The 112,577-nt window shown below is 56.7% G+C and carries 109 protein-coding genes, 2 tRNA genes and 1 other RNA gene (1 of these 112 running past the window's edge); 64 read left to right on the top strand and 48 right to left on the bottom strand.

Annotated elements, in window-relative coordinates; all coding sequences use genetic code 11:
• From parC to ftsP, 3 genes are all read left to right on the top strand, one after another.
• Window positions 1–2,085 carry the 3' portion of a DNA topoisomerase IV subunit A gene (parC, locus tag AC27FC_RS18025; RefSeq protein WP_047650119.1) on the top strand. It extends 174 nt beyond the left edge of the window, so 2,085 of the gene's 2,259 nt are visible here — the last part of the coding sequence; its start codon lies beyond the left edge, outside the window; the stop codon is at window positions 2,083–2,085.
• Between the two features lie 163 nt (window positions 2,086–2,248).
• Window positions 2,249–2,986 (top strand): 1-acylglycerol-3-phosphate O-acyltransferase, encoded by a 738-nt coding sequence (gene plsC, locus AC27FC_RS18020; RefSeq protein WP_023333413.1) that lies wholly within the window; start codon window positions 2,249–2,251, stop codon window positions 2,984–2,986.
• Between the two features lie 58 nt (window positions 2,987–3,044).
• Window positions 3,045–4,457, top strand: a complete 1,413-nt coding sequence (gene ftsP / locus AC27FC_RS18015; protein WP_196355083.1) for a cell division protein FtsP — start codon at window positions 3,045–3,047, stop codon at window positions 4,455–4,457.
• 30 nt (window positions 4,458–4,487) lie between these two features.
• Here ftsP and AC27FC_RS18010 read toward each other — a convergent pair whose 3' ends face one another.
• Complete coding sequence (locus tag AC27FC_RS18010) at window positions 4,488–5,963, bottom strand: TrkH family potassium uptake protein (RefSeq protein ID WP_094935315.1); 1,476 nt, start codon at window positions 5,961–5,963, stop codon at window positions 4,488–4,490.
• Between the two features lie 199 nt (window positions 5,964–6,162).
• Here AC27FC_RS18010 and AC27FC_RS18005 point away from each other — a divergent pair, with 199 nt between their 5' ends.
• Window positions 6,163–8,334 (top strand): YgiQ family radical SAM protein, encoded by a 2,172-nt coding sequence (locus tag AC27FC_RS18005; RefSeq protein WP_487160252.1) that lies wholly within the window; start codon window positions 6,163–6,165, stop codon window positions 8,332–8,334.
• 83 nt (window positions 8,335–8,417) lie between these two features.
• Here AC27FC_RS18005 and dkgA read toward each other — a convergent pair whose 3' ends face one another.
• Together dkgA and yqhD are read right to left on the bottom strand one after the other, a co-directional pair.
• A complete protein-coding gene (dkgA, locus tag AC27FC_RS18000; protein WP_033146647.1) occupies window positions 8,418–9,245 on the bottom strand; it encodes a 2,5-didehydrogluconate reductase DkgA in 828 nt (275 codons plus the stop codon).
• 105 nt (window positions 9,246–9,350) lie between these two features.
• On the bottom strand, window positions 9,351–10,514 hold the full coding sequence (gene yqhD, locus AC27FC_RS17995; RefSeq protein WP_094935316.1) for an alcohol dehydrogenase: 1,164 nt from the start codon (window positions 10,512–10,514) through the stop codon (window positions 9,351–9,353).
• Window positions 10,515–10,709: 195 nt separating this feature from the next.
• Between yqhD and AC27FC_RS17990 the strand changes: the two genes are divergently transcribed.
• Complete coding sequence (locus AC27FC_RS17990) at window positions 10,710–11,609, top strand: AraC family transcriptional regulator (RefSeq protein ID WP_094935317.1); 900 nt, start codon at window positions 10,710–10,712, stop codon at window positions 11,607–11,609.
• 33 nt (window positions 11,610–11,642) lie between these two features.
• Here AC27FC_RS17990 and yghB read toward each other — a convergent pair whose 3' ends face one another.
• Entirely contained in the window at window positions 11,643–12,302 is a 660-nt protein-coding gene (yghB, locus tag AC27FC_RS17985; RefSeq protein ID WP_029740714.1) for a DedA family general envelope maintenance protein YghB, read from the bottom strand.
• A gap of 143 nt (window positions 12,303–12,445) precedes the next feature.
• Window positions 12,446–13,633, bottom strand: a complete 1,188-nt coding sequence (gene metC, locus AC27FC_RS17980) for a cystathionine beta-lyase (protein WP_045403978.1) — start codon at window positions 13,631–13,633, stop codon at window positions 12,446–12,448.
• A 251-nt stretch (window positions 13,634–13,884) separates the two neighbouring features.
• Here metC and exbB point away from each other — a divergent pair, with 251 nt between their 5' ends.
• Complete coding sequence (gene exbB / locus AC27FC_RS17975) at window positions 13,885–14,616, top strand: tol-pal system-associated acyl-CoA thioesterase (protein ID WP_023333405.1); 732 nt, start codon at window positions 13,885–13,887, stop codon at window positions 14,614–14,616.
• Between the two features lie 4 nt (window positions 14,617–14,620).
• Window positions 14,621–15,046 (top strand): TonB system transport protein ExbD, encoded by a 426-nt coding sequence (gene exbD, locus AC27FC_RS17970; protein WP_023309173.1) that lies wholly within the window; start codon window positions 14,621–14,623, stop codon window positions 15,044–15,046.
• Window positions 15,047–15,088: 42 nt separating this feature from the next.
• Here exbD and AC27FC_RS17965 read toward each other — a convergent pair whose 3' ends face one another.
• Both AC27FC_RS17965 and AC27FC_RS17960 read right to left on the bottom strand, forming a co-directional pair.
• On the bottom strand, window positions 15,089–15,538 hold the full coding sequence (locus tag AC27FC_RS17965) for a cytoplasmic protein (protein ID WP_094935318.1): 450 nt from the start codon (window positions 15,536–15,538) through the stop codon (window positions 15,089–15,091).
• A 1-nt stretch (window position 15,539) separates the two neighbouring features.
• A complete protein-coding gene (locus tag AC27FC_RS17960) occupies window positions 15,540–15,944 on the bottom strand; it encodes a hypothetical protein (protein ID WP_023309171.1) in 405 nt (134 codons plus the stop codon).
• A 103-nt stretch (window positions 15,945–16,047) separates the two neighbouring features.
• Here AC27FC_RS17960 and AC27FC_RS17955 point away from each other — a divergent pair, with 103 nt between their 5' ends.
• The 4 genes from AC27FC_RS17955 to AC27FC_RS17940 all read left to right on the top strand — a co-directional run bounded on the left by AC27FC_RS17955 (window position 16,048) and on the right by AC27FC_RS17940 (window position 19,395).
• Window positions 16,048–16,551 (top strand): ESA_00282 family adhesion-associated protein, encoded by a 504-nt coding sequence (locus AC27FC_RS17955; RefSeq protein ID WP_023309170.1) that lies wholly within the window; start codon window positions 16,048–16,050, stop codon window positions 16,549–16,551.
• A gap of 81 nt (window positions 16,552–16,632) precedes the next feature.
• A complete protein-coding gene (locus tag AC27FC_RS17950) occupies window positions 16,633–17,121 on the top strand; it encodes a TIGR00645 family protein (RefSeq protein WP_023309169.1) in 489 nt (162 codons plus the stop codon).
• Between the two features lie 345 nt (window positions 17,122–17,466).
• A complete protein-coding gene (locus AC27FC_RS17945) occupies window positions 17,467–19,014 on the top strand; it encodes a methyl-accepting chemotaxis protein (protein WP_045888191.1) in 1,548 nt (515 codons plus the stop codon).
• A gap of 126 nt (window positions 19,015–19,140) precedes the next feature.
• Window positions 19,141–19,395, top strand: coding sequence for a hypothetical protein (locus AC27FC_RS17940; protein ID WP_094935319.1), 255 nt, complete (start codon window positions 19,141–19,143; stop codon window positions 19,393–19,395).
• A 121-nt stretch (window positions 19,396–19,516) separates the two neighbouring features.
• Here the strand turns inward: AC27FC_RS17940 and AC27FC_RS17935 are convergent, their stop codons facing one another.
• The 4 genes from AC27FC_RS17935 to yghU all read right to left on the bottom strand — a co-directional run bounded on the left by AC27FC_RS17935 (window position 19,517) and on the right by yghU (window position 21,733).
• Window positions 19,517–19,843, bottom strand: coding sequence for a helix-turn-helix domain-containing transcriptional regulator (locus AC27FC_RS17935; RefSeq protein WP_032640599.1), 327 nt, complete (start codon window positions 19,841–19,843; stop codon window positions 19,517–19,519).
• Window positions 19,844–19,855: 12 nt separating this feature from the next.
• The gene (locus tag AC27FC_RS17930) at window positions 19,856–20,188 is read right to left on the bottom strand and encodes a type II toxin-antitoxin system RelE/ParE family toxin (RefSeq protein ID WP_033146641.1); all 333 of its coding nucleotides are present in this window, start codon (window positions 20,186–20,188) and stop codon (window positions 19,856–19,858) included.
• A gap of 193 nt (window positions 20,189–20,381) precedes the next feature.
• The gene (locus AC27FC_RS17925; RefSeq protein WP_196355081.1) at window positions 20,382–20,714 is read right to left on the bottom strand and encodes a glycine zipper family protein; all 333 of its coding nucleotides are present in this window, start codon (window positions 20,712–20,714) and stop codon (window positions 20,382–20,384) included.
• A 152-nt stretch (window positions 20,715–20,866) separates the two neighbouring features.
• Window positions 20,867–21,733, bottom strand: coding sequence for a glutathione-dependent disulfide-bond oxidoreductase (gene yghU / locus AC27FC_RS17920; RefSeq protein WP_094935321.1), 867 nt, complete (start codon window positions 21,731–21,733; stop codon window positions 20,867–20,869).
• A gap of 245 nt (window positions 21,734–21,978) precedes the next feature.
• On the opposite strand from yghU, the gene AC27FC_RS17915 reads away from it, so the two are divergent.
• The 6 genes from AC27FC_RS17915 to gss all read left to right on the top strand — a co-directional run bounded on the left by AC27FC_RS17915 (window position 21,979) and on the right by gss (window position 29,336).
• Window positions 21,979–23,568, top strand: coding sequence for an ABC transporter substrate-binding protein (locus AC27FC_RS17915; RefSeq protein WP_033146640.1), 1,590 nt, complete (start codon window positions 21,979–21,981; stop codon window positions 23,566–23,568).
• Window positions 23,569–23,613: 45 nt separating this feature from the next.
• Window positions 23,614–24,567, top strand: coding sequence for an ABC transporter permease (locus AC27FC_RS17910; RefSeq protein ID WP_033146639.1), 954 nt, complete (start codon window positions 23,614–23,616; stop codon window positions 24,565–24,567).
• Between the two features lie 5 nt (window positions 24,568–24,572).
• Window positions 24,573–25,418, top strand: a complete 846-nt coding sequence (locus tag AC27FC_RS17905) for an ABC transporter permease (protein WP_094935322.1) — start codon at window positions 24,573–24,575, stop codon at window positions 25,416–25,418.
• Entirely contained in the window at window positions 25,411–26,388 is a 978-nt protein-coding gene (locus AC27FC_RS17900; RefSeq protein ID WP_094935323.1) for an ABC transporter ATP-binding protein, read from the top strand. Before AC27FC_RS17905 ends, AC27FC_RS17900 begins: the two co-directional genes overlap by 8 nt.
• Entirely contained in the window at window positions 26,385–27,362 is a 978-nt protein-coding gene (locus AC27FC_RS17895) for an ABC transporter ATP-binding protein (RefSeq protein WP_143346495.1), read from the top strand. Before AC27FC_RS17900 ends, AC27FC_RS17895 begins: the two co-directional genes overlap by 4 nt.
• A gap of 111 nt (window positions 27,363–27,473) precedes the next feature.
• A complete protein-coding gene (gene gss, locus AC27FC_RS17890; protein ID WP_487160251.1) occupies window positions 27,474–29,336 on the top strand; it encodes a bifunctional glutathionylspermidine amidase/synthase in 1,863 nt (620 codons plus the stop codon).
• Between the two features lie 52 nt (window positions 29,337–29,388).
• On the opposite strand, the gene pgaD is transcribed toward gss, so the two are convergent.
• The 4 genes from pgaD to pgaA are packed head-to-tail and all read right to left on the bottom strand — an operon-like array spanning window position 29,389 to window position 35,528.
• Window positions 29,389–29,823: a poly-beta-1,6-N-acetyl-D-glucosamine biosynthesis protein PgaD gene (gene pgaD, locus AC27FC_RS17885; RefSeq protein WP_196355080.1), complete on the bottom strand. Its 435-nt coding sequence runs from the start codon at window positions 29,821–29,823 to the stop codon at window positions 29,389–29,391.
• A complete protein-coding gene (gene pgaC, locus AC27FC_RS17880) occupies window positions 29,823–31,151 on the bottom strand; it encodes a poly-beta-1,6-N-acetyl-D-glucosamine synthase (protein ID WP_196355079.1) in 1,329 nt (442 codons plus the stop codon). The genes pgaD and pgaC overlap by 1 nt, the downstream gene beginning before the upstream one ends.
• Window positions 31,144–33,081, bottom strand: a complete 1,938-nt coding sequence (pgaB, locus tag AC27FC_RS17875) for a poly-beta-1,6-N-acetyl-D-glucosamine N-deacetylase PgaB (protein WP_196355078.1) — start codon at window positions 33,079–33,081, stop codon at window positions 31,144–31,146. The genes pgaC and pgaB overlap by 8 nt, the downstream gene beginning before the upstream one ends.
• Before the next feature lie 8 nt (window positions 33,082–33,089).
• Complete coding sequence (pgaA, locus tag AC27FC_RS17870; RefSeq protein ID WP_196355077.1) at window positions 33,090–35,528, bottom strand: poly-beta-1,6 N-acetyl-D-glucosamine export porin PgaA; 2,439 nt, start codon at window positions 35,526–35,528, stop codon at window positions 33,090–33,092.
• A gap of 672 nt (window positions 35,529–36,200) precedes the next feature.
• Between pgaA and AC27FC_RS17865 the strand changes: the two genes are divergently transcribed.
• On the top strand, window positions 36,201–36,782 hold the full coding sequence (locus AC27FC_RS17865) for a helix-turn-helix transcriptional regulator (RefSeq protein ID WP_049015725.1): 582 nt from the start codon (window positions 36,201–36,203) through the stop codon (window positions 36,780–36,782).
• On the opposite strand, the gene AC27FC_RS17860 is transcribed toward AC27FC_RS17865, so the two are convergent.
• Together AC27FC_RS17860 and AC27FC_RS17855 are read right to left on the bottom strand one after the other, a co-directional pair.
• A tRNA-Phe gene (locus tag AC27FC_RS17860) sits at window positions 36,783–36,858 on the bottom strand.
• A gap of 95 nt (window positions 36,859–36,953) precedes the next feature.
• Complete coding sequence (locus AC27FC_RS17855; protein WP_094935400.1) at window positions 36,954–37,670, bottom strand: DUF554 domain-containing protein; 717 nt, start codon at window positions 37,668–37,670, stop codon at window positions 36,954–36,956.
• Window positions 37,671–37,851: 181 nt separating this feature from the next.
• Here AC27FC_RS17855 and AC27FC_RS17850 point away from each other — a divergent pair, with 181 nt between their 5' ends.
• A complete protein-coding gene (locus tag AC27FC_RS17850) occupies window positions 37,852–39,987 on the top strand; it encodes an ornithine decarboxylase (RefSeq protein WP_196355076.1) in 2,136 nt (711 codons plus the stop codon).
• Between the two features lie 108 nt (window positions 39,988–40,095).
• On the opposite strand, the gene AC27FC_RS17845 is transcribed toward AC27FC_RS17850, so the two are convergent.
• Both AC27FC_RS17845 and AC27FC_RS17840 read right to left on the bottom strand, forming a co-directional pair.
• On the bottom strand, window positions 40,096–40,788 hold the full coding sequence (locus tag AC27FC_RS17845; protein WP_023309148.1) for a response regulator: 693 nt from the start codon (window positions 40,786–40,788) through the stop codon (window positions 40,096–40,098).
• Entirely contained in the window at window positions 40,778–42,403 is a 1,626-nt protein-coding gene (locus tag AC27FC_RS17840; protein WP_047060407.1) for an ATP-binding protein, read from the bottom strand. The genes AC27FC_RS17845 and AC27FC_RS17840 overlap by 11 nt, the downstream gene beginning before the upstream one ends.
• Window positions 42,404–42,748: 345 nt before the next feature.
• Here AC27FC_RS17840 and AC27FC_RS17835 point away from each other — a divergent pair, with 345 nt between their 5' ends.
• The 8 genes from AC27FC_RS17835 to citG are packed head-to-tail and all read left to right on the top strand — an operon-like array spanning window position 42,749 to window position 50,058.
• Entirely contained in the window at window positions 42,749–44,110 is a 1,362-nt protein-coding gene (locus AC27FC_RS17835) for a 2-hydroxycarboxylate transporter family protein (protein ID WP_033146621.1), read from the top strand.
• 17 nt (window positions 44,111–44,127) lie between these two features.
• On the top strand, window positions 44,128–44,991 hold the full coding sequence (locus AC27FC_RS17830) for a fumarylacetoacetate hydrolase family protein (RefSeq protein ID WP_094935397.1): 864 nt from the start codon (window positions 44,128–44,130) through the stop codon (window positions 44,989–44,991).
• A gap of 10 nt (window positions 44,992–45,001) precedes the next feature.
• The gene (citC, locus tag AC27FC_RS17825; protein WP_033146620.1) at window positions 45,002–46,024 is read left to right on the top strand and encodes a [citrate (pro-3S)-lyase] ligase; all 1,023 of its coding nucleotides are present in this window, start codon (window positions 45,002–45,004) and stop codon (window positions 46,022–46,024) included.
• 16 nt (window positions 46,025–46,040) lie between these two features.
• Window positions 46,041–46,334 carry a citrate lyase acyl carrier protein gene (citD, locus tag AC27FC_RS17820; RefSeq protein ID WP_008499773.1) on the top strand — a complete coding sequence of 98 codons (294 nt, stop codon included), beginning with the start codon at window positions 46,041–46,043 and terminating at the stop codon, window positions 46,332–46,334.
• On the top strand, window positions 46,331–47,206 hold the full coding sequence (citE, locus tag AC27FC_RS17815) for a citrate (pro-3S)-lyase subunit beta (protein ID WP_048977250.1): 876 nt from the start codon (window positions 46,331–46,333) through the stop codon (window positions 47,204–47,206). Before citD ends, citE begins: the two co-directional genes overlap by 4 nt.
• An 11-nt stretch (window positions 47,207–47,217) precedes the next feature.
• Window positions 47,218–48,735 carry a citrate lyase subunit alpha gene (gene citF, locus AC27FC_RS17810; RefSeq protein ID WP_033146618.1) on the top strand — a complete coding sequence of 506 codons (1,518 nt, stop codon included), beginning with the start codon at window positions 47,218–47,220 and terminating at the stop codon, window positions 48,733–48,735.
• A gap of 2 nt (window positions 48,736–48,737) precedes the next feature.
• Window positions 48,738–49,277 carry a citrate lyase holo-[acyl-carrier protein] synthase gene (gene citX / locus AC27FC_RS17805; protein WP_196355075.1) on the top strand — a complete coding sequence of 180 codons (540 nt, stop codon included), beginning with the start codon at window positions 48,738–48,740 and terminating at the stop codon, window positions 49,275–49,277.
• Entirely contained in the window at window positions 49,255–50,058 is an 804-nt protein-coding gene (gene citG, locus AC27FC_RS17800) for a triphosphoribosyl-dephospho-CoA synthase CitG (RefSeq protein WP_196355074.1), read from the top strand. The genes citX and citG overlap by 23 nt, the downstream gene beginning before the upstream one ends.
• Window positions 50,059–50,137: 79 nt before the next feature.
• Here citG and AC27FC_RS17795 read toward each other — a convergent pair whose 3' ends face one another.
• From AC27FC_RS17795 to mutY, 4 genes are all read right to left on the bottom strand, one after another.
• Window positions 50,138–51,394, bottom strand: a complete 1,257-nt coding sequence (locus AC27FC_RS17795) for a nucleoside permease (protein ID WP_029740744.1) — start codon at window positions 51,392–51,394, stop codon at window positions 50,138–50,140.
• Window positions 51,395–51,666: 272 nt separating this feature from the next.
• Window positions 51,667–52,743, bottom strand: coding sequence for a membrane-bound lytic murein transglycosylase MltC (gene mltC / locus AC27FC_RS17790; RefSeq protein WP_033146615.1), 1,077 nt, complete (start codon window positions 52,741–52,743; stop codon window positions 51,667–51,669).
• A gap of 56 nt (window positions 52,744–52,799) precedes the next feature.
• Window positions 52,800–53,072, bottom strand: coding sequence for an oxidative damage protection protein (locus AC27FC_RS17785; RefSeq protein ID WP_023309138.1), 273 nt, complete (start codon window positions 53,070–53,072; stop codon window positions 52,800–52,802).
• A gap of 26 nt (window positions 53,073–53,098) precedes the next feature.
• Window positions 53,099–54,151 (bottom strand): A/G-specific adenine glycosylase, encoded by a 1,053-nt coding sequence (gene mutY, locus AC27FC_RS17780; protein ID WP_170864501.1) that lies wholly within the window; start codon window positions 54,149–54,151, stop codon window positions 53,099–53,101.
• Window positions 54,152–54,295: 144 nt separating this feature from the next.
• On the opposite strand from mutY, the gene trmB reads away from it, so the two are divergent.
• The 3 genes from trmB to AC27FC_RS17765 are packed head-to-tail and all read left to right on the top strand — an operon-like array spanning window position 54,296 to window position 56,114.
• Window positions 54,296–55,015, top strand: a complete 720-nt coding sequence (gene trmB, locus AC27FC_RS17775) for a tRNA (guanosine(46)-N7)-methyltransferase TrmB (RefSeq protein WP_033146613.1) — start codon at window positions 54,296–54,298, stop codon at window positions 55,013–55,015.
• Window positions 55,015–55,341 carry a YggL family protein gene (locus AC27FC_RS17770; protein ID WP_014885198.1) on the top strand — a complete coding sequence of 109 codons (327 nt, stop codon included), beginning with the start codon at window positions 55,015–55,017 and terminating at the stop codon, window positions 55,339–55,341. Before trmB ends, AC27FC_RS17770 begins: the two co-directional genes overlap by 1 nt.
• 56 nt (window positions 55,342–55,397) lie before the next feature.
• On the top strand, window positions 55,398–56,114 hold the full coding sequence (locus tag AC27FC_RS17765; RefSeq protein WP_143346505.1) for a YggN family protein: 717 nt from the start codon (window positions 55,398–55,400) through the stop codon (window positions 56,112–56,114).
• Window positions 56,115–56,175: 61 nt separating this feature from the next.
• Here the strand turns inward: AC27FC_RS17765 and AC27FC_RS17760 are convergent, their stop codons facing one another.
• From AC27FC_RS17760 to AC27FC_RS17735, 6 genes are all read right to left on the bottom strand, one after another.
• Window positions 56,176–56,538, bottom strand: a complete 363-nt coding sequence (locus AC27FC_RS17760; protein WP_071993605.1) for an endonuclease domain-containing protein — start codon at window positions 56,536–56,538, stop codon at window positions 56,176–56,178.
• Window positions 56,539–56,607: 69 nt separating this feature from the next.
• Window positions 56,608–57,744 carry a radical SAM family heme chaperone HemW gene (gene hemW, locus AC27FC_RS17755; RefSeq protein WP_196355073.1) on the bottom strand — a complete coding sequence of 379 codons (1,137 nt, stop codon included), beginning with the start codon at window positions 57,742–57,744 and terminating at the stop codon, window positions 56,608–56,610.
• On the bottom strand, window positions 57,737–58,330 hold the full coding sequence (locus tag AC27FC_RS17750) for an XTP/dITP diphosphatase (RefSeq protein ID WP_196355072.1): 594 nt from the start codon (window positions 58,328–58,330) through the stop codon (window positions 57,737–57,739). Before AC27FC_RS17750 ends, hemW begins: the two co-directional genes overlap by 8 nt.
• 3 nt (window positions 58,331–58,333) lie before the next feature.
• Window positions 58,334–58,630 (bottom strand): DUF167 family protein YggU, encoded by a 297-nt coding sequence (gene yggU, locus AC27FC_RS17745; protein ID WP_023309131.1) that lies wholly within the window; start codon window positions 58,628–58,630, stop codon window positions 58,334–58,336.
• Window positions 58,627–59,193, bottom strand: a complete 567-nt coding sequence (locus AC27FC_RS17740) for a YggT family protein (protein WP_045888331.1) — start codon at window positions 59,191–59,193, stop codon at window positions 58,627–58,629. The genes yggU and AC27FC_RS17740 overlap by 4 nt, the downstream gene beginning before the upstream one ends.
• Window positions 59,194–59,214: 21 nt before the next feature.
• The gene (locus AC27FC_RS17735) at window positions 59,215–59,916 is read right to left on the bottom strand and encodes a YggS family pyridoxal phosphate-dependent enzyme (protein WP_087823220.1); all 702 of its coding nucleotides are present in this window, start codon (window positions 59,914–59,916) and stop codon (window positions 59,215–59,217) included.
• 17 nt (window positions 59,917–59,933) lie between these two features.
• Between AC27FC_RS17735 and AC27FC_RS17730 the strand changes: the two genes are divergently transcribed.
• Window positions 59,934–60,914 carry a type IV pilus twitching motility protein PilT gene (locus AC27FC_RS17730; RefSeq protein WP_196355071.1) on the top strand — a complete coding sequence of 327 codons (981 nt, stop codon included), beginning with the start codon at window positions 59,934–59,936 and terminating at the stop codon, window positions 60,912–60,914.
• Between the two features lie 10 nt (window positions 60,915–60,924).
• Here AC27FC_RS17730 and ruvX read toward each other — a convergent pair whose 3' ends face one another.
• From ruvX to metK, 8 genes are all read right to left on the bottom strand, one after another.
• Window positions 60,925–61,341: a Holliday junction resolvase RuvX gene (gene ruvX, locus AC27FC_RS17725; RefSeq protein ID WP_029739223.1), complete on the bottom strand. Its 417-nt coding sequence runs from the start codon at window positions 61,339–61,341 to the stop codon at window positions 60,925–60,927.
• Window positions 61,341–61,901 carry a YqgE/AlgH family protein gene (locus tag AC27FC_RS17720; protein ID WP_008499752.1) on the bottom strand — a complete coding sequence of 187 codons (561 nt, stop codon included), beginning with the start codon at window positions 61,899–61,901 and terminating at the stop codon, window positions 61,341–61,343. Before AC27FC_RS17720 ends, ruvX begins: the two co-directional genes overlap by 1 nt.
• An 87-nt stretch (window positions 61,902–61,988) precedes the next feature.
• Complete coding sequence (gshB, locus tag AC27FC_RS17715) at window positions 61,989–62,936, bottom strand: glutathione synthase (RefSeq protein WP_033146605.1); 948 nt, start codon at window positions 62,934–62,936, stop codon at window positions 61,989–61,991.
• A 19-nt stretch (window positions 62,937–62,955) separates the two neighbouring features.
• Window positions 62,956–63,687: a 16S rRNA (uracil(1498)-N(3))-methyltransferase gene (gene rsmE, locus AC27FC_RS17710; RefSeq protein ID WP_023309126.1), complete on the bottom strand. Its 732-nt coding sequence runs from the start codon at window positions 63,685–63,687 to the stop codon at window positions 62,956–62,958.
• 51 nt (window positions 63,688–63,738) lie between these two features.
• Entirely contained in the window at window positions 63,739–64,446 is a 708-nt protein-coding gene (gene endA / locus AC27FC_RS17705; protein WP_023333343.1) for a deoxyribonuclease I, read from the bottom strand.
• Window positions 64,447–64,540: 94 nt separating this feature from the next.
• On the bottom strand, window positions 64,541–65,038 hold the full coding sequence (locus tag AC27FC_RS17700) for a SprT family zinc-dependent metalloprotease (protein ID WP_033146604.1): 498 nt from the start codon (window positions 65,036–65,038) through the stop codon (window positions 64,541–64,543).
• Between the two features lie 58 nt (window positions 65,039–65,096).
• Window positions 65,097–66,494 (bottom strand): galactose/proton symporter, encoded by a 1,398-nt coding sequence (galP, locus tag AC27FC_RS17695; RefSeq protein ID WP_023309123.1) that lies wholly within the window; start codon window positions 66,492–66,494, stop codon window positions 65,097–65,099.
• 359 nt (window positions 66,495–66,853) lie between these two features.
• Window positions 66,854–68,008, bottom strand: a complete 1,155-nt coding sequence (metK, locus tag AC27FC_RS17690) for a methionine adenosyltransferase (RefSeq protein WP_010435443.1) — start codon at window positions 68,006–68,008, stop codon at window positions 66,854–66,856.
• A gap of 424 nt (window positions 68,009–68,432) precedes the next feature.
• Between metK and AC27FC_RS17685 the strand changes: the two genes are divergently transcribed.
• The 4 genes from AC27FC_RS17685 to speB all read left to right on the top strand — a co-directional run bounded on the left by AC27FC_RS17685 (window position 68,433) and on the right by speB (window position 71,916).
• Complete coding sequence (locus AC27FC_RS17685; protein WP_419095317.1) at window positions 68,433–68,576, top strand: hypothetical protein; 144 nt, start codon at window positions 68,433–68,435, stop codon at window positions 68,574–68,576.
• A gap of 94 nt (window positions 68,577–68,670) precedes the next feature.
• Window positions 68,671–68,802, top strand: coding sequence for an acid stress response protein YqgB (gene yqgB, locus AC27FC_RS17680; RefSeq protein WP_127341063.1), 132 nt, complete (start codon window positions 68,671–68,673; stop codon window positions 68,800–68,802).
• A gap of 8 nt (window positions 68,803–68,810) precedes the next feature.
• Window positions 68,811–70,787, top strand: a complete 1,977-nt coding sequence (gene speA / locus AC27FC_RS17675; RefSeq protein ID WP_023309121.1) for a biosynthetic arginine decarboxylase — start codon at window positions 68,811–68,813, stop codon at window positions 70,785–70,787.
• 208 nt (window positions 70,788–70,995) lie between these two features.
• Window positions 70,996–71,916 carry an agmatinase gene (gene speB, locus AC27FC_RS17670; protein WP_014071686.1) on the top strand — a complete coding sequence of 307 codons (921 nt, stop codon included), beginning with the start codon at window positions 70,996–70,998 and terminating at the stop codon, window positions 71,914–71,916.
• Between the two features lie 52 nt (window positions 71,917–71,968).
• On the opposite strand, the gene AC27FC_RS17665 is transcribed toward speB, so the two are convergent.
• Entirely contained in the window at window positions 71,969–73,237 is a 1,269-nt protein-coding gene (locus AC27FC_RS17665) for an OprD family outer membrane porin (protein WP_094935385.1), read from the bottom strand.
• A gap of 210 nt (window positions 73,238–73,447) precedes the next feature.
• Window positions 73,448–74,206: a metalloprotease LoiP gene (loiP, locus tag AC27FC_RS17660; protein ID WP_021242066.1), complete on the bottom strand. Its 759-nt coding sequence runs from the start codon at window positions 74,204–74,206 to the stop codon at window positions 73,448–73,450.
• Window positions 74,207–74,478: 272 nt separating this feature from the next.
• Here loiP and tkt point away from each other — a divergent pair, with 272 nt between their 5' ends.
• The 7 genes from tkt (at window position 74,479) to AC27FC_RS17625 (ending at window position 82,871) form a co-directional block, all read left to right on the top strand.
• The gene (gene tkt / locus AC27FC_RS17655; RefSeq protein WP_033146601.1) at window positions 74,479–76,470 is read left to right on the top strand and encodes a transketolase; all 1,992 of its coding nucleotides are present in this window, start codon (window positions 74,479–74,481) and stop codon (window positions 76,468–76,470) included.
• A 341-nt stretch (window positions 76,471–76,811) separates the two neighbouring features.
• Complete coding sequence (gene epd / locus AC27FC_RS17650) at window positions 76,812–77,831, top strand: erythrose-4-phosphate dehydrogenase (RefSeq protein WP_039262970.1); 1,020 nt, start codon at window positions 76,812–76,814, stop codon at window positions 77,829–77,831.
• A gap of 49 nt (window positions 77,832–77,880) precedes the next feature.
• The gene (gene pgk, locus AC27FC_RS17645; RefSeq protein WP_023333323.1) at window positions 77,881–79,044 is read left to right on the top strand and encodes a phosphoglycerate kinase; all 1,164 of its coding nucleotides are present in this window, start codon (window positions 77,881–77,883) and stop codon (window positions 79,042–79,044) included.
• 95 nt (window positions 79,045–79,139) lie between these two features.
• A complete protein-coding gene (gene fbaA, locus AC27FC_RS17640) occupies window positions 79,140–80,219 on the top strand; it encodes a class II fructose-bisphosphate aldolase (RefSeq protein WP_029739216.1) in 1,080 nt (359 codons plus the stop codon).
• A gap of 186 nt (window positions 80,220–80,405) precedes the next feature.
• Window positions 80,406–81,260, top strand: coding sequence for a small-conductance mechanosensitive channel MscS (gene mscS / locus AC27FC_RS17635; RefSeq protein ID WP_024906566.1), 855 nt, complete (start codon window positions 80,406–80,408; stop codon window positions 81,258–81,260).
• A 143-nt stretch (window positions 81,261–81,403) separates the two neighbouring features.
• Complete coding sequence (gene argO, locus AC27FC_RS17630) at window positions 81,404–82,039, top strand: arginine exporter ArgO (protein ID WP_021242063.1); 636 nt, start codon at window positions 81,404–81,406, stop codon at window positions 82,037–82,039.
• 91 nt (window positions 82,040–82,130) lie between these two features.
• On the top strand, window positions 82,131–82,871 hold the full coding sequence (locus AC27FC_RS17625; RefSeq protein WP_023309114.1) for an oxidative stress defense protein: 741 nt from the start codon (window positions 82,131–82,133) through the stop codon (window positions 82,869–82,871).
• Between the two features lie 48 nt (window positions 82,872–82,919).
• Here the strand turns inward: AC27FC_RS17625 and argP are convergent, their stop codons facing one another.
• Window positions 82,920–83,813 carry a DNA-binding transcriptional regulator ArgP gene (gene argP, locus AC27FC_RS17620; protein WP_008499727.1) on the bottom strand — a complete coding sequence of 298 codons (894 nt, stop codon included), beginning with the start codon at window positions 83,811–83,813 and terminating at the stop codon, window positions 82,920–82,922.
• 127 nt (window positions 83,814–83,940) lie between these two features.
• Here argP and rpiA point away from each other — a divergent pair, with 127 nt between their 5' ends.
• The gene (rpiA, locus tag AC27FC_RS17615; RefSeq protein WP_014885151.1) at window positions 83,941–84,600 is read left to right on the top strand and encodes a ribose-5-phosphate isomerase RpiA; all 660 of its coding nucleotides are present in this window, start codon (window positions 83,941–83,943) and stop codon (window positions 84,598–84,600) included.
• Between the two features lie 265 nt (window positions 84,601–84,865).
• Window positions 84,866–86,098, top strand: a complete 1,233-nt coding sequence (serA, locus tag AC27FC_RS17610) for a phosphoglycerate dehydrogenase (RefSeq protein ID WP_023333318.1) — start codon at window positions 84,866–84,868, stop codon at window positions 86,096–86,098.
• Window positions 86,099–86,206: 108 nt separating this feature from the next.
• Here the strand turns inward: serA and AC27FC_RS17605 are convergent, their stop codons facing one another.
• The 3 genes from AC27FC_RS17605 to zapA all read right to left on the bottom strand — a co-directional run bounded on the left by AC27FC_RS17605 (window position 86,207) and on the right by zapA (window position 87,382).
• The gene (locus tag AC27FC_RS17605; RefSeq protein WP_196355069.1) at window positions 86,207–86,803 is read right to left on the bottom strand and encodes a 5-formyltetrahydrofolate cyclo-ligase; all 597 of its coding nucleotides are present in this window, start codon (window positions 86,801–86,803) and stop codon (window positions 86,207–86,209) included.
• Window positions 86,804–86,827: 24 nt separating this feature from the next.
• Window positions 86,828–87,011: non-coding RNA, 6S RNA (gene ssrS / locus AC27FC_RS17600), on the bottom strand.
• A gap of 41 nt (window positions 87,012–87,052) precedes the next feature.
• Window positions 87,053–87,382 (bottom strand): cell division protein ZapA, encoded by a 330-nt coding sequence (gene zapA / locus AC27FC_RS17595; protein WP_006811891.1) that lies wholly within the window; start codon window positions 87,380–87,382, stop codon window positions 87,053–87,055.
• Between the two features lie 168 nt (window positions 87,383–87,550).
• On the opposite strand from zapA, the gene AC27FC_RS17590 reads away from it, so the two are divergent.
• The 8 genes from AC27FC_RS17590 to AC27FC_RS17555 all read left to right on the top strand — a co-directional run bounded on the left by AC27FC_RS17590 (window position 87,551) and on the right by AC27FC_RS17555 (window position 97,581).
• Entirely contained in the window at window positions 87,551–88,129 is a 579-nt protein-coding gene (locus AC27FC_RS17590) for a YecA/YgfB family protein (protein WP_029739212.1), read from the top strand.
• Between the two features lie 31 nt (window positions 88,130–88,160).
• Complete coding sequence (gene pepP, locus AC27FC_RS17585) at window positions 88,161–89,474, top strand: Xaa-Pro aminopeptidase (protein WP_196355098.1); 1,314 nt, start codon at window positions 88,161–88,163, stop codon at window positions 89,472–89,474.
• Window positions 89,471–90,649, top strand: a complete 1,179-nt coding sequence (ubiH, locus tag AC27FC_RS17580; RefSeq protein ID WP_196355068.1) for a 2-octaprenyl-6-methoxyphenyl hydroxylase — start codon at window positions 89,471–89,473, stop codon at window positions 90,647–90,649. Before pepP ends, ubiH begins: the two co-directional genes overlap by 4 nt.
• A gap of 12 nt (window positions 90,650–90,661) precedes the next feature.
• The gene (ubiI, locus tag AC27FC_RS17575) at window positions 90,662–91,864 is read left to right on the top strand and encodes an FAD-dependent 2-octaprenylphenol hydroxylase (RefSeq protein WP_143346514.1); all 1,203 of its coding nucleotides are present in this window, start codon (window positions 90,662–90,664) and stop codon (window positions 91,862–91,864) included.
• A 397-nt stretch (window positions 91,865–92,261) separates the two neighbouring features.
• The gene (gene gcvT, locus AC27FC_RS17570; RefSeq protein WP_029739208.1) at window positions 92,262–93,356 is read left to right on the top strand and encodes a glycine cleavage system aminomethyltransferase GcvT; all 1,095 of its coding nucleotides are present in this window, start codon (window positions 92,262–92,264) and stop codon (window positions 93,354–93,356) included.
• A 23-nt stretch (window positions 93,357–93,379) separates the two neighbouring features.
• Window positions 93,380–93,769, top strand: a complete 390-nt coding sequence (gcvH, locus tag AC27FC_RS17565) for a glycine cleavage system protein GcvH (RefSeq protein WP_008499718.1) — start codon at window positions 93,380–93,382, stop codon at window positions 93,767–93,769.
• 124 nt (window positions 93,770–93,893) lie between these two features.
• Window positions 93,894–96,767, top strand: coding sequence for an aminomethyl-transferring glycine dehydrogenase (gcvP, locus tag AC27FC_RS17560; protein ID WP_033146594.1), 2,874 nt, complete (start codon window positions 93,894–93,896; stop codon window positions 96,765–96,767).
• 70 nt (window positions 96,768–96,837) lie between these two features.
• On the top strand, window positions 96,838–97,581 hold the full coding sequence (locus AC27FC_RS17555; protein ID WP_032660097.1) for an SDR family oxidoreductase: 744 nt from the start codon (window positions 96,838–96,840) through the stop codon (window positions 97,579–97,581).
• Between the two features lie 72 nt (window positions 97,582–97,653).
• On the opposite strand, the gene bglA is transcribed toward AC27FC_RS17555, so the two are convergent.
• A complete protein-coding gene (gene bglA, locus AC27FC_RS17550) occupies window positions 97,654–99,087 on the bottom strand; it encodes a 6-phospho-beta-glucosidase BglA (RefSeq protein WP_033146593.1) in 1,434 nt (477 codons plus the stop codon).
• A 116-nt stretch (window positions 99,088–99,203) separates the two neighbouring features.
• On the bottom strand, window positions 99,204–99,935 hold the full coding sequence (locus tag AC27FC_RS17545; protein ID WP_029739204.1) for a MurR/RpiR family transcriptional regulator: 732 nt from the start codon (window positions 99,933–99,935) through the stop codon (window positions 99,204–99,206).
• A 51-nt stretch (window positions 99,936–99,986) separates the two neighbouring features.
• Here AC27FC_RS17545 and yqfB point away from each other — a divergent pair, with 51 nt between their 5' ends.
• Together yqfB and trhA are read left to right on the top strand one after the other, a co-directional pair.
• Complete coding sequence (gene yqfB / locus AC27FC_RS17540) at window positions 99,987–100,298, top strand: N(4)-acetylcytidine aminohydrolase (RefSeq protein WP_047060448.1); 312 nt, start codon at window positions 99,987–99,989, stop codon at window positions 100,296–100,298.
• Between the two features lie 165 nt (window positions 100,299–100,463).
• The gene (gene trhA, locus AC27FC_RS17535; protein ID WP_033146591.1) at window positions 100,464–101,123 is read left to right on the top strand and encodes a PAQR family membrane homeostasis protein TrhA; all 660 of its coding nucleotides are present in this window, start codon (window positions 100,464–100,466) and stop codon (window positions 101,121–101,123) included.
• 74 nt (window positions 101,124–101,197) lie between these two features.
• Here trhA and ygfZ read toward each other — a convergent pair whose 3' ends face one another.
• Complete coding sequence (gene ygfZ, locus AC27FC_RS17530) at window positions 101,198–102,178, bottom strand: tRNA-modifying protein YgfZ (RefSeq protein ID WP_029739202.1); 981 nt, start codon at window positions 102,176–102,178, stop codon at window positions 101,198–101,200.
• 294 nt (window positions 102,179–102,472) lie between these two features.
• Between ygfZ and sdhE the strand changes: the two genes are divergently transcribed.
• Window positions 102,473–102,739: an FAD assembly factor SdhE gene (sdhE, locus tag AC27FC_RS17525; protein ID WP_010435322.1), complete on the top strand. Its 267-nt coding sequence runs from the start codon at window positions 102,473–102,475 to the stop codon at window positions 102,737–102,739.
• Window positions 102,720–103,130, top strand: coding sequence for a protein YgfX (locus tag AC27FC_RS17520; protein ID WP_021242050.1), 411 nt, complete (start codon window positions 102,720–102,722; stop codon window positions 103,128–103,130). The genes sdhE and AC27FC_RS17520 overlap by 20 nt, the downstream gene beginning before the upstream one ends.
• A gap of 6 nt (window positions 103,131–103,136) precedes the next feature.
• Here the strand turns inward: AC27FC_RS17520 and fldB are convergent, their stop codons facing one another.
• Window positions 103,137–103,658, bottom strand: a complete 522-nt coding sequence (gene fldB / locus AC27FC_RS17515; protein WP_064673272.1) for a flavodoxin FldB — start codon at window positions 103,656–103,658, stop codon at window positions 103,137–103,139.
• Between the two features lie 101 nt (window positions 103,659–103,759).
• Between fldB and xerD the strand changes: the two genes are divergently transcribed.
• From xerD to lysS, 5 genes are all read left to right on the top strand, one after another.
• A complete protein-coding gene (gene xerD, locus AC27FC_RS17510; protein WP_023309098.1) occupies window positions 103,760–104,656 on the top strand; it encodes a site-specific tyrosine recombinase XerD in 897 nt (298 codons plus the stop codon).
• Between the two features lie 28 nt (window positions 104,657–104,684).
• Window positions 104,685–105,398, top strand: coding sequence for a bifunctional protein-disulfide isomerase/oxidoreductase DsbC (gene dsbC, locus AC27FC_RS17505; protein ID WP_023309097.1), 714 nt, complete (start codon window positions 104,685–104,687; stop codon window positions 105,396–105,398).
• 5 nt (window positions 105,399–105,403) lie between these two features.
• Window positions 105,404–107,137 (top strand): single-stranded-DNA-specific exonuclease RecJ, encoded by a 1,734-nt coding sequence (recJ, locus tag AC27FC_RS17500; protein WP_487160250.1) that lies wholly within the window; start codon window positions 105,404–105,406, stop codon window positions 107,135–107,137.
• A 90-nt stretch (window positions 107,138–107,227) separates the two neighbouring features.
• Window positions 107,228–108,326, top strand: a protein-coding gene (gene prfB / locus AC27FC_RS17495) for a peptide chain release factor 2 (protein ID WP_096151315.1) whose coding sequence is annotated in 2 segments (ribosomal slippage) — window positions 107,228–107,302 and window positions 107,304–108,326 — 1,098 coding nt in all. Because the reading frame shifts where the segments join, the coding sequence is not laid out codon by codon here.
• A gap of 9 nt (window positions 108,327–108,335) precedes the next feature.
• A complete protein-coding gene (lysS, locus tag AC27FC_RS17490; RefSeq protein ID WP_023309094.1) occupies window positions 108,336–109,853 on the top strand; it encodes a lysine--tRNA ligase in 1,518 nt (505 codons plus the stop codon).
• 38 nt (window positions 109,854–109,891) lie between these two features.
• Here lysS and idi read toward each other — a convergent pair whose 3' ends face one another.
• Entirely contained in the window at window positions 109,892–110,434 is a 543-nt protein-coding gene (idi, locus tag AC27FC_RS17485) for an isopentenyl-diphosphate Delta-isomerase (protein WP_094935378.1), read from the bottom strand.
• A 163-nt stretch (window positions 110,435–110,597) separates the two neighbouring features.
• On the opposite strand from idi, the gene actS reads away from it, so the two are divergent.
• The 3 genes from actS to AC27FC_RS17470 form a co-directional block, all read left to right on the top strand.
• Window positions 110,598–111,341: an amidase activator ActS gene (gene actS / locus AC27FC_RS17480; RefSeq protein ID WP_039262983.1), complete on the top strand. Its 744-nt coding sequence runs from the start codon at window positions 110,598–110,600 to the stop codon at window positions 111,339–111,341.
• Window positions 111,342–111,421: 80 nt separating this feature from the next.
• Window positions 111,422–111,495 (top strand) — tRNA-Gly (locus tag AC27FC_RS17475).
• A 423-nt stretch (window positions 111,496–111,918) separates the two neighbouring features.
• Window positions 111,919–112,577, top strand: a 659-nt coding sequence (locus AC27FC_RS17470) for a POTRA domain-containing protein (protein WP_422717737.1), incomplete at its 3' end; no start/stop codon positions are given.

The raw sequence follows: 112,577 nt of genomic DNA, 5'->3' as shown, positions 1-112,577 counted from the left end.
AAGTTTAAGAAATCCGCCCGTACCGTCGGTGACGTACTGGGTAAATACCATCCGCACGGCGACAGCGCCTGTTATGAAGCGATGGTGCTGATGGCGCAGCCGTTCTCTTACCGCTATCCGCTGGTGGACGGGCAGGGGAACTGGGGTGCGCCGGACGATCCGAAATCCTTCGCGGCGATGCGTTATACCGAATCCCGTCTCTCTAAATATGCCGAAGTGCTGCTGGGCGAGCTGGGTCAGGGAACCGTTGACTGGGTGCCAAACTTCGACGGTACGATGCAGGAGCCGAAGATGCTGCCTGCGCGTCTGCCGAACATCCTGCTGAACGGTACCACCGGTATCGCGGTCGGTATGGCGACGGACATTCCGCCGCACAACCTGCGTGAAGTGGCGAAAGCCGCCATTACCCTGATTGAGCAGCCGAAAGCGACGCTCGACGAGCTGCTGGATATCGTGCAGGGGCCAGATTTCCCGACCGAAGCCGAGATCATCACCTCGCGCGCGGAAATCCGCAAAATCTACCAGAACGGTCGCGGCTCCGTGCGTATGCGCGCGGTGTGGAATAAAGAGGACGGCGCCGTGGTGATCACCGCGCTGCCGCATCAGGTTTCCGGTGCCAAAGTGTTGGAGCAGATCGCCTCCCAGATGCGCAATAAAAAGCTGCCGATGGTGGACGACCTGCGCGACGAATCGGATCACGAAAACCCGACCCGTCTGGTGATCGTGCCGCGCTCCAACCGCGTGGACATGGAACAGGTGATGAACCACCTGTTCGCCACCACCGATCTGGAAAAAAGCTACCGCATCAACCTGAACATGATTGGCCTCGACGGACGCCCGGCGGTGAAAAACCTGCTGGAGATCCTCACCGAATGGCTGACGTTCCGCCGCGATACGGTCCGCCGTCGTCTGAACCATCGTCTGGAGAAAGTGCTTAAGCGCCTGCATATCCTCGAAGGTTTGCTGGTGGCGTTCCTCAATATCGACGAAGTGATTGAGATCATCCGTACCGAGGACGAGCCGAAGCCGGCGCTGATGTCGCGCTTTGGCATCAGCGAAACCCAGGCCGAAGCGATCCTCGAACTGAAGCTGCGCCATCTCGCCAAACTGGAAGAGATGAAGATCCGCGGCGAGCAGAACGAGCTGGAAAAAGAGCGCGATCAGCTGCAGGCGATCCTCGCGTCCGAGCGCAAGATGAACACCCTGCTGAAGAAAGAGCTGCAGGCCGATGCAGACGCCTTCGGCGACGACCGTCGTTCTCCGCTGCACGAGCGCGAAGAAGCGAAGGCCATGAACGAGCACGACATGCAGCCGTCCGAGCCGGTGACCATTGTTCTGTCGCAGAGCGGCTGGGTGCGTAGCGCCAAAGGCCACGATATCGACGCGCCGGGGCTGAGCTACAAGGCGGGCGACAGCTTCAAAGCGGCGGTGAAAGGCAAGAGCAACCAGCCGGTGGCGTTTATCGACTCCACCGGCCGCAGCTACGCCATCGACCCGATTACGCTGCCTTCCGCGCGCGGGCAGGGCGAGCCGCTCACCGGCAAGCTGACGCTGCCGCCGGGGGCGACGGTTGACCATATGCTGATGGAAGCCGATGACCAGAAGCTGCTGCTGGCGTCCGATGCGGGCTACGGCTTTATCTGTACCTTTAACGACCTGGTCTCCCGTAACCGTGCCGGTAAGGCGCTGATTAGCCTGCCGGACAACGCCCACGTGATGGCGCCGCTGGTGATCGAGAACGAAAGCGACATGCTGCTGGCGATCACCACCGCCGGACGTATGCTGATGTTCCCGGTCAGCGATCTGCCGGAACTGTCGAAAGGCAAGGGCAACAAGATCATCAACATCCCGTCGGCGGAAGCCGCGAAAGGCGAAGATAGCCTGGCGCACCTCTTCCTCCTGCCGCCGCAGAGCACGCTGACCATTCACGTCGGCAAGCGTAAGATCAAGCTTCGTCCGGAAGAGCTGCAGAAAGTGGTGGGTGAGCGCGGTCGCCGCGGCTCGCTGATGCGCGGACTGCAGCGCATCGACCGCGTGGAGATTGACTCTCCTGCACGCAGCACCGCGGGTGACAGCGAAGAGTAATGTCGTGATATCCCCCTCTGCCCGGAGGGGGAGTTTCAATAAAATTTCCCGTAAAATCGTTGTTAATTCGTGCGTTGCGATTAACAATACGCGCTCGTAATAAAGTCCTTACCTGGCCACAGGTGAAGTATAATTGTCAGCTGTTGGGGCTTCAGAGGTCGCTATGCTATATATTGTTCGTCTTATTCTTACCGTTATCTACTGCATTCTGGTCTGTATTTTCGGCTGCATCTATTGCCTGTTCAGTCCGCGTAATCCTAAGCATGTTGCCACCTTCGGCCATATGTTCGGTCGCCTTGCGCCGCTGTTTGGTCTGAAGGTTGAAAAACGTCTGCCTGAAGGGGCGGAGAATTTCGGTAACGCCATCTATATCGCCAACCATCAGAACAATTACGATATGGTGACCGCCGCAAATATCGTTTTGCCACCGACCGTGACGGTGGGGAAAAAAAGCCTGCTGTGGATCCCGTTTTTTGGCCAGCTGTACTGGCTGACCGGTAACCTGCTGATCGACCGTAACAACCGTGCGAAAGCGCACAGCACCATTGCGGAAGTGGTCAATCATTTTAAAAAGCGCAGAATCTCAATCTGGATGTTCCCGGAAGGAACGCGCAGCCGCGGCCGCGGCCTGCTGCCGTTTAAAACCGGTGCGTTTCATGCCGCAATTGCGGCAGGTGTTCCAATTATTCCTGTGTGCGTTTCCAATACTTCGAATAAGATTAATCTTAACCGCCTGAATAACGGGCTGGTGATTGTCGAAATGCTGCCACCCGTCGATACCAGCAAATACGGTAAAGACCAGGTGCGCGAGCTGGCAGCGCACTGCCGTGAGCTGATGGCTCAGCATATTGCGCAGCTCGACAAAGAAGTCGCAGAGAGAGAAGCCGCCGGTAAGATTTAATCCGGCGTTGAAGGGAAAACGAATTCCCGCGTTGTTAGTCGTTTCAGATGGAGCTTATATGTCACTCAGTCGGCGTCAGTTTATTCAGGCTTCCGGGATCGCCGTTTGTGCGGGTGCGATGCCGCTGACAGCCAGCGCCGCCGGGCAGCAACAGCCGCTGCCCATTCCGCCATTAATTGAATCCCGTCGCGGTCAGCCGCTTTTCCTGACGCTGCAGCGTAGCCACTGGTCCTTTACCCAGGGGACGCGCGCGCCGGTCTGGGGCATTAACGGACGTTACCTTGGGCCGACCATACGCGTGTGGAATGGCGATGACGTAAAGCTCATCTACAGTAACCGTACCCCTGAAAATGTCGCCATGACCATCAGCGGCCTGCAGGTGCCTGGCCCGTTAATTGGCGGCGCGGCGCGAATGATGTCTCCCAGCGCCGACTGGGCGCCCGTTCTGCCGATTCGCCAGAGCGCGGCCACCCTGTGGTATCACGCCAACACGCCTAACCGCACGGCGCAGCAGGTTTATAATGGCCTGGCCGGAATGTGGCTGGTGGAAGATGAGGTCAGCAAATCCCTGCCGATCCCGAACCACTACGGCGTGGATGACTTCCCGGTTATCATCCAGGACAAGCGTCTGGATAATTTCGGTACGCCGGAATACAGCGAGCCGGGCAGCGGTGGCTTTGTCGGCGATACGCTGCTGGTCAACGGCGCGCAAAGCCCGTATGTGGAAGTTTCGCGCGGCTGGGTGCGCCTGCGTCTGCTCAACGCGTCTAACTCGCGCCGCTATCAGCTGCAAATGAGCGATGGCCGTCCGCTGCACGTGATCTCCGGCGACCAGGGCTTTTTACCGGCGCCGGTTTCCGTCAAACAGCTGGCGCTCTCGCCGGGCGAACGTCGTGAAGTTCTCATTGATATGACCAATGGGGATGAAGTGTCTGTCACCTGCGGTGAAGCGGCCAGCATTGTGGACCGCATTCGCGGGTTCTTTGAACCGTCGAGCATTCTTGTCTCGACTCTGGTTCTGACCCTGCGCCCGACCGGTCTGCTGCCGCTGGTGACCGATAGCCTGCCAATGCGTCTGCTGCCGCAGGAGATCATGAGCGGCTCGCCGGTGCGTAGCCGTGATATCAGCCTGGGCGACGACCCGGGCATCAACGGCGCGCTGTGGGACGTCAACCGCATCGACATTACCGCGCAGCAGGGCACCTGGGAGCGCTGGACGGTCCGTTCAGATATGCCGCAGTCGTTCCATATTGAAGGGGTGGCATTCCTGATCCGCAACGTCAACGGCGCGATGCCGTTCCCGGAAGACCGCGGCTGGAAAGATACCGTCTGGGTGGACGGCCAGGTTGAACTGCTTGTCTATTACGGTCAGCCTTCGTGGCCGCACTTCCCGTTCCTGTTCCACAGCCAGACGCTGGAGATGATGGACAGGGGCTCCGTGGGGCAGATGCTGATCAACCCTGCGCCATAATCCTGTCATTCCCGGTTCGCCGGGAATGGTTTATGCCCGCCAGAAAAAGCGCGAGAACAGAATCAGCACCGGATAAATTTCCAGACGCCCCAGGATCATCGCCGCGCACATCAGCAGTTTTGCCCCCTCGGTTAACGTGCCGAACGTCGACGCCGTCTCGCCAAACCCCAGCCCCATGTTGTTGATGCAGGCGGCAACCGTTGCGAATGCGGTAAACAGGTCGTAGCCCATCAGGTTGAGCGACCAGACAAAAAAGCCTGTGATCATGACGTAGAGAAAAAAGAAGCTCCATACCGAGCGCAGGACGCGTTCATTCACCACGCTTTTGCCCACCTTAATGCTCAGCAGCGCTCTCGGATGCGCCAGCTGGTTCATCTCCTGAATACTCTGCTTGAACATAATGAGAAAACGCAGGGCTTTGATCCCGCCGCAGGTCGAGCCTACGCAGCCGCCAAAAAAGCTGGCGCTCAACAGCAGGAAGATGGTGTGTGCGGGCCATTGGGCATAGTCGGCTGTCGAAAGGCCGTTATCGGTCATCATCGAACTGGCAAGGAAGAAGGCGTGCACCAGGCTATCCGTGGCGTTGTACGTCCCGGCATGCCAGACCTGCCAGGCGGTGATGACAATAATCACCGCGGCGGCGCTCAGAAAGAATTTAACCTCCGGGCTGCGGCGAATCGGTTTCAGGGTGCGTCTGACAATGGCGACGTACCAGAGGGTGAAGTTGAACGCGGAGAGCAGTGAAAACGCCCCGGCGACCAGCTCAATCGCGTGGCTGTCATAAAACCCAATGCTCTCGCTGCGGGTGGAAAATCCGCCCAACGACACGGTCGACAGCCCGTGACAGAGGGCGTCAAAAAATGACATTCCCGCCAGCCAGTAGGCCAGGGTGCAGGCCACGCCCAGCGCGAAGTAGGTCACCCACAGCGTGCGCGCGGTATCGGCAAGGCGGGGAGTCAGACGCTCCTCTTTGAACGGCCCCGGCATCTCTGACTGATAGAGCTTCATGCCGCCGATGCCCAGCAGCGGCAGGACCGCGACGGCCAGCACGATGACGCCTAACCCGCCAATGAAATTCAGCTGTGCGCGGTAATAAAGGTACGACTTGGGCAGGGCGCTGACGTCCCCGATGACCGTTGCCCCGGTGGTGGTGATCCCGGAAACCCCTTCAAAGAGCGCGTCGGCAAAGGAGAGCTGTAGCCCATCATCCATCCAGAGCGGCATGGCGCTAATGAATGAAAACAGCAGCCAGAACAGCACGATAATCACAAACCCGTCGCGGGTGCGAAGCTGTATGCCGGCGTGACGTGTAGCCCGCCAGGTTAGCCCTCCGAGAGTAAAAAAGGTTAAAAAGGTGGTCAGGAAGGCAAAGTAGGTCCGCTCTTTATTCAGCAGGGCGATCACCATCGGCGGCAGCATGGAAAGGCTGTACAGCAGAACCAGAAAACCGCAGAGGTGAAGGACAACCCGCAGCTGGGATACATGTAACGAATCGTTGGGCTTCACGACAGAGCTCCGCGCAATAACACGTTCCGGGGCAACTCACCGGAAAATATAGTGAATATTATGATTCAAAATTATCAGGGCGCCGTATTTTAACGACTTCCCCGAATATCTGCCTGCTTCATGCATCCTTTTCTTCAAATCTGGCGGATGAACAGCGTATAATCCCGCTCCTTTTGTCTATTTTTTCTTCGGAAGCATTATGAGCGCAATTTCCCTGATCCAGCCGGATCGTGACCTCTTCTCCTGGCCCCAGTACTGGGCGGCCTGCTTTGGACCGGCGCCATTCCTGCCGATGTCCCGGGAAGAGATGGACCAACTGGGCTGGGACAGCTGCGACATCATTCTGGTCACGGGCGATGCCTACGTTGACCATCCGAGCTTCGGCATGGCCATCTGTGGCCGTATGCTTGAGGCGCAGGGCTTCCGCGTGGGGATCATCTCCCAGCCTGACTGGAACAGCAAAGACGACTTTATGCGTCTGGGTAAACCGAACCTGTTCTTCGGCGTCACCGCAGGCAACATGGACTCGATGATCAACCGCTATACCGCCGACCGCAAGCTGCGCCATGACGACGCCTACACGCCGGATAACGTGGCGGGTAAACGCCCCGACCGCGCGACCCTGGTCTATACCCAGCGCTGTAAAGAAGCCTGGAAAGACGTCCCGGTGATCCTGGGCGGCATCGAGGCGAGCCTGCGCCGCACCGCGCACTACGACTACTGGTCAGATACCGTTCGCCGCTCGGTGCTGGTGGATTCCAAAGCCGACATGCTGATTTACGGTAACGGCGAGCGTCCGCTGGTGGAAGTGGCGCACCGTCTGTCGCAGGGTGAGCCGGTGAGCAGCATCCGCGACGTGCGCAATACCGCCATCATGGTAAAAGAGGCGCTGCCGGGCTGGAGCGGGGTGGATTCCCGCATCATTGATATGCCGGGCAAAATCGACCCGATCCCGCACCCGTACGGCGAAGATCTGCCGTGTGCCGATAACAAGCCGGTTGAGCCGAAAAAAGCGGAAGCGAAGGCTATCGTTGTGCAGCCGCCGCGCCCGAAACCGTGGGAAAAGACCTACGTGCTGCTGCCGTCCTACGAGAAGGTGAAAGCCGACAAGGTGCTCTACGCGCACGCGTCCCGTATTCTGCACCATGAAACCAACCCGGGCTGCGCCCGCGCGCTGATGCAGAAGCACGGCGAGCGCTTTATCTGGATTAACCCGCCGGCGATCCCGCTCTCCACCGAAGAGATGGACAGCGTCTTTGCGCTGCCGTACAAGCGCGTGCCGCACCCGGCGTACGGTAACGCCCGTATCCCGGCGTATGAGATGATCCGCTTCTCGATCAACATCATGCGCGGCTGCTTCGGCGGCTGTTCGTTCTGCTCCATTACCGAGCACGAAGGGCGTATTATCCAGAGCCGCTCTGAAGATTCGATCATCAATGAGATCGAAGCGATTCGCGACTCGGTGCCGGGCTTTACCGGCGTGATTTCCGACCTTGGCGGCCCAACCGCGAACATGTACATGCTGCGCTGCAAGTCGCCGCGCGCGGAGCAAACCTGCCGTCGCCTCTCCTGCGTCTATCCGAGCATTTGCGAGCATATGGACACTAACCATGAGCCGACGATCAACCTCTACCGCCGCGCGCGGGACCTGAAGGGCATCAAGAAGATCCTGATCGCGTCCGGGGTACGTTACGACATCGCCGTGGAAGATCCGCGCTACATCAAAGAGCTGGCGACGCACCACGTCGGCGGCTATCTGAAGATTGCGCCGGAGCACACCGAGGAAGGCCCGCTGTCGAAAATGATGAAGCCGGGCATGGGCAGCTACGATCGCTTTAAAGAGCTGTTCGATACCTATTCAAAGCAGGCGGGTAAAGAGCAGTACCTGATCCCTTACTTCATCTCCGCGCACCCGGGCACGCGCGATGAGGACATGGTGAACCTGGCGCTGTGGCTGAAGCAGCGTCGCTTCCGCCTGGATCAGGTGCAGAACTTCTATCCGTCACCGCTCGCTAACTCGACGACCATGTATTACACCGGCAAGAACCCGCTGAGTAAGATTGGCTACAAGAGTGAAGAGGTGATGGTGCCGAAAGGGGATAAACAGCGCCGTCTGCATAAAGCGCTGCTGCGCTACCACGATCCGAAAAACTGGCCGCTGATCCGTCAGGCGCTGGAAGAGATGGGTAAAAAACACCTGATCGGCTCGCGCCGCGACTGCCTGGTACCGGCCCCGACGCTGGATGAGATGCGCGAAGCGCGTCGCCAGAACCGCAATACGCGCCCGGCGCTGACCAAGCACACGCCGATTGTGCATCAGCGTTCGAACGGTAATTCGAGTGTGAAGAAGCCCGTGAAGCGCAAAGCGTAAATAAAAAACCCCGGCGAGCCGGGGTTTTTATGTCGACACGTAGGCCGGGTAAGGCGAAGCCGCCACCCGGCTTTTTTACGCGATTACCCGCCAAACTGGTCCGGGTCCGGGCCTAAACGTTTACCCTTATCCAGCTTCGCAATCTCACCCAGCTCGTCTTTGTCCAGACGGAAATCCCAGACGTCGAAGTTCTCGGCGATGCGCGATGGCGTGACCGATTTCGGGATGACCACCAGGCCGTTGTCCAGATGCCAGCGAATGACGATTTGCGCTGGGGTTTTACCGTATTTATCCGCCAGCTCACGGATAATCTTTTGATCAAACACCCCTTCGCCGCCCTGCGCCAGCGGGCTCCAGGACTCGGTCTGGATTTTATGCGTAGCGTTCCAGGCGTGTAGCTGGCGCTGCTGCATCAGCGGGTGCAGCTCGATCTGGTTAATCACTGGCGCAACGCCCGTCTCGTCAATCAGCCGCTGCAGGTGATGAACCTGGAAATTACAGACGCCGATGCTTTTCACCAGCCCCTCTTTCTGCAGTTCAATCATCCCTTTCCAGGCGTCAACGTAGTGATCGATAGCCGGAACCGGCCAGTGCATCAGCCAGAGATCGACGAAATCGAGCTGGAGTTTCTCCAGGCTCTCCTCCAGCGCTTCGCGGGGACGTTTTTGATCGTCGTTCCACAGTTTCGTGGTGATGAATAACTCATCGCGGGGGACGCCAGCGCTGGCCAGTGCCTTACCCACGCCGTCCTCGTTTTTATATGCGGCGGCGGTATCAATGGACCGATAGCCGACTTCCAGGGCTTTATGAATGGCGGAGACGACCTCGTCGTTACCGGCTTTCCATACACCTAGCCCCAACTGGGGCATCACGTTGCCGTCCTGCAGCTTGATTACGGTTTGGTTTGCCATTTTTCCTCCTTCAGGTGCGCATCGCCGGAGGGTTCCTCCGGCGATGGGTTGTGCATTAAGTCTGGACGAAATGTCAAAAAACGAAAGTCGGGAGGGCAAAAACGCTTAGCGTGCCGCTTCGTAGATGCGACGGCTCACGTCGAGCGTAATATCGCCGTGCTCGCCCAGGTGGGTCATGCCGTGTTCTTCGAGTTTTGCCAGCAGGGCAGGGATGGAGCTGCCGTCCAGGCCGTAGCCAGACAGACGCGTTGGCACGCCCAGACTTTCAAAGAAGCTGCGGGTTGCTTCGATGGCGGCATCAATACGCGCATCGTCAGAACCCTCGGTGATGTTCCACACGCGTTCAGCGTACTGCAGCAGTTTGGCACGCTTGGTATCCCGTTTTTCGTTCCACAGCGCAGGCAGCACAACGGCCAGCGTCTGAGCGTGGTCCAGACCGTGCATCGCCGTCAGCTCGTGGCCCAGCATATGGGTTGCCCAGTCCTGCGGCACGCCAGCCCCGATCAGGCCGTTCAGCGCCTGCGTTGCCGCCCACATGACGTTGGCACGAACGTCGTAGTTTTCCGGCTCTTTCAGCGCTTTTGGACCTTCTTCGACGAGCGTCAGCAGAATGCCTTCCGCGAATCGATCCTGAATTTTGGCATCTACCGGATACGTGACGTACTGCTCAACGGTATGAACAAAGGCATCGACCACGCCGTTCGCCACCTGACGCGCAGGCAGGGTGTAGGTGTAAACCGGATCCAGGATCGCGAACACAGGCTGAACGTGTTCGTTCATAAAGGCCTGTTTGTCGCCGGTCGTTTTACGGGAGATCACCGCGCCCTTGTTGGATTCAGAGCCGGTGGCCGGCAGGGTCAGCACGGAGCCCATCGGGATGGCGCTTTTAATGTCGCTGCCGCGGGTTTCCAGAATGTGCCACGGATCGATGCCGTCAGCGTAGTGCGCTGCCGCCGCGATGAACTTGGTGCCGTCCAGCACGGAGCCGCCGCCGACGGCCAGCAGGAAGGTGATATTTTCTTCGCGGGCAATTTTCACCGCGTTCATTAGCGTTTCGTAAGACGGATTTGGCTCGATGCCGCCGAACTCACGCACGTCCAGACCGTCCAGGGCGCTGTAAACCTGATCCAGCACGCCGGTTTTTTTCACGCTGCCGCCACCGTAGGTGATCAGTACGCGGGCGTCAGCGGGGATCTGCGCGCGCAGATCGGCGATAGCATCTTTACCAAACAGAATGCGGGTTGGGGTGTGAAGATTAAAGTTGTTCATTGCTCGTTCCCTTTAGTGGGTGAAAAACCGTGGTGGCGCAGAGGGCGACCTGATGCTGCACATTGTGGCCGTCCGGGGCTATCCTCTCAATGCACATTCCTGCCGATGTCTTGCCCATTTCTACAGAGCGCTGGAGAAAGCGCGGAAAAGCACGCACACTGTCAACGTCGGAAACCGTACCCGGAGTAACGTAATATGAACCGTGAAGCGATCTGCCATCAGCTCACTGCGCAGATTAAAAGACTGATAGATAAAGAAAATGGCGTCAGCGATCTGCTTCCTGACATTCGCCTGCTCTACGGCACGCAGCCCGGGACGCGCACGCCGGTCATGTACCAGCCGGGCATCGTTTTTCTCTTCTCGGGCCATAAAATTGGCTATATCAACGAGCGCGTGTTCCGCTACGACACCAATGAATATCTGCTCCTGACGGTACCTTTACCCTTCGAATGTGAAACCTTCGCGACAGAAGCCGTTCCGCTGGCCGGTATTCGCGTCAACGTCGATATTCTTCAGCTGCAGGAGCTGCTGATGGAGATTGGCGAAGATGAGTTCTTCCAGCCGTCTATGGCATCGAGCGGGATTAACTCGGCGACGCTGTCGGAAGATATCCTCTGCGCCATTGAGCGTCTGCTGGACGTGATGGAAAGGCCGCTGGACGCGCGTATTCTGGGCAAACAGATCGTCCGCGAAATTCTCTACCATGTGCTGCTGGGTCCGGGCGGCGGGGCGTTACTGGCTCTGGTGAGCCGACAGACCCACTTCAGCCTGATAAGCCGCGTGCTCAAGCGTATCGAAAGCCAGTACACGGAAAACCTCAGCGTCGACCAGCTGGCGGCGGAAGCGAACATGAGCGTCTCGGCGTTTCATCATAACTTCAAGTCGGTGACCAGCACCTCGCCGCTGCAGTACCTTAAAACCTACCGGCTGCATAAGGCGCGGATGCTGATGATCCACGACGGCATGAAGGCCAGCGCGGCGGCAATGCGGGTGGGTTACGAAAGCGCGTCGCAGTTCAGTCGGGAGTTTAAGCGCTATTTTGGCGTTACGCCGGGAGAAGATGCATCACGCATCCGAACCATGCAGGGAGCTTAAGCTTTTTCCTCTCTCCCCTATGGGGAGAGGGGATCACGCGCTGCAGTACTTCTTCTTAATCACCACCGCGATGGTTCCCACCAGGCCTGCCACCAGCAGGAACATCGGCAGCACCATCAGGAAGGTCATCACCTGATCTTCATGGTGTTTCACAAAGGGGATCATATTCAGCGCATAGCCGAGCGTGGTGACCACACCCACCCACAGCAGAGCGCTCAGCCAGTTGAAGAACTGGAAGCGGCGGTTTGACAGACCGGAAATGCCCGCCATCGTTGGCAGAAGCGTGCGAACAAACGCGAGGAAACGCCCCGCCAGCAGGGCCAGCAGGCCATGCCTGTCGAACATGCAGGTCGCACGCTGATGATATTTATGCGGTAACTGCGCCAGCCAGCCTTTTACGACGCGGGTATTCCCAAGCCAGCGGCCCTGCAGATAGCTCAGCCAGCAGCCCAGGCTGGCTGCGGAGGTGAGAATAACCATTGTTGGCGTGAAGTCCATGACGCCTTTCCCGATTAACGCCCCGGCAAGTAAAAGCAGGCTGTCACCGGGTAAAAACGAGGCTGGCAGTAATCCATTTTCCAGAAAAAGAGTTGCGAACATCACGAGGTAAACGATACCAACGATGTGAGGATCCGCCAGCGCGGCAAAGTCGTGATGCCAAAGCGCCGCGATAATATCTTGAATAACAGCCATGGACTTTCCTGTGGAACAGCAGATATAGCGCTATTGTACTCCCTTATTCGCCCGTCGGGTTTGATCCCGGGCGCAACTCATGCAGACTTTTCTCATTGCCGTGTCCACAAAAGCGTCCAGAGAGTACATTTTCAGCCAGCACTCTACACGATACGCTCGAACCCTGCTGCTAAATCGGCAATCAGATCGTCAACATTTTCTAAACCGATATGCAGTCGAATCAGGGTACCGCTGAAGTCCACTTCACCGCCGGGACGCAGAGCCGCAACCTGTTCCGGCTGATTAGGCAGGATCAGGGATTCAAAACCGCCCCAGGAGTAGGCCATGCTGAAGAGGGTAAAATTATCCAGATAGCTCGCCAGCTCGTCGTTATTCAGCCGCTTTTTCAGTACGAACGAGAACAAACCGCTGCTGCCCGTAAAATCACGCTGCCAGAATTCGTGGCCTTTACTGCCCGGTAGCGCGGGATGATTCACGCGCTCAACCTGCGGATGCTGCGCCAGCCATTCGGCCACCTTCAGGCTGCTTTCATGGTGCTGACGCAGGCGAACGCCCAGCGTGCGGAGTCCGCGGCTGGTCATGTAGGCCGTATCTGCATCCACCATCTGGCCCATCAGGTAGGCATTTTCACGCAGCTGATCCCAGCAGCGCGCGTTGGAAACCGCGGTGCCAATCATGCCGTCAGAGTGGCCTATCAGGTATTTCGTCGCCGCCTGAATCGAGATATCAATGTCGAACTCCAGGGCTTTAAACAGCACGCCCGCCGCCCAGGTGTTGTCGATCATCACGATCGCCTCTGGCGCTTTGCTGCGCACGGCCTTCACGATAGCCGGTACGTCGTGAACTTCCATGGTGAGCGATCCCGGAGATTCCAGGAACACAATGCGCGTGTTTGGCTGAATAAGTTCGGCAATGCCTTCACCGATCAGCGGGTCGAACCAGCCGGTCGTTACGCCGAGCTTGCTGAGGATTTTGGTGCAGAAGTCCTGGCTGGGCTCGTAGGCGGTGTTGGTCATCAGGATATGGTCGCCCTGTTCCACAAACGCCAGAATGGTGTTGGCGACCGCCGCCGCCCCGCACGGGAACAGCGCGCAGCCCGCGCCGCCTTCCAGCTCGCACATCGCTTCCTGAAGAGAGAAATGGGTCAGCGTGCCGCGACGGCCATAAAACAGCCCGCCTTTCGCGCGGTTACGCGTGGCGATTTTTTTCTCCTCTACGGTATCAAACACCAGCGAGGAGGCTCGTTGAATCACGCTGTTGACCGATCCCTGCGTATATTTTTTGCTGCGTCCTGCCTGTACCAGCGTGGTATCAAGATGCTTCTTTGTCATGTTCGCTAACCCTGTTTTTATACGTCTGGACGTCCAGACTACCACGATTGGAAAAAACTGCACCCCGGGGCTTATCGAATAAGCAGAAAATATTAGCAAAAATTTGCATAAGAAATTTTTACTGCGTAAGCGCAAGGAAAGTGAACGAAAATTACGGCACCATGCAAATACTAATGAGAACTACTATCAATTCGACGACGTTTTGATATTATTACGCTCAGATTTTGTGATTTGCGTCCTGGAGATACAGAGTGGGTAATAATTTGATGCAGACGGATCTCTCCGTTTGGGGCATGTATCAGCATGCTGACATCGTGGTTAAGATTGTGATGATCGGCCTGATTCTGGCGTCCGTTGTCACCTGGGCTATCTTCTTCAGCAAAAGCGCCGAGCTGCTTTCGCAGAAGCGTCGCCTTAAGCGGGAACAGCAGCAGCTGGCTGAAGCCCGCTCTCTGGATCAGGCTTCAGATATGACCTCATCCTTCCACGCGAAAAGCCTGACCACCCTGTTAGTGAACGAAGCGCAGAACGAGCTGGAACTCTCCGCTGGCAGTGAAGATAACGAAGGGATCAAAGAACGTACCGGTTTCCGCCTGGAGCGTCGCGTTGCGGCCGTTGGCCGACACATGGGACGCGGCAATGGCTATCTGGCGACCATCGGCGCGATCTCACCGTTCATCGGTCTTTTCGGAACGGTCTGGGGCATCATGAACAGCTTTATCGGTATCGCGCAGACCCAAACCACCAACCTGGCGGTCGTGGCGCCGGGTATCGCAGAAGCGCTGCTGGCGACGGCAATCGGTCTGGTCGCCGCTATCCCGGCGGTGGTTATCTACAACATCTTCGCACGCATGATTGGCAGCTACAAAGCCACGCTGGGTGATGTTGCCGCGCAGGTTCTGCTGCTGCAAAGCCGCGATCTCGACCTGAACGCCAGCTCGGTTAAGCCGGTGCACGCGGCGTCTAAACTGCGCGCAGGTTAAGAGTATGGCGATGCGTCTAAACGAAAATCTGGACGATAACGGCGAAATGCATGAAATCAACGTGACGCCGTTTATCGACGTCATGCTGGTTCTGCTGATTATCTTCATGGTGGCCGCGCCGCTGGCGACGGTGGATGTGAAGGTGAATCTGCCCGCCTCTTCCAGCCAGCCCCAGCCGCGCCCGGAGAAGCCTATCTACCTGTCGGTGAAAGCGGATAAATCAATGTTCCTCGGGAACGACCCGGTGACGGCCGACTCGGTCATCCCGGCGCTGGAGCAGCTTACGGGCGGTAAGAAAGACACCACGGTCTTCTTCCGCGCGGATAAAACCGTTGATTATGAAACCATGATGAAGGTAATGGACACGCTGCATCAGGCGGGTTACCTGAAGATTGGACTGGTCGGCGAAGAGAAAGCGGCCTCGAAGTGATAAAGAAGCTGGCGAAAGCCGGCTTTTTTTATGCCTGTCGGCTTAAGCGTTTTTATTATCCGTCGGTGCGGTAGAAGGGATTGCCAGCGCGTCCTCATCAAGCGCCACGCAGGTGACGTTTGAGGTACGGTACTCACCGTCGGACAGCTTGCGCGTCAGACGCAGGGTGGAGATTTCTCTGGCAAGCAGATACTGATAATTGGCCTCAAGACGTCCCAGAAGCTTCTCTTTCAGCTCGGGACGCTGCTCTATGATGGCGTTCATCACGGCACCGTAAATCTCTTCTTTGACCTGTAGCGGATAAATTTCACGGCGATTCTGCCACTTCAGACGAACCAGCGTCGCCGGGATCGATACCAGGTCTTGCGTAATACGCGTCATCTCGTCATTTTTTGTGTTTCTTAGCGCGTCGAGATTTTGCTTTAAGATAAATTCATCACTTTTTTTATCATCTAAAGTCAAATAAACGTCGTTGTTTTTAACTTCTTTCACGTTAATCTTCCCCCAGGCTATAAAAGATTGGGTTGTTTTTTTCGCGCGTAATTAAATTAAGCCAAATTTCATTGCCCGCTTCATTAATTTCTTCGGTTTTCTCGGCCATTATTTGACTTAGTTTCTGGGCATCTATTTCACCCTCGGCCTGCAGGTCATTCAGCAGGTGGACAAAGGCTTCAATTTTTATGGCGCGAAATAAGCGGTCTTTTATATGGCGATCGTGCTCTTCCAGCAACATATTTCGGGATTTGCCAGTTCGGGAAACACCAATTAATATATCGGGCTCGAAATCAGAGAGCTTTCTTTTCCCCTGAGTGAAACTGGCCTCTTTTTCTGCTTCCGTCGGTTGCTGTTCCACAGGCGTAATGTGGTACTTAGCCGGGACGAGATAGTCGGGCAGCATTTTTAATTTCCTTTATTTTCAACAGGGTGGGGTTGGTAAAGGCGTGAGATTCGTTGACAATATCATGAGGCAAATTTAAAATCAAAAAAAATGGAGCCTACCCATGAACAGCATCTTTTTTACGGTCATCACATTACTATTACTGACCGCTGGTGTGCTTTTATTGATGCAGGAGTTCAATAAAACGAAAGTGTCGAAAGACACCAGTGAACCCCCGCAACCTGAACTGATGACAAAAGAGGAAGGGGAAGACCATTTCTCTGTATTGATGAACTCCGTTACGCCTGTCTGGTACTGGCGGGTGAACCACGAATATATTGACTTTTTACACGCGACAATTAAGCGCATGAAAATGTCGGAAATTAATGACACGCCTGGACTGTTTGAGGCACAGCGTCGCTGTAGCGATCTGAATTCAGCAGTCTATAAATATTATGACAATATTAAAAAGCGCTGTCTTAACGGCGAGAAGGTCTCTTATTCCGATCTGGACGTATTAAATTTGCGTCAGTGTTTTCGCGAGTTCAGCTTGGAAGCCTATCCTGAACTGGTGGCGCTTGTCTGGCCGGAGTACGCACGTCCCGAGGTTAACCCAGACAACGTCTAAGTGACGTACCGTTGAGTTATTGCAAACAGCCAGCGCCGTTGAGATATACTGGGCGCTGGTTTCTTTTGCAAACAGGACTTTATGGAACGCTTTTTTGAAAATGCCATGTATGCCTCCCGCTGGATACTGGCCCCCGTCTATTTTGGCCTCTCGCTGGCACTTATCGCACTGACGATTAAGTTCTTTCAGGAAATCTGGCATGTTCTGCCGAACATTTTTTCTATTGCCGAAGCGGATTTGATTCTGGTTCTGCTGTCGCTGGTGGACATGACCCTGGTGGGCGGGCTGCTGGTGATGGTGATGTTCTCCGGCTACGAGAATTTTGTCTCCCAGCTCGATATCGACGAGCGTAAAGAGAAGCTCAGCTGGCTGGGCAAAATGGATGCTTCGTCGCTGAAGAATAAAGTGGCCGCGTCGATTGTGGCGATCTCTTCTATCCACCTGTTGCGCGTTTTTATGGACGCGAAGAACGTGCCGGATAACAAACTGATGTGGTACGTCATCATCCACCTGACGTTTGTGCTGTCTGCGTTTGTGATGGGGTATCTGGATAAGATCAGTAAGAAATAAAGTACACCTTACCCCTCACCCTAACCCTCTCCCCAAAGGGGCGAGGGGACCGCTCGGTGCGGCCTTTCTCCCTCTCCCTGTGGGAGAGGGCCGGGGTGAGGGCATCAGACCGCACTATTTATCCGACGACGCCTGCCACAGATTCAAAGCGCTTTCCCACTCTGCACTTATCACATCACAAATTGCATCACTAAGCGTGGGCCTAATGATTAACGGCAGCTGTGTGACCAGTGAAGCCACGCTAATTAAAAATGATCACAAAACGTTATAATTTCCCTCTTTCCTGCCGATAACGAGAGTAGTACTCGCCTCTGGGCGAACTCACCCTCACGGCAAGGAAGACTTATGAATATGCTCCGTAATTTCACGATCCGTTTCGTCATGCTGACGATTCTCGGGATCTTTTGTTTAATGTGGGCGGGCGTTGGGTTGTACAGCACCTGGTCCCTTTCTCGCGTATCGGATGGCAATGAAGTCGATCGCCAGCTGGTTAAACAGATGACGGTACTCAGCCAGGGTAACGATCAATATTTCCGCTTTGTGACCCGTCTGAGCCGCGCAATGGAAGTCAAAGCCGCAGGCGGCACGCCGGATCTGTCCTCCGCCCAACAGGCGCTGGATAACATGGGCAAGAAACTGGCCGAGATGAAAGCGATCTCCCCAGGCCCGATGGACGAGCAGGTCTCTTCCCGGGTGATCGGCTCCTGGCAGGCGCTGCTCGAACAGGGCGTCACGCCGCAAATGCAGCAGGCGAAGCAGGGGGCTCTGGAGGGGTATCGCCAGCAGGCCAACAACGTCACGCCACCGCTGAGCCGCGCGTTCGGTGCGGCCGCTGAGGCGTTCAACAATGCCGCCGCGAAGTCGCTCGACAGCACCCGCGTGGTGGTGGACGGCCTGACAAGCATGACCCGCACGGTGATTATCGTCGCCACGATTATCGGCCTGCTGATCCTGCTCTTCACCGACCGTTACCTGGTGGCGATGCTGGTCAAACCGCTGGCTCGCATTCGCCAGCAGTTCCGCCAGATTGCCCAGGGCGATCTCAGCCAGCCCATTGAGCCGTTCGGCCGCAACTGCGTGGGGCAGCTGGTGCCGCTGCTGAGCGCGATGCAGGACAGCCTGCGCGAAGCGGTCAGTACGATTCGCTCCGGCAGTGAAAATATCTGGCGCGGTGCGACGGAAATCTCCAGCGGTAACAACGACCTCTCTTCCCGTACCGAAGAGCAGGCGGCTGCGCTGGAAGAGACGGCAGCCAGCATGGAACAGCTGACCGCCACGGTGAAACTGAACGCGGAAAGCGCGCGTCAGGCCAGCCAGCTGGCTGATGTGGCCTCAACTACCGCCAGCCGCGGCGGCTCGCTGGTGGAAGAGGTGGTGACCACAATGAGCGGTATTTCGGAAAGCTCGAAGAAAATTGCTGAAATCACCAACGTGATCAACAGCATTGCCTTCCAGACCAATATTCTGGCACTCAATGCGGCGGTTGAAGCGGCGCGTGCCGGCGAACAGGGGCGTGGTTTCGCCGTGGTGGCAGGTGAAGTTCGTAACCTGGCAAGCCGCAGCGCCAACGCGGCTAAAGAGATTGAGGGGCTGATTACCGATTCCGTTTCCCGCGTAGAGCAGGGGGCGCAGCTGGTGAGCGACACCGGCACCACCATGGATGCGATTTTGCGCGACGTGACGGAAGTGACGACCATCATGAAGCAAATCGCTTCCGCCTCTGAGGAGCAAAGCAAGGGTATTTCGCAGGTCGGGATTGCCATTACCCAGATGGACGGCGTGACCCAGCAAAACGCCTCGCTGGTTGAAGAAGTTTCTGCCGCGGCGGCGGCGCTGGAGCGCCAGACCGAAGAGCTTCAGCGCTCGGTGCAGAAGTTCCGCCTGACGGCATAACGCAACGTACAAGGCCGCCTTGTGCGGCCTTATATTATTAACGCCTTCCCCATTCAGCCCCTTCTGAAACTGCTATTCTTTTGCTAACCCCCTGACGTTCTGGGCTCTCTTCTTCGAGGTGTTGCTATGAACAGATCGTTATCTGTCGTTCCCGTCCTTTCTTTCATTCTTCTGATGCTGTTCTCGGTTTCTGCCAGTGCGACCCAGCAGGCGCAGGAGCGGCGCGTGGCGCGTGATGTCAGGCAGGAAACCCGCGACGCGTCGCGGCAGGTGAAGCAGACCTGCGTGGCGAACAATAACCAGAGCAATCACGACTGCCGTCAGGACAAGCGTCAGATGAAACAGTCCGGAAGACAAAAAGCGCGGGACATTAAGTATTAATGCAACAGATGAGGCGGCATGCAGGCATGTCTCTTACCGCCTTTTCCAATGGCGTTTCAGCATGACGATCGTCATTGATGCTTCGCCCGGCCAGAACTTAGGGCGTATTTTGACGTGCGTCTCACGCTGGTGCGTTTAACCCTGCAGCTGCAATTCTGGAAATCGGATATCCCGTTGCGGATGCCACTTCCGCAATACGCTTAAATGAAGGGTTACCGTTTGGTGAAAGTGATTTATAGAGTGATTCGCGAGAAATGCCTGCACGTTTAGCAATGACGGTCATCCCGCCAGAGGCTTCAATCACATGTCGTAAAGCCAGCATGAACGCCTCATAGCCTCCGGGCTCGTCAATTTCAATGAAAGCCTGATGAAGATATACGGGCGCGAAATCCGGAGAATCTTTCAGGAGCTGTACCATTGCGTCATCATGAAGTACTGATTTAGCCATTCCGATTTCCTCTTATATTCTGCGCTTGTAGTCGTTGAGATACTCAACGGCCCTGTCAATATCTGCATTTTGCTTTTTTTTCGTTCCAGTCAATAGCACCAGACTCACTGCGCCATCTGCCGGATCGAAGACTTCGCTGAAATAGACGCGGTAACCCGGCCCCTGGTCAATCCTGAGTTCTGAAACGCTCTCTCTGCATGGCTTGCAATCACCATAGTTACCCGTAGACATTCTGGCGACACGTGTAGCAATCATGGCTTTAGCTATGGGATCTTTCACACTTCTCAGATATGCATCAAAAGGGTCGTACCCGTCTGCTGTGATGTAGTGTTTGACCTTAGCCATTATTGTAGCCTGTAGTTTACGATAAGCAAATGCATTGTAATCTTCAGGCTACGACAGGCAACTGTTCACAGGGTTGTTGCAGTGGGGAAGATGTGATTTCTGAAAGCGGATCGCAAAAATGTGAGATCTTGTGCGGAGGGATGACTGCATAACAACGAGGCCGGGCTCGCAGAGCGCTGCCCGGCTGTATTTATCAGTACGTCGCTTCACCAATCAGCGCACCCGTGCCCGCACCAACGGCTGCACCTTTCAGCACGCTCTTGCCGGTAACCGCTGCGGCACCTGCTCCCACGGCAGCCCCTACCGCGCCGCCCTTACGCGCGGCTTTACCTTTGCCGCCGTTTTTGAACATGGCACCTGTGCCTGCGCCCACGGCGGCGCCGCCAACGGTCGATTTCAGATCTTTGCCCGTGGCCGCACCAATGGCCGCGCCTGCTACCGCGCCAGCGGCGGTTTTGTCGATAGCCATTCCCGAGGTGGAAAAAATGAGGGCGCTGATAACCAGCGTTGTTTTAATAAGTTTCATAACAGATCCTTTGTGACTGCTGTCGGTTGAGACGTCGTTTCTCACGCGAGAAAAACGTCCAGATAGTGCCAGCAATACCGGCTCAACCTTTAAGCTAATCATGCCCTGGGCTGGGATCTCAGTTGCCGGGCGGGGACCCGCCCGGCTGAACATTACGCCTGACGCTTATCTTCCGTATTGGTATCGAAGTCGCTCGCCGCGTGGCGTTCGTGGAGCTGCTCGTTCAGCTCGCCGCTGGTGCGGTTAACGATACGGCCGCGCTTAACGGCATGGCGATTCGCCAAGTCTTTCGCCCAGCGCTGCACGTTTGTGTACTTCTCTGCATCGAGGAACTCGGCGGCGTTATAGACGCTGCCAAGCGCCACGCAGCCGAACCACGGCCAGATGGCGATATCCGCGATGGTATACTCTTCCCCCGCCACGTAGCGACCGCGCGCCAGCTGTTTATCCAGCACGTCGAACAGGCGCTTGGCTTCCATGGTGAAGCGGTCAATCGCGTATTCAATTTTTACCGGCGCGTAGTTGTAGAAGTGGCCAAAGCCGCCGCCGAGGAACGGCGCTGCGCCCTGCAGCCAGAACAGCCAGTTCAGGGTCTCGGTGCGTCCAGCCGGATCTTTCGGCAGGAAGTGACCGAATTTCTCTGCCAGATAGAGCAGGATATTGCCGGATTCAAAGACGCGCGTTGGCGGGTTCGTGGAGTGGTCACGCAGCGCCGGTATTTTCGAGTTCGGGTTCACCTCAACAAACCCGCTGGAGAACTGATCGCCCTCGCCGATGCGGATCAACCATGCGTCGTACTCCGCGCCCGTCACGCCCAGCGCCAGCAGCTCTTCGAGCATAATCGTCACTTTCTGACCGTTCGGTGTTCCGAGAGAGTAAAGCTGCAGCGGGTGGGAGCCCACGGGCAGATCTTTCTCATGGGTCGCGCCGGAAATCGGGCGGTTGATGTTGGCGAACGCGCCGCCGCCGTTCTTTTTCCATTCCCATACTTTTGGTGGCTGATACGTGTTGTCTGACATGTTGGCCTGCCTTTTGAGTGATGTGTTGAGGCAGTGTAGCAGGAGATTTGTGAAGCGTTTAACGAACTGAGCGTAATCGATCTGCCGCTATTCCTTCCGGCGCTTATATATAACAAATCCGGCATAAGCTTAATCGAAAATCGCATTTTCATAATTAATGCGTAAACCGATAAAGCTGAATATGATGCTTCAACATAAATAAAAGATGCAGTAATAAACACTTTATAAGGCAAGGAGTTAGTGAGATGCGCAAGCTTCTGTTATCGGCAGTGGTCGTTTCGCTCGCGTTAGGCCTGGCGGGCTGTGATGATGCGAAAAATAAAGAGACAAACAGTGCGGCTGCGGCAAAAAACGACGCGCCAAAAGAGGGCGGTTCGCTAATTATTGGAATTACCTCCGGCGACCCGTTAGCCGTTAATCCGCTCTATGCCAGTGACCGTACGACGTTAACGATCATGCAGGCGCTCTATGCCCCGCTGTACAGTTTTAATAACGGCAACATTGAGTGGGGCCTGGCGGAAAGCCTGACGCCTTCCGCCGACAACCTGAGCTATACCCTGACGTTAAAACCCAACCTCAAATGGCAGGACGGCCAGCCGCTGACGGCGGACGACGTGGTCTTTACGTTCAATAAGCTGCTGGATGCCAAACAGCACAGCTTCTTCCGCAGCATGTTCACCTACGGCGACAAGCCGGTACAGGTGAGCAAGGTGGATGAGCGCACCGTCAAATTCACCCTACCGCAGGTCAGCGCGGCCTTTACCGGCACCCTGGTACAAATCTACCCGATCCCGCAGCACGTGTTCGCCGGTGAAGGCGACCTGGAAAAGAGCAGCAAAAACGATGCGCCCGTGGGTTCTGGCCCGTTCAAATTCAAAGAGTACCGCGCCGGGCAATATTACGCCCTGACCCGTTTTGACGATTACTGGAACGGCAAAGCGAAGCTTGATTCGGTCACCTACCGTTTCGCCAAAGACAGCAACGCCGCCAACCTTGCGCTGCAAAACGGGGAAATCAACCTCAAGATGGTTGACCCGCAGGACGTGAACCGCCTGAAAAATACCGGTAAGTTTGACTTCGTGGTCTATCCGGAAGGCCGTCTGGCCTATATGACGTTCAACCAGAACGTGCCGGTGATGAAGAGCAAAGCGCTGCGCCAGGCCATCGCGTATGCCATCAACAAAGACGAGCTCACCCAGACCGCCTTTACCTCGCTGGACTACGCTAAACCGGCGACCTCCTTCCTGACGCCAGATACGCTTTACAAGACGGATGACGTCGAGCAGTACAAGTTCGATCTGCAAAAAGCCAAAGAGCTGCTGAAGACGTCCGGCGCGCCGGACAATCTCAAGCTGCGCCTGGCGTATGTGAACACCAACAAAACCCAGGAGAGCATGGCGCTCTACATTCAGCAGGCGCTGAAGGGCATTGGGGTGAACGTGGAGCTGATGCCGCTGGACTCCAACGCCATGTCTCAGCGCAGCCTCGATATGAACAACACCGCGTGGGAGCTGAACCTGGGCGGCTACATCATGGGCTCCGAGCCGGACGGTTACAAATCGCTGTTCATGAGCAACGAAGCCTATAACTACGCGCACTACAAAAATCCGCAGTTTGATGCCCTGTGGGATAAAGGCGCAGTGGAAACCGACGCCGCAAAACGTGCCGATATCTACAAGCAAATTCAGCAGACCGTGGCGAACGATATGACCTACTACCCGATCGCCTACACCAATGCGACCGTCGCGGTGGACAAGCGCTTCGGCGGCACCCAGGAAGCGGAGCCGAAACCGGTCTATCTGTTCCAGGATCTGTCAAAAATCTATCAGAAATAAGTGATTGCCCCGGCCGTCAGGTCGGGGCCTTGGTAAGGGCACGTCGTGAACACACTCCTCACGCGTCGGCTGCTGCAGCTGCTGCCGATGCTGTTTTTTATTTCACTGGTGGCGTTTCTGCTGGTCAAGCTCGCGCCCGGCGATCCGGTGGCGGCGTACATTACGCCGCGTATGGCCCCGGAAGATATCGAGCGTATTCGCCAGAGCCTGGGGCTGGATAAGCCGCTGGTCACGCAGTACGTCCTGTGGCTGAAAAACGTCCTGCAGGGCGATCTCGGCTATTCGCTGATTTATCACCGCCCGGTGCTGGAGATGATCGGCGAACGCATACCGGCCACGCTGGGGCTGATGGGCGCGTCGCTGATGATGGCGATCGTGCTGGCGATCCCGCTGGGGCTGCTGGCGGGGGCATTTAAGCACCGCTGGCTGGATCATCTGCTGAACCTGTTCGCCTATATTGGCATTTCGGTGCCGATTTTCTGGTTCGGCATCCTGCTCATCACCATTTTTGCCGTGCAGCTTAACTGGTTCCCCAGCATGGGGATGCGCACCATCGGCATGGAGGATAACGGGCTGGATCTGCTGCGTCACGGCGTGCTGCCGTGTATTGCCCTCACGTTCTACAACCTCTCCAGCTACGTGCGCTACATCCGCTCCAACACCATCTCGCAGCTCTCGGCCGACTACGTTCAGACCCAGCTTGCCTACGGCGCGACGCGTTCCAGTATTCTGTTTCGGCACGTTCTGAAAAACGTGCTGCTGCCGGTGATTACCCTGTTCGGGCTGTCGTTCGGAGAGCTGATTGTGGGGGCCTATGTGACGGAAAGCGTCTTCTCCTGGCCGGGGATGGGGCTGCTCGGGATCCAGTCGATCGCCTCGCTGGATTACCCGCTGATTATGGCGATCATCATGCTCTCGTCGATGATGCTGATCGTCGGTAACCTGATCGCCGACGTGCTTTATCGCTTCGCCGATCCCCGCATTCGTACGCTGAGGTAACCCGGATGAGCAGACGCTGGCAGCAGGTTCGTCACCAGCTGCGCCGCAACCGTCCGGCGCAGTTCTCCCTGTTTGTGCTTTTTATTTTCGTTGTCGCCGCGCTCTGTGCGGGGTTAAGCCCGTACGATCCGGATCAGATGGCGCTCGGCGCGCGCACGTTGCCGCCGGATGCCGCGCACTGGTTTGGCACCGACGAATACGGCCGCGACTACTTCACCCGCGCGCTGTATGGCGGCCAGATCTCCCTGATGGTCGGTTTTCTCGCCATGCTCTTTTCCACGCTTATCGGCACGGTGGTGGGAACGGTGAGCGGCTATTTTGGCGGCTGGCTGGATAACCTGATGATGCGCGCCGTGGATATCCTGATGGCCATTCCGGCCTTCTTCCTGCTGCTGGTGGTGAATGCCTACCTCAAGCCGGGCGTGGATAACATCATTCTGATTATCAGCCTGCTGACGTGGATGAACATGTCGCGTCTGGTGCGTGCTGAAACCCTGTCGGTGAAAGAGCGCGAGTACGTGCTTTATGCCCGCGCGTCGGGGGAGCATCCGCTGCGCATTATCGCGCGCCACATCATTCCCGGCGTGCTGCCGACCATTATCGTGGCGGCCACGCTTAATATCGCCTCGGCCATTCTGATGGAGTCAACCCTCAGCTTCTTAGGGCTGGGCGTGCAGGCGCCCGCGGCGTCGTGGGGAAGCATGCTTAACAACGCGCAGTCTTATATTGGCGAAGCGTCGTGGCTGGCGATGTTCCCCGGCATTCTGATCCTGCTGACGGTGTTCAGCTTTAACGTGCTGGGCGATGTGTTCCGTACCGCCTTTGAGCCGGGAGCGAATCGCGATGAGTAACTTATTAGCGCTTGAGAACCTGCAAACCACGTTCCGCACGCGCGAGGGCGAGGTTCACGCGGTGCGCGGCGTGAGCTTTCAGGTTCAGCCGGGCGAACTTGTCGGCATCGTCGGCGAGTCGGGCTGCGGGAAAAGCGTCACCTGCAAGTCGATTATCCAGCTTCTGGGGAGCAACGGACGGATAACCGGCGGCAGCATCCGCTTCCAGAATGAGGATCTGGCGCAGAAAACGCCCGCGCAGATGCGCGCCATTCGCGGCAACGAGATCGCGATGATTTTTCAGGATCCGATGACCGCCCTGAATCCGGTGCTGACCATCGGCAAGCAGATGGCTGAGATCCTGATGCGCAACAAAGGACTCAGCAAAAAAGCGGCCAAAGCGGCGGCCATCGCCATGCTGGAACAGGTAGGCATTGCCGAGGCGGAACGGCGATACGACCAGTATCCCCACGAGTTCAGCGGCGGGATGCGACAGCGGGTGATGATCGCCATTGCGCTCTCCTGCAACCCGAAGCTTCTTATTGCTGATGAGCCGACCACCGCGCTGGACGTGACCATTCAGGCGCAGATCCTGCGCCTGCTGAAAAGCCTGCAGCAGCAGACCCGGACCGCGATTTTGCTGATCACCCACGATCTCGGCGTGGTGGCGCAGGTCTGCAGCCGCGTGGTGGTGATGTACGGCGGGCTGGTGATGGAGGAGGGGAGCGTAGAGGACATTTTTTATCGCCCTGCGCATCCTTACACCCAGGGGCTGCTGGCCTCGCTGCCGCGCCCGGATGAGGTCAATCAGCGTTTATCGCCGATCGAAGGTTCGCCGCCTGGCCTGCTTAACCCGCCGCCGGGCTGTCCGTTCGCGGAACGCTGCCCGAAACGCATGCCCCAGTGTGAACGGCAGCCCGCATTTTACACCGCCGGAGAGGGCCATCGCGCCGCCTGCTGGCTATGGGCAGACAAGGAGATTCAGGCATGAGTGAACAACTGGCGCCATTAGTGAGCGTGCGCGATCTGCGCAAGCACTATCCGCTCAACGGCGGTTTGCTGCGTAAAGGCGTGGCCGTGAAGGCGGTTGATGGCGTGAGCTTTGATATCCAGCCCGGCGAGACGTTTGGCCTGGTGGGGGAGTCAGGCTGCGGAAAATCTACCCTCGGGCGCGCCATCCTGCGCCTTTTCGATATCACCTCGGGTGAGATCCACTTCGCCGGGCAGGCGATTGCCCACGCCCGTGAAAAAGAGCTTAAGCCGCTGCGTAAACGGATGCAGGCGATTTTTCAGGATCCTTACTCCTCGCTCAACCCCGGTATGACGGTGCGACAGCTGGTGGCCGAGCCGATGCAGATCCACGGCTACAGCCGCGAAGAACAGCGGGAACGCACTGAAATGCTGCTCTACAAAGTGGGGCTGAAGCACGAGCACCTTGAACGGTTCCCGCATGAGTTCAGCGGCGGGCAGCGCCAGCGCATCAGTATTGCCCGCGCGTTGTCCGTGCATCCTGAATTTGTGCTGTGCGATGAGCCGCTCTCGGCGCTGGACGTCTCGGTGCAGGCGCAGGTGGTGAATATTTTACAGGATCTGCAGCAGGAGCTGGGGCTAACCTATCTGTTCATCGCCCACGATCTCTCCATGGTTCGCCATATCTCCAGCCGCATTGGGGTGATGTATCTCGGTAAACTGGTGGAGGTGGCCCCGGCGAATGAACTGTATCAACGTCCGGCGCACCCTTACACCCGCGCGCTGCTGGCGGCGGTTCCCCAGCCCGATCCGCGCATCCGTAACCTCGAAGACGCCACCCTGCGCGGCGACATTCCCGGCCCCACGTCCGCGCTGCCGGGCTGTAAGTTCTGCAGCCGCTGCCCGCACGCCATGCCGGTGTGCCAGACGCAGGAGCCTGCCATGCAGGAGATCGCGCCAGGGCATTTCGCGGCATGCTGGCTGTTTAACATGTAGTTAATGCGCCGCGCAGGTGTATGATAAATGTCCCTCTGTCAGGTTAATTACAACGTGCAGACGACGACAACCCTTAAAAAAATTGCCGCCTGCCTGTTTTAGGTTGGATACATGCGTAAAGGAAAGTTAAGCAGTGATGCGCCATTCGGGACATTGTTAGGCTATGCGCCCGGTGGCGTGGCGATTTACTCTTCAAATTACGGCAGTCTGGACCCGCGAAAATACCCGGAAGACGCGGATTTTCGCAGCTATATCGGCAACGAATACATGGGCCACAAGTGGCAATGCGTTGAGTTTGCCCGCCGTTTCCTGTTTCTCAACTATGGCTTCGTGTTTACCGACGTCGGCATGGCGTGGGAAATCTTCTCCCTGCGCTTTTTGCGCCAGGTGGTGAACGATAACATTCTGCCCCTTCAGGCTTTTGCCAACGGTTCAAAACGCGCGCCGCGCGCCGGGGCGCTGCTGATCTGGCAAAAGGGCGGCGAGTTTCACGAGACCGGCCACGTGGCGGTGATCACCCAGCTTCTCGACGATAAGGTGCGTATTGCGGAGCAGAACGTGATTCACTCCCCGCTGCCGCTCGGGCAGCAGTGGACGCGCGAGCTGCGTCTGAGCGTGGAGAACGGGTGTTACACGATCCATGACACCTTCAACGACACGGAGATTCTCGGCTGGATGATCCAGACCGACGACGCGGAACACAGCATTCCCCAGCCGGAAATCGACGGCGAACTGCTGAAAATCAGCGGCGCGCGGCTGAAAAACAAGCGTCAGTTCGACGGAAAATGGCTTAACGAAAATGACGCGCTGCAGCAGGCGTATATCCGCGCTAACGGCCATGTGATCAACAAAGATCCCTGCCAGTACTTCACCATTACCGAAAGCGCCGAGCAGGAGCTGATCAAGGCCACTAACGAACTGCACCTGATGTACCTGCACGCGACGGACAAGGTGCTGAAAGACGACAACCTGCTGGCGCTTTTCGACATCCCGAAAATCCTCTGGCCGCGCCTGCGCCTCTCCTGGCAGTGGCGTCGCCACCATATGATCACCGGTCGTATGGATTTCTGCATGGATGAGCGAGGCATTAAGGTCTACGAGTACAACGCCGACTCCGCGTCCTGCCATACCGAGGGCGGGCTGATTCTCGAAGAGTGGGTGAAAAACGGCTATCGCGGCAACGGGCATAACCCGGCGGAAGGGCTGCTGGAAGAGCTGACCGGGGCGTGGAAGCACAGCCACGCGCGGCCGTTCGTCCACATCATGCAGGACAACGATGTCGAAGAGGACTATCACGCGCTCTTTATTCAGCGTTCGCTGATGCAGGCCGGGTTCGAGACCAAAATTCTGCACGGGCTGGAGGCGCTCAGCTGGGATGCCGCCGGACAGCTGATTGACGACGAAGGTCGCCACGTCAACTGCGTGTGGAAAACCTGGGCGTGGGAAACGGCGATAGAGCAGATCCGCGAGGTAAGCGAAACCGAATACGCCGCCGTGCCGATCCGCACCGGACATCCCGAGGGCGAGGTGCGCCTGATTGACGTCCTGCTGCGCCCGGAGGTGCTGGTCTTCGAACCTCTGTGGACCGTTATTCCCGGCAACAAGGCGATTCTCCCGGTACTGTGGCAGCTGTTCCCGAACCACCGTTACCTGCTCGACACCGATTTTGAGGTTAACGACCTGCTGAAGCAGACCGGCTATGCCGTCAAGCCGATTGCCGGCCGCTGCGGCAGCAATATCGATCTCATCAGCGCCCAGGACGAACTGCTGGATAAATCCAGCGGCAAGTTTGTTGACCGCAAAAACATCTACCAGCAGCTGTGGTGCCTGCCGAAGGTCGACGGCAAGTACATACAGGTCTGCACCTTTACCGTGGGCGGGAACTACGGCGGAACCTGTCTGCGCGGCGATGACTCGCTGGTGGTGAAGAAAGAGAGCGATATCGAGCCGCTGATAGTGGTTAAAGATAAGTAGTTCACACCTGCGATAAATAAGCCCCCGCAGGGTCTCCTGCGGGGGCTTTTTGTTACTGTTCTTCCTCTTCCTGCTGCTCGTTGATCTTCAGATCGATGATGCGGCCAATCTGATCGTGGTACACCGTCAGCAGGTTGTACTGGCTCATCTCGGAGATGATCTGCGGTGAGACGTTAAAGCTGCGGGCCAGCTCCTCCTGGTGAAAATAGCCCGGCTGGCGCCGCCTCACGTTGGCGCGACGGCGGTTGTACTGATACCACAAAATCAGCAGCCAGCCGTTGATCGCGGCAAACAGCAGGTAGAGCAACACCGTATTAAAGGACGCGATAATCACGCTCCAGCGGTGGTCGCTCTCATCGGTTAGCTGCATCCACAGACGGGCATACAGGAAAAACAGAAATCCTCCCCATGCCACCAGCGTCAGCGCGGCATCAAAAAGACGCGGCAAGAGCCGATGCTCGGTCAAAATTAAGGTATTTTCGTTCATTAAATGCTCCCTTTTCCCCGGTCCGGACTGATCCAGCGCGCGCGGGCGCGCTGGCGTTTAAGCATGACTTTTGGAAATGCGACGAGGGTGGTGAACAGGCCAATCATCCAGTACACCATCGGGAACCAGATCACCCAGAAAAGCGAGCTGGCCACTTTTCGTTCATAGCGCCGCTCGATGTACAAGCTGACCAGGAACTGCAGCAGGCACATCACGCCCAGCAGCAGGCCGGTAAACTCCGGTGGAAAAAGGCTCTCCACCGTCAGCCTGGCGGGAACAGGCGCAACATGGCTGAGGAGGAACAGCAGCACCGTCATCGCGTACGCGAAGGCCCACAGCGTTGACAGCGCGTACTCCAGAAACAGCGGCCACATGCGGTGATGCTCCCAGCGCACGATCCTGCGAAGGTTAACCAGAAACACCTCCGCGCCCCCCTGGGCCCAGCGCAGGCGCTGTTTCCACAGGCCTCTCAGCGTCTCCGGCATCAGGATCCAGCACAGCGCCCGCGGCTCAAAAAAGATATCCCAGTGGCGCAGCTGAAGCTTCCAGCTGATGTCGATGTCTTCGGTGATCATGTCCGGACTCCAGTACCCGACGTCCGCCAGCGCCTGTCGGCGAAACGCGGCGATGACGCCGGAGACGGTAAAGACCCGGCCATAGATCCGCTGCGTCCGCTTGATGAGCCCAATAATGGAAGAGAACTCGCCCACCTGAATGCGGCCAATCAGCGTGGAGCGCGTGCGAATGCGCGGATTCCCGGTGACAGCCCCGACGTGGGGGTACTGAATCAGCGGTGCCACCAGATAAGCGGCGGTATCGCGGTCGAGCAGGGCGTCGCCGTCAATGCAGACCAGCAGATCGCCCCGCGCTGCCGCGGCTCCGGCCTTAAGCGCCAGCGCTTTCCCCTGATTTTCCGCGAGGTTAATCACCCGCAGGCGCGGCTGTTCCTGCGCCAGCGCCTGCAATACCTCCGCCGTGTTGTCAGACGAACCGTCGTTGATGGCGATAACTTCTATATTTTCATACCGCTGATCCAGCGCGGCGCTGATGGTCTCCCGGGCATTCCTTCCCTCGTTGAAGCAGGGGATAAGAATGGAGATGAGCGGCTCACCGACGAGCGTCGGGGCGGACGTGTCTTTATCCCACGACCAGTGGCGTTCAAGCTGAAACCAGAAATAGAGGCCGCCGGTTATCCAAAGTACCGACATGAACAGCGGCCAGAAGAACACAAAATCCAGAATCAGTTCGCCGGTAAAGAGGGCGGCCACGCCTAACGGCAACCCGAATACCAGACATAAAATAGAGAAGGCGATAATGCGATCAGTCATTGTCAGGGTACCAGTACGAAGAAAATTCAGGCCTGATGCGTGAGATATCAGGTTGATTGTTGAGGAAGTCGTCGGGGTAGTAACCGTAGTTTTTGACGCCGTTCAGCTGGAGCACGCGCATCCACTGCGCAAGCTGGCTGTCGGACACGGCGCGCTGCGGTTTCTGGTCCCAGTCCCTGGCCTGCAGCTCGAAAATGGTTTTATCAAGCGCGCCAGGGCGTGCGGCGACCGCGTTAACCAGACGCGTCAGCCAGGCATCGCTCTCGTCTGCCGGAACGGACTCCATCAGCGGCATGGCCATCGGCACCGTCCAGTCGTACTCCGCCAGAAAATCATCAAGATTCTGCGCGAACCACGCTTCGCTTTCGTGCTGCAGAATGGGTAAGGCGAACATATTGCGCGCGGTTTTTATCTGCGGGCCGCGGATATGCTTCACCGCCAGGCTCAGGGCGTGGGTAAGCCCGATAAGCGTCTGGCTTTTCTGGCGCGTGGTGTTCTGACCGGCATCGTCCACGTCCGTCAGCGCCGCATCGTCATGGAACAAAACCCCGTTGAAGCTGGCATAGCGGGCCAGATCTTCATAGATGTCCGTCACCTGCTGGCGCACCTGCGGGTCCCACGGGGAAAGCCGGATGTAGGGCTCGGTGGCTTCTTGCAGCTGGCCGGTTTGACGATCCCGGCGCTGCACGCGCGGCAGGGAAGGATCGAGATCGAACGAGAGCACCGGCATCCACGCGAAGACTTTCACGCCCGCGCGGGTTTGCAGCTGCCAGGCGACAAAATTAAAGAGATCGGCCCGAACCGGCAGCCGACGGTTGGGGAAATAGAGCGCCTTGATCCTGCCGTCGCCCTGCGGGTCGGCAAACGCCTGCAGGAAAACATGGCTGATCTTCATGTCGTAGACCCGCTGGATCAGCTTGTTGATGTTTTGGGTCTGCTGGGCCGGATCGGGATCGTAAACGTAGTCGAGATCGACGTGCATGACGCGCACGGGATCGCGCTCCTGAACCTGGCTGACCGTGCTGGCAAACGCCTTGAGCGAGGGATTCCCGGCGATCAGCAGGCGGGGGATGTTGCCCAGATCCTGCACGTTCCCCAGCCCGTCCTCAAGGGTGAAGGCCAGCCGGTAACCCTGCTGTCTGGCGATAGCGAGCGACGTACCGCTGGCGGCGCCGTAGGGCCAGACCCAGGCGCGCGGCGCCTTGCCCGTCACCTGCGTGATTTTTTCAGTCACTTTGCGAACGTCATCGCCGATCCGCTGGTTGAACTGCTGGTCGGTTTCATAGCGACCCGTCGCTTTGTCATACAAGCGGTTGGCGATGGCCGGCTCGCGGCTGCCCTGCGGGTTGGCCGGAATGCCGTAATGCGAGGCCCAGGTATGCGATCCGATTTCAATCAGCGGAGACTGGCTGAGCTCGCGCACCATGTCCCACGTCGCGAAGCGATCCCGGGGCGTCATCAGGCCGCCAAAATTCACCTTTTGATGGGCTGGCGTATCGACCCAACTGCCCACCGGCGCCCACAGCGCGGGGACGTTCCAGGCCTGAAGCAGCGGCCAGACGCGGGTGTAAAAGCTGCTGTAGCCGTCGTCAAAGCTGAGCAGAACGGCTTTTGGCGGCAGCGTTTTTTTCCCGTCATGCGCGTCAAGAATGTCCTGCACGCTGATGGCGTGGTAGCCGTTGTGCAGCAGCCAGCTTATCTGCTCGTTTAACGCGCTGGTGCGAACGGAGAGATAGCGCTGATCGGCGGCATCGTCTTCGACGTCGTGGTAGGCCAGGACCAGAAACTGGTTCTTCGGCCAGGGTTTACTCGCCTCCAGCTGCGGCCTCTCTTTGGGCGTAATGAACGAGATCGCCTGCGCGCAGACGCTCGCGCTGAGGCAGAGCCAGCCGAGGAGTATCAGGCCCACGGAAAAACGTGTGTTCAGCATATTCATCCTTAAAAGCGTAAAGTCGCGTCAAACGTGACGGAGAGGTTGCTCTCGCGTTTGCCGTCGTAAGGGCGTTTGTCCCAGTTCAGCATCACGCCGGTATCAATAACGTTGTTCCACTGAACGCGCTGTCCGTAACCCAGCAGGGCGATGGCGCCAGCGGATTGATTTTTCTGCCAGTAGCTGCCGCCTCCCGCCACGAACTGCTGGCTCCAGAGGGTGTCGTAATGGCGGACCATTTCATGGTCAACGGCCAGGGCCGCCGTCACGGACAGATCCCGCGCCGGGTTGTAGTAGAGCGTGTCGCGCAGGCTGTTTTTACTGGCGGCGATCCCCGGCTCGAGATCCAGCGTCAGGGACGGGGTCTGCCAGAGACGCTCCTTGCCCGTGAGGGTATATTCCTGGCGGCGGTTATGATCGGAGAAGCGGCTGAGGGCGGCGCTGAACTGGTACTCACGCCGCTCGTTTTGATACCAGCGCACCCCGCCTTCACCCCGGTTGGCGCTAATGCCGTTGCGTAACGCCCGAAGGGGCGTGGTGCGCGACAGGCGTTCCAGGCTGCCGCTGACCTGCCAGCTATCGTTCACAAAGTACGTTGTTGCGAGGCGAGCGCCCGGCTTGTCTTCGCCGTGATAGCGGTTGCTGGAAAGCTCGGCTTCGAGCTGGAGGTCGCGTGGTCGCCACTCGACGCCGCCCAAAAGGTGACGGCTGGTGCCTTTGCCTTCATCGAAATTACTCTGCGCGTAGCGGGTACCCGCAAACAGCCGCCAGCTGTCCGCTACGGGTGGGCCATAGAGCGTTGCGTCCCAGCTCAGGTCGTGCGTCCCGCTGACGGGGCTATCGGAGTGCAAGCCCTTGCTCGCGTTGAGGCGCAGCTCGGACATGTGGTGGACCGTTCTGAGCCTGTCGAGACGCCTGGCGCTGCGGTCGGCAGGCGCGCGGGCAAGCACGTCGTCGGCCAGTAAATCCATCTGTCGCCACTCCTGTAGATCCATCGCGACGTAAGCCTGCTGTTGCTCTAGCTCTGTATTGGACGGCTCCAGCGCCTCCGCCTTTTTCAGCGTTTGCTCGGCCGCACGCGGCAGGCCCCGCGCCTGAAGCAGGGTGGCGTAGTCAATCTGTAATCCCTGATTGCCCGGCGCCGTTGTCGCCAGACGGTGCGCCAGCGTTTCGGCTTCCGGCAGGGCATTCGTCGCCAGCAAATAGTTAAAGCGGAGCGACTGTCCGGTAAGCCATCGATCGTTCGGCTGAGGGGTTGGGGAGCCGAAATCGTAGCGGGTCCACGGGACGTTGCGGGTCTGGCGCTCAGCATATCGGCGGGCGGACTGATACTGTCCCGTATCCAGCCAGGCGTAGAAAAGCGCGTGCTCCTCGTCCTGCGGATCGGAAGCGTATTGCGGATAGCGTTGCAGAAGCGAGAAGGCGGCGGCCGCGTTTTGCTCCTGCAGATACGCGGAAATCACCCAGCCGATGGCCCAGCCCGGCATCGGATGCTGCTCAGCCGTCAGCGCCTGATATTCACGGATGACCTGCGGGTAATCACCATGCGCATACAGCGCGCCAAGCCTGTCTATACGCGCCAGAACGACGTCTTCCGCCGTCTGCGGATCTTTTTGCCAGCGGGAAAGCAGAGCGTCGTAACGATTCAGCGTGGATTGCGCAAGCTGCAGGCGCTCCTTTTCTGTTCTGCCGGGCACATCGGCAAGGCGAACCCGTTCGGCGGCGGCATTACGCTCAAGACGGCGATGCTCCGCGGGGGACAGCGTGACGCTTTGTGAAAGCTGGAGCGCGGGGGTGTTCACCCGGCTATCCGTTAGCGCGTCGATCAGCTCGCTGAGGAGCGCTTTATTCTCAGGCGCGATATTCAGCGCGCGCGTGTCTGCCAGAAGCCGATCCCAGCTTTTTCCCTGGCGTAACCAGACATACGAGAGCGTCTCAAGATGTGCCTGAGAAGGATTTTCCGCTACCAGCCGTTGGGCTTCCTGCAGGGCAAGCGCGTCCATGCGGGCATCGGCGAGAGTTTTTATGTAGCCGATACGATAATCGTCGTTATCCGGCGCAAGGCTACGCGCCTCTTTCCAGCGCGCCAGGGCCGGCTGCCAGGCTTTTTGATTTCGCCTGGACTGCGCGACGGCAGCAACGCCGCGGGCGGGCAGCGGCATATAAATACCGTAACGCTGCCAGACCTGAATAACCTCGTCATCATGACCTGCCCAGGACGCAACCTGTAACCAGTCCGCAACTTGATCAGGCGTCAGGGCATGCTGCTGCTGATAACGATGAAGATAATCGAGAAACGGCGAGTAATTACCGTTACGCGCCTGTTGAATCTGTTGCTCATATACGGATTCAGTAGCCTGAGCCAGAACAGGAAAGAGGAATAACAGAAACAATAATGTTGGGGCGCGATAAAAGAATAACGTATTGAAGCGAAGCGATCTTTCCATATCTATTTGCCATTTGTTTATCATGAATCCATTGCATAACACGGCCGCCTTTAAACTCAGCGTTAAAGGCCATAAATGAGAACATTAAATCTGAATGCAGTGATGTTACGGGGTACTTACCTAAAGGTAATTATGGATCCTTATCTCAGTGGACTGGGTGAAAGCTAATGTACACCTGATATGTTGCCGGATAAATATGTTGAAATGGGGCTGTGTTGTTTTGAGATAATTCTGTATCGAGTGGTTTTTGGCGGTTTTATTGAAATGATTGTTTATTTGTAACTGATTGATATATTGGTATTTTATTTATATTGTGACAGCTTTGTATATATTTTTAATGTGGTTTACCTGTCTCAATTAAAGTACTTTCTGGTGCATGTTTGGGAAGTTTCATGACAAAAATTCTTAATGTTTAGAGAAGTGACTTTTCTGCGATTGTTTTTTATTTATAATTAATGGCAGCCATTGAATGATAGTCTACAGGAAGTCTTACTCATCAATGTCTGTATTGAGGGATGTCCAAAGCCAGAATACATTTATCGTTAATATAACAGCGCTATAAAACGAAGGCGGCCTTCTTTGCGAGGGATCGTGCTTGCTTTAATCTAAAAGGGATGGTTAGTGGCAACTTCAATTGTTTTAGTGACTCAGGATCGCTACCTTGTCAGGGGGATGAGGATATTTTTCCCGGATATTATCCTGCTCGACTCGATTGACAGAAACATATTTGATAACGGTGCAGATGAATATTCTGTATTGATTGATAGTCGTTCTCCGCTCCGTTTATATGATTACCTGATACGCCATCCGGCCAGAACGAAAAAAACAATCTGCTGCGTTATGCTCGATATGCGACACCGCGAGGAGAATCTGCTCAGTATGAAGTTATTTATGAACACGTCGCTGACCGCGCCGGATATGGCGTCGTTATTTAACCTGGTGCTCAATATGAAGGGCAGGCGCCTGACCACGAAGTGGCTGCTTAACTTACGGCTTAGCACGCACGAAGCGATCATGCTGCGGTTGCTGCGGGCAGGGATGCCGATGGAAGCCATCGCCGATGAGCTGAATACGTCGGTGAAAAGCCTCTATCGCAAACGAACGGCGCTCTCGGAACGCCTGGGGGCGGAGAACTTCAACGAGGCGTGTTTGTTTATCTTTAAAAACAAACTGCTGGACGCAGGTGGGAACGATCCCTGGGGTGGGGAGAAACCAAAAGCAAAAACCCGCCACGAGGGCGGGTTCTTTAAATAGTGGTGCCCGGACTCGGAATCGAACCAAGGACACGGGGATTTTCAATCCCCTGCTCTACCGACTGAGCTATCCGGGCAACGGGGCGCATTAAACCCGATCTGCCCCGTGGCGTCAACGAAAAATGTTGTTTTCGTTACAGACTGCGCAATCTCTCACCATTTCGCCGCATCCTTAAGCGAAAAAGTGCGTCCAGAGCGCGGAGAGCGGCATGGCGAGCAGCAGTGCGGGCAGCATGTTCACCACGGCAAACATCTTAATCCCACAGATGCGCAGCCCGGTCGCCAACAGCAGCAGGCCGCCGACGGCGGTAAAGTCTGCCATCATTGCCGGCGTGGTGAGCGGGAGAATCAACGTGGCGCAGGTGGCAAGCGCGAGCTGAATAAGCAGCATCGGGACGCAAATCGCCGCCACGGCGACGCCAAGGGTAGTGGCGAAAATGGTGGCAGTGAAGAAATCAAGAAACGCTTTCGCAATTAATATGCTTGGGTCGCCGGTCATCCCTTCCTGCATTGAACCGAAAATCCCGGTGCCGCTGGCGCAAAACAGAATGATGATGGCGACATAGTTTTGAATAAACGACTCGTGCGTGCCGTGTTTCGCCTTGCCGCCCGGTCGGGCAATCAGGTTTTTGGCTTTACTCACCGCGCTGTTAATGCCTTTTTCCAGATAGCAGAACTCGCCAATCAGCGCGCCGAGCAGGGTGGCCAGCACCATCACCGGCAGGTTGGCGCATTTGATCACGAGAAGAATACCGATCCCTAACGATGCCAGGCCGAATATTGAGGGCATGGAGGTGCGAATACGCTCCGGCAACCGCTGGCTCAGCACGGCGCCGAGTACGCCGCCCAGCAATACGGCGCCTGCGTTAATAAATGGCCCGATAACCAAAGTTAACTCCTGTTATTTAATCATTGATATTGCATTATTATGACACGGCAGGGCTGCGCGGGCCTTAGCTTTGGTTGATTTCGTGCATACTGATTCCTTCTTGCACCTCAAAATAAAAGGTGACATTATTGCGCGAATTTTCTCCTCCCTGTCTCACCGCTCGGTGAGGGTAACTGCGCCTATGAAAACCATGAAAATTGCCGTCAGCCGCGAGCTGCTCTCCACTGTGTCTACGCACCGCGAAAAGGTGACGCTGGACAGCACTGATTTTACCGATGTGGCGGCCGTCGTCATCACAACAGCTGAAAGTCGCAGCGGCATTCTTGCTCTGCTGAAACGCACGGGCTTTCATTTACCGGTGTTTATTTTCTCGCAGGAGCCAACGGACGTACCCGACGGCGCCACCGCGGTCATCTCGGGTAAAGCTCAGGAGTTTCTGGAACTGGAGAGCGCTGCCAGCCGCTACGAAGAGAACCTGCTGCCGCCTTTTTTTGATACCCTGAGCCAGTATGTGGAGATGGGCAACAGCACTTTCGCCTGTCCGGGCCACCAGCACGGGGCATTTTTCAAAAAACACCCGGCAGGGCGACAGTTCTATGATTTCTTCGGTGAAAACGTGTTTCGCGCCGACATGTGCAACGCCGACGTGAAGCTGGGCGATCTGCTGATCCACGAAGGGTCCGCCAAGCACGCGCAAAAGTTCGCGGCGAAAGTGTTCAACGCGGACAAAACCTACTTCGTGCTGAACGGCACCTCAGCGGCCAATAAGGTGGTGACCAACGCGCTGCTGACCCGCGGCGACCTGGTGCTGTTCGATCGCAATAACCATAAGTCTAACCACCACGGGGCGCTGATCCAGGCGGGCGCCACGCCGGTTTATCTTGAGGCCGCGCGTAACCCGTTTGGCTTTATTGGCGGAATTGACGACCACTGCTTTGACGATGCCTATCTGCGGGATCTTATCCGCGAGGCGGCGCCGGAGAAGGCCGACGAGGCGCGCCCGTTCCGCCTGGCGATCATTCAGCTTGGCACCTACGACGGGACGATCTACAACGCCCGCCAGGTGATCGACAAGATCGGTCATCTCTGCGACTACATCCTCTTTGACTCCGCATGGGTGGGTTACGAGCAGTTTATTCCGATGATGGCGGAAACGTCCCCGCTCTTGCTGGAATTGAACGAGAACGATCCGGGAATTTTCGTGACCCAGTCGGTGCATAAACAGCAGGCCGGGTTCTCGCAAACGTCGCAGATCCATAAAAAGGATAACCACATTCGCGGTCAGGCGCGTTTCTGCCCGCACAAGCGGCTGAACAACGCGTTTATGCTGCACGCCTCCACCAGCCCGTTTTATCCGCTGTTCGCCGCGCTGGATGTGAATGCCAAGATCCACGAAGGTGAAAGCGGACGCAGGCTGTGGGCGGAGTGCGTCGAGCTGGGGATTGAGGCGCGCAAGGCAATCATTGCGAATTGCCATATGATCAAACCGTTTATCCCGCCGGTGGTGGCGGGGCGGCCGTGGCAGGATCATCCGACGCACGCCATTGCCGGCGAGCTGCGCTTCTTCAGCTTTGAGCCGGGGGCCAAATGGCACGGCTTTGAGGGCTATGCCCGCGAGCAGTACTTTGTCGACCCGTGCAAGCTCCTGCTGACCACGCCGGGTATCGATGCCGAAACCGGGGAGTACACGGATTTCGGGATCCCGGCGACGATTCTGGCGCACTACCTGCGCGAAAATGGCATCGTGCCGGAGAAATGCGACCTCAATTCGATCCTGTTCCTGCTGACGCCTGCCGAAAGCAGCGAGAAGCTGGCGCAGCTGGTGGCGATGCTGGGCCAGTTCGAACAGCATATTGAAGACGACACGCCGCTGGCGGACGTGCTGCCGACGATCTTCCAGAAATACCCGGTGCGCTACCGGGATTATACCCTCCGCCAGCTGTGTCAGGAGATGCACGATCTCTACGTCAGCTTTGACGTGAAGGATCTGCAGAAGGCGATGTTCCGCAAGGAGAGCCTGCCTGAGGTAGTGATGAACCCGCAGGATGCGAACCGGGCCTATATTCGCGGTGACGTGGAGCTGGTTCGCATACGTGATGCCGCAGGGCGCATTGCTGCCGAAGGGGCGCTGCCCTATCCGCCGGGCGTGCTGTGCGTGGTGCCGGGTGAGGTCTGGGGCGGGGCGGTACAGCGTTACTTCCTCGCGCTGGAGGAGGGCATCAACCTGCTGCCGGGCTTCTCGCCGGAGCTGCAGGGGGTTTACAGCGAGAAGGATGCCGACGGGATTAAGCGGCTGTATGGTTATGTATTAAGGTAGCCCCCCCTCACCCTAACCCTCTCCCCAAAGGGGAGAGGGGATTGTACGGGGCCGTCTTTTCACCCTCGCCCCTTTGGGGAGAGGGCCGGGGTGAGGGGGAACGTTTCATCAAACCGCACTACGCTTGTACATCCTCCTCGGATGCCCAATCTTGCCGTACAGCATCTCCACCGTCAGAAAACCCGCCTCTACGCAGTGCTCCAGATAGCGCCGGGTGGTGGTTTTGCTTAATCCGGTTTCGCTCACCACCTCATCCACGGTAAAGCAGTGCGTTGCCTTGTCGTTGAACAGCGTCTGCACACGCGCCAGCGTATTTTCCTCAATGCCTTTACTGCCGTTGTCCAGGCGGTAGTTTTTCGCCTGGAGCTGATACAGCGAATCCACGTTCTGCTGGTCGACAATCTTCCACACGCGCTGCTGTTCCGCAAACTGCACGAACCTCTCCAGCGACTGGCTGAGCCGCTTCCAGGAGACGGGTTTGAGGATGTAGTCGAACGCGCCGTTGCGAATCGCCTGGCTGCAGGTGTCCATATCGCTGGCGGCGGTAATAAAAATCACCGAGCAGTTGGCGCGGGCCAGCATGGGGTTATTGATAAGCGAGATGCCTTTGCCGTCCGGCAGATAGTTATCCAGCAGCATGAGCTGCGGCTGTTTGCTTTCAAGCTCTGCCTGGGCCGCAGCCAGCGACGAGGCAATGCCTACCAGCCTCAGACGCGGGTGTTTGCCTATCAGCTCCGCGTGCAGTTGCGCCAGTTCGTTCTCGTCTTCAACAATCAGTACGTCGATAAGTTCATGTTGCATAGTCGGTGTCTTCCAGTTGCCGGGCGATTCCCGTGGCCGGGATAAACAAGGAGAAAATGGCGCCGCGCGGGGTATTATCGGCAACTTCTATCGCGCCGCCAGCCTGTGTGACGTAGCTTTCGATCAGATACAGGCCAATCCCATGATCGCCGCGTGTTTTGGTGGTAATGCCGCGTTCAAAGATCCGGTCACGCATCTCCGGTGTAATGCCAACGCCCTGGTCGGCGACTTCAATAATCAGCTCCTGTTCGCTGAGTTTTATCAGCACTTCTACCGGCGCGTGGGGAAGCGGCGACCGCTGTGTTGCTTCGATGGCGTTATCCAACAGGTTGCCAATAATTGAAATCAGCTCTTGCTCCCCAAGGGGCAGGAAGGGTCTGTCCAGCCGACAGCCCGGGTCGAAACACAGCTCTACGCCTTTCTCCCGCGCGCGGGCGGCTTTCCCCAGCAGCAGGCCACACAGAGTCGGGGAACTGAAGCGCGAAGAGATAAAGTCCAGCAGCTCCTGGGCATGTTCCGACTGCGCCTGAATGTAGCCAATGGCTTCCTCATAGCGGCCCATATGCAGCAGGCCGGAGAGGGTGGTCATCCTGTTTAACTGCTCGTGGCGCATAATGCGCAGGTTATCGACATAGCGTTTTACCTGGCTGAGCTGGGCGCTCAGCGAGTCGATCTCGTTGCGATCGCGGAAGGTGATCACCCAGCCCTGCAGCGACCCCTCAAGCATGATGTGCACCCGGCTGGCAATCACCGTGAGATCGTTAAAACGACAAATCTCGTCATGGGTATCTTTCGCCAGCATCGTCTGCGTGTCGAAGAACGGGACCGGATCGATCACCTGGCTTATCAGCTGTCCGCGCAGCTCGCGGGCCGGCTGGCTCAGGCCCAGCAGCTTGCGCGCCGCCTGGTTGATGACTTCAATCCGCCGCCGATCGTCAATGGCAATCACCCCTTCATAGATAGATTCCATCATCGCCTTCTGCTGGCGCACCAGCAGGCCGATCTCGCGCGGCTCAAGGGAGAAGATCTGCTTCTTGATGCTGCGGGTAAAGAACCAGGAGAAGATAAAGAGAGCGATCAGCAGCAGCACGGCGGCAATCAGGATATTAACCACTTTGCTGACGGTAATGGTATCAAGGTAGCTGGTCAGATAGCCTACCGAAACAATGCCGACCACCTGTCCGGCGGCGTTGAAGATGGGGGCTTTACTGCGCAGCGAAATGCCCAGCCCGCCTTTGCGAATGGTGGTGGTGCTTTTACCCTGCAATACGGCTTCATTGTCTCCGCCAACCAGGGTTGTGCCCACTCTGTCGGCAAAGACGGAGTGAAAAAGATGCTGCCCTTTATTATCACCAATCACAATAAAGCTGGCGTCACTGTGCGCAGAAATCTTCTGCATAAAATCATGGATGGCGTTGATATTCTTTTGTTCAACTTCATTACGCAATGTCGGAATAAGCGCAATCTCTTCAGCCTGTATTTTGGCACGCGTACTCATTTCCTGATAAAGCTGTTTCCCGACGTCGGCATAATAATATCCGCCCAGCAGCGCGAAAAGCACCGAGAAAAAGGCAACCAGCGAAATAAACAGCTTAATCTGGAAAGAGACTTTCATAACTATCACGCGAGGTAGCAGCAAAGATCGCCAATATATCATCTTTTTTCGTGCTGACGCCCGCTTTGCCGAAAACTTGTGATCCCTTGCACAGCGGGCGCTGTAAAAGAGTTATCCTGAAGGCGAACGTGCTTCTGGCTGCGCGAACAAATGTTATTTGTTTGTTCAATTCGGAAAAGAAACCATAAAAACCACGGCAATAAATAAGGTATAAATCACATTAAATAAAAGAAACCATTAAAACCATAGCTGCCATTAAAACTTCGCTTTTAATATGCCATCCCTCACATAAAGTAAGCCTTTGTGACTCTAAGCTGAACGCACAAAATAACCAAGGGGCTTATTATGAGCACAACTGACGATTCTTTCTCTGTTACCCACGACCCGATTGAAATTCAGCGGCCTTCGCTCAAAGAGCGCTGGTGGCATATTATGGATACCTGGAAAGTTGGGATTATTCCTCTGCCGCTGTTCGTTCTGGCGGGCGCGCTGATTGCGATTGATTGCCTGGGCGGAAAACTGCCGAGCGATATCGTGGTCATGGTGGCAACGCTGGCTTTCTTCGGCTTTGCCTGCGGCGAGTTTGGCAAACGCCTGCCGATTGTCGGCAAGCTCGGCGCGGCGGCGATTTGCGCCACCTTTATCCCTTCCGCGCTGGTCTACTATGGCCTGCTGCCGGACGTGGTGGTCGAGTCCACCACCAAGTTCTACAAATCCACCAACATTCTCTATCTCTACATCTGCTGCATTATCGTCGGCAGCATCATGAGCATGAACCGCACGGTGCTGATTCAGGGTTTCCTGCGCATCTTCTTCCCGATGCTGTGCGGTGAAGTTGTCGGCATGCTGGTGGGAATGGGCGTCGGCCTGGCGCTGGGTCTTGAGCCGTTCCAGATCTTCTTCTTTATCATTCTGCCGATTATGGCGGGCGGCGTCGGGGAAGGGGCAATCCCGCTTTCCATCGGCTATGCCACCCTGCTGCACATGGACCAGGGCGTGGCACTCGGCCGCGTGCTGCCGATGGTAATGCTCGGCGGTCTGACGGCAATCATCATCTCCGGCTGCCTGAACCAGCTCGGTAAACGCTTCCCGCACCTGACCGGTGAAGGACAGCTGATGCCTAACCGCGCGAATGCCGATGCCACCGTCTCTCAGCCTGCGTTTTCCGGCAAAGCGGACGTCACCACTATTGCCTCCGGCGCGCTGCTGGCGGTGCTGCTCTACATGCTGGGCATGCTCGGCCACAAGCTGATTGGCCTGCCTGCACCAGTTGGCATGCTGTTTATGGCGGTCCTGGTGAAACTCTGCAACGGCGCCTCTCCGCGTCTGCTGGAAGGCTCTCAGGTGGTGTACAAATTCTTCCAGACCTCCGTGACCTACCCAATCCTCTTCGCCGTCGGCGTAGCTATCACCCCTTGGCATGAACTGGTGGCGGCGTTCACCGTCAGCAACCTGTTGGTGATTGTCAGCACCGTTTCCGCACTGGTGGCAACCGGCTTCTTCGTCGGCAAAAAGATTGGTATGCACCCGATTGATGTCGCCATCGTCTCCTGCTGCCAGAGCGGCCAGGGCGGTACCGGCGACGTGGCGATCCTGACCGCAGGCAACCGTATGAGCCTGATGCCGTTCGCCCAGATTGCTACCCGTATCGGCGGGGCGATTAACGTCTCTGTCTCACTGCTGATTCTGGGCAACTTCCTCGTTTAAGTTTTCAGGAAAGAACAATGAAACTCGCAAGCTTTTTATACCAGGGAAAACGCAGCTACGGCATCGTCCAGGCCGACGGCGTGATTGATTTAGGCCGCCGTCTCGGCGACCGCTACAGCGACCTCAAGGCGCTGCTGCAGGGCAACGGGCTGGCGCAGGCCACCCCTTACCTGAACGACGCCGTGGACGTGCCGATGAGCGCCATCACCTTCTTACCGGTGATTGAGCATCCGGAAAAAATCCTCTGCGTGGGCATGAACTATGCCGACAAGCGCAAGGAGTTTGACCAGCATAACCCGGCCCCGACGCTGTTTGTCCGCTTCCCGGATTCACAGACCGGCCACAACGAGCCGGTGCTGAAGCCGCGCCACTCCAGTGAATTCGACTATGAAGGCGAGCTGGCGGTGATCATCGGCAAAGGTGGGGAGAACATCAGCCGCGACGACGCTCTGCGCCACGTGGCGGGATACAGCTGCTACATGGACGGCTCCGCCCGCGACTGGCAGCACACCTGGTTCACCGCCGGTAAAAACTGGCGCAAAACCGGCGCGTTTGGGCCGTGGATGGCGACGGCAGATGAGATCCCGGATCCGCACCAGCTTGCGATCCGCACCTGGCTGAACGGCCGCATGGTGCAGGAAGACAACACCAGCAGCATGATCCACAAGGTGGCGGAGCTGATCGAGTACATCAGCACCTTTACCCGCCTCAGCCCGGGCGATGTGATCATCACCGGATCCCCGGGCGGAGTGGGTAAAAAGCGCAATCCGCCGCTGTTTATGAAGGAAGGGGATCGCATTGAGGTGGAGATCGAGCATATCGGTCATCTCAGCAACGTGATCGTGGAAGCGCCAGCCGTCGGGCTTGCGGCAGCACATTAAGAAAGACGGCATGAACAGTCAACCCATCGATTTTCGCCACACGCTGGTGGCGAAACACCCGGAACGCTTAAGCCAGATCCGCTACCTGCTGGCAGACAGCGGCCTTGGCCTGGACAACGACATCACGCTGTTTGTCGAAGCCTGGTCCGGCTCGCAGCTGGTGGGTTGCGCAGGGCTTGCTGCCAACGTCATCAAATGCGTGGCGGTTAATGAGCAGCTTCGCGGCGAGAACCTCAGCGCGCGGCTGCTTGCAGAGGTGGAAAATGCAGCGCTGGAGTGCGGCCATTTTCATCTCTTCCTCTGCACCCGTCCGTGCAACCGGGAGCGCTTTGCCCGCAGCGGCTTCTGGCCGATTGCCCAGAGCGGGAACAACGCGGTGCTGATGGAAAACACCCCGCAGGGGATCGAACGCTACTGCCGTTCCCTGCGCGCGAAGCGCAAGTGCGGGGAGAACGTTGGCGCGATAGTGATGAACGCCAATCCGTTCACCCTCGGCCACCGCCATCTGGTGGAGCAGGCGGCGCAGCGGTGCGACGCCCTGCACCTGTTCGTGGTGCGTGAAGACGCCTCGTTCTTCCCGTTCAGCGCTCGCCTCGAGATGGTGCGCGCGGGCGTGGCGCATCTGCCGAACGTGTTGGTGCATGAAGGCTCGCAGTACATCATCTCCCGCGCCACCTTCCCGGCCTACTTCCTGAAGGAGACCGGCAAAGTGCAGCAGGCGTGGAGCGAGATCGACGTGCTGATCTTCCGGGACTTCATCGCCCCGGCGCTCGGCATCACGCACCGCTTCATCGGCTCGGAGCCGTTCTGCGATATCACCCGCCAGTACAACCAGACGCTGCACGACCTGCTGGCCTCGCATATCGAGGTGGTGGAAATGCCGCGCATCAAGGCCACCGGCAACGCTATTTCAGCGTCCGAAGTGCGCCGCTTACTGAAGACACAGCAGTTTTCCCGGATCCGGGAGATTGTCCCGGACTCCACCTTCGCGCATCTCGAAACGCATTACCGTGCGAGTGCGGAAGTCGCTTAACTACCAGGAATTTATCATGAAAATTGTAAGGGAGGCGCTGGCCGGAACGCAGGAGTCCAGCGACCTGATGGTGAAAATCGCTCCCGCTCACGGCGAGCTGGAGATAGTCATCCACAGTGAAGTGATTAAGCAGTTTGGCGAGCAGATTCGCCAGGTGGTCAACGACACATTGCGCGCCATGAACGTGCACCAGGGATTAATCATTATTGAAGACAAAGGGGCGCTGGACTGTGTGATCCGCGCCCGCCTGCAAAGCGCGCTGATGCGTGCCGCCGATGAACAGGCCATCAACTGGGGGGCGCTGAAATGAGCAAACTCCGCCGCAGCATGCTGTTCCTGCCGGGCGCTAACGCCGCCATGCTCTCAACCGCCTTTATCTACCGTCCCGACTCCATCATGTTTGATCTTGAGGACGCCGTCGCCCTGCGCGAGAAGGATACCGCGCGCATGCTGGTGTTCCACGCCCTGCAGCACCCGATGTATCAGGATATCGAAACCGTAGTGCGTATTAACCCGCTCAGCACGCCATTTGGCCTGCTGGATCTGGAAGCCGCCGTGCGGGCCGGCGTGGACGTGATCCGCCTGCCGAAAACCGACACGCCGGACGATATCTACGAGCTGGAAAGCCATCTCGAGCGTATCGAACAGGAGTGCGGCCGCGAGGTTGGCTCCACCCGCGTGATGGCGGCGATTGAATCGGCCATTGGCGTCATCAACGCCGTGGCGATTGCCCGCAGCTCTCCGCGCCTCATCGGGATTGCGCTGGCCGCCTTTGACTACGTGATGGACATGCAGACCGAGCGCGGCGACGGCACCGAGCTGTTCTACGCCCGCTGCGCCGTGCTGCACGCCGCCCGCGCGGCGGGCATCGACGCCTTCGACGTGGTGTGGTCAGACGTTAACGACGAGGCCGGGTTCCTGCGCGAGGTCGATCTGATCCGCAAGATGGGCTTTAACGGCAAATCGCTGATTAACCCGCGCCAGATTGACCTGCTGCACAACGCCTACGCCCCGACTCAGGAAGAGGTGGATCACGCCAGAAGGGTGATTGAGGCGGCAGAAGAGGGCGAGCGTAACGGCCTGGGCGTGGTGTCGCTCAACGGCAAAATGGTGGATGCACCGATTATTAACCACGCGCAGGTGGTGCTGGAGCGCGCGGCGGCCTCCGGCGTGCGTCGGTAAGGATAAAAATAATGAATCAGACAGAACTTCTTCACGTGAACTTTCCCCCTCTGAGGGACTTAAAACCCTTTGATACCGCCCACAGCGCCACGCCGTGGCTGTCGGACAGCGAGGCGAAGCACAGCCGCAAGCTCTGCGCCTCTGTTGAAGAGGCGGTTAAGCGTTGCGGCCTCCAGGACGGGATGACCATCTCCTTCCACCACGCGTTTCGCGAAGGCGACCGGGTGATCAACACCGTCGTGGCGCTGCTGGCGCGAATGGGCTTCAAAAACCTGACGCTGGCCTCCAGCTCGCTGATGACCTGCAACGACGCGCTGATCGAGCATATCGAAAGCGGCGTCATCACCCGGATTTACACCTCGGGCATGCGCGGCAGGCTGGCGGACGCCATCTCCCACGGGTTGATGGACGAGCCGGTGCAAATCCACTCCCACGGCGGGCGCGTGAAGCTGCTCCAGGACGGTGAGCTGAATATCGACGTAGCGTTTCTCGGCGTGCCGTGCAGCGATGAATTTGGCAACGCCAACGGCACGCACGGTAAATCGTGCTGCGGGTCCCTGGGCTACGCGATGGTGGACGCGCACTTTGCCCGTAAAGTAGTGCTGCTGACTGAAGAACTGGTGCCGTTTCCGAATATGCCCGCCAGCCTGGTGCAGGACCAGGTGGACTACATCGTGCAGGTTGAAAGCGTGGGCGACCCGGCGAAAATCAGCGTCGGTGCGGCGCGCGTCACCAGCAACCCGCGCGAGCTGATGATCGCCCGCTATGCGGCGGACGTGATTGAACACTCCGGCTACTTCAAACCGGGCTTCTCGATGCAGACGGGCTCCGGCGCGGCGGCGACCGCCTGCACGCGCTTTATGGAAGAGAAGATGGAGCGCAGCGGCGTGAAGGCGCGCTTTGCGCTCGGCGGCATCACCGGCAGCCTGGTGGATTTACACGAGAAGGGGCTCATCGAAAAGCTGCTCGATACCCAGTGCTTCGACGGCCAGGCGGCGGCCTCGCTTGCGCGCAACCCGAACCACGTGGAGATCTCCACCAACGTCTACGCCAACCCCGGTAGCAAGGCGGCAAGCTGCGACCAGCTCGACGTGGTGATCCTCAGCGCGCTGGAAATCGACGTTGATTTCAACGTCAACGTCATCACCGGCTCCGACGGGGTGATGCGCGGGGCGTCCGGCGGACACTGCGACGTGGCCGCCGCGGCAAACCTGACCATCGTCGTCGCGCCGCTGCTGCGCAGCCGCATTCCAACGGTAGTGAAGCGCGTCACCACGCGCCTCACGCCGGGCGAAAGCATCGACGTGCTGGTCACCGATCACGGCATTGCGGTCAACCCGGCGCGCCCGGAGATCCGCGAGCGCCTGCTGGAAGCCGGGCTCAAAGTTGTGGATATCAGCGCGCTTTACGAACGGGCGATTTCCCTGACGGGCGTACCGAAACCAATTGAATTTACCGACAAAATCGTCGGGGTGATCCGCTACCGCGACGGCAGCGTGATCGACACCGTGCGACAGGTAAAGGAGTAGTTATGACAGTAGCGACACCCGTGCGGGCGGGTGTCAGCCTGGAGGAACTGCTGGCGGCGAAAGAGCGCCGCGCAGCGCGCCAGGCTGACATGCTTGAGCACTATCAACAACCGGTGATTTCCCTCACGCTGGTCACACCAGGGGAAATCAAAGACAGCCTGCGGTATCGCAATACCATGGGCGTGGCGCTGCAAATGTGCGACCAGCTGCTGTGGGAAAACCGCTGGCAGGTGCTGGACCGTCAGGTGCTGTGGCTCCCGACCGGGCCAGAAGCCCTGTGGTGCGTGGCCCATCCCGCGGTGGAAATCAAAGCGCACTGCGCGGAGCTGGAGCAGACGCACCCGCTCGGCAGGCTTTGGGATCTGGACGTGATTTGCCCTCAGCACGGCCACGTCGGGCGTCAGTCGCTGGGGGCAAACCTCAGACGCTGCCTGATCTGTGACGAACCCGCTCATGCCTGTTCCCGTTCGCGCAATCACCCCGTTGAGCAGGTGGTTTCCCGCGTGGAGAAGACGATCGATGACTGGTTTGCTCGCGACTAAACCGCGCCCGGTTGACGTGCCCGCGCTTGCCGAAGCGGCGCTATGGCAGGAGCTGGAGCTGACGCCCAAGCCGGGGCTGGTGGACAAGCTCAATAACGGTTCCCATCGCGATATGGATCACGCGCTGTTCGTCCGCAGCATTGCGGCGATAACGCCGTGGTTTTCGCGCTTTGCCGAACTCGGTAACGCGCATGCAGATAAACCCGCTGACGCACAGCTTCGCATTATCCGCCCGATGGGGATGGCCTGCGAGCAGGCGATGTACGCCGCGACGAACGGAGTGAACACCCACAAGGGCGGGATTTTTGCCCTGGGTTTACTGTGCTTCGCTGCCGGACGTGTGAAAAATATCTCCGCAGACAGCCTCTGCTGTGAGGTGAGTAACATCTGCAGCGGGCTGGTGTCGCGGGAGCTGGCCGCGCGCAGCGGGCAGAAGACGGCGGGCGAGCGGCAGTTTCAGCAGTACGGCTTAACCGGCGCGCGCGGTGAGGCGGAAAGCGGCTTTGCGACGGCGCGTAAGGCGCTGGCGCAGTGGAGCGGACTGTCGCTTCACGGCCTGCTATTGCGCCTGATGGCGGTTAATCAGGACAGCAATCTCGTGTCGCGCGGCGGCATTGAAGGGCTACGCTACGTTCAGGGCTACGCGCGGGAATTACTGGCGAGTGGCTGGGATCGCGAGGCGCTGCTTAAGATGGATAAGGCATTGATTGAACGCAATCTGAGCCCGGGCGGCAGCGCGGATTTGCTGTCGGTGGGGTGGGTGCTCTCTGCAATAAAATAGCCGGGTGGCGGCTTCGCCTTACCCGGCCTACGGTCTGGTTTTGTAGGCCCGGTAAGCGCAGCGCCACCGGGCACAACAATCAATGCGCTATCGGCTGCGCACCGTGCGGCTCGCGCACGTGCTTGTACTTGAACAGCGCGATGAACGCGAAGAACAGCACCAGCGAGTACGCCGCGAAGATCAGCCACACAGGCTGCCAGTTGGTGATGCCGTTGGTGGTGTACATCTCAACCACTTTACCGCTTACCACGCCGCCCAGAATACAGCCGAAGCCGTTGGTCATCATCAGGAACATACCCTGCGCGCTGGCGCGGATTTCAGGCTTCACCTCTTTTTCCACAAACACCGAACCAGAGATGTTGAAGAAGTCGAAGGCGCAGCCGTAAACGATCATCGACAGCACCAGCAGCACGGTACCAAACGCGCTCGGGTCACCGTAGGCGAACAGGCCGAAGCGCAACATCCATGCCGCGATACTGATCAGCATGACGTTTTTGATGCCGTAGCGGCTCAGGAAGAACGGGATGGTCAGGATGAACAGCGTCTCAGAGATCTGAGAGATGGACATCATCACCGACGCATGTTCAACGATAAAGCTGCCGGAGAACAGCGGGTTGTTATCGAAGCTGTGCAGGAAGGTGTTGCCGAACATGTTGGTGATCTGCAGCTCTGCGCCCAGCAGCATGGAGAAGATAAAGAAGATCGCCATGCGTTTGTTTTTAAACAGCGCGAACGCGTCCAGGCCGAGCATGGTGCTCCAGCTCTGGTTTTTCTGCTGGTTAGAAACCGGAATGGTTGGCAGCGTCAGGGTGAAGATCGCCAGCACCACGGAGAGCGCCGCACCGATATAGAGCTGCATATGGCTCAGTTCGAAGCCTGCGAAGCTCACGCCCCACATCGCCATGATAAAGCCGATGGTACCCCAGATACGGATTGGCGGGAAATCGGTCACGATATCCAAATCCGCGGATTTCAGGCGGTAGTAGGAGATGGTGTTGATCAGGCCAAGCGTTGGCATATAGGCCAGCGAGTTAAGCAGGATCACCATGAACATCGCCCCCGGCGTGGTCACCTGGGCTGCCATAAACAGCGTCCCCGCGCCCACCAGATGGCAAAGCATGTACAGCCATTTCGCACTCAACCATTTATCCGCCACGATGCCCAGCAGCGTTGGCATGAAGACAGCCGCAATACCGAGCGAGCTGTATACGGCACCGATTGACGCACCGTCGAACTTGAGCGTCACAAACATATAGGAGCCGAGTGTAGTCAGCCAGCTACCCCACAGGCAGAACTGCAGAAACGACAATATTTTAAGCTGCAGCTTAAGGTTCATGTTACTTTCCTCACAAGTGAGCGGGAGATATGTTGTTTTGGGAACATTCAGGGTTGTTATTTGATGCAATTCTATCAGTTGGCAACAATATGTTTTGTTACCTCCCGCAAAAAAATGCAATCCACATTAATTTGCAGTTTGGATTGTGATGCAAATAACATTTTCGTATGGGTGGGGTTGGATAGGTGCGGCCTGATGCCCTCACACTGACCCTCTCCCACAGGGAGAGGGGAAACAGAACACCTTCTCCCAGAGGGGAGAAGGTGTGCCGATCACCGGCGACGGTAGTTCTTCTGCGCCGTATTCACCTTATACAGATAGCGACGGGATTCCGCAGACGGGTGACGAGTGGTGAGGGTAGAGTAGACATCACCCGGCGCCATGCTGTTGATGATGTTCGCGGCCTGCACTTTGTCATTCGAGAAGACGCGCAGCACGCTGCCCGCGCCGCCGTTATAGGCGGTGATCACCGCATAGCGGCGCGACGTTGGGTTATCAATTCCGCCCAGGTACACATTGTTCAGCATCGCCAGGTAGGCGGTGCCGGTATCAATGTTGCTCTGCGGATCGAACAGATAGCTGCGGCTCGGCGTGCCGGATTTCCCCTGCGCGCGGAAGACGTCTTTACCGGCGCTGTGCTGCACTACCTGCATCAGCCCCAGGGCGTCGGAACGGCTCACCGCGTAGGGGTTGAACGAGGATTCGGTCTGCATAATCGCCAGAATCAGCGACTCATCCACGCCGTACTTGCGCGAGGCCTGACGCACCATCCCAATGTACTTATGCGCACGCTTGTCGAGGTGGTTCGGGACGAGGTTGATGGTGACGCTGTAGATAATCTTCAGACCGTTAGAGCGGCTTTTCAGGCGCGTCTGCAGCAGGTAGTCGGCAAATTTCGTGGCGCGACCTTCCCAGCGGATCGGCTGACCGGTCTGATCGACGACCTGGCCGTACAGGAACGGCTCTTTCGAGATAGTGATATCGTCGGCATCGGAGTAGAGATCGATAGAACCCGGATCGTCACCCATCAGCAGGGTTTTGACGATCGCCTGACGCAGTCGTGCCGCAGGGTCGGTGCCTGCGATGGTCTCAATCGTGATCGTACCCTCATCAAAGTTGATGTGGCTACGGGTCTGATAGGCGTCGGTGTACTTAACGTAGTCCTTAGGTCCGGCAATAAGAACTTCGTTAAATCCCCATATGTTCTCGATGTTGTGGGCAAACTGCCCCATCAAAATGTCAAAACCGTTGGTGTCCTTGATCCAGGCTTCGTTGTAATCTTCGCCTTTTTTTGACGAACACGAGACAAGCAACGGCGCAACAAGGGCTAGCGCTAAAAGTTTTTTCATCATTCCGGGAGTGCGTGTTGTGTTTGCTTTAACGGCGGGGTTTCCCCCGCACGCTGTTATTTTTCCGGTGGCGTATAGCCTTCGATGTGCACGTCTTTACCTTCGAACAGGAAGCTCACCATCTCCTGCTCCAGCAGCTTGCGGTGTTCCGGGTTCATCATGCTGAGTTTTTTCTCGTTGATCAGCATGGTCTGCTTTTTCTGCCACTGTCCCCAGGCTTCTTTGGAGATTTCATTGTAGATGCGTTTACCCAGGTCGCCCGGATAAAGCTGGAAATCCTGGCCTTCAGCGTCACGCTGCAGGAAAGTACAAAAAATCGTTCTGGCCATACTCATTCCTCTTTTTCTTGTCGATGCTAAACCATTGCACCGGCACGTAATTGCTGTAACAGGCGCTCCACGGGAGCCGCCAGTCCGACTGATGGCGGTTGCGCTAAGTTATACCAGAGAGCGGTGCCTTCATCCATGCACGAGGCAAATGACGACACGGGAAGCCACATGGGTACAATGTCCAGGTGGAAATGGCTGAACGTATGGCGAAACGCGGTCAGCTGCGTCAGGTTATCGGCAGCAATCCCGCGCTGTTTAAGCCATTCACGCAGCAAATCTTCATCTTCAAACTGTGGGAAGCAGTATAGACCACCCCACAGACCGCTCGGTGGACGCTGGGCGAGGAAGACCTCGTCGCCGTGCTGCATCAGCAGCATATAGCCGGTGCGCTCCGGCAGCGTCTGTTTGGGTTTCTTACCTGGATATTGCGCCCATGAATGGTTGGCATACGCCACGCAGAGATTATTCACCGGGCAGAGTTCGCATTTCGGTTTTGAGCGCGTGCAGACCAGCGCGCCGAGATCCATCATCGCCTGGTTGAAACGCTCGACGCCGTTGGCCGGGGTGACCGCTTCACTTATTTCCCAAAGGCGTTTTTCGACGTCCTTCTTCCCCGGCCAGCCGTCGACGGCATAGCAGCGTGCCAGCACGCGCTTCACGTTGCCGTCGAGGATCGGGAAATGCTTGCCTAAAGACAGGGAGAGAATGGCGCCTGCGGTTGAACGTCCGACGCCTGGAAGATCGGCCACCTCGTCGAAGGTTTCCGGGAATTTCCCATTGTGGCGCGTCGCGACCTGCTGTGCGGCCTTGTGAAGGTTACGCGCCCGGGCGTAATAGCCAAGACCGGTCCACAGGTGCAGGACCTCGTCCAGCGGGGCGTTGGCCAGATCGGTCACCGTCGGGAAGCGCGCCATAAAACGCTCGAAGTAAGGGATCACCGTGGCGACCTGCGTTTGTTGCAACATCACCTCGGAGAGCCATACTTTGTAAGGCGTTTTTTCAATTTGCCAGGGCAGGGTTTTACGCCCGTATTTGTCGTACCAGTCCAGCACCTGGGCTGAAAATTGAGAGGCTTGCATGGTCATCGATTCGCATAATCAGGGACGCAGATTGCAGCACAGCGTCAATCTGCTGTAAACCGGATCTTTCCCATGCTTGCATAGAAGCCTTAACTTTGGATAATGCCCGTTTCCCGAACATTCTCACAAGCAGACAACTCTTTTATGAAAAACGACGTCATTTCACCGGAATTTGATGAAAACGGTCGCCCGCTACGCCGTATTCGCAGCTTTGTCCGCCGTCAGGGCCGCCTGACAAAAGGGCAGCAACATGCGCTGGACAACTACTGGCCGGTGATGGGCGTTGAGTTCAGCGAGCAGCCTCTGGACTTTACCGAACTGTTCGGCCGCGAAGCACCCGTCACGCTGGAGATCGGGTTTGGTATGGGCACCTCGCTGGTGGCCATGGCGAAAGCGCGACCGGAGCAGAACTTCCTCGGTATCGAAGTCCACTCCCCGGGCGTGGGTGCATGCCTGGCAACGGCCCATGAAGAGGGCGTTGAGAACCTGCGCGTGATGTGTCACGACGCGGTGGAAGTGCTGCATAAAATGATTCCTGACAATTCTTTAACCATGGTTCAGCTCTTTTTCCCTGACCCGTGGCACAAAGCACGTCATAATAAACGCCGTATCGTTCAGGCGCCGTTTGCCGAGCTGGTGAAAAGTAAGCTGAAGCTGGGCGGTGTCTTCCATATGGCGACCGACTGGGAACCGTATGCGGAACATATGCTGGAAGTGATGTCGTCGCTGGACGGGTATAAAAACCAGTCTGAGAGTAACGACTATGTACCGCGTCCGGAATCGCGTCCGGTAACGAAATTTGAACAGCGTGGCCATCGTCTTGGTCACGGTGTATGGGACTTAATGTTCGAGAGGGTGAAATAATGGCAAAGAATCGTAGCCGTCGTCTGCGTAAAAAGATGCACATCGAAGAATTCCAGGAAGTGGGCTTCTCCGTTGCGTGGCGTTTCCCGGAAGGCACCAGTGTAGAACAGATCGATCAGGACGTGGATGCGTTCATCAATGACGTGATTGAGCCAAACAAGCTGGCCTTCGACGGTAGCGGCTACCTGGCCTGGGAAGGTCTGATCTGCACCCAGGAAGTGGGTAAATGCACTGAAGAACATCAGGCCCTGGTACGTAAATGGCTTGAAGACCACAAGCTCGAAGATGTCCGCGTCAGCGAACTTTTCGACGTTTGGTGGGACTAATAAAGCAGTAAGGGGCCAGCATTAGCTGGCCCATTTTGTCTGAGGGAGTGTTTAAGATGCGCAAAACGTTGCTGGCTGTTGCTTTGATGGCAACCGGATTCACCGCCCATGCGGATTATCAATGTAGCGTCACCCCGCGTGATGACGTGGTGTTAAGCCCGCAAACCGTGCAGGTCAAAGGCGAGAACGGCAATCTGGTGATTACGCCGCAGGGGAACGTCACCTTTAACGGCAAGCAGTACAACCTGACTGCCGCACAGCGTGAGCAGGCGAAAGACTATCAGGCCGATTTGCGTACCGCGCTGCCATGGATTAATGAAGGCGCGCTGACCCGCGTTGAGAAAAGCCGCGTCGCGCTGGATAAGATCATCACCAAAGAAGTGGGTGAGAGCAGCAATATGCGCACCCGTCTGACGAAGCTCGATAAGCAGCTTAAAGAGCAGATGAACCGCATTATCGAGACGCGCTCCGACGGCCTGACGTTCCACTACAAGGCGATCGATCAGGTCCGTGCTGACGGGCAGCAGCTGGTGAACCAGGCGATGGGCGGCATCCTGCAGGACAGCATCAACGAAATGGGGGCGAAAGCCGTGCTGAAAGGCGGCGGTAATCCGCTGCAGGGCGTGCTGGGCAGCCTGGGCGGCTTGCAGACCTCCATTCAGAACGAGTGGAAGAACCAGGAAGATGATTTCCAGCAGTTCGGCAAAGACGTGTGTAAACGCGTGGTGTTGCTGGAAGATAGCCGGAAGGCGCTGGTGGGGACGCTTAAGTAATTTCCCCTCACCCTAACCCTCTCCCCAAAGGGGCGAGGGGATGGTTTGCTCCCTCTCCCTTTCAGGGAGAGGGCCGGGGTGAGGGTTGCAGCATTTGCAGTGTTTCAAGGATCTTTTCTAACACCGCCTCTTCGTTATTCCAGAGTTCGTTGTTCCAGAATCGAATGACATGCCAGCCTTTCTCGTTAAGCCAGCACGTTCTTTGACGATCGTATTCCTGCTTTTCATCATGTTGCCCACCATCCAGCTCAACAGCCAGATGAGCCGCGCAGCAGGCGAAATCCAGAATGTAGTGATCTACAGGATGTTGTCGACGAAATTTATAATTTTCGAAACGGCGGCTGCGCAGTAGATACCAAAGCCGTCTTTCTTCTTTTGTCAGCTCACGTCTGAGCTGTTTTGCATAAGAACGAGTAATTTTCATCCCCACACTCTGCCAGCCTTTCCCTCAGCCGGCAGAGCGGGATGCAAAATCCTGAATCAGCCTTCAGGATTATTCGGCGAGGAACAGCTCAAGAAGGGAATTTAAGAACAGCTTGCCGTGCTCGGTGATCTGCCAGTATTCCTCACATTCCGTGAGATACCCCTGCGCCAGCGCCTCGTCAATCTGCGGGCGAATCACCGATTCCGGCAGCCCGGTGTAACGCGCAAATTCCGCGCGCGGCGCGGCTTCCAGCAGACGGAAGCGGTTCATAAAGAACTCAAACGGTTTATCCGCCGCCTCGACGTCGTGCTGACGCTCCAGGTAACGCCCTTCCATATACCCGCGCGGGTGGCGGGTTTTAGCGGTGCGCAGAATGCGCCCGTCCGGGAAGGTCACCTTGCCGTGCGCGCCGCAGCCAATTCCCAGGTAGTCGCCAAAGCGCCAGTAGTTCAGGTTGTGCTGGCACTGATAGCCCGGCTTCGCATACGCGGACGTTTCATACTGCTGATAGCCCGCAGCGGTTAGCAGCCTGTGACCCTGCTCGAAGATATCCCACAGCGCGTCGTCGTCCGGCAGCACCGGCGGGCGGGAACCGAACAGCGTGTTTGGCTCGATGGTGAGCTGATACCACGACAGGTGCGGCGGGTTCAGTTCGATCGCCTGGCGCAGGTCGTCCAGCGCCTCTTCCAGTGACTGATCCGGCAGGCCGTGCATCAAATCCAGGTTAAAGCTGCGAAGGTTAAGCCCCGTTGCCAGGTGTGCCGCGCGCTTTGCCTCTTCCGGGCCGTGAATGCGCCCCAGACGTTTCAGCTTCGGCTCGCTAAAGCTCTGCACGCCGATGGAGATGCGGTTCACGCCCGCGCGCTGATAGTCGACAAAACGGTCGGCCTCAACGGTGCCGGGGTTGGCTTCCATCGTAATTTCAGCATCTGCCGCCAGGTTCAGGCGCGCACGCACGCCGTCCAGCAGCGTCTGCATTGCCGGGCCGGACAGCAGGCTCGGCGTACCGCCACCAATGAAAATGGTCTTAACTTCACGTCCCTGTGCGTAAGCGATATCGGCGTCCAGGTCGGCCAGCAGATGCGCAACGTAGTCATCGTGCGGCACTTCGCCCTTCAGCGCGTGCGAGTTGAAATCGCAGTACGGACATTTCTGCACGCACCACGGGATGTGAATATACAGACTCAGAGGCGGCAAATTAGCCATTACGCAGTGCTTCCAGTAACAGTTTCAGCGCGCGTCCACGGTGGGAAATCGCGCTTTTCTCTTCGCGGGTCAGTTCCGCAGCGGTTTTGCCCTCGGTCGGGACAAAGAAAATCGGGTCGTAGCCAAAGCCGCCGTTGCCAGCTGCTTTATGGGTAATCACGCCCGGCCAGCTGCCGTGGCAGACAATCGGCGTCGGGTCTTCCGCGTGGCGCATATAGACCAGCACGCAGTGGAACTGCGCGGTGCGCTGTTCGTCCGGTACGTCTTTCAGGGCGACAAGCAGCTTTTCCAGATTCTGCTGGTCGGTGGCGTCCACGCCGGAATAGCGCGCAGAGTAAATCCCCGGTGCACCGCCGAGAAAATCCACGGCCAGGCCGGAGTCGTCGGCAATCGCGGGCTGGCCGGTAATCTGCGCGGCGTGGCGCGCTTTAATGATCGCGTTTTCGATAAACGTCAGCCCCGTCTCTTCGGCGGAATCCACGCCAAGATCGGTCTGGGCGACCACGTCCAGCCCAAAATCATTTAATAGCGAGGCCAGCTCGCGCACTTTACCGGCGTTGCCGGTCGCGAGAACAACTTTCTGCATGGTTTAGTCCTGTTCTTTCAGAGCCGCGACTTCCGTCGGGATAGATTGCGGATTAAGGATTTTTACCTGTTTATGTCGCCCAAGTTCACCTTTTTCAATGATGACCTGGCTTTTGGCGACGCGAAACTGTTTTGCCAGATATTTGGTCAGATGCGCGTTCGCCTGGCCGTCAACCGGTGGGGCGGTGATGGCGACTTTTAACTCGTCGCCATGCAGACCGACAATACCGTCACGGCTGGCTTTCGGCTGAATATACAGCCGCAAAACCAGCCCGTCAGCGCAGGTGCTTACGGCACTCATAGCGCCATCCACAGCCCCGGCAGCAGCATATCGCCCGTGGACTGTAACAGCTCAGCGATCCCCATATTAGCCACGTACAGCAGCAGAACCAGGATCATCGGCGAGAAATCAATACCGCCCATCGAAGGCAGCAGGTTGCGAATCGGGCGCAGCAGCGGCTCGGCCAGTTGGATCAGCGCATATTCTACCGGGCTACGCCCCTGGCTTACCCAGCTCATGATGGCCATGACCAGCAGCACCCAGAAAATCAGCAGGCCGATGGTTTTGATTAAAATCAGGACCGCAGCAATCCAGATAATCGGCTGGAAGGTGATGACCATAAACAGCACGATCGCTTTGATAACGCTCAGAATAAACGCCACCAGCAGAGACGAACTGTCGATGGGACCCATCGCCGGGATAATGCGGCGCAGCGGTCCGACAACAGGTTGCGTGATTTTCACGACAAACTGCGAGAACGGATTGTAAAAATCACAGCGGGCCCACTGCATCCAGACGCGCAGCAAAAGCGCCATCGTATACAGCTCAAGCACTGTTGAGAGCAGGAAAGTCAACGTCTTCATGGCGTTCCTCAGGTTTCCTTATTATTTTGAGTAGTCGCGCGCACCGAAAATTGCCGTGCCGATGCGCACCATAGTGCTGCCTGCCGCGATGGCGGCTTCCATATCATCCGACATGCCCAGTGAAAGCGTGTCTACCGTGTTATAGCGCGCTTTAAGCGCCTCAAATGCTACAGCCATTTGCTGTGCCACGGCAAACTGCCTTTCATAACTTGACTCAGGCGCAGGAATGGCCATCAGCCCGCGCAGGGTTAAGCGCGGCAGTTCGGCCACCTCGGCGGCCAGCGCGCCCAGTTCGCTCAGCGCAATGCCGGACTTGCTGTTTTCGTCGCTGATGTTGACCTGAATAAGCACGTTGAGTGCCGGCATTTCTGCCGGACGCTGGTCATTCAGACGGGTAGCAATACGCAGGCGGTCGATGGTGTGGCACCAGTCGAAGTGCTCTGCCACCAGACGGCTTTTGTTCGACTGCAGGGGGCCAATAAAGTGCCACTGCAGATCCGTCTTCCCCTGTTCCTGGAAGTAGCGAATTTTATCCACGCCTTCCTGCACGTAGTTTTCACCAAACGCCCGCTGGCCTGCATCAATAGCTTCTGCGATGGCGCTCGCAGGCTTGGTTTTGCTGACTGCAAGCAGCGTAATTTCTTCTGAAGCACGGCCGCAACGCGCTGCGGCGGCTGAGATTTTGTCCCGGACCTGTGCCAGGTTATGCGCAATGTCGTTCATTTTCCGAGGAGTAGTCTATGGATGTGGAAGAAATTGTGGCCCTTAGTGTAAAGCATAACGTCTCCGATCTACACCTGTGCAGTGATTCGCCACCGCGCTGGCGCAGATTAGGCCGGCTTGAACCCGCTCCCTTTCAGCCTCCCGACGTTGGGGCGTTATTAAAAGCGTGGCTTAACGATGAGCAGCAGGGGATATGGTGGGCAAAGGGGCAGGTGGATTTTGCCGCGACGGTAACGGGAGGCCAGCGCCTGCGCGGCAGTGCCTTTAAGCAGATGAGAGGTGTTTCTGTGACGCTGCGGCTGTTGCCGCGTAGCTGCCCGCAGCTCGCTTCGCTGGGCGCGCCGCGGGCGATCCCGGAACTGTTATCCAATGACGCCGGGCTGATTCTGGTCACGGGGGCGACCGGCAGCGGCAAATCCACTACGCTGGCGGCGATGGTCGATTTTCTAAACCACCATGCTGACGGCCATATCCTCACGCTTGAAGATCCGGTGGAGTTTATCTACCAGAGCGAGCGTTGCCTGATCCAGCAGCGGGAGATAGGCCAGCACAGCCCGTCATTTGCTGAAGCGCTGCGCAGCGCCTTACGCCAGGATCCGGACGTTATTCTGCTGGGGGAGCTGCGCGACAGCGAAACGATCCGCCTGGCGCTGACGGCGGCGGAAACCGGACATCTGGTGCTGGCGACGCTGCATACGCGCGGGGCATCGCAGGCGATTGAGCGGCTGGTCGATACGTTCCCGGCGCAGGAGAAAGATCCGGTGCGTAACCAGCTGGCCGGCAGCCTGCGGGCGGTGCTGGCGCAGAGGCTGCTTCCCGATCTGCAGGGCGGGCGCGTCGCGTTGTATGAACTGCTGGTGAACACAGCGGCGGCGGCGAATCTGATTCGTGAAGGGAAAACGTGGCAACTGCCCGGCATCATTCAAACCGGTCAGCAGGCAGGAATGCAGAACTTTGACCAGAGCCTGGCGGAGAGGCGGGCGCAGGGGCGGCTGTAGGCCCCTGTGGTTAAAAGCCCTGGTCGAAATAGCTTTCGAGGATAATCACGGCAGAAGCGGAGTCCACGCTGCCTTTGTTGAGCGCCCGGAAGCCGCCGTGCTCAAACAGGCCCGCGCGCGCTTCGACGGTGCTAAGACGCTCGTCGTGAAGCTTCACGGAGACGCCAAAGCGGCCATGGATTTTATTGGCGAACTTACGCGCCCGGGCGGTAAGCGGCTGTTCTGTGCCGTCCATGTTCAGCGGGAGCCCAACAATCACGTCATCCGGCTGCCACTCTTTGAGCAGACGCTCGATAAGATTCCAGTCTGGCGTGCCGTCGTTGGCCTTCAGGGCCGTAAGCGGACGCGCGGTACCGGTGATGCGCTGACCCACGGCGACGCCAATGCTTTTAGTACCAAAATCGAAGGCCAGAAGCGTTCCGCTCATCAGGCGTGCCCCGCTACGCCAGGCATGGTCAGGATATCAATGCCGATCAGCTTCGCCGCGTCACGCCAGCGATCGGCGATAGGGGTTTTAAACAGGATATTCATGTCCGCTGGCGCGGTAAGCCAGGCGTTATCGAGGATCTCTTGCTCAAGCTGGCCTTTCTCCCACGACGAATAGCCCAGCGCCACCAGCACTTCAGAAGGCTGCTCAGCGGTGCCCAGCGTTTCAAGCACGTCGCGCGAGGTCGTGATGACGGTGTTATCCGAAATTCGAATACTGGAAGAGAATACCGGCGGCGTATGCAGGATAAAGCCGCGATCTTCTGCAAGAGGTCCACCCAGCATCACGGGTTTATCAAGCCGGATTTCCGGCAGTCGCGCTTCAGCCGGTATTTTCAGCTTGTCCAGAATTCCTTCAACCTGAAGATTTTCCAGTGGTTTATTGATGATAATACCCATCGCGCCGTCTTCATTGTATTCACAAATATAAACCACGGCGCGGCGAAAAATCGGGTCCTGGAGAGCAGGCATGGCAATAAGAAAGTGATGCTGTAAATTCATTGTCAGAGGTACTGTTTCCTGGTTTAAAAAGCGACAGCGCCCAGTATGGGGACAAACACAGGCGCTGTCACTAATAGTATTGTTAGGTTATTTCTGTAAACGTTTTTCGATAGCGTCCATCAGCATTCCGGTGATCGAAATCGGGAATTCCGCTTCAATTTCACGAATGCAGGTCGGGCTGGTGACGTTCACTTCGGTGAGACGATCGCCGATGATATCCAGGCCAACGAAGATCAGGCCTTTGGCTTTCAGCGTCGGACCAACGCGGCGGGCAATTTCCCAGTCGCTTTCGGTCAGCGGGCGCGGCTCACCGCGGCCACCGGCTGCCAGGTTCCCACGAGTTTCGCCACCCTGCGGGATACGCGCCAGGCAGTAAGGAACCGGTTCGCCATCTACCACCAGAACGCGTTTATCGCCGTCTTTGATCGCCGGAATATAGTTTTGCGCCATGCAGTAGCGCGTACCCAGTTCGGTCAGCGTTTCGGCAATCACGCCAATGTTCGGGTCGCCTTCTTTCACGCGGAAAATCGACGCGCCGCCCATGCCGTCCAGCGGCTTCATGATGATATCGCCGTGCTTCTGCCAGAATTCTTTCAACTGGGCTTTGCTGCGGGTCACCAGGGTTTCCGGCGTCAGGTCAGAGAACCAGGCGGTGTAGAGCTTCTCGTTGCAGTCGCGCAGGCTCTGCGGCTTGTTGACGATCAGCGTGCCTTTCTCTTCTGCACGCTCAAGGATGTAGGTGCTGTAGATGTATTCGGTGTCGAACGGCGGATCTTTACGCATCAGGATGACGTTGAGATCGGCCAGGGCAATATCCTGCTCGGTGCCGAACTCGTACCATTTGTCGTAGTTCTGCTCGACGTTAACGATGCGGGTGCGCGCGCGGGCTTCACCGTTGATCAGGTAAAGATCGTTCATCTCCATATAGTGGAGTTCATAGCCGCGACGCTGCGCTTCCAGCAGCATGGCGAAGCTGGAATCTTTCTTGATGTTAATGTTTGCGATGGGGTCCATCACGATGCCGAGCTTGATCATGTTCTTCTCCGTTAATGCTTCAACCCAGATCGCCAAACCGTACCTGTAGCGCGGTAATGGCCGTGAGTGCCGTTGTCTCAGTGCGCAGAACGCGAGGTCCCAACAGAATATCAGTAAACTGGTAACGTGCCGTCATCGCAATTTCATCCGCCGACAGGCCGCCTTCGGGGCCAATCAGCAGGCGTACGCGCTCAACGGGCAGAGGCAGCGTATTGATGCTGGCGCTGGCGCGCGGATGAAGATTGAGCTTCAGCCCGCTCTCCTCTTCTGCACACCAGTCCTCCAGATCCATCGCCGGGCGGATCTCCGGAATACGGTTGCGGCCACTCTGTTCGCAAGCCGCAATGGCAATTTTCTGCCACTGCTGGATCTTTTTGTTCAGACGTTCCGCATCCAGTTTAACGCCACAGCGTTCAGAAAAAAGTGGCGTAATGAGGCTTACACCCAGTTCAATGGATTTCTGAATGGTGAACTCCATTTTCTCGCCGCGCGACATCACCTGGCCCAGATGGATGTGCAGCGGTGATTCCCGGTCATCCACTTCGCCACGCAGGACGTTAACGTGTACGCTTTTTTTATCAGACCGCGTGATTTCCGCGTCGAAAACCTGGTTCGAGCCGTCGAACAGCTGTATTGCCTGACCTGCGCCCATGCGCAGCACGCGGCCAACGTGGTTGGCGGCGTCATCAGACAGGGCGATTTCGCGGCCTGCGGTAATCAGTTCAGGATGGTAAATGCGGGGAATGCGCATAGTCAGAAATTCCATGTGTCATGCGATATAAGCGAATTGCCGTAGTGTAGGTTAGCTCTTTTGCGCCTGGCAAGCCCGCTGGACGTAAGGGTTGTGATTCCCCTGGACTCTGGCGATGCGTTCGTCGCGCTGGCATTCCCACTCCGTCACCGGGTACTGCTTGTCCCAGGCATTGAACAGCTGCGTCTGCTGGCGGGAGAGGTTGAGGTCGTAACGGTCACGCATATAGAAGTAGGTGCGGGCAATGCTGCCGCGCGCGCGGGCAGGGGGCTCGGCGACTTTCTCTTTAAAATCAACCTTCATACCGCACTGGCCGTACTGGCCTTCGCCACCGTTCCACTGGCTGTACATGAAATTACCCCGGTCTCCGTTCACTTCACCGACGGCAGGCTGCAGGTTATGCATATCGCTTTCCATCTGGCGATAAACCGGATCTTTGGCGCAGTTTTTACGTCCGCCATCCTGCCAGCACTGGCGCTGGTGGCCAAACTGCCAGGCCGGAACGACATGTTCCCATTCAATGCGGCTGGCGCGGTTTTCGTTTTTACGCACCTTATAGCCGCAGGACTCAAGGTCAACGACCCCTTTTTTACCCTGCCAGTTAATTTTACAGCCGCAGTAGAAATCGCCCGGCACATCGGCGTTCACCTTCACGCCTGCTGCCTTGGCCTGGGAAAAACTGTTGATACCGTCGGCCAGAGCATGGCCTGAGAGCGCCGTCGTCAGAAAGGCGACCGCGAGAGAAAAATTACGGGACATCTTACACTCCGTGTCAAAACGAGCCCGCAACGTAACGAATGTTGTTCCCGTATGCAATCAGTCAGATCAGGAAAGTTCCTGAAAGTTCAGATGATTATTCCGCAACCAGCGGCTCGCCGCATTTGACGCAGCGGTAGGTCGCCTCGCCGCGCACCACGCGATTATGGCGGCGGACGGTAAGCTGGTGCTGCTGACACTGGCAGCGGTAGGGGAAGGTATTGCGGCGCACCGATTCCAGCTCGAACTGATGGGTACGGCGTGCCGGAACGCCGAGCACCGCTTCCATCATCCACTTCCACTCCTTGCCGTGGGGCGCGACGCGTCCGAAGTGTTTCCACACCAGCAGATGCGCCAGCTCGTGCGGTACCACTTCCTCGATAAACGCCTGCTGGTTTTCCATCATCAGCACCGGGTTAAGGCGGATCTCATAGGGCTCGAGCCAGGCGGTGCCGGCCGCGGTGCCGCGCTGCTGATAAACGATCTTAGGTTCAGGGTAATTGCGGCCGAGCTTCAGGTTCGCCTGGGCGAGTTTTTCCCGCAGGCTGCGCATAACGGCTTGCTGAACGGCAATGGGGAGACGGGGTGCTTTCATAGGGGCAGAGCATAAAGCGCGAAGCGGGGAGGCGCAAGAGGCGCCTCCCGCATGAGGATTAGTCGTGGGCGCCGATTTCGCGCAGAGGACGACCTTTCATCAGGTTACGTTCAATATGTTCCAGAGAAACGTGTTTGGTTTCTGGAACCAGCCAGATAGTCAGCACAATAAAGAAGATGTTCAGACCAGCGTAGACCCAGAAGGTGTTCGCGTTGCCCAGGGTATTGAGCATGGTCAGGAACGTTGCGCCGACGATCATGTTGGCAATCCAGTTGGTTGCGGTAGAGCAGGTGATACCAAAATCACGCCCTTTCAGCGGCTGGATCTCAGAGCACAGCACCCAAATCAGCGGGCCGGCGCTCATCGCAAATCCGACGATAAACATCAGCAGCATGCCGACCGCAAAGTACTGGGCGGTTGGTGAGTGAATGCCCACATGCATCATGGTACCGAGGACACCCATACCGGCCGCCATCACCAGGAAGCCCAGCGTCAGAGTTGGTTTACGTCCCCAGCGGTCCACCAGGCCGATGGCGATAAAGGTCGCCAGCACGTTGGTCAGACCCACGATGACGGTCCCCCACATCTGCTCGGTGGTGTTGGTATAGCCCGCCAGCTCAAAGATTTTTGGCGCGTAATACATGATGACGTTCATCCCGGTGAACTGCTGCATCACCTGAAGCAGCACGCCGAGGAACACCGCGCGGCGGAAGTTGCTGTTCTCTTTAAACAGCGCCCAGCCGGACTGTTTGACCTTCAGACTTTCGCGGATCTCTTCCAGCTCGTTTTTCGCTTCTGCGCTGGTGTCGCGCAGGCGCATCAGCACGCGTTCGGCATCGTGGAATCGGCGTTTCGCGGCGAACCAGCGCGGGCTGTCCGGCAGGAAAAAGACGCCAATTAGCAGCAGAATGGCCGGGATGATGATCACGCCGAGCATCCAGCGCCATGCGCCGCTGTAGCTAAACGCGGTATCGGAAAGATACGCGCCCAAAATACCGATGGTGATCATGAGCTGATACATCGAAATCATACTGCCGCGGATTTTCTCCGGCGCGATTTCAGACAGGTAAAGCGGGGCGGTATAGGACGCCACGCCCACGGCCAGACCGAGCAGCACGCGGGAAACCAGCAGAACCTCAACGTTGGGCGCTGCGGCAGAGAAGAGTGAACCGGCAACGAACAGGATCGCGCCGATCATCAGGCTCTTTTTACGCCCGAGCTTGAAGGAGAGCCAGCCGCTGCCGACGGCACCGACGGCGGCGCCAAACATCATGGAGCTGACCACCCACTCCTGGGTGTGAGCGCTGATCTGAAACTCGTCAGTGATGAAAGGTAATGCACCGGCAATGACGCCGATATCCAGGCCAAAAAGTAATCCTGCCAGGGCGGCGAGGAAACAGACGAAGAATGTCATCGCCTTGTTGGACGTACGCCCCTGTTTTTTATTGTCAGGCATTATGCCCTCCAGTTGGGTTATCAGTTTTATTGATGTAAAGGGTAGGTGAGTGACCCGTAAAAATATGTGAGATTAATCACATAGGTGTAATCGGTTACACTAGCGTGCAACCGTAAAAATAATTAAAGCTTTGAAAATATAGAGGTAAACGAGGTGATATGCATCGCGAAAGAACACATTTCAGACTTAACTGAAAGGCGATGTAACAGCAGAAGAAAGGCGATCATGCAAAGAGAATATTCTGAAAGCGAGGCGCATCCGGTGCGGTGTAATCGGTACCATATGTGCACCTTTGCGGCGCCACCTACAAAAAAAGGCCAGCCCGAAGGCTGGCCTTTTATCACGCAGATGTCAGTCGATTACTTCAGACCGGCAGCTTCACGCAGCAGGGCGGCTTTGTCGGTTTTTTCCCATGGGAAATGTTCACGACCAAAGTGACCGTATGCTGCGGTTTCTTTGTAGATCGGGTGCAGCAGATCCAGCATCTGAATCAGGCCGTATGGACGCAGGTCGAAGAACTCGCGCACCAGCAGCGTCAGCTGTTCTGAAGGCACTTTCTCGGTACCGAAGGTTTCAACCATGATGGAGGTTGGCTCAGCTACGCCGATCGCGTAGGAAACCTGGATCTCACAGCGGTCAGCCAGGCCGGCTGCAACGATGTTTTTCGCCACATAACGCGCCGCGTACGCCGCAGAACGGTCAACTTTTGACGGATCTTTACCGGAGAACGCACCGCCACCGTGACGCGCCATGCCGCCGTAGGTATCAACGATGATTTTACGACCGGTCAGGCCGCAGTCGCCCATTGGGCCGCCGATAACGAAGCGTCCGGTTGGGTTGATGAAGAATTTGGTCGCAGAGCTCAGCCATTCGGTCGGCAGAACCGGCTTGATGATCTCTTCCATCACTGCTTCCTGCAGGGATTTCTGATCGATATCTTCGGAATGCTGGGTAGAAAGCACTACCGCGTCAATCCCAACGATTTTGCCGTCGTCATACTGGAAGGTGACCTGGCTTTTCGCATCCGGGCGCAGCCACGGGAGGGTGCCGTTTTTACGCACTTCAGCCTGACGCTGCACCAGACGGTGTGCGTAGGTGACCGGTGCTGGCATCAGCACGTCGGTTTCGTTGGTTGCATAGCCAAACATCAGGCCCTGGTCGCCCGCGCCCTGTTCCAGCGGATCGGCACGGTCAACGCCCTGGTTGATGTCTGGAGACTGTTTGCCAATCGCGCTCAGAACCGCGCAGGAGTTGGCATCAAAGCCCATATCAGAATGCACATAGCCGATCTCACGCACCGTGTTACGGGTGATCTCTTCGATATCAACCCATGCGCTGGTGGTGATCTCACCGCCAACCAGAACCATGCCGGTTTTGACATAGGTTTCGCACGCTACGCGCGCTTTAGGATCCTGCGCCAGGATCGCATCCAGCACCGCATCGGAGATTTGGTCAGCAATTTTATCAGGATGTCCTTCTGATACGGACTCGGACGTAAACAGGTGTTTTGCCATGTTTTATTTCACCTAAGAGGAATTTGGTTAGCTCAAGCTGCTGTGCGGAATAGCCAAAGGAGATAATTCTACCAAGGCCTGCAGGTTTTTGACACTGGCAGTATGAGTGTTAATCAGTATAGATGGATTAACATCTGGACGGCTATTTTAGGTCACTTCTTCGCCCGATTTCCAGTTTTTTTTGACTAACCTCTCACTCAGTTGAAATTGCGGCTGGCAATAATTCCTGACGGCCCCGGCAACACGCACATTTATCTTTTGCTTTTTACCCCTGTTCTCGGTATAAAACGCGGCGCGCGGCTCATATAAAATAAGCGCTCGATGAACTCATCGTGTCGCCACTTCCAGCCGGGTTAAGCAGTGAACTTTAGCTTTGGCTTGTGGTCCGTTTCAGCAGAGGCGGCCGTGGAGGTGATACGAGATAATGAACCATCGTTTTCCGCACATTCAGCGCAGCCGTTCTGGCGCGTATTTGATTCCCGCAACCCGCATTTCTAGTCTGCAAACCTGCCGATGTTATACCCATCTCGGCGCTTCTCAGGATTCCAGGGCCGGTCACGCTTTGTGAAAACTGAACAAGGGCGCTCTTGTTAATACAAGAGTTTTCTCGTGGTTTCGCCGAACCTTGTCATACAGAGTTCGGATACGTGTTTTACAATGATATGAATAAGAAACCGGTCGCACGGTCTGGTTTTCAGCATACTCTGCTGGGAAACGGAGCCGTTTATGGGTTGTTATCGCCGTATAACGCTGCGATAGTAGTCAACTGTTTTACACTTATTACAAAGAGTTGAGGTTCGCTATGTCTGACGACATGTCTTCTTTTTCGCCTTCGTCAGCGGGCGAACAGGGTGTACTACGTTCTATGCAGGAGGTTGCGATGAGCTCCGAGGAAGCCAGCAAGATGCTGCGCACTTACAATATTGCCTGGTGGGGCAATAACTACTACGACGTCAACGAACTGGGCCACATCAGCGTCTGCCCGGATCCGGACGTCCCTGAAGCGCGCGTGGATCTCGCGAAACTGGTGAAAGCCCGTGAGGCTCAGGGCCAGCGTTTGCCTGCACTGTTCTGCTTCCCGCAGATCCTGCAACATCGCCTGCGTTCTATTAACGCCGCGTTCAAGCGCGCGCGTGAGTCCTACGGCTATAAAGGCGACTATTTCCTGGTTTACCCGATCAAGGTGAACCAGCACCGCCGCGTGATTGAATCCCTGATCCACTCCGGCGAGCCGCTGGGCCTGGAAGCAGGCTCCAAAGCGGAGCTGATGGCGGTTCTGGCCCATGCGGGCATGACCCGTTCAGTGATCGTCTGTAACGGCTATAAAGACCGAGAATACATTCGTCTGGCGCTGATTGGCGAGAAGATGGGCCACAAGGTCTATCTGGTTATCGAAAAGATGACCGAAATCGCCATCGTGCTGGAAGAGGCCGAACGTCTGAACGTGGTGCCGCGCCTTGGCGTGCGTGCGCGTCTGGCGTCACAAGGTTCCGGTAAATGGCAGTCCTCCGGCGGCGAGAAATCCAAGTTCGGCCTGGCGGCAAACCAGGTGCTGCAGCTGGTGGAAATCCTGCGCGAGCGCGGTCGTCTGGACAGCATTCAGCTGCTGCACTTCCACCTCGGCTCGCAGATGGCCAATATTCGCGACATCGCCACCGGCGTGCGTGAATCCGCGCGTTTCTACGTTGAGCTGCACAAGCTTGGCGTAAATATTCAGTGCTTCGACGTGGGCGGCGGCCTGGGCGTGGACTACGAAGGGACCCGCTCGCAGTCTGACTGTTCCGTGAACTACGGCCTGAACGAATACGCGAACAACATCATCTGGGCAATCGGTGATGCCTGTGAAGAGAACGGCTTGCCGCATCCGACGGTGATCACCGAATCCGGTCGCGCGGTGACCGCGCACCATACGGTGCTGGTCTCTAACATCATCGGCGTTGAGCGTAGCGAAATCAGCGAAGCGACGCCTCCGGCAGACGATGCTCCGCGTTCCCTGCAAAGCATGTGGGAAACCTGGCAGGAAATGCACGAGCCGGGCACGCGTCGTTCCCTGCGCGAATGGCTGCACGACAGCCAGATGGACCTGCATGATATTCACGTGGGTTATTCTTCAGGCACCTTCAGCCTGCAGGAGCGCGCGTGGGCGGAGCAGCTCTACCTGAACATGTGCCATGAAGTGCAGAAACAGCTCGACCCGAGCAACCGCGCGCACCGTCCGATTATCGACGAGCTGCAGGAGCGTATGGCGGATAAGATTTACGTCAACTTCTCGCTGTTCCAGTCGATGCCGGATGCCTGGGGTATCGACCAGCTGTTCCCGGTTCTGCCGCTGGAAGGGCTGAACCACGCCCCGGAACGTCGTGCGGTGCTGCTGGATATCACCTGTGACTCCGACGGTGCCATCGACCACTACGTCGACGGCGACGGTATCGCAACGACGATGCCAATGCCGGAATACGACCCGGAGAACCCGCCGATGCTGGGCTTCTTTATGGTCGGCGCGTATCAGGAGATCCTCGGCAACATGCACAACCTGTTCGGTGATACCGAAGCGGTGGACGTGTTCGTGTTCCCTGACGGCAACGTGGAAATTGAGCTGTCCGATGAAGGGGACACCGTGGCGGACATGCTGGAATACGTTCAGCTGGATCCGAAAAAACTGCTCACTCAGTTCCGCGACCAGGTGAAAAACACCGGTCTGGACGATGCGCTCCAGCAGCAGTTCCTGGAAGAGTTTGAAGCGGGCCTGTACGGGTACACCTACCTGGAAGACGAGTAGGAAAACGCTCTCTCCCACAGGGAGAGGGCGGGGTGAGGGCATCAGACCGCACAATGCCCTATACTCACTTGAACCCGTATGCATTACCGGCGATAATTCGCCCCAATAAGCGATTTACGAATCAATCCCTTCCTCGTCGGGTTTAACGACGCGGAGGGGATTTTTTTTCATCTGTTTTTAATGTATCGACTTTAAAAGAGGTCAGGACATGAGCACTTTAGGTCATCAGTACGATAACTCTCTGGTATCTAACGCGTTTGGTTTTTTACGCCTTCCGATGAACTTCCAGCCGTACGACAGCGACGCTGACTGGGTGATCACCGGCGTGCCGTTCGATATGGCAACATCTGGCCGCGCGGGTGGTCGTCACGGCCCGGCTGCGATTCGTCAGGTTTCCACTAACCTGGCCTGGGAGCATAACCGCTTCCCGTGGAACTTCGACATGCGCGAGCGCCTGAACGTCGTGGACTGCGGTGACCTGGTGTACGCCTTCGGCGACGCGCGTGAGATGAGCGAGAAGCTGCAGGCGCACGCCGAGAAGCTGCTGGCTGCCGGTAAGCGCATGCTCTCCTTCGGCGGCGACCACTTCGTGACCCTGCCGCTGCTGCGCGCCCATGCGAAGCACTTCGGTAAAATGGCGCTGGTGCACTTCGATGCACATACCGACACCTACGCGAACGGCTGTGAGTTTGACCACGGCACCATGTTCTTCACCGCGCCGAACGAAGGTCTGATCGATCCGAACCACTCCGTGCAGATCGGTATTCGCACCGAGTTCGACAAAGACAACGGTTTCACCGTGCTGGATGCGGGCCAGGTTAACGATCGCGGCGTGGACGACATCATCGCGCAGGTGAAGCAGATCGTGGGTGATATGCCCGTGTATCTGACCTTCGACATCGACTGTCTGGATCCGGCATTTGCTCCGGGTACCGGTACGCCGGTCATCGGCGGTTTGACCTCAGATCGTGCCATCAAGCTGGTGCGCGGCCTGAAGGATCTAAACATTGTCGGGATGGACGTGGTGGAAGTGGCGCCTGCGTATGACCAGTCCGAGATCACCGCGCTGGCCGCAGCGACTCTGGCGCTGGAAATGCTCTACATTCAGGCAGCCAAAAAAGGCGAATAAGCCTCACCTTGCGTGAAAAAAAACCTCTCTATTGAGAGGTTTTTTATTGCCTTCAGAACACGTTAAACGGGTATTCCACATAAGCCCGGATCTCGTCCCCGCCCACGTTGTACTCGCTGGCGTTGCCGGAGACGCGCAGTACGGAGTAGCGCAGTTTAAGCTTCAGATCCTTCGCCGGACCATCCTGCACCTGGTACTGGATCTGGTTAAACCACTCGTGCTCTTTGCCGTTGCTGGTTTCAGAGGTTTTAATATTATCCCCACGTACGTAGGCAGTGGTCCAGCTCAGGCCCGGTAAGCCAAGACCGCCAAAGTCCAGACCGTAGGATGCCTGCCAGGAACGTTCGTCTTCGCCATTAAAATCAGACCAGTAGGAGTTCGCCAGCCAGATGGTGTTTCCGCCGTCACCCACGCCGCCCTTGTCGCGATAGCCGCCGTAGTTGTAGCCGGTGCTGCCGCTGCTCTGCTGGTACGCCACTTTGAACGTGTGAATATCCCAGATGTAGCTCGCCGCCAGGCTCCAGATGGTGTTGCTGCGGCCCGTGTCGAGGCTGTCCGCGTAACCCTGATCCAGACGGGAGTTATAGCCGTTGAAGTCGAGCACCAGCTGCTGCCCGGTGCTGAACGGCTGTTTGAAGTTCATGCCCAGGTACTGCTTGTTCATCACCTCTTCATTATGAGAGGCGTACAGCGCGCCGCTGAACTGGTCGTTAAACTGATAACTCGCACCGCCGAAGGAGAGGCTCTTCAGCCCGCTGTCGTGGCGGTCATCGCTTTTACGCTGCTCGTCGGTGAAGTAACCGGCGTTGATTTCCAGACCGTCGATCTCTTTCGAGGTCAGCATGGTGCCGGTGTAGCTTTCAAACAGCAGGCGGGAGCTGTCGGCATTGATGACAGGCAGCTCAGGACGCTGATTTCCGTAGCTCAGCACGGTGTTTGATATACGCATTTTGGCGGTGGCGCCAAACTTTGCCAGATCGGATTTTGCCCGGCCATCCTCTTCCTGTTTAAAGAAGTCGATGCCACCTGCGCCGCTTTTGCCACGGCCGCCGTCCAGGCGCACGCCGTATTGAGCAATACCGTCCACGCCAAAGCCCACCAGCCCTTCGGTATAGCCGGATGCAAACGTGGCGATGATCCCCTGACCCCACTCGGCTTTGTCCTGCTGGCCCTGATGGTAGTCGCGGCTGATATACGCATTGCGTAAAAACAGATCCAGATGGCTGTCGTCAATAAAACCCTGGCTGTCGGATTGCTGGCTTGCAGCGGCAGGTAATGCAGCAAATAAACTTAAAGCAATTAATGATAATTCTTTTTTCACGGAGGGAACGTCTCTGTCTGGATATAGTAATTTGAATAACTGCGGGGGTGATAATTACCGGAAAAAGTGACCTTTGCAATAATTATGTGACCAGACATTTCAAGGTGATGAGGCAGATTTGGCGGGGCTTTCAGGGGTGTTGTCGATACGTGCTGTTAAGTTAACAATTCATGCGAAATAAAAAGGAGGCAAATCTGCCTCCTTCCAAAATTATTTAATTCCGTCTGCGGCCATACGATCGCGAATATGCTGTGCGCGTTCTTCTGAGGCCGGGTGATCGTCAAACATGGAGCTTTGGCGTCCGGCTTCCAGCTTGGCCAGTTTTTCGAAGCTGGTGGCTAAGCCTGATGGATTAATGCCGCGTTTGCGCAACAGATCGTAGGAGTAGTCATCCGCCTCGGACTCCTGACGCTGTGAGAACTGAGAGTTAACCAGCTTTTCACCCACGTCGCCAAGCTGTGACTGCGACAGGCTACCAACGATACCGCCCGCAGAGGCCGCCGCTGCGCGGATGGCATTGGTGCCCAGGGCAACCTGCATCCCTTTCTTCACGTGGCCCAGGGCAACGTGGCCCATTTCGTGGCCGATGACCGCTTCCACTTCGTTGTCGGTCATCATGTCCATCAGCCCGCTATAGACGCGGATACAGCCGTTCGCCATCGCGAAGGCGTTGACGTCTTTCGCCATGTACACCTTGTAGTTCACCGGCTGGCCGTTAATGTTGTCGCCCAGCGCGGAAGCAATCTTATTCAGACGCTGCGTGTAGGTACTGTTAGCCGGCGCAAGCGTGGCTTTTCCGTCCATATCTTTACAGGCCTGGTCGCTCAGCGCTTTAACCTGCGCATCGCTCAGGGAATAGGCCTGAAAGGCCTCTGCGCCTGACGTCATCAGACCGTTAGAATCCATATTCTGACAGCCGCTCAGCAGGAGCGTTGTACCCAGGGCCAGCACTATTGCACGCATTTTCATGAGGTTGCTTCCGTACTCGTTAAACTGAATAAAATCCGAAAAGGGCACCGTCAGCGAAGCCGGTGTCGGGCTAAGTATAAGGAATATCTACAGGGCCGGGCGAGCAGATTGCGCAACATGCGAGCATGATCCAGAGATTTCTTAACAAGCAAAAGAATGCTCCATGTACATGACTTGCGGCTTGGGTTACATTGTTGGCACTTTTTTCCGGCGTAGCCCAAAACGCGCTGTCGTCAAGGGCATGGCCTTTAACAGTCCGATCTGGAGTTAAAATGTCCTCACGTAAAGAGCTTGCTAATGCTATTCGTGCGCTGAGCATGGACGCAGTACAGAAAGCCAAATCCGGCCACCCAGGGGCTCCTATGGGTATGGCTGATATCGCCGAAGTCCTGTGGCGTGATTTCCTGAACCACAACCCGCAGAACCCGTCATGGGCTGACCGCGACCGCTTCGTGCTGTCCAACGGCCACGGCTCTATGCTGATCTATAGCCTGCTGCACCTCACCGGCTACGATCTGCCTATCGAAGAGCTGAAAAACTTCCGTCAGCTGCACTCTAAAACTCCAGGTCACCCGGAAGTGGGTTACACCGCTGGCGTAGAAACCACCACCGGTCCGCTGGGTCAGGGTATTGCTAACGCTGTGGGTATGGCGATTGCCGAGAAGACGCTGGCGGCGCAGTTCAACCGTCCTGGTCACGACATCGTAGACCACTTCACCTACGCGTTCATGGGCGACGGCTGCATGATGGAAGGCATTTCTCACGAAGTGTGCTCCCTGGCAGGCACCCTGAAGCTGGGCAAACTGGTTGCGTTCTATGACGACAACGGTATCTCCATCGACGGTCACGTTGAAGGCTGGTTCACCGACGACACCGCAGCACGTTTCGAAGCCTACGGCTGGCACGTAGTGCGTGGCGTTGATGGTCACGATGCTGACTCGATTAAACGTGCAGTGGAAGAAGCGCGCGCGGTTACGGACAAACCGTCCCTGCTGATGTGCAAAACCATCATTGGCTTCGGTTCGCCGAACAAAGCGGGTACTCACGACTCCCACGGCGCACCGCTGGGCGACGCGGAAATCGCACTGACCCGCGAAGCGTTGGGCTGGAAACACCCTGCATTCGAAATCCCGTCTGAGATCTACGCTCAGTGGGATGCAAAAGAAGTAGGCCAGGCGAAAGAAGCGGCCTGGAACGAGAAATTCGCTGCCTATGCGAAAGCGTTCCCGCAGGAAGCGGCTGAATTCACCCGTCGTATGAAAGGTGAAATGCCGTCTGACTTCGACGCGAAAGCGAACGAATTCATCGCTAAGCTGCAGGCGAACCCGTCTAAAATCGCGAGCCGTAAAGCGTCTCAGAATGCGATTGAAGCGTTCGGCCCATGGCTTCCAGAATTCCTGGGCGGCTCCGCTGACCTGGCGCCATCTAACCTGACTCTGTGGTCTGGTTCTAAGCCAATCAACGAAGATACTGCCGGTAACTACATCCATTACGGTGTACGTGAATTCGGTATGACCGCGATTGCCAACGGTATCTCCCTGCACGGTGGTTTCCTGCCGTACACCTCTACCTTCCTGATGTTTGTCGAATATGCACGTAACGCCGTGCGTATGGCCGCGCTGATGAAACAGCGTCAGGTGATGGTCTACACCCACGACTCCATCGGTCTGGGCGAAGATGGTCCAACTCACCAGCCGGTAGAGCAGGTGGCTTCCCTGCGCGTGACCCCGAACATGAGCACATGGCGTCCATGTGACCAGGTGGAATCCGCGGTGGCGTGGAAATACGGCGTTGAGCGTCAGGACGGTCCAACCGCGCTGATCCTCTCCCGTCAGAACCTGGCACAGCAGGAGCGTACGCCTGAGCAGCTGGCGAACATCGCTCGCGGTGGTTACGTGCTGAAAGATTGCGCGGGCCAGCCAGAGCTGATCTTCATCGCCACCGGTTCGGAAGTTGAACTGGCGGTTGCAGCGTGGGAAAAACTGACTGCCGAAGGCGTGAAAGCGCGCGTGGTCTCCATGCCGTCTACCGATGCGTTCGACAAACAGGATGCTGCCTACCGTGAATCCGTCCTGCCTAAAGCGGTTTCCGCGCGTGTGGCAGTGGAAGCGGGTATCGCTGACTACTGGTTCAAATACGTGGGCCTGAACGGCGCTATCGTCGGTATGACCACCTTCGGTGAATCTGCTCCGGCAGAGCTGCTGTTCGAAGAGTTCGGCTTCACCGTTGAGAACGTTGTCGCGAAAGCGAAAGAACTGCTGTAATCGTTTGTACGGTGCGGGCTGATGCCCTCACCCCAACCCTCTCCCACGGGGAGAGGGTGCATACACTAAAAAACGGTAACCTCTCGGTTACCGTTTTGCTTTTACCTTGCCGGCATTATTCCACCTAAAATGTGACGCAAGTCATATAGCGCGCTTATTCATCTGGACAGACATTCCTTTTATTCCCCGATTCGCTTATTCTTGCTGAAGCGTTTCAGTCGATTAAATGTTCGACAATTGACCAATCAATCGCAGTTTGTGACAGCAAGGATTCCCCTTCGGGCGTAGCTGGATTACTCTTTCAGCCACCTCAAACTCAGGGATTGCTTTGCAGGAGATCTATGACCGTACGCGTAGCGATTAATGGCTTCGGTCGCATCGGACGTAACGTGGTTCGTGCTTTATATGAATCCGGACGTCGGGCGGAAATAACCGTGGTGGCAATCAATGAACTGGCGGATGCTACGGGCATGGCGCATTTGTTGAAATATGACACCAGCCACGGACGCTTTGCCTGGGATGTACGCCAGGAAAGAGAACAGCTGTTTGTGGGTGACGACGCTATTCGCGTGCTGCATGAGAACAGCATCTCCGGGCTACCCTGGCGTGAACTGGGTGTGGATGTGGTGCTTGACTGTACCGGCGTGTACGGCAACCGCGAACATGGCGAAGCGCATCTTGCTGCAGGCGCGAAAAAAGTCCTGTTTTCTCATCCCGGCAGTAACGACCTCGACGCGACCGTCGTGTTTGGCGTCAACCAGCATGAGCTGCAGGCCGAACACCGCATTGTTTCCAACGCCTCCTGTACCACTAACTGCATTATTCCGGTCATCAAACTGTTAGACGATGCGTATGGCATTGAATCCGGTACCGTGACCACGATTCATTCCGCCATGCACGATCAGCAGGTTATCGACGCCTACCATCCGGATTTGCGACGCACTCGCGCAGCGAGCCAGTCAATCATTCCGGTGGACACGAAACTGGCGGCAGGGATCACCCGAATTTTTCCGCAGTTTAATGACCGATTTGAAGCGATTGCCGTACGTGTCCCGACGATTAACGTCACCGCAATCGACCTTAGCGTGACGGTGAAAAAACCGGTAAAAGCCTGTGAAGTCAACCTGTTGCTGCAAAAAGCGGCACAGGGGGCATTTCATGGTATAGTTGACTATACGGAATTACCGTTGGTCTCAGTAGATTTTAACCACGACCCGCACAGCGCCATCGTCGATGGCACGCAAACGAGAGTCAGTGGCGCACACCTTATCAAGACGCTGGTCTGGTGTGATAACGAATGGGGCTTTGCTAACCGAATGCTCGACACCACGTTAGCAATGGCCGCTCAAGGTTTCAGGTAAGACGCATTGTGCGTCTGCAAAACTTTAAGAATCAACGAGAGGATTCACCATGTCTGTAATTAAGATGACCGATCTGGATCTGGCTGGTAAACGCGTTTTCATCCGTGCCGATCTGAACGTACCGGTTAAAGATGGCAAAGTGACCAGCGACGCGCGTATCCGTGCATCTCTGCCAACCATCGAACTGGCTCTGAAGCAGGGCGCGAAAGTGATGGTCACCTCCCACCTGGGTCGTCCAACTGAAGGCGAGTACAACGAAGAGTTCTCTCTGCTGCCAGTGGTTAATTACCTGAAAGACAAACTGTCCAACCCGGTTCGCCTGGTTAAAGATTACCTGGACGGCGTTGAAGTTGCAGCCGGTGAACTGGTTGTTCTGGAAAACGTTCGCTTTAACAAAGGCGAAAAGAAAGACGACGAAACTCTGTCCAAAAAATACGCTGCACTGTGCGACGTGTTCGTGATGGATGCATTCGGTACGGCTCACCGTGCTCAGGCGTCAACCCACGGTATCGGTAAATTCGCAGACGTAGCGTGTGCCGGTCCTCTGCTGGCTGACGAACTGGAAGCGCTGGGTAAAGCACTGAAAGAACCTGCTCGTCCAATGGTGGCTATCGTTGGTGGTTCTAAAGTTTCTACCAAACTGACCGTTCTGGATTCCCTGTCTAAAATCGCTGACCAGCTGATCGTTGGCGGTGGTATCGCGAACACCTTCGTTGCCGCTCAGGGCCACAACGTGGGCAAATCCCTGTACGAAGCAGACCTGGTTGACGAAGCCAAACGCCTGCTGAGCACCTGCGATATCCCGGTTCCAACTGACGTTCGCGTAGCGACCGAGTTCTCCGAAACCGCAACCGCGACCCTGAAATCTGTAAACGACATCAAAGATGAAGAGCAGATTCTGGACCTGGGCGACGTTTCTGCACAGAAACTGGCTGAAATCCTCAAAAACGCAAAAACTATCCTGTGGAACGGTCCTGTTGGCGTGTTCGAATTCCCGAACTTCCGCAAAGGTACTGAAATCGTTGCTAACGCTATCGCAGACAGCGAAGCGTTTTCTATCGCAGGCGGTGGTGACACCCTGGCGGCAATCGACCTGTTCGGTATCGCTGACAAGATCTCCTACATCTCCACTGGTGGCGGCGCATTCCTCGAATTCGTGGAAGGCAAAGTACTGCCAGCAGTAGCAATGCTCGAAGAGCGCGCTAAGAAGTAAGCCATTCAAGGGCAGGGAAACCTGCCCACCAATTTTCAGCGCGCTTTTAAGAGCTCGCACCTTTTCTAACGGCCGAAGATACAGGACTAAGCAACATGTCTAAAATTTTTGATTTCGTAAAACCTGGCGTTATCACTGGTGATGACGTACAGAAAGTGTTCCAGGTAGCTAAAGAAAACAACTTCGCTCTGCCAGCAGTTAACTGCGTGGGTACCGACTCCATCAACGCCGTACTGGAAACTGCCGCTAAAGTTAAAGCGCCAGTTATCGTTCAGTTCTCTAACGGCGGCGCTGCGTTCATCGCAGGTAAAGGCGTGAAAACTGACATTCCTCAGGGTGCTGCAATCCTGGGCGCTATCTCTGGTGCGCACCACGTACACCAGATGGCTGAGCACTACGGTGTTCCAGTTATCCTGCACACTGACCACTGCGCGAAGAAACTGCTGCCGTGGATCGACGGTCTGCTGGACGCGGGTGAAAAACACTTCGCGGCTACCGGTAAGCCACTGTTCTCTTCTCACATGATCGACCTGTCTGAAGAGTCACTGCACGAAAACATCGAAATCTGCTCCAAATACTTGGCGCGCATGGCCAAAATGGGCATGACTCTGGAAATCGAACTGGGTTGCACCGGTGGTGAAGAAGACGGCGTGGACAACAGCCACATGGACGCTTCTGCACTGTACACCCAGCCAGAAGACGTTGATTACGCTTACACCGAGCTGAGCAAAATCAGCCCACGCTTCACCATCGCAGCGTCCTTCGGTAACGTACACGGCGTTTACAAACCAGGTAACGTGGTTCTGACCCCGACTATCCTGCGTGATTCTCAGGAATACGTTTCTAAGAAACACAACCTGCCGCACAACAGCCTGAACTTCGTCTTCCACGGCGGTTCCGGTTCTTCTGCTCAGGAAATCAAAGACTCCGTAAGCTACGGCGTAGTGAAAATGAACATCGATACCGACACCCAGTGGGCAACATGGGACGGTATTCTGCAGTACTACAAAACCAACGAAGCTTACCTGCAGGGTCAGCTGGGCAACCCGAAAGGCGAAGACCAGCCGAACAAGAAATACTACGATCCACGCGTATGGCTGCGCGCTGCCCAGACTTCAATGATTACTCGTCTGGAGCAGGCATTCAAAGAACTGAACGCGGTAGACGTTCTGTAATTTGAGCTGCTAACAGCATCAGAAGGCCCGCAAATGCGGGCCTTTTTTTATGCTTTTTCAATACCCTGCCAGGCCGGTTTTTGTGATCTGTTTGGCAATACTTGCGCTTTTTGTTTACCCTTTACGGACCTGCCTGTCTCCATGGGGGATGGATTTTGTGTTTTGGTTTAACAAAAGGAAGAATAAATGGAACAACTCGATGTTGTAGACAGCATCAATAACGCCGGTAACTGGCTGGTGCGCAACCAGGCGCTGCTGCTGAGCTATGCCGTGAACATCGTCGCGGCGATTGCCATCATCATCGTCGGGATGATCGTGGCGCGTATCGTATCGAACGCGGTTAACCGCGTAATGCTGGCCCGTCACATTGACGCCACGGTGGCTGACTTCCTCTCCGCTCTGGTGCGCTACGGCATTATCGCCTTTACGCTGATTGCGGCGCTGGGCCGTGTGGGCGTGCAGACCGCCTCCGTCATTGCCGTTCTCGGTGCCGCCGGTCTGGCTATTGGTCTGGCGCTGCAGGGCTCGCTGTCAAACCTGGCGGCAGGCGTTCTGCTGGTCACCTTCCGTCCATTCCGCTCCGGCGAATACGTTGACCTTGGCGGCATTGCCGGGACCGTGCTGCAGGTGCAGATTTTCTCAACGACCATGCGTACCGTCGATGGCCGCATTGTGGTCGTGCCGAACGGGAAAATCATCGCGGGCAACATCATTAACTTCTCCCGTGAGCCGGTGCGTCGTAACGAACTGATTATCAGCGTGGCGTACGACTCCGACATCGATCAGGTTAAGTCGCTGATTAGCAACATCATTGCTTCAGACGATCGCATTCTGAAAGACAAAGAGCAGACGGTTCGCCTGAACGAGCTGGGCGCGTCCTCCATTAACTTCGTGGTGCGTATCTGGAGCAAAAGCAGCGATCTGCAAAACGTGTACTGGGACGTGCTGGAGCGCATTAAGCGCGACTTCGATGCCAACGGCATCAGCTTCCCGTACCCTCAGATGGACGTAAACGTCAAAAAAGTCAAAGAAGCCGAATAACTTCTCGCAGGCCCGGTCAGCGCTAGCGCCACCGGGCTTTATTTTTATAAGTGCTGCTAATCCCCAATTAATATTATCAATTTCCTCTAATGTGATTCGCGCAGTATAGTCTCCTTCCAGGACAATACTGTGAGAATTTCGTCATGTTATCTTATTACTTTCAAGGGCTTGCCTTAGGTGCGGCCATGATCCTTCCCCTTGGCCCGCAAAATGCTTTTGTGATGAACCAGGGCATTCGCCGCCAGTATCATCTGATGATTGCCCTGCTGTGCGCGGTAAGCGATTTACTGCTGATCTGTGCCGGAATTTTTGGCGGCAGCGCATTGCTCATGCAGTCTCCCTGGCTGCTGGCGCTGGTCACCTGGGGTGGCGTGGCATTTCTGCTCTGGTACGGTTTTGGTGCCCTGAAAACGGCGATGAGCAGCAACCTCGAACTGGCGAGCGCGGAAGTCATGAAGCAGGGCCGCTGGAAGATTATCGTCACCATGCTGGCGGTCACCTGGCTTAATCCGCATGTTTATCTGGACACCTTCGTGGTGCTGGGCAGCCTGGGCGGGCAGCTGGACGTTGAGCCGAAACGCTGGTTTGCGCTGGGTACGGTTAGCGCCTCTTTCCTCTGGTTCTTTGGCCTCGCCATTCTGGCTGCATGGCTGGCTCCTCGTCTGCGTACGGCCAAAGCCCAGCGCATCATTAATACGCTGGTGGGGCTGGTGATGTGGTTTATTGCTTTTCAGCTGGCAAAAGAGGGGATTCATCACGTACAGGAATTGTTCAACTAATCCTTGTCTTATGGACAACTGAACAAGACCCGCTAAGCTTGCTGGCATGCGCCCTGTTAATGGGCACTCTTCGCAACATGGAGGAATAACAGTGAAGTTTAAGGTGATGGCCCTGGCGGCATTAGTAAGTTTTGGTGCGGTGTCGGTGCAGGCAAGTGAACTGCCGGATGGCCCGCACATCGTCACTTCAGGTACCGCAAGCGTGGACGCGGTACCCGATGTCGCAACGCTGGCAATTGAAGTCAATGTGTCTGCGAAAGATGCGGCATCTGCCAAGAAGCAGGCTGACGATCGTGTTGCGCAATACCTCTCTTTCCTCGAGCAGAACGGTGTCGGTAAAAAAGATATCAACTCCGCGAACCTGCGTACTCAACCCGATTACGACTACCAGAATGGTAAAAGCATCCTGAAAGGCTACCGTGCCGTGCGTACCGTCGAAGTGACCGTGCGTCAGCTGGATAAGCTTAACTCGCTGCTGGATGGCGCGCTGAAGGCGGGTCTGAACGAAATTCGTTCCGTGTCGCTGGGCGTTGCGCAACCGGAGAAATACAAAGACGAAGCGCGTAAAGCGGCGATTGATGACGCTATTCACCAGGCGGAACAGCTGGCTTCTGGCTTTAAGAGCAAGCTCGGCCCGGTTTACAGCGTGCGTTACCACGTCTCTAACTACCAGCCAAGCCCGATGGTACGGATGATGAAGGCCGATGCGGCGCCTGTATCCGCTCAGGAAACTTACGAGCAGCCAACCATTCAGTTTGACGATCAGGTGGATGTGGTGTTCCAGCTGGAGCCAACTCAAACTCAGCAAACTGAGGCGGCTAAGGCGCAGTAATTTGCCCTCACCCTAACCCTCTCCCGCAGGGAGAGGGAATTCAATCGATTAATCCTGTCTCAACACCTTGTGCCCGTAGGCCAGCAGCGCGTCGGTGACGTTGCGCATCATGCGGCTTTCTGGCGCAAACCGGTGCCAGTAGAGCATCCGGCGCTGATATAGCCCCGGCGTGAGGTCAATCAGCTCACCGCTTTTCAACTCTTTCTCAATCTGCAGATGCGGGATCATGCAGCAGGTGGTGCCCTGACGCGCAAGCTGCACAAAGGCTTCAGACGAGTTGACGATATGGCACGGCACGCTGCCCGGCGGCAGATCGAAGTTTTGCTGCAGGAACGCCTGATGCATATCGTCCAGATGGTCGAACGCCACGGCAGGGGCTTTCAGCAGCGCGGCGCGGGTGACGCCGTTCGGGAAGTAGCGCTCGGCAAAGGCTTTTGAACCCACAAACAGGTAGTCCAGCGCGCCCAGCTGATCGACAAGACAGCTTGGCAGCGCCTGAGGCTGAATACTGACTGCCCCAACCACTTCACCGCGACGCAGGCGCTCCTGGGTACGGGTTTCATCTTCAACCTGTAAATTCAGACGGATAGGGGAATCCGCTAATACCGGCGCAAGGGCCGGCAGCAGCCAGGTTGCCAGGCTGTCGGCGTTGACCGCCAGAGAGAGCAGCAGCGGCGTAGAGCCCGTTTGTTCGTCACCCAGCCACTCGTCTTCCAGCAGTTCAACCTGGCGCAGCAGGGCGAGAAGCTTTTGCCCTTGCTCGGTTGGACGTGGCGGCACGGTACGCACCAGCAGCGGCTGGCCGAACATGTTTTCAAGCTGTTTGATACGCTGTGATACGGCGGACTGGGTGATGCAAAGCTTTTGCGCCGCGCGCTCAAAACCGCGTTCACGAATAACTGCATCAAGTGCCTGTAGTGTTCTGTAGTCCGGACGTTTCATTGCTCTGGCTGGCTCCTTAATTTTGCTTATTCTGCACTATGACACAATTTTCCCTTCGTGGCAGACGAATTCCATTCGACGTGTTCTATAATGCGCCCTGAGTTTTCACACCACAGGCAAAACGATCATGACGCAGGATGAACTGAAAAAAGCAGTAGGATGGGCCGCTCTCCAGTACGTGCAGCCGGGTACCATTGTTGGTGTCGGTACGGGATCAACCGCGGCACACTTTATCGATGCGCTGGGCACGATGAAGGGGCAAATCGAGGGCGCGGTTTCCAGCTCTGATGCTTCCACGGAAAAGCTGAAAAGCCTCGGCATTACCGTTTTCGATCTCAACGAAGTGGATCGTCTGGGGATTTACGTTGATGGTGCGGATGAAATCAACGGCCACATGCAGATGATCAAAGGCGGCGGCGCGGCGCTGACGCGCGAGAAGATCATCGCCTCCGTTGCGGACAAGTTCATCTGCATCGCGGATGCCTCCAAGCAGGTCGACATTCTGGGTAATTTCCCACTGCCGGTCGAAGTGATCCCAATGGCGCGTAGCGCGGTTGCCCGTCAGCTGGTGAAGCTGGGCGGTCGTCCGGAATACCGTCAGGGCGTAGTCACCGATAACGGTAACGTGATCCTCGACGTTCACGGTCTGGAAATTCTTGACGCGATTGCGCTGGAAAATGCCATCAACGCTATCCCAGGCGTAGTGACCGTAGGGCTATTCGCCAACCGTGGCGCGGATGTGGCGCTGATCGGCACCGCTGACGGCGTGAAAACCATCGTAAAATGATCTGACGGGGGGAGTCCTCCCCCCGCTAAAAAATTTTTGAAAAGCTAAATTTGGTGACTTGTGTCACGTTTTTACGCCTCATTTGCCGATCCTGCCGCGTTTGTAAATTTCCATAGCATTTTCCTCTGACATTTTGCTCTGTATGACTTTTCTTCAGAGTGCCGACGCAAACGTTCATATTGCTGCAATAGTTTTTTTTGATATGTTGGCTACAGCGGATTCATATCCAGCACAACATCAGTTCAGACAAAACAGGGTCGGGTAAATGGCAAAGGTATCACTGGAGAAAGACAAGATTAAATTCCTGCTGGTCGAGGGCGTGCATCAAAAAGCAATCGATAGCCTTCGTGCGGCAGGTTACACCAACATCGAATTTCACAAAGGCGCGCTCGATACCGAAGAGCTGAAAGCGTCCATCCGTGATGCCCACTTCATTGGCCTGCGATCCCGTACTCACCTGACTGAAGAGGTTATTGCCGCGGCGGAAAAGCTGGTGGCTATCGGCTGCTTCTGCATCGGTACCAACCAGGTTGACCTGAATGCCGCCGCCAAACGCGGTATTCCCGTCTTCAACGCCCCGTTCTCCAACACCCGTTCCGTGGCGGAGCTGGTGATTGGCGAACTGCTTCTGCTGCTGCGCGGCATTCCTGAAGCGAACGCCAAGGCGCACCGCGGCGTGTGGAACAAGCTGGCGTCCGGTTCTTTCGAAGCGCGTGGTAAAAAACTGGGGATTATCGGTTACGGCCACATCGGTACGCAGCTCGGTATTCTGGCGGAATCCCTGGGTATGCACGTGTTTTTCTACGATATCGAAAGCAAGCTGCCGCTGGGTAACGCTACCCAGGTTCAACACCTTTCTGACCTGCTGAACATGAGCGACGTGGTGAGCCTGCACGTGCCGGAAAATGCTTCCACCAAAAACATGATGGGCGCGGAAGAGCTGGCGCTGATGAAGCCGGGCTCACTGCTGATCAACGCCGCGCGCGGCACGGTTGTCGATATCCCGGCCCTGGCGGATGCGCTGAAGCGTAAGCATCTGGCGGGCGCGGCCATCGACGTCTTCCCGACGGAGCCTGCGACCAACAGCGATCCATTTACCTCTCCGCTGTGCGAGTTCGACAACGTGATCCTGACGCCGCACATCGGCGGCTCTACCCAGGAAGCGCAGGAGAATATCGGTCTGGAAGTGGCGGGTAAGCTGAGCAAATATTCCGACAACGGTTCTACGCTCTCTGCCGTGAACTTCCCGGAAGTGTCTCTGCCGCTGCACGGTGGTCGTCGCCTGCTGCACATCCACGAAAACCGTCCGGGCGTGCTGACCGCGATCAACCAGATCTTTGCCGAGCAGGGCGTCAACATTGCCGCACAGTATCTGCAAACGAACTCGCAGATGGGCTACGTGGTCATTGATATCGAAGCGGATGACGATGTTGCTGAGAAAGCGCTGCAGAGCATGAAGGCGATTCAGGGGACGATTCGCGCGCGTCTGCTGTACTGATTGTGGCGAGGTAAATGCGAAACGGTAACGATAGTTACCGTTTTTTATGTTTTCTCCCTCTCCCTGTGGGAGGGGGCTGGGGTGAGGGCATCAGGCCGCACGCCTGTTTCACCACTCCCACAACTTCGATGGCGTCACTACCGCCGGCAACGGCACATCCCATTTCTCCACCGGCAACGCCTCCACGCCCTGACAATCATGCGCATAGCCCACCGGCTGCAACCCGTACTGCTGCCAGTTTTGCAGCGTCCGGTCATAAAAACCGCCGCCCATCCCTAAACGCTGGCCCTGTTCATCAAACGCCACCAGCGGCGTAATCAATACATCCAGCTGTGACAGCGGGAGCACGTCGCGCACGTCGAGTTTCGGTTCGGTGATTTTCAGGCGATTTACCACCAGTTCGCTGTGCGGATGGTAGTGCAGAAACAGCAAATTACCTTCGCTGAACGGGTGCAGCACCGGCAGATAGACCTTCTTCCCGGCACGCCAGAGCTGCTCTATCAGCGGCTGGGTATCCAGCTCTCCATCAAATGACAGAAATAGCGAAACGGTGTGCGCCATCACGACAGGGGGATACGCCATCATACGGGCGGCGGCCTGCTGGGCAAAATGCGCTTGCTGATCGGCGGTTAACGCACGGCGGCGCTGACGAATTAACTGACGGATGTCCTGGCGTGAAGCAGAAACTTCAGGGAATTGGGTCATGGTAGTCGGTAGAAGAAAAGAGAGGGAATCTCCGAGATGCCGCCGCAGGCTGTAACCCTTGAACCCTTGGTTCAAGGTGAATGTGTCGTCATAGTTTTAAGGCTTCTCGGACGGACCGAGCATGCTCACCAACCATGGAGCGCCACATTCTTGTGGTATGAAATATCGGCTCAGGGGACTGGCCCGCTTGCGAACATCTCAGAGAAATTTTGTCTTCACAGTTACTCTACCATAGTCAACTGAGAAGTGTTATTCAAACTTTGGTCCCGGTCTTTCGGGATTGCGACCTTGATCAAGCAATGCCTGTTCTATGGTCTGCTGGAGCATTTTAATGCGCTGCTCCATGCTTGCCGCGTAGTCGCGGGTCTTCGCTTTTTCCTGAGTCAGTTCATAGCTGATGTTCAACGCGGCGATGAAAACCAGCTGCTCAGTATTTGTGACTCTAGTGCGTTCTTTTAGATCTTGCAACCGCTGATTCAAATCGTCCGCTGCCTGATTCAAAGCATCCCTTTGTTCAGGCGGACAATTCACTCGCAGTGAACGGCCAAAAATCTGGAGATCGACGGGTTGTGCAGACATGCCACCTTCCTGCTGATTGACTGCGCTGCCTTCGCTTATTGCCCCGGGGGCTGCGAAGGGGCGACACTATAGCTACCCTGATGTGAAGATACAAGCCCTTTTCTGGTATCACCAGGGTCCAAAGTGGTAGCATATCATGAAACTTCCCCCCTTTGATGACGAATGCTCATGTCTATACAGAACGAAATGCCTGGTTACAAGGATTTAAACCAGTTACTGAACCAGCAGGGAGTTGGTTTAACCCCTGCCGAAATGCACGGTCTGATCAGTGGCATGCTGTGCGGCGGAAACAGCGACAGCTCATGGCAGCCGCTGATCCACGACCTCACGAATGAAGGGCTGGCGTTTGGTCACGAGCTGGCGGAAGCGCTGCGTAAAATGCACGCCGCAACCAGCGATTCGCTGGAAGACGATGGCTTCCTTTTTCAGCTTTATCTGCCTGAAGGCGACGACGTCAGCGTGTTCGATCGCGCCGATGCGCTGGCCGGCTGGGTAAACCACTATCTGCTGGGGCTGGGCGTGACGCAGCCTAAACTGGATAAAGTGACCGGCGAAGCGGGTGAAGCGATTGACGACCTGCGTAACATCGCCCAGCTCGGCTACGATGAAGACGAAGACCAGGAAGAGCTGGAAATGTCTCTTGAAGAGATTATCGAGTACGTGCGCGTGGCGGCACTGCTGTGCCACGATAACTTCACGCGCTCTCAGCCGACCGCGCCGGAAGTCCGCAAGCCAACCTTACATTAAGAAAAATAACGCACAGGAGGGTGTCATGGTTATCTCGAGTCAAGAGTATTCGCGCCGCCGTCAGGCGCTTCTGGCAACAATGCAGCCGGGCAGCGCCGCGCTGATTTTTGCTGCGCCCGAAGTCACGCGCAGCGCCGACAGCGAATACCCCTATCGCCAGAGCAGCGATTTCTGGTACTTCACCGGCTTTAACGAGCCGGAAGCGGTGCTGGTGCTGATTAAGAGCAATGACACCCACAACCACAGCGTGATTTTCAACCGCGTGCGCGATCTAACGGCCGAAATCTGGTTTGGCCGCCGCCTGGGCCAGGAGGCCGCACCGGCGAAGCTGGGCGTTGACCGCGCGCTGGCGTTTAGCGAAATCAACCAGCAGCTCTATCAGCTGCTTAACGGCCTCGACGTGCTCTATCACGCGCAGGGCGAATATGCGTACGCCGATGAGATTGTTTTCACCGCGCTGGATAAGCTGCGCAAAGGCTCGCGGCAGAACCTGTCCGCGCCGGCCACGCTGACGGACTGGCGTCCGGTGGTGCATGAAATGCGCCTGTTCAAGTCTGAAGAAGAGCTGAATTTGATGCGTCGTGCGGGCGAAATCAGCGCCCTGGCGCACACCCGCGCCATGGAAAAGTGCCGTCCCGGGATGTTCGAATACCAGCTGGAAGGCGAAATTCATCACGAATTTAACCGCCACGGCGCGCGTTATCCCTCCTACAACACCATTGTTGGCGGCGGAGAAAACGGCTGCATTCTGCACTACACCGAAAACGAAAGCGCGCTGCGCGACGGCGATCTGGTGCTGATTGACGCCGGTTGCGAATATCAGGGCTACGCGGGAGACATCACCCGTACTTTCCCGGTGAACGGTAAATTCTCACCGGCACAGCGCGCCATTTACGACATCGTTCTCGAGTCGCTTGAGACGGCGCTCAGGCTGTATCGTCCCGGTACCTCCATGCAGGAAGTGACCGGCGAAGTGGTGCGCATCATGATTACCGGTCTGGTCAGGCTCGGGATCCTGAAAGGGGAGGTCGACACCCTGATCGCTGAAAATGCGCATCGACCGTATTTCATGCACGGCCTAAGCCACTGGCTGGGGCTGGATGTGCATGACGTTGGCGCGTACGGCACCGACCGTTCGCGCGTGCTGGAGCCGGGCATGGTGTTAACCGTGGAGCCAGGCCTGTATATCGCGCCGGATGCCGACGTGCCTGAAGAGTACCGCGGAATTGGCATTCGCATCGAAGACGACATCGTGATCACCGAAACCGGTAACGAAAACCTGACCGCGAGCGTCGTGAAAAACGCTGACGATATCGAGGCGCTGATGGCAGCGGTACGCGCATGAGCGTGATTATCGTTGGCGGCGGTATGACCGGGGCCACGCTGGCGCTGGCCATTTCGCATTTGACGAAGGGGCAGCTAGCGGTGCACCTGGTGGAAGCCGTCGCGCCGCAGGCAAAAAATCATCCCGGTTTTGATTCCCGCGCTATTGCCCTGGCGCAGGGTACCTGCCAGCAGCTGTCCCGTATTGGCATCTGGCAGGCCATCGCCGATTGCGCGACGGCAATTAAAACCGTTCACGTAAGCGATCGCGGCCATGCTGGCTTTGTCACGCTGGACGCGCAGGATTACCGCATTGACGCGCTGGGTCAGGTTGTCGAGCTGCACGACGTCGGATTGCGTCTGTTTCGTCTGCTCCAGGATGCGCCGGGCGTCACGCTGCATTGTCCGGCGCGCGTGGCCAGCGTGAGCCGCAGTGAGGCGTCGGTCAGCGTGACGCTGGAAAACGGTACCGTGCTTGAAGGCCAGCTTCTGGTCGCCGCGGACGGCTCGCGCTCATCTCTCGGCGCCCAGTGCGGCGTGGAGTGGCGTCAGCAGCCTTACGGGCAGGTTGCGGTCATTGCGAACGTCGCGACCGCAGCTGAACACCACGGCAGGGCGTTTGAACGCTTTACGCAGCATGGCCCGCTGGCGATGCTGCCGATGTCGGACGGGCGCTGTTCGCTTGTCTGGTGTCATTCGCAGGATAAGGCCGAAGAGGTTAAAGCCTGGTCAGACGAACGTTTTTGTACCGAGCTGCAGAAAGCCTTTGGCTGGCGGCTGGGGCGTATTACCCATGCTGGACAGCGGGCGGTTTACCCGCTTTCGCTGACTACTGCCTCTCAGTCCATCTCGCATCGTCTGGCGCTTGTCGGTAATGCCGCTCAGACGCTGCACCCCATCGCGGGGCAGGGGTTCAACCTTGGCCTGCGGGATGTTATGAGCCTGGCGGAAACCCTTTCTCAGGCGTGGGGTGAACAAAAAGACTGTGGCGCATACCCGGTGCTCAGCCATTACCAGAAGCGCCGCCAGGTGGATAAAGAGGCGACGATTGGCGTCACCGACGGCTTAGTCCATCTTTTTGCCAATCGCTGGGCACCGCTGGTTGCGGGTCGCAACCTCGGGCTAATGGCGATGGAATTATTCATTCCGGCACGTGACGTGCTGGCGCAGCGGACTCTTGGTTGGGTCGCGCGTTAAGGAGTTATCACCGTGCAAAATGTTGATGTCGCCATTGTTGGCGGCGGTATGGTCGGACTGGCTCTGGCCTGTGGTTTACAGGGCAGCGGCCTGCGCGTGGCGGTGCTGGAGCAAAAGCAGCCTCAGCCCGTTGCGCCAGATGCCCCGCCGGAACTCCGCGTCTCGGCGATCAATGCCGCCAGCGAGAAATTGCTGACGCACCTTGGCGTCTGGGCAGATATTGTGGCGCAGCGCGCCAGCTGCTATCACGGCATGGAAGTGTGGGATAAAGACAGCTTTGGTCATATTGCTTTTGATGATGAAAGCATGGGCTACAGCCATCTGGGTCATATCGTCGAAAACGCGGCGATCCACCACGCGCTGTGGCAGAAAGCGCAGCAGTGCAGCGACGTGACGCTGATTGCGCCTGCGCAGATCCAGCAGGTGGCGTGGGGTGAAAACGAGGCGTTTATCACCTTACAGAGCGGCGACATGCTGACCGCGCGTCTGGTGGTCGGTGCTGACGGTGCGAACTCCTGGCTGCGGAATAAAGCCGATATCCCGCTGACCTTCTGGGATTACCGCCATCATGCTCTGGTGGCGACGATCCGTACCGAGGAGCCGCACGGCGGCGTGGCGCGGCAGATTTTCCACAACGACGGCATTCTGGCGTTCCTGCCGCTTGCCGATCCGCACCTATGCTCGATTGTCTGGTCCCTGGTGCCTGAAAAAGCCCAGCTGATGCAGGAGGCGACGCCGGATGCCTTTAACCAGGCGCTGTGCATGGCGTTTGATAACCGCCTTGGCTTGTGCACCCTTGAAAGCGAGCGGCAGGTGTTCCCGTTAACCGGCCGCTACGCGCGTCAGTTTGCGGCGCATCGTCTGGCGCTGGTGGGGGATGCGGCGCATACCATTCATCCGCTGGCCGGGCAGGGCGTCAACCTTGGCTTTATGGACGCGGCGGAGCTGGTTGAGGAACTGCGTCGCCTGCATCGCGAAGGCAAAGATATCGGTCAGCATCTTTACCTGCGTCGCTACGAGCGCAGCCGCAAGCACAGTGCGGCGATGATGCTGGCGGGCATGCAGGGCTTCCGCGAGCTGTTTGCCGGCGCAAATCCGGCGAAAAAACTGCTGCGCGATATTGGTCTTAAACTGGCCGATACGCTTCCTGGCGTCAAACCTCAACTTCTTCGCCAGGCGATGGGTCTTAACGATCTTCCCGACTGGTTACGCTAATCTCGATCCCCGTCACACTTTATTTTCCCGGCCTCTGCGCCGGGGAAATTCCCTCGTTTGAAATATTCTAATTTCACGTCATTTTTCGCATTAGAAAATCTAATCTACGGGATTTTATGTTACGGAAATTCGGCCCGTTTTTCCGCATGAAATATCACCATGTGCTAAATCCTGTTAGATCATTGTTAATTTTGTGCGGGGTTAATCGCATTTTTCCAGTGAATAACTCTGTAGGCTTTTTAGCGTTTTTTGGTCATAAGCTAATGTGATGACCCGTTTTACCTTATGGTTAACCGCCGGTTTCGGTGGTAAGTTCGGGTAAAAGAGAACGTTTGCGTCGGCGCCAGGTAACGGGGCCGACACCGGGTTTCACGGTGAATTTTTCAACGAGGACAAGATGGCTCAACAGACTCCTTTGTACGAACAACACGTGTTATGCGGCGCCCGCATGGTGGACTTCCATGGCTGGATGATGCCGCTGCACTACGGCTCGCAGATTGATGAGCACCACGCGGTGCGCACCGATGCCGGTATGTTCGACGTGTCCCACATGACGATTGTCGATCTGCGCGGTAGCCGCACCCGGGAGTTTTTGCGTTATCTGCTGGCAAACGACGTCGCCAAACTGAAAACGCCGGGTAAAGCGCTCTATACCGGCATGCTGAATGCCTCGGGCGGCGTGATTGATGACCTTATCGTCTATTACTTCACTGAAGATTTCTTCCGCCTCGTTGTCAACTCCGCCACCCGCGAAAAAGACCTCTCCTGGATCACCCAACACGCCGAACCTTATGCCATCGACATCACCGTCCGTGACGACCTGTCGCTGATCGCCGTACAGGGGCCGAACGCGCAGGCGAAAGCCGCATCTCTGTTTAACGACGAGCAGCGCAAAGCAACCGAAGGCATGAAGCCGTTCTTCGGCGTGCAGGCGGGCGATCTGTTTATCGCCACCACCGGCTACACCGGTGAAGCGGGCTACGAAATTGCGATGCCGAACGAGAAGGCCGCTGATTTCTGGCGCGCGCTGGTGGAAGCGGGCGTGAAGCCGGCGGGTCTGGGCGCGCGCGATACGCTGCGTCTGGAAGCGGGGATGAACCTCTACGGTCAGGAGATGGATGAAGGTGTCTCTCCGCTGGCCGCCAACATGGGCTGGACCATCGCATGGGAACCGGCTGACCGTGACTTTATTGGCCGTGAAGCGCTGGAGATGCAGCGCGAGAAGGGCACTGAACAGCTGGTGGGTCTGGTGATGACCGAGAAGGGCGTGCTGCGCGGTGAACTGCCGGTGCGCTTTACCGATGCCGACGGCAATCCTCGCGAAGGCGTGATCACCAGCGGTACCTTCTCCCCGACGCTGGGCTACAGTATTGCACTGGCACGCGTGCCGGCGGGCATTGGCGAAACGGCGGTGGTACAAATCCGCAACCGCGAAATGCCGGTCAACGTGACCAAACCGATTTTTGTTCGCGCCGGTAAGCCGGTCGCCTAATCATTTTTATCAGGAGAACTTCAATGAGCAATGTGCCAGCAGAACTGAAATACAGCAAAGAACACGAGTGGCTGCGCAAAGAGGCGGACGGCACTTACACCGTAGGGATCACCGAGCACGCGCAAGAGCTGCTGGGCGACATGGTGTTTGTTGACCTGCCTGACGTGGGCACGACCGTTAGCGCGGGCGACGACTGCGCCGTGGCGGAGTCCGTAAAAGCGGCTTCTGATATCTACGCTCCTGTAAGCGGTGAAATCGTTGCCGTCAACGACGCGCTGAGCGATTCGCCAGAGCTGGTGAACAGCGAGCCTTATGAAGGCGGCTGGATCTTCAAGATCAAAGCCAGCGACGAATCTCAGGTTGCCGCGCTGCTGGATGCGACCGCGTACGAAGCACTGTTAGAAGACGAGTAATTGTTTATCCCCCTCTCCTTTCGGGAGAGGGCAGGGGCGAGGGTGCCCATCTTCCCCTCACCCTAACCCTCTCCCAGAGGGAGAGGGAACTTAAATTCACTGCACGTTTCAGGAACCATCGCTCATGACACAGACTTTAAGCCAGCTTGAAAACCGTGGCGCCTTCATTGAACGTCACATTGGGCCGGATGCTCAGCAACAGCAGGAGATGCTGAAGACAGTTGGCGCGGATTCATTAAACGCACTGATCGGCCAGATTGTGCCAAAAGACATCCAGCTTGCCACGCCGCCTCAGGTGGGGGAAGCCACCACGGAATTCGCCGCGCTGGCGGAGCTGAAGGCTATCGCAGGCCTAAACAAGCGCTATAAGTCTTACATTGGCATGGGCTACACCAACGTGCAGTTACCGCCGGTTATCCTGCGCAACATGCTGGAAAACCCGGGCTGGTACACCGCTTACACCCCGTACCAGCCGGAAGTCTCCCAGGGCCGTCTGGAAGCGCTGCTGAACTTCCAGCAGGTGACACTGGATCTGACCGGGATGGACATCGCCTCCGCTTCGCTGCTGGATGAAGCGACCGCTGCCGCCGAAGCAATGGCGATGGCCAAACGCGTGAGCAAGCTGAAAAATGCCAACCGCTTCTTCGTCGCGGCGGACGTGCATCCCCAGACGCTGGACGTGGTGCGTACCCGCGCAGAGACCTTCGGGTTTGACGTGATCGTAGACGACGCTGACAAAGTGCTGGATCACCAGGACGTCTTCGGCGTGCTGCTGCAGCAGGTGGGCACCACCGGCGAAGTTCACGACTACGGCGCGCTGATTGCCGAGCTGAAAACCCGCAAAGTGGTTGTCAGCGTTGCCGCCGATTTTATGGCGCTGGTGCTGCTGACGGCGCCGGGTAAACAGGGCGCGGATATCGTATTCGGTTCAGCGCAACGCTTCGGCGTGCCGATGGGCTACGGCGGCCCGCACGCGGCGTTCTTCGGCGCGAAAGATGAATTCAAACGCTCCATGCCAGGCCGTATTATCGGCGTCTCAAAAGACGCTGCCGGTAACACCGCCCTGCGCATGGCGATGCAGACCCGCGAGCAGCACATCCGCCGCGAGAAAGCGAACTCCAACATCTGTACCTCCCAGGTGCTGCTGGCAAACATCGCCAGCCTGTACGCCGTGTTCCACGGCCCGGCTGGCCTGAAACGCATTGCCAGCCGAATTCACCGCCTGGCCGATATTCTGGCCTGCGGTCTGCAGCAGAAAGGCCTTAAGCTGCGCCACGCTCACTACTTCGACACCCTGTGTGTGGAAGTGGCGGACAAAGCGGCCGTGCTGGCGCGCGCGAATGCAGCAGAGATCAACCTGCGCAGCGACATCCACAACGCCGTCGGCATTACTCTGGATGAAAGCACCACCCGCGACGATATCCTTAACCTGTTCAGCGTGTTACTGGGTGACGCGCACGGTCTGGACATTGATGCGCTCGACAAAGAGGTCGCGCTCGACAGCCGCTCCATTCAGGAAAGCATGCTGCGTAACGATGCGATCCTGACGCATCCGGTGTTTAACCGCTACCACAGCGAAACCGAGATGATGCGCTATATGCACTCTCTGGAGCGCAAGGATCTGGCGCTGAACCAGGCGATGATCCCGCTGGGCTCCTGCACCATGAAGCTGAACGCCGCGGCGGAGATGATCCCGATCACCTGGCCTGAATTCTCCGAACTGCACCCGTTCTGCCCGCCAGAGCAGGCGGAAGGTTATCATATGATGATCAACCAGCTTTCCGACTGGCTGGTGAAACTGACCGGTTATGACGCGCTCTGCATGCAGCCGAACTCCGGCGCGCAGGGCGAATACGCGGGTCTGCTGGCGATCCGTCACTATCACGAAAGCCGCAACGAAGGTCACCGCGATATCTGCCTGATCCCAAGCTCCGCCCACGGTACCAACCCGGCCTCTGCCCAAATGGCGGGCATGGAAGTGGTGGTGGTGGCGTGCGATAAGAACGGCAACATCGATCTGGCCGACCTGCGCGCGAAAGCCGAGCAGGCGGGCGACAAGCTCTCCTGCATCATGGTGACCTACCCGTCTACCCACGGCGTGTACGAAGAGACCATCCGTGAAGTGTGCGAAGTGGTGCACCAGTACGGCGGTCAGGTTTACCTCGACGGCGCGAACATGAACGCTCAGGTGGGCATTACCTCTCCGGGCTTTATCGGCGCGGACGTGTCGCACCTGAACCTGCACAAAACCTTCTGCATCCCGCACGGCGGTGGCGGCCCGGGCATGGGCCCAATCGGCGTGAAAGCGCACCTGGCACCGTTTGTACCGGGCCACAGCGTAGTGCAGATTGAAGGCATGCTGACCCGTCAGGGCGCGGTCTCTGCGGCACCGTTCGGTAGCGCCTCTATCCTGCCAATCAGCTGGATGTACATCCGCATGATGGGCGCGGAAGGGCTGAAGCAGGCGAGCCAGGTGGCGATCCTGAACGCCAACTATATTGCGACTCGCCTGAAGTCTGCCTTCCCGGTGCTCTATACCGGCCGCGACGGTCGCGTGGCGCACGAGTGCATCCTGGATATTCGTCCTCTGAAAGAAGCGACGGGCATCAGCGAGCTGGATATCGCCAAGCGCCTGATCGACTACGGCTTCCACGCGCCAACCATGTCGTTCCCGGTTGCGGGTACGCTGATGGTTGAGCCGACCGAGTCTGAAAGCAAGGCCGAGCTGGACCGCTTTATCGACGCAATGCTGGCGATCCGCATGGAGATCGACCGCGTGCAGGACGGCGAATGGACGCTGGAAGATAACCCGCTGGTTAACGCTCCGCACACCCAGCACGAAATGGTGGCAGAGTGGAACCACGGCTATTCCCGCGAGCTGGCGGTCTTTCCGGCAGGCGTGGCAAACAAATACTGGCCGACCGTGAAGCGTCTTGATGACGTGTACGGCGACCGTAACCTGTTCTGCTCCTGCGTGCCGATGAGCGAATACCAGTAATATTATTGGTGTAGTCATAAAGGCCGGGTAAGGCGAAGCCGCCACCCGGCTTTTTTATTGGGAGAAGAAAATGGCAATAGCACTGGTCACCGGCGCCAGCCGGGGCATTGGGAAAGCCACCGCGCTGCAGCTGGCGCGCGAAGGCTACACCGTGGCGGTGAACTATCACCACAACATTAAAGCCGCGACGGACGTGATCAACCAGATCGTTGAAGCGGGCGGTAAAGCCTTTGCCGTCCGCGCGGATATAAGTGATGAAGCCCAGGTGCTGGCGATGTTTGACAGCCTCGATCGTGAAGGCGAGCCGCTTCGTGCGCTGGTCAATAATGCGGGCATTCTGTTTGAGCAATCCACTATCGAGAACCTCTCCGCTGAGCGCATTAACCGCGTCCTGGCGACCAACGTCACGGGCTACTTTCTCTGCTGCCGGGAAGCGGTAAAACGCATGTCCTTCAGGCATGGCGGCAAGGGTGGGGCGATAGTGAACGTCTCTTCCGCCGCGTCGCGCCTGGGCGCGCCGGGTGAATATGTGGATTATGCCGCGTCCAAGGGGGCGGTCGATTCGCTGACAACCGGGCTATCGCTGGAAGTGGCGGCGCAGGGCATTCGCGTCAACTGCGTGCGTCCGGGTCTGATTTATACCGATATTCATGCGTCCGGCGGAGAGCCGGGGCGAGTGGATCGCGTGAAATCCTTGCTGCCGATGCAGCGCGGCGGCCAGCCGGAAGAGGTGGCGCAGGCGATTGTCTGGCTGCTGAGCGAGAAGGCGTCGTACGTAACGGGCAGTTTTATTGAGTTGGCGGGCGGGAAGTAAACCCCTCTCCCAAAGGGGAGAGGGGATCAATCGTAGGCCGGTGCAAGCGTAGCGCCGCCCGGCGTTACGGCGTTAAAGTTTCTCGCCGTTGCTGGCAATCACTTCCTTATACCAGTTAAAGCTCTTCTTGCGGGAACGCGACATGTCGCCCGTGCCGTCGTCGTGCTTGTTCACGTAGATAAAGCCGTAGCGCTTGCTGTACTGGCCGGTGGTGAACGACACGCAGTCGATGCAGCCCCATGGCGTATAGCCCATCAGATCCACGCCGTCGTGCGTCACGGCTTTGATCATCTCTTCCACGTGGGCACGCAGGTAGTCGATGCGATAGTCGTCGTTGATGCTGCCGTCCTCTTCCACCTTATCGTAGGCGCCGAACCCGTTTTCCACGATAAACAGCGGCTTCTGATAACGTTCGTACAGTTCGCACAGGGAATAGCGCAGGCCTACCGGATCGATCTGCCAGCCCCAGTCTGACGCCTTCACGTGCGGATTCGGCACGCTGCCTTCGAAGCCGGAAATCGCATCGCCGGTCCCGCCTTCCGCTTTCACCGCGTTGGTCATGTAGTAGCTGAAACCTAAGTAGTCGCAGGTACCTTCACGCAGGATCTGCTCATCGCCTGCCTCCATTTTGATGGAGAAGCCGCGGCGCTCCCACTCGTTCAGCACGTAGGACGGGTAGTAACCACGCAGCTGGACGTCGGTAAAGACATAGCGCTCGCGCATGGATTCCTGGGCGAACATCACGTCTTCCGGTTTGCAGGAGAACGGATAGAGCGCCACCATCGCCAGCATGCAGCCAACTTTCATCTCAGGGTTGATGCGGCGCGCGGCTTTCACCGCCAGGGCGCTGGCCACAAACTGGTGGTGCAGGACCTGGTACATGGTCTCTTCCGGATTGTCATGTTCGGTATAGACCACGCCCGAGCAGCAGTAACCGAACAGCGGCGCGCGCCAGTTACGCTGGTTATTGATTTCGTTGAAGGTCATCCAGTATTTGACCTTGTTTTTGTAGCGCTCAAAAACCACTTCCGCGAAGCGCACGAAGAAATCGACCACTTTACGGTTGGTCCAGCTACCGTACTCCTGTACCAGGTGCAGCGGCATTTCGAAGTGGGAGAGGGTGATCACCGGTTCGATGTTGTATTTCAGCAGCTCGTCGAACATGTCGTCGTAGAACTTCAGCCCCTCTTCGTTTGGCTGCGTTTCGTCACCTTTCGGGAAGATGCGCGTCCAGGCGATAGAGGTGCGGAAGCACTTGAAACCCATCTCGGCAAACAGCTTGATGTCTTCTTTATAGTGGCCGTGGAAGTCGATGGCCTCGTGGTTTGGGTAGTATTTACCCGGCACTACTTCCTGGGTGATTTCGCGCGGGACGCCGTGCGCACCGCCGGTCAATACGTCACAAATGCTTGGCCCTTTGCCGCCTTTGTTCCAGCCGCCTTCAACCTGGTGAGCGGCAACCGCGCCGCCCCATAAAAAATCTTTTGGTAAGGTTAATTTTTTCATCGCTGCTCTTCTCAATAAATGGCTTATTGGCATCGAGTCTAGCAAAGCGAAATTGAATGTCACGATATAACAATTCACAGTAAATGTGATTTGTTACATCAAAAAAACAGGGTGTTTTATTCTGTAAGTTTCTTCGCCAGTTTACGTCCGAGAGACTCCAGAATATAAATGACGGGAATTTGCGTGGTGATGTCGTAGACGCCTGCAATACGCGTCTGAGGAACATGCCAGGAGAGATTAAAGTCCGCCAGTTTTGCGAGACGCGAGTGCTCGTGGCTGGTTATCGAGAGCACCTTGCAGTGATGCAGGCTGAACTGGCTGGCGAAGCGCAGGATCTCCTCGGTCTCGCCAGAGACGGAAAGCACAATCGCCAGCGCATTTTTCGCCATATCATTGGTGACCGGGAAATAAGGGTCATCAATATGGTTACTGAATTTCCCGATATTAGAAAAGAAGCGTGCGCCATATTTTGCCAGCGAACCCGATGTTCCGGCACCGACAAATATAATTCGCTCTGACGATAAAATAATATCAACCGCATTATCTAATAGCGCATCGAACTCTTCATTATTCACGCTTTTAAAAAAGCTGATAATTTCGCTGGCACCGAAATTTGCCTGCTGGGGCTCGTTCTGTTCAAGATAAAGCTTAAAGCGCACCCGAAATTCAGAATACCCTTCGCAGTTAAGCTTGCGGCAAAAGCGCAGGATGGTCGTGGTTGAGACGTCTGCCGCATCCGCCAGCTCGCGGATGGTCATGTACATCACTTTGTCACGATTTTTTATGACATAGTTGTAGACCATCATCTCCAGGTTATTGAGACTGGCAATGGCGGAATGGGAGAACATGCTCACAATGGCTACACTCACTCATCAGACTTTTCTTCAGGGAATAATAACATGCAGCCAAACGACATCACTTTTTTTCAGCGCTTTCAGGACGACATCCTGGCCGGACGTAAAACCATCACTATCCGGGATAAAAGTGAATCCCATTTCAAAACCGGCGATATCCTGCGGGTGGGGCGTTATGAGGATGATGGTTATTTTTGCACCATTGAAGTAACAGGAACGTCAACCGTTACGTTCGACACATTGACGCAAAAACATGCTGAACAGGAGAACATGACCCTGGATGAATTGAAAAGCGTGATCGCAGAGATCTACCCCAGGCAGAACCAGTTTTATGTAATTGATTTTAAATGTTTATAATTGAAATCGAAACGCACGTTCGCTGAAATTAAAGTGTAACTGTCTGATTGTAATTTAGAAATGTTATGTTTAACTTTATTTTAGCTAACAGGTGTTCACTGGAATCATTCTCAGTTAGCATAGTTATGCGATGAATAATCATCTTTTGTTTTCCCGGAGTTTTGTATGGTGAGCAGACCATTAATCGCACAGGGATATTCGCTGGCTGAGGAAGTAGCCAACAGCATCAGCCACGGCATTGGCCTGGTGTTTGGGATTGTCGGTTTAGTGTTATTGCTGGTGCAGGCGGTGGACGCCAATGCCAGCGCGATGGCCATTACCAGCTACAGCCTGTATGGCGGGAGTATGATCCTGCTGTTCCTGGCGTCGACGCTGTATCACGCGATCCCGCATCAGCGGGCCAAGATGTGGCTCAAGAAATTTGACCACTGCGCTATCTATCTTCTGATTGCAGGCACTTACACACCGTTTTTGCTGGTGGGGCTCAACTCACCGCTGTCGCGTGGCCTGATGATTGTTATCTGGAGCCTGGCACTGCTGGGGATCCTGTTTAAGCTGACCATCGCGCACCGGTTTAAGGTGCTGTCACTGGTCACCTATCTGACAATGGGCTGGCTGTCGCTGATTGTGGTGTATCAACTGGCAATCAAACTGTCGGTAGGGGGCGTGACGCTTCTGGCCTTAGGAGGCGTGGTGTACTCGCTCGGCGTGATTTTCTACGTCTGCAAGCGCATCCCGTACAACCATGCCATCTGGCACGGCTTTGTGCTGGGCGGCAGCGTATGCCACTTTTTGGCGATCTATTTGTACGTGGGGCAGGTGTAGTTTTTTCCATCGTGCGGGCGGTTGCCCTCACCCCGGCCCTCTCCCACAGGGAGAGGGAGGGCACCTGGATACGATTACTCTTCTAACGAATATGGCAACGGCTCGATGCTCAGCGTGTTCGCATCGTCACGCACGCGGAACACGCTGTCGGCTTCCATGTCGTTGTTCATGACGGCCTGTACCAAAAGACGTCCATCATCGAGCTGTACGGCGGCTAACACGGTGCCGGTGCGGCGCCAGTTATCACCCATCTTCAGCTCTAAGTCTTCACCCGCTTCAGGTACACGGCTGGCATGGCCCGCCAGCGTCCACAGCGCTCGTTTGTTAGCTCCGCGGAATTTTGCACGCGCCACCATCTCCTGGCCGGTATAACAGCCCTTTTTAAAGCTGATACCCCCCAGCGCCTGCAGGTTCGTTGCCTGAGGAATGAACTGCGCGCTGTTTGCGGCGTCAATCACCGGCAGACCCGCTTCGATATTCAGCGCCAGCCACTGCTGACTGTTGTTGAGCTGCGCTTCGCCGCGCAGCGCTTCTGTCACGCGTTCGGCCGTTGCCGCATCCGTGACTAACAGGAAACGCTCCGCAGGGTGTTCAAACCACAGGATGGAGGTCGCGCCTTCGCTGACCACCTGCTTTTCTGCATCCGGCAGTTCGCTGAAGAGATTTTTCAGCGCCGCACGCGCCTGAAAACCGGCCACTCCCAGCAGGACATGTTCGTCGTCCGGGGCGATAGTGACTTTGGAGAAGACCGCGTACTTCTTCAGCTCTTTGAGCTGGGCCTCTTGCAGGCTGCGGCGCTCAATAAAGGCAAAGCCGTCCTGACGGCGGAAGAGTCGCAGGTTGCTCCACATTTTGCCTTTTGGATCGCAATGCGCTGCCAGCAGGTGCTGGTGTTCGGTCATCTGGCTGACGTCGGCGGTCACCTGGCCCTGCAGATATTTTTCGGCGTCGGCACCGGTGAGCGTTGCCAGCGCCCAGTCATCAAGAGAAATAAGCGTCAGCGGCAGACGCGCAGAGGCGGCGGGCTGGCGAGGAGAAAATGGTGTAAATGCCATAACGATATCCTGAATTGCTTAACGCTTTGATAATGCCTAATGGTAAAAGAGCCTGCAGGCAATGCAAGCGCTTTCAACAGACCATTTGTGCCCTAAACCAGTTATGCGTAGCGCTACGCAAAATAATGTAATCCGCTGTCTTTGTAGGGATTATTCTGGAAGCCTGCTCGGCGATCGCAATATTCCAGTAATGAAACGGTCAAAAACACGTTACACTAGCTGGTGTCCCCGTAGAGAAATAAAGAACACTGAACGGGGTCCCGACTGTGCCAAACGTAATGCAGGAAACTGAACATGGATATTAACAACAAGGCCCGTATTCACTGGGCGTGCCGTCGCGGCATGCGTGAACTTGATATTTCCATCATGCCTTTCTTCGAATATGAGTATGACAGCTTAAGCGATGATGATAAGCGTCTGTTTGTTCGCCTGCTTGAGTCTGACGATCCGGATTTATTCAACTGGCTGATGAACCACGGCAAACCCGCCGACACCGAGTTGCAACGGATGGTGCAATTAATTCAAACACGGAATCGGGAACGTGGTCCTGTGGCAATCTGATCTTCGCGTCTCGTGGCGCTCGCAGTGGATGTCTTTATTGCTCCACGGCCTGGTCGCGGCCTTTGTTTTACTGATGCCGTGGCCGCTGAGCTATACGCCGCTGTGGCTGCTGTTACTGTCGTTTGTCGTTTTTGACAGCGTACGCAGCCAGCGTCGCATTAATGCCCGTCAGGGAGAGATTAAATTACTGATGGATTCCCGCCTGCGCTGGCAGGGTAAAGAGTGGGATATTCTCGGTATGCCCTGGATGCTCAACTGCGGCATGATGTTACGGTTACGCAAGGTGGACGGCGGGCGTTGCCAGCATCTGTGGCTGGCGGCTGACAGTATGGATGCTGCCGAGTGGCGAGACCTGCGCCGGATGCTGTTGCAACAGACGACGCAGGGGTAATGCGCGTTAGCTAAACTTTTCAGCCATTTCGCCCAGAATCTGCTCGCACCAGCTTTGCAGGCGCTCATCGCTGAGATCGTACTGGTTGGTTTCATCCAGCGCGAGTCCAACAAACAGTTCGCCGTCGGCAATAATCGGTTTTTTACTGGTGAACTCGTAACCTTCGGTTGGCCAGTAGCCGATAAACGACACTCCTTTCGGCGCCAACTTGTCATGCAGCATGCCGAGCGCGTCCAGGAACCATTCCCCGTAGCCCAGCTGATCCCCCATGCCGTACATGGCAATGATTTTGCCGTCGAGATTGAGTGAATCGAGTTGATCCCAGATGGCTTCCCAGTCTTCCTGTATCTCACCAAAATCCCAGGTTGGGATGCCAAGAATCAGTACATCGTACTGTTCCATCAGCGCGACCGCGTCATCTTTCAGGTTATGCAACGTCACCAGTTCCGGGCCAATGATGTCGCGAATTTTCTCTGCCGCCATTTCGGTGTAGCAGGTGCTGGAACCATAGAACAGACCAATATTCATCGCGTAACTATCTCAATACTTGCTTTGACTTTGCGCGTAGTGTACCAGAAACCGGTCGCAATCAGGCATAATGGCCTGACTGCAAAATCAAAGGGGCTGATGTGGAAAAGGATCTCGCACTGATCGAACAGTTTCTCGACGCGCTGTGGCTGGAGAAAAATCTTGCCGAGAATACCCTCAGCGCCTACCGTCGCGATCTCACCATGCTGGTGGAGTGGCTTGCGCACCGGGGGTTATCCCTTGCGAGCGCGCAGCGTGACGACCTGCAGGCGCTGCTTGGGGAACGTATCGCAGGGGGCTACAAAGCCACCAGTTCCGCGCGTTTGCTTAGCGCCATGCGTCGGCTGTTCCAGCACCTCTACCGTGAGAAGATCCGCGAAGACGATCCCAGCGCGCTGCTGGCATCTCCTAAGCTCCCGCAGCGGCTGCCGAAAGATCTCAGCGAAGCACAAGTTGAGAGATTATTACAGTCACCGGCTGTTGACCTGCCGCTGGAGTTACGCGATAAAGCCATGCTTGAGCTATTGTATGCTACCGGCTTGCGCGTTTCGGAACTGGTTGGCCTGACGATGAGCGACATCAGCCTGCGTCAGGGCGTGGTGCGCGTCATTGGTAAAGGCAACAAGGAAAGGCTGGTTCCGCTGGGTGAAGAGGCGGTTTACTGGCTGGAAACTTACCTGGAGCATGGTCGTCCGTGGCTGCTCAATGGTACGTCTATCGACGTCCTGTTTCCGAGCCAGCGCGCCCAGCAGATGACGCGGCAAACGTTCTGGCATCGCATCAAGCATTACGCCACACTGGCGGGTATCGATAGTGAAAAGCTTTCGCCGCACGTATTGCGTCACGCCTTCGCGACGCATCTGTTAAACCACGGCGCTGATTTACGCGTGGTGCAGATGCTGCTGGGCCACAGCGATCTTTCCACGACGCAAATTTACACCCATGTCGCGACGGAACGCCTGCGGCAGCTACACCAACAGCACCACCCTCGTGCGTGAGTGCCGACGAATTGTAACAGGATCACATATGAAAAAGACTTTCGCGCTGTTCACCCTGCTGGCAGCTTCATTTACCGGTTTCGCCCATGCGGACGACGCCGCCATCAAACAGTCACTGGCTAAGCTTGGCGTCACCGGTAGCGATATTCAGCCTGCACCGGTTGCCGGCATGAAAACGGTACTCACCAACAGCGGCGTGCTGTACGTCACCGAAGACGGCAAACACATTATTCAGGGGCCAATGTACGACGTGAGCGGCGCGCAGCCGGTAAACGTCACCAACCAGCTGCTGATGAAAAACCTGAACGCGCTCGAAAAAGAGATGATCGTCTATAAAGCGGCGCAGGAAAAACACGTCATTACCGTCTTCACCGACATCACCTGCGGCTACTGCCACAAGCTGCATGAAGAGATGAAAGACTATAACGCGCTGGGCATTACTGTGCGTTACCTGGCCTTCCCGCGCGCGGGCGTGCAGAGCCAGCCAGAGCAGGACATGAAGGCTATCTGGTGTGCGAAAGACCGCAACAAAGCGTTCGACGACGCGATGAACGGCAAAGGCGTTAAGCCGGCCTCCTGCGACATTGATATCGCTAACCACTATGCGCTCGGCGTGCAGTTTGGCGTGAGCGGTACGCCAGCGATTGTCCTGAGCAACGGCTATGTTGTTCCGGGCTATCAGGGACCAAAAGAGATGAAAGAGTTCCTCGACGCGCACCAGAAACAGTTTGGTGGTAAATAATCCGCGTGAAAGCCCCGATAAAATTGCGCCGCCGCGAGGCGGTTGAACCCGTTGATTTACCGGACGATCTCCCGGCGCTGCTTAAGCGTCTCTACGCCAGCCGCGGCGTGCGTCGCGCTGAGGATCTTGAACGCAGCGTGAAAGGGATGCTGCCCTGGCAGCAGCTGAGCGGTATCGAAAAAGCCACCGAAATACTCTACAACGCGCTTCGAGAGGGAACGCGGATTGTGGTGGTGGGCGATTTCGACGCCGACGGCGCAACCAGCACCGCGCTGAGCGTGCTCAGCCTGCGCGCGCTGGGCTGCGATAACGTCACGTATCTGGTACCGAACCGTTTTGAAGACGGCTATGGCCTCAGCCCGGAAGTGGTCGATCAGGCCCACGCCCGTGGTGCACAGATGATCATGACCGTCGATAACGGGATCTCCTCCCATGCGGGCGTCGATCATGCTCACGCGTTGGGGATCCCGGTGCTGGTCACCGATCACCACCTGCCGGGCGAAACGCTGCCCGATGCGGAAGCGATTATTAACCCCAACCTGCGCGACTGCGATTTCCCGTCGAAATCCCTCGCAGGCGTGGGCGTAGCGTTTTATCTGATGCTGGCGTTACGGACCCTGCTGCGCGATAAGGGCTGGTTCGACTCTCGCGGTATTGCCGTACCGAACCTGGCCGAATATCTCGATCTGGTGGCGCTGGGCACCGTCGCGGACGTGGTACCGCTCGATACCAATAACCGCATTTTGACCTGGCAGGGCCTAAGCCGTATCCGGGCAGGCAAGTGCCGTCCGGGGATCAAGGCGCTGCTGGAGATTGCCAACCGCGATCCGCTCAAGCTGGCGGCCAGCGATTTGGGTTTTGCCCTCGGGCCGCGTCTGAACGCAGCCGGAAGGCTGGACGATATGTCCGTCGGCGTGGCGCTGCTGCTGTGCGACAACATCGGTGAAGCGCGCGTGCTGGCCAACGAGCTGGACGCGCTGAACCAGACACGCAAAGAGATTGAGCAGGGGATGCAGGCCGAAGCGCTGACCCTATGCGAAAAGCTTGAACGCAGCGGCGATACGCTGCCGGGCGGCCTGGCGATGTACCATCCTGAGTGGCACCAGGGCGTGGTCGGCATTCTGGCGTCGCGCATTAAAGAGCGTTTCCACCGCCCGGTGATCGCGTTCGCCCCCGCAGGCGACGGCACGCTGAAAGGCTCAGGCCGTTCGATTCAGGGTTTGCACATGCGCGATGCGCTGGAGCGTCTCGATACGCTGTATCCGGGTCTGATGATCAAGTTTGGCGGCCATGCGATGGCGGCGGGCCTGTCGCTGGAAGAGGCGAAGTTCGACGAGTTTCAGCGGCTGTTTGGTGAACTGGTCACCGACTGGATTGATCCGGCCCTGTTGCAGGGGGAAGTGGTGTCCGATGGCGAGCTTTCACCGCTTGAGATGACGATGGACGTGGCGCAAATGCTCCGCGATGCCGGTCCGTGGGGGCAGATGTTCCCGGAACCGCTGTTCGACGGGCGTTTCCGCCTGCTGCAGCAGCGTATTGTCGGCGAACGTCATCTGAAAGTGATGGTCGAGCCCGTGGGCGGTGGTCCGCTGCTGGACGGCATCGCCTTCAACGTTGACACGGCGGTATGGCCGGACAACGGCGTGCGCGAGGTTGAGCTGGCGTACAAACTGGACATCAACGAGTTTCGCGGTAACCGCACCCTGCAGATCATCATCGACAATATCTGGCCAATTTAGCGGCAGTAATCTCTATAAAAAAGGGCGTGGATTCGGTACAATCCCGCTCTTATCACCGCATTTTGACAAGTCCATAAAAGAAAACAGACCATGTTTGAAATTAATCCGGTAAAAAACCGTATTCAGGACCTCACGGAGCGCTCTGACGTTCTTAGGGGGTATCTTTGACTACGATGCCAAGAAAGAGCGTCTTGAAGAAGTAAACGCCGAGCTGGAACAGCCGGACGTGTGGAACGAACCTGAACGCGCACAGGCGCTGGGTAAAGAGCGTTCCTCTCTCGAAGCTATCGTAGATACGCTGGATCAAATGGCTCAGGGGCTGGAAGATGTTTCCGGTTTGCTGGAGCTGGCCGTCGAAGCCGACGACGAAGAAACCTTTAACGAAGCCGTGGCAGAACTCGACGTGCTGGAAGAGAAGCTGGCGCAGCTTGAGTTCCGCCGTATGTTCTCCGGCGAATACGACAGCGCTGACTGCTATCTCGATATTCAGGCGGGTTCTGGCGGCACCGAAGCGCAGGACTGGGCCAGCATGCTGACGCGTATGTACCTGCGTTGGGCAGAAGCGCGCGGCTTCAAAACCGAAATTATCGAAGAGTCTGAAGGTGAAGTTGCGGGTCTGAAATCCGTCACCATCAAGATCATTGGCGATTACGCCTACGGCTGGCTGCGTACCGAAACCGGCGTTCACCGCCTGGTGCGTAAGAGCCCGTTCGACTCCGGTGGCCGCCGTCATACCTCCTTCAGCTCCGCGTTTGTTTACCCGGAAGTTGATGAAGATATTGATATCGAAATTAACCCGGCGGACCTGCGTATCGACGTTTATCGCGCATCCGGCGCGGGTGGTCAGCACGTTAACCGTACGGAATCGGCGGTGCGTATTACCCACATTCCTACCGGGCTGGTAACACAGTGCCAGAACGACCGTTCCCAGCATAAGAACAAAGACCAGGCCATGAAGCAGATGAAAGCGAAGCTTTATGAGCTGGAGATGCAGAAGAAAAATGCTGAGAAACAGGCGATGGAAGACAACAAGTCCGACATCGGTTGGGGCAGCCAGATCCGTTCTTACGTCCTTGATGACTCCCGCATCAAAGACCTGCGTACCGGGGTTGAAACCCGCAACACGCAGGCGGTGCTGGACGGCAGCCTGGACCAATTTATCGAAGCAAGTTTGAAAGCAGGGTTATGAGGAACCAACATGTCTGAACAACAAGCACAGGGCGCTGACGCGGTAGTCGATCTTAACAACGAACTGAAAACCCGCCGCGAGAAGCTGGCAGCGCTGCGCGAGCAGGGCGTGCCGTTCCCGAACGATTTTCGTCGTGACCATACCTCAGACCAACTGCACGCTGACTTCGACGCTAAAGAGAACGAAGAGCTGGAAGCGCTGAACGTTGAAGTGGCCGTTGCAGGCCGCATGATGACCCGTCGTATCATGGGTAAAGCCTCCTTCGTGACCTTGCAGGACGTTGGTGGCCGTATTCAGCTGTACGTTTCCCGTGACGACCTGCCGGAAGGCATCTACAACGAGCAGTTCAAGAAGTGGGACCTGGGCGATATCCTGGGCGCGAAAGGTAAACTGTTCAAAACCAAAACCGGTGAACTGTCTATCCACTGCACCGAGCTGCGTCTGCTGACCAAAGCCCTGCGCCCGCTGCCGGACAAATTCCACGGCCTGCAGGATCAGGAAGCGCGCTATCGTCAGCGCTACCTGGATCTCATCTCTAACGATGAATCCCGTAAGACCTTCAAAATTCGCTCTCAGATCATGGCCGGTATCCGCCAGTTCATGGTCAACCGCGACTTTATGGAAGTGGAAACCCCAATGATGCAGGTGATCCCTGGCGGCGCGTCTGCGCGTCCGTTCATCACCCATCACAACGCCCTGGACCTGGACATGTACCTGCGTATCGCGCCGGAACTGTACCTGAAGCGTCTGGTGGTCGGTGGTTTCGACCGCGTGTTCGAAATCAACCGTAACTTCCGTAACGAAGGTATCTCCGTTCGTCATAACCCAGAGTTCACCATGATGGAACTCTATATGGCGTATGCGGATTACAAAGATCTGATCGAGCTGACCGAATCCCTGTTCCGCACCCTGGCGCAGGACATTCTGGGCACCACGCAGGTTCCTTACGGTGAAGAAGTCTTCGACTTCGGCAAGCCGTTCGAAAAACTGACCATGCGCGAAGCGATCAAGAAATACCGTCCGGAAACCAATATGGCGGACCTGGATAACTTCGATTCTGCGAAAGCGATCGCGGAAAGCATCGGTATCAAGGTTGAGAAGAGCTGGGGTCTGGGCCGTATCGTGACCGAGATCTTCGAAGAAGTGGCCGAAGCGCACCTGATTCAGCCGACCTTCATCACCGAATACCCGGCTGAAGTCTCTCCGCTGGCGCGTCGTAATGACGAGAACCCGGAAATCACCGATCGCTTCGAATTCTTCATCGGCGGCCGTGAAATCGGCAACGGCTTTAGCGAGCTGAACGATGCGGAAGACCAGGCTCAGCGCTTCCAGGATCAGGTTGACGCGAAAGCGGCAGGCGACGACGAAGCGATGTTCTTCGACGAAGACTACGTGACCGCACTGGAGCACGGTCTGCCACCAACGGCGGGCCTTGGGATTGGTATCGACCGTATGGTCATGCTGTTCACCAACAGCCACACCATCCGCGACGTGATCCTGTTCCCGGCGATGCGCCCGGTGAAATAAGGCGTTAAGATGTAAAAAAAGCCCCGAAAGGGGCTTTTTTATTGCGCCGCGAAGGCTTTGAGTTTTTCGCGGGCGGTTGTCGCTTCCATGACCATCCACGGGCTAAAGGCCCAGGGCGTCGCGTCCAGCGCGCGGAATAACGCGCCCAGCTCCACCCACTGATAGTCCATCACTTCATCTTCGTTTATCGTCACGTCATTGGTGATGCGGGCCGCGAATACCGGGCAAATTTCGTTTTCCACAATCCCCGACGGGTCGGTTTCCCTATAGCGAAATTCAGGGGCGACGGCGGTGATATCGGTCAGCTCAGCGCCCACTTCAAAGCGGCAGCGGCGGATTATCGCCTGTATCGTCTCTTCGCCGGACTGCGGGTGGCCGCAGACGGAGTTGGTCCAGACGCCGGGCCAGGCTTTTTTGGTTAAGGCGCGCCGGGTGATCAGACATTCGCCGTTTGCGTTAAAAAGCCAGGAAGAGAAAGCCAGATGCAGCGGGGTATGTAAGGTGTGCGCGGCATATTTTTCCTGAGTGCCAATCACCATTCCCTGGTCGTTTACCAAAATAACGTGTTCTTGAATACTCATTGATGCTCCAGTGCCAAAATGCCGAGTGGTTCAGCACCATCAGCCGGGACATTATACTGCATTCTTATACGAACGGTTTGGCGCGTAGAGCGGAAAAGGGCATGACCCATATTCGTTTTGGCTGTTATCATAGTGCGCCATTCACGCTGACCGAGGATCTGTTTTGTTTGCAGGAAGCCTGACGAGAAATCCCATCACCGCCATTTTTTGCCTGACGCTGACGCTATTGCTGGCGGGCTGTTCAGGGAGCAAATCTTCGGATATGGGCAGCTATTCCGGTTCGGTCTATACCGTTAAGCGCGGGGATACGCTGTACCGGATTTCGCGCGCAACGGGGACCAGCGTGAAGGATCTGGCGCGGCTGAATAACCTCTCTCCGCCCTACACCATCGAGGTGGGGCAGCAGTTGAAGGTTAGCGGCGGCTCGTCCTCGGGCAAAAAATCCTCTTCGAAAGGCAAAACCGCCAAAGTGACGCCGTCCTATCAGGTGCCGCAATCATCATGGCCGCCGGTTGGACAGCGCTGCTGGATTTGGCCTGCCAGCGGTAAAGTGGTCGCCCCTTACTCACTTTCTGAAGGTGGCAACAAGGGTATTGATATCGCCGCTGCGCGCGGTACGCCGGTTTATGCCTCCGGGGCAGGGAAGGTGGTGTACGTGGGTAACCAGCTGCGCGGCTACGGTAACCTGATCATGATTAAGCATGGCGAAGACTACATCACGGCCTATGCGCACAACGACACGATGCTGGTCAACAACGGGCAGAACGTCAAAGCCGGGCAGAAGATTGCCACCATGGGCAGCACCGGCACGGACGCGGTGAAGCTGCACTTCCAGATTCGCTATAAGGCGACTGCCATCGACCCGCAGCGTTATCTGCCTGCGCCCGGCAGCAAACCGAAGTGCTAAGTGATTATTTTATCGCCGGTTAGTTGTTAAGAGGCTTGTATGAAGGTGCGTAAGGTCTATAATGCCATACGCACCTCAAAGCGGGCGTAGTTCAATGGTAGAACGAGAGCTTCCCAAGCTCTATACGAGGGTTCGATTCCCTTCGCCCGCTCCAGCTTTTCCTGATGTTATCTTCCTTTGCCTGTTTTTATCCTGTCCACGCTTTCCCATACAGATATCGTCATGCTGTTGATTGATAACTTCAAAGACGTTATCGCGCGAGCCCCGATATTCAGCACTGAAATATCAGACTCCATCAGAGTTTGCAGCACGATGAGTGTAACGGGTAATTTAATCAGCACTACTCGCTGACGTTTACATCTCATTATTGGGAAGGTTAGTTAATATTTTGTGAAAGAAGGAACCATGATCGAATAATAAAGCTTTCAGAAACTACACTCTTCTTTATCACGGATTTTTATTTTTTTAGACTTAACGCAAATATTACTACTAATTATAGTAGCCCTCTTTTTGAGACTATTCTCTATTGCGTCGGAGCTGGCATAATTAAGAAAACCAAAAAATATTATCCTTTTATATGCGCTATTACAGCAAAGCCGTCTTTTTTTGCTCGTTATTTTTTTGCTCTCTGAGCCATGCAGCCCCCCTTACTCCTGCTGACCGGGACACCGTGCGTCAGCAGCAGGAGGAACTGTTATTAAAGAACCAGCAACAGCGTGAAGAGCTGGAGCGGAGTATTCCTCGCCCGGCGCCTGCCAGAACTCTGCCTGCAGCCGGCACCGGGCCCTGCTTCACCATTGATACCATTACCCTTTCCGGCACGACCCTCATTTCCCCGAAAACGCGGCAGACCCTGGTTGCGCCGTGGCAGGGCCGGTGTCTGGATATGGCGAAAATAACGGAGCTTCTCGCCCGTATTTCTGACTGGTATATCAGCCGGGGATATATCACCAGCCGCGCCTTTCTTACCGAGCAGGATCTCTCCGGCGGTCAGCTGAATATTGTGGTGCTGGAAGGGCGGCTGGAAGCGATCCGTCTGGAAGGTGAAACGCCGCGCATGCTGAAAATGGCGTTTCCGGGACGGGTGGGTGGCATCCTTAATTTACGCGACATCGAACAGGGGATGGAGCAAATTAACCGTTTGCGCGCCGAGCCGGTGCAGATTGAAATTCTGCCGGGAACGCAGGCCGGATATTCCATCGTTAATCTCACGGGCAAGCCGGAATTTCCGTTAAG

The organism is Enterobacter sp. C3_dUdeg, from assembly GCF_057536195.1.
Note: the sequence above shows the minus strand (reverse complement) of the source record. Positions and strands in the feature narration are given on the sequence as shown.

What these genes read in the sequence shown, in the direction of transcription:
- pgk (WP_023333323.1), top strand. Translation starts at nt 77,881, where the DNA reads ATGTCTGTAATTAAGATGACCGATCTGGATCTGGCTGGTAAACGCGTT.
- AC27FC_RS17840 (WP_047060407.1), bottom strand. Translation starts at nt 42,403, where the DNA reads ATGAAAGTCTCTTTCCAGATTAAGCTGTTTATTTCGCTGGTTGCCTTT.
- citD (WP_008499773.1), top strand. Translation starts at nt 46,041, where the DNA reads ATGAAAATTGTAAGGGAGGCGCTGGCCGGAACGCAGGAGTCCAGCGAC.
- AC27FC_RS17795 (WP_029740744.1), bottom strand. Translation starts at nt 51,394, where the DNA reads ATGAACCTTAAGCTGCAGCTTAAAATATTGTCGTTTCTGCAGTTCTGC.
- AC27FC_RS17955 (WP_023309170.1), top strand. Translation starts at nt 16,048, where the DNA reads ATGAACAGCATCTTTTTTACGGTCATCACATTACTATTACTGACCGCT.
- argO (WP_021242063.1), top strand. Translation starts at nt 81,404, where the DNA reads ATGTTATCTTATTACTTTCAAGGGCTTGCCTTAGGTGCGGCCATGATC.
- bglA (WP_033146593.1), bottom strand. Translation starts at nt 99,087, where the DNA reads ATGAAAAAATTAACCTTACCAAAAGATTTTTTATGGGGCGGCGCGGTT.
- pgaD (WP_196355080.1), bottom strand. Translation starts at nt 29,823, where the DNA reads ATGAACGAAAATACCTTAATTTTGACCGAGCATCGGCTCTTGCCGCGT.
- galP (WP_023309123.1), bottom strand. Translation starts at nt 66,494, where the DNA reads ATGCCTGACAATAAAAAACAGGGGCGTACGTCCAACAAGGCGATGACA.
- AC27FC_RS17545 (WP_029739204.1), bottom strand. Translation starts at nt 99,935, where the DNA reads ATGTTCTCCCATTCCGCCATTGCCAGTCTCAATAACCTGGAGATGATG.
- trmB (WP_033146613.1), top strand. Translation starts at nt 54,296, where the DNA reads ATGAAAAACGACGTCATTTCACCGGAATTTGATGAAAACGGTCGCCCG.
- AC27FC_RS17950 (WP_023309169.1), top strand. Translation starts at nt 16,633, where the DNA reads ATGGAACGCTTTTTTGAAAATGCCATGTATGCCTCCCGCTGGATACTG.
- AC27FC_RS17960 (WP_023309171.1), bottom strand. Translation starts at nt 15,944, where the DNA reads ATGCTGCCCGACTATCTCGTCCCGGCTAAGTACCACATTACGCCTGTG.
- dsbC (WP_023309097.1), top strand. Translation starts at nt 104,685, where the DNA reads ATGAAAAAGACTTTCGCGCTGTTCACCCTGCTGGCAGCTTCATTTACC.
- speA (WP_023309121.1), top strand. Translation starts at nt 68,811, where the DNA reads ATGTCTGACGACATGTCTTCTTTTTCGCCTTCGTCAGCGGGCGAACAG.
- dkgA (WP_033146647.1), bottom strand. Translation starts at nt 9,245, where the DNA reads ATGGCAAACCAAACCGTAATCAAGCTGCAGGACGGCAACGTGATGCCC.
- AC27FC_RS17845 (WP_023309148.1), bottom strand. Translation starts at nt 40,788, where the DNA reads ATGCAACATGAACTTATCGACGTACTGATTGTTGAAGACGAGAACGAA.
- AC27FC_RS17900 (WP_094935323.1), top strand. Translation starts at nt 25,411, where the DNA reads ATGAGTAACTTATTAGCGCTTGAGAACCTGCAAACCACGTTCCGCACG.
- AC27FC_RS17590 (WP_029739212.1), top strand. Translation starts at nt 87,551, where the DNA reads ATGTCTATACAGAACGAAATGCCTGGTTACAAGGATTTAAACCAGTTA.
- yqfB (WP_047060448.1), top strand. Translation starts at nt 99,987, where the DNA reads ATGCAGCCAAACGACATCACTTTTTTTCAGCGCTTTCAGGACGACATC.
- AC27FC_RS17605 (WP_196355069.1), bottom strand. Translation starts at nt 86,803, where the DNA reads ATGACCCAATTCCCTGAAGTTTCTGCTTCACGCCAGGACATCCGTCAG.
- AC27FC_RS17945 (WP_045888191.1), top strand. Translation starts at nt 17,467, where the DNA reads ATGAATATGCTCCGTAATTTCACGATCCGTTTCGTCATGCTGACGATT.
- fldB (WP_064673272.1), bottom strand. Translation starts at nt 103,658, where the DNA reads ATGAATATTGGTCTGTTCTATGGTTCCAGCACCTGCTACACCGAAATG.
- yqhD (WP_094935316.1), bottom strand. Translation starts at nt 10,514, where the DNA reads ATGAACAACTTTAATCTTCACACCCCAACCCGCATTCTGTTTGGTAAA.
- AC27FC_RS17700 (WP_033146604.1), bottom strand. Translation starts at nt 65,038, where the DNA reads ATGAAAGCACCCCGTCTCCCCATTGCCGTTCAGCAAGCCGTTATGCGC.
- gshB (WP_033146605.1), bottom strand. Translation starts at nt 62,936, where the DNA reads ATGATCAAGCTCGGCATCGTGATGGACCCCATCGCAAACATTAACATC.
- yqgB (WP_127341063.1), top strand. Translation starts at nt 68,671, where the DNA reads ATGAATAAGAAACCGGTCGCACGGTCTGGTTTTCAGCATACTCTGCTG.
- pgaB (WP_196355078.1), bottom strand. Translation starts at nt 33,081, where the DNA reads ATGCTGAACACACGTTTTTCCGTGGGCCTGATACTCCTCGGCTGGCTC.
- AC27FC_RS17720 (WP_008499752.1), bottom strand. Translation starts at nt 61,901, where the DNA reads ATGAATTTACAGCATCACTTTCTTATTGCCATGCCTGCTCTCCAGGAC.
- lysS (WP_023309094.1), top strand. Translation starts at nt 108,336, where the DNA reads ATGTCTGAACAACAAGCACAGGGCGCTGACGCGGTAGTCGATCTTAAC.
- AC27FC_RS17740 (WP_045888331.1), bottom strand. Translation starts at nt 59,193, where the DNA reads ATGAAGACGTTGACTTTCCTGCTCTCAACAGTGCTTGAGCTGTATACG.
- rpiA (WP_014885151.1), top strand. Translation starts at nt 83,941, where the DNA reads ATGACGCAGGATGAACTGAAAAAAGCAGTAGGATGGGCCGCTCTCCAG.
- AC27FC_RS17930 (WP_033146641.1), bottom strand. Translation starts at nt 20,188, where the DNA reads ATGGCTAAGGTCAAACACTACATCACAGCAGACGGGTACGACCCTTTT.
- AC27FC_RS17850 (WP_196355076.1), top strand. Translation starts at nt 37,852, where the DNA reads ATGAAAACCATGAAAATTGCCGTCAGCCGCGAGCTGCTCTCCACTGTG.
- epd (WP_039262970.1), top strand. Translation starts at nt 76,812, where the DNA reads ATGACCGTACGCGTAGCGATTAATGGCTTCGGTCGCATCGGACGTAAC.
- gcvH (WP_008499718.1), top strand. Translation starts at nt 93,380, where the DNA reads ATGAGCAATGTGCCAGCAGAACTGAAATACAGCAAAGAACACGAGTGG.
- rsmE (WP_023309126.1), bottom strand. Translation starts at nt 63,687, where the DNA reads ATGCGCATTCCCCGCATTTACCATCCTGAACTGATTACCGCAGGCCGC.
- speB (WP_014071686.1), top strand. Translation starts at nt 70,996, where the DNA reads ATGAGCACTTTAGGTCATCAGTACGATAACTCTCTGGTATCTAACGCG.
- AC27FC_RS17765 (WP_143346505.1), top strand. Translation starts at nt 55,398, where the DNA reads ATGCGCAAAACGTTGCTGGCTGTTGCTTTGATGGCAACCGGATTCACC.
- fbaA (WP_029739216.1), top strand. Translation starts at nt 79,140, where the DNA reads ATGTCTAAAATTTTTGATTTCGTAAAACCTGGCGTTATCACTGGTGAT.
- pgaC (WP_196355079.1), bottom strand. Translation starts at nt 31,151, where the DNA reads ATGACTGATCGCATTATCGCCTTCTCTATTTTATGTCTGGTATTCGGG.
- AC27FC_RS17895 (WP_143346495.1), top strand. Translation starts at nt 26,385, where the DNA reads ATGAGTGAACAACTGGCGCCATTAGTGAGCGTGCGCGATCTGCGCAAG.
- citG (WP_196355074.1), top strand. Translation starts at nt 49,255, where the DNA reads ATGACTGGTTTGCTCGCGACTAAACCGCGCCCGGTTGACGTGCCCGCG.
- mscS (WP_024906566.1), top strand. Translation starts at nt 80,406, where the DNA reads ATGGAACAACTCGATGTTGTAGACAGCATCAATAACGCCGGTAACTGG.
- exbD (WP_023309173.1), top strand. Translation starts at nt 14,621, where the DNA reads ATGGCGATGCGTCTAAACGAAAATCTGGACGATAACGGCGAAATGCAT.
- AC27FC_RS17735 (WP_087823220.1), bottom strand. Translation starts at nt 59,916, where the DNA reads ATGAACGACATTGCGCATAACCTGGCACAGGTCCGGGACAAAATCTCA.
- AC27FC_RS17555 (WP_032660097.1), top strand. Translation starts at nt 96,838, where the DNA reads ATGGCAATAGCACTGGTCACCGGCGCCAGCCGGGGCATTGGGAAAGCC.
- citE (WP_048977250.1), top strand. Translation starts at nt 46,331, where the DNA reads ATGAGCAAACTCCGCCGCAGCATGCTGTTCCTGCCGGGCGCTAACGCC.
- ftsP (WP_196355083.1), top strand. Translation starts at nt 3,045, where the DNA reads ATGTCACTCAGTCGGCGTCAGTTTATTCAGGCTTCCGGGATCGCCGTT.
- serA (WP_023333318.1), top strand. Translation starts at nt 84,866, where the DNA reads ATGGCAAAGGTATCACTGGAGAAAGACAAGATTAAATTCCTGCTGGTC.
- metK (WP_010435443.1), bottom strand. Translation starts at nt 68,008, where the DNA reads ATGGCAAAACACCTGTTTACGTCCGAGTCCGTATCAGAAGGACATCCT.
- citX (WP_196355075.1), top strand. Translation starts at nt 48,738, where the DNA reads ATGACAGTAGCGACACCCGTGCGGGCGGGTGTCAGCCTGGAGGAACTG.
- AC27FC_RS17830 (WP_094935397.1), top strand. Translation starts at nt 44,128, where the DNA reads ATGAAACTCGCAAGCTTTTTATACCAGGGAAAACGCAGCTACGGCATC.
- sdhE (WP_010435322.1), top strand. Translation starts at nt 102,473, where the DNA reads ATGGATATTAACAACAAGGCCCGTATTCACTGGGCGTGCCGTCGCGGC.
- ubiH (WP_196355068.1), top strand. Translation starts at nt 89,471, where the DNA reads ATGAGCGTGATTATCGTTGGCGGCGGTATGACCGGGGCCACGCTGGCG.
- gcvP (WP_033146594.1), top strand. Translation starts at nt 93,894, where the DNA reads ATGACACAGACTTTAAGCCAGCTTGAAAACCGTGGCGCCTTCATTGAA.
- AC27FC_RS18005 (WP_487160252.1), top strand. Translation starts at nt 6,163, where the DNA reads ATGAGCGCAATTTCCCTGATCCAGCCGGATCGTGACCTCTTCTCCTGG.
- gss (WP_487160251.1), top strand. Translation starts at nt 27,474, where the DNA reads ATGCGTAAAGGAAAGTTAAGCAGTGATGCGCCATTCGGGACATTGTTA.
- pgaA (WP_196355077.1), bottom strand. Translation starts at nt 35,528, where the DNA reads ATGGAAAGATCGCTTCGCTTCAATACGTTATTCTTTTATCGCGCCCCA.
- ruvX (WP_029739223.1), bottom strand. Translation starts at nt 61,341, where the DNA reads ATGAGCGGAACGCTTCTGGCCTTCGATTTTGGTACTAAAAGCATTGGC.
- AC27FC_RS17865 (WP_049015725.1), top strand. Translation starts at nt 36,201, where the DNA reads ATGAGGATATTTTTCCCGGATATTATCCTGCTCGACTCGATTGACAGA.
- endA (WP_023333343.1), bottom strand. Translation starts at nt 64,446, where the DNA reads ATGTCCCGTAATTTTTCTCTCGCGGTCGCCTTTCTGACGACGGCGCTC.
- AC27FC_RS17915 (WP_033146640.1), top strand. Translation starts at nt 21,979, where the DNA reads ATGCGCAAGCTTCTGTTATCGGCAGTGGTCGTTTCGCTCGCGTTAGGC.
- argP (WP_008499727.1), bottom strand. Translation starts at nt 83,813, where the DNA reads ATGAAACGTCCGGACTACAGAACACTACAGGCACTTGATGCAGTTATT.
- citC (WP_033146620.1), top strand. Translation starts at nt 45,002, where the DNA reads ATGAACAGTCAACCCATCGATTTTCGCCACACGCTGGTGGCGAAACAC.
- AC27FC_RS17925 (WP_196355081.1), bottom strand. Translation starts at nt 20,714, where the DNA reads ATGAAACTTATTAAAACAACGCTGGTTATCAGCGCCCTCATTTTTTCC.
- AC27FC_RS17785 (WP_023309138.1), bottom strand. Translation starts at nt 53,072, where the DNA reads ATGGCCAGAACGATTTTTTGTACTTTCCTGCAGCGTGACGCTGAAGGC.
- gcvT (WP_029739208.1), top strand. Translation starts at nt 92,262, where the DNA reads ATGGCTCAACAGACTCCTTTGTACGAACAACACGTGTTATGCGGCGCC.
- tkt (WP_033146601.1), top strand. Translation starts at nt 74,479, where the DNA reads ATGTCCTCACGTAAAGAGCTTGCTAATGCTATTCGTGCGCTGAGCATG.
- yghB (WP_029740714.1), bottom strand. Translation starts at nt 12,302, where the DNA reads ATGGCTGTTATTCAAGATATTATCGCGGCGCTTTGGCATCACGACTTT.
- AC27FC_RS17730 (WP_196355071.1), top strand. Translation starts at nt 59,934, where the DNA reads ATGGATGTGGAAGAAATTGTGGCCCTTAGTGTAAAGCATAACGTCTCC.
- yggU (WP_023309131.1), bottom strand. Translation starts at nt 58,630, where the DNA reads ATGAGTGCCGTAAGCACCTGCGCTGACGGGCTGGTTTTGCGGCTGTAT.
- AC27FC_RS17685 (WP_419095317.1), top strand. Translation starts at nt 68,433, where the DNA reads ATGAACCATCGTTTTCCGCACATTCAGCGCAGCCGTTCTGGCGCGTAT.
- plsC (WP_023333413.1), top strand. Translation starts at nt 2,249, where the DNA reads ATGCTATATATTGTTCGTCTTATTCTTACCGTTATCTACTGCATTCTG.
- AC27FC_RS17770 (WP_014885198.1), top strand. Translation starts at nt 55,015, where the DNA reads ATGGCAAAGAATCGTAGCCGTCGTCTGCGTAAAAAGATGCACATCGAA.
- AC27FC_RS17940 (WP_094935319.1), top strand. Translation starts at nt 19,141, where the DNA reads ATGAACAGATCGTTATCTGTCGTTCCCGTCCTTTCTTTCATTCTTCTG.
- mutY (WP_170864501.1), bottom strand. Translation starts at nt 54,151, where the DNA reads ATGCAAGCCTCTCAATTTTCAGCCCAGGTGCTGGACTGGTACGACAAA.
- AC27FC_RS17835 (WP_033146621.1), top strand. Translation starts at nt 42,749, where the DNA reads ATGAGCACAACTGACGATTCTTTCTCTGTTACCCACGACCCGATTGAA.
- mltC (WP_033146615.1), bottom strand. Translation starts at nt 52,743, where the DNA reads ATGAAAAAACTTTTAGCGCTAGCCCTTGTTGCGCCGTTGCTTGTCTCG.
- loiP (WP_021242066.1), bottom strand. Translation starts at nt 74,206, where the DNA reads ATGAAAATGCGTGCAATAGTGCTGGCCCTGGGTACAACGCTCCTGCTG.
- trhA (WP_033146591.1), top strand. Translation starts at nt 100,464, where the DNA reads ATGGTGAGCAGACCATTAATCGCACAGGGATATTCGCTGGCTGAGGAA.
- AC27FC_RS17750 (WP_196355072.1), bottom strand. Translation starts at nt 58,330, where the DNA reads ATGCAGAAAGTTGTTCTCGCGACCGGCAACGCCGGTAAAGTGCGCGAG.
- AC27FC_RS17760 (WP_071993605.1), bottom strand. Translation starts at nt 56,538, where the DNA reads ATGAAAATTACTCGTTCTTATGCAAAACAGCTCAGACGTGAGCTGACA.
- zapA (WP_006811891.1), bottom strand. Translation starts at nt 87,382, where the DNA reads ATGTCTGCACAACCCGTCGATCTCCAGATTTTTGGCCGTTCACTGCGA.
- AC27FC_RS17905 (WP_094935322.1), top strand. Translation starts at nt 24,573, where the DNA reads ATGAGCAGACGCTGGCAGCAGGTTCGTCACCAGCTGCGCCGCAACCGT.
- AC27FC_RS17935 (WP_032640599.1), bottom strand. Translation starts at nt 19,843, where the DNA reads ATGGCTAAATCAGTACTTCATGATGACGCAATGGTACAGCTCCTGAAA.
- idi (WP_094935378.1), bottom strand. Translation starts at nt 110,434, where the DNA reads ATGAGTATTCAAGAACACGTTATTTTGGTAAACGACCAGGGAATGGTG.
- metC (WP_045403978.1), bottom strand. Translation starts at nt 13,633, where the DNA reads ATGACAAAGAAGCATCTTGATACCACGCTGGTACAGGCAGGACGCAGC.
- AC27FC_RS17990 (WP_094935317.1), top strand. Translation starts at nt 10,710, where the DNA reads ATGAACCGTGAAGCGATCTGCCATCAGCTCACTGCGCAGATTAAAAGA.
- ygfZ (WP_029739202.1), bottom strand. Translation starts at nt 102,178, where the DNA reads ATGGCATTTACACCATTTTCTCCTCGCCAGCCCGCCGCCTCTGCGCGT.
- yghU (WP_094935321.1), bottom strand. Translation starts at nt 21,733, where the DNA reads ATGTCAGACAACACGTATCAGCCACCAAAAGTATGGGAATGGAAAAAG.
- citF (WP_033146618.1), top strand. Translation starts at nt 47,218, where the DNA reads ATGAATCAGACAGAACTTCTTCACGTGAACTTTCCCCCTCTGAGGGAC.
- hemW (WP_196355073.1), bottom strand. Translation starts at nt 57,744, where the DNA reads ATGGCTAATTTGCCGCCTCTGAGTCTGTATATTCACATCCCGTGGTGC.